Here is a 115,343-nt window from a genome sequence, read left to right as displayed (position 1 = left end):
CCGTGCTGCTTCGCGCACCCCAGCCACGACAGGTAGTAGTCGGTCAGGTCGTTGGAGAAGAAGGTGCCGTTGCCGATCCAGCCCGGCGCGCCCCAGGGCAGGCCCACCAGCTTGATCCCGGGGTTGCGGGCCTTCGCCTGCTCCATGAGCCACCACTCGTACCCGCGGTTGCAGTCCAGGTCGCCGCGGAAGTGGGCGTGGCTGGGCTCGGCGCCGCTGGTGGAGTTGGTGTCCCCGCCCATTTCCACCTTGAGGATCTGCAGGGCGGCGCCGTAGCCGGGCTTGAACAGGTAGTCGAGGATCTGGCCGCGCTGCGGCTCCGGGTAGTCGATCAGCAGGCGGCTGTTGCCCCCGCCGCCGCTCACCGCGCCGACGCCGTCGAACGTGCGGCCGCCCGAACCGCCGTTGACCGTGATCGAGGTGGCGGCCTGTGCGGCCGGTGCCGCGGCGACCACGCCGCCGGCCACGACCAAGAGCACCGCCGCGGCCGCGGCTCGCGCGCTCCGGAACATGGGTGTCCTCACTTCCGACGAAGGGACGGCGCCCGGCGAAACTTTCGGGCGCGCCGACGTAACAATCGGTCGCTCAGCGAAGGGGGAAATCGCTCGTGAGAACCCCATCTTCGTCGATGGCGAACAGCTGGGCGTTAACGCTAACAGTCACCATCGCTGCCCGACAACTTTCGGCGCGCAGGTTACGAAACACCGCGGCCGGCACACTTTGCGGCGGCCATCACCGCAGTTCAGCGCGTTCTTTCGGCTGTCCGGCAACAAGGCGCGCAAATGTAACTTTCCCGCGGACAAGCGCGCGGAACACCGGCAGCCCCTTTCCCGCGCCGCCTTCCCCGGCTACAGTCTCCGTTTACTGGGAGCGCTCCCAGCAGACATTTCCGGCGCCTCCCCACCGTTCGAAGGAGAACGTGCATGCGCAGCAGGACAGTGGCCGCCGGCGGGCTCGCCGCCGTCGCCGTCACCGGCGTCGTCGCCACGACCACGTGGGCCGGCGCGCAGGCCGCCGCCTCGGCGTACTACGTCGACCCGGGCACCAACGCGGCCAAGTGGGTCGCGGCCAACCCCGGCGACTCGCGCGCCGCGGTCATCCGCGACCGGATCGCCGCGGTACCGCAGGCGCGGTGGTTCACCACCACCAACACCTCGACCGTGCGCAGCGAGGTCGACGCCTACACCGGCGCGGCCGCCGCGGCGGGCAAGATCCCGATCCTGGTCGTCTACGACATCCCCAACCGCGACTGCGGCGGCGCGAGCAGCGGCGGCGCGCCGTCCCACGACGCCTACCGGGCCTGGATCGACCAGGTGTCGGCCGGTCTCGCGGGCCGGCCCGCGGCCATCGTGCTCGAGCCCGACGTGCTCCCGCAGATGACGAGCTGCCAGAACAGCGACCAGCAGCGCCAGACCTCGGCGTCGATGGCCTACGCGGGCAAGAAGCTGAAGGCCGGCTCCTCGCAGGCGAAGGTGTACTTCGACATCGGCCACTCCGCCTGGCTCTCCCCCGCCGACGCCGCCTCGCGGCTGCGGGCCGCCGACATCTCCAACAGCGCCGACGGCATCTCCACCAACGTGTCCAACTACCGCTCGACGTCCGACGAAGTCGCCTACGACAAGGCGGTCCTCGGCCAGCTCGGCGACTCGCGGCTGAAGGCCGTGATCGACACGAGCCGCAACGGCAACGGGCCGCAGGGCAGCGAGTGGTGCGACCCCGGCGGGCGGGCGATCGGCACGCCGAGCACCAACCAGACCGGCGACGCCCAGATCGACGCGTTCCTGTGGGTCAAGCCGCCGGGCGAGGCGGACGGCTGCATCGCCACGGCCGGCCAGTTCGTGCCCCAGCGGGCCTACGACCTCGCCATCGCCGCCGGGCCGATCCAGACCACCACCCCGACGACGCCGACCACTCCGACCACGCCGACGACCCCCACCACGCCGACCACGCCCACCACCACGACCCCGCAGCCGACCGGGGGCTGCAAGGTCACCCACCGGGTGGTCAGCAGCTGGCCGACCGGGTACACCGGCGAGATCGTCATCGAGAACCGCGGCGCCGCCCTGACGAGCTGGACGCTGAAGTTCTCCGCGCCCGGCGTGACCGTCACCAACGGCTGGAACGGCACCTGGACCGACGGCGGCGACGTCGTCACGGTGGCCAACGCGGCGTGGAACGGCAACCTGGGCACGAACGCGACGACCACGCTCGGCTACAACGCGGACTACAGCGGTGGCACACCGCCGTTCCAGCAGCCGACGCTCAACGGGACGGCCTGCTCCTGAGGCCCCTCGGTGCGTGGCCGGCCGGCGCGGCCGGCCACGTGCCGTCCTTTGTGGACCGAAGCCGGACCGGGCGGGTTCAGGCCGCCCGGTGCACGGCCAGGACCGCCACCGGGGCGGCGGGCGCTCCGATCTTGGTGCCCTTGCGGTAGCCGCCGAAGATCATCCCGAGCACCAGGATGACGAGGATGGCCAGCAGGATCCACAGCCACACGGACTTGCGCACAGTTCTCCTCCCGTCGGAGCCGGACACACCGTACCGCCCGATTCGTCCGGCGGCCGGTTGGGTATTCCTGGCGGCATGGGTGCTTGGGGCAGACGGCTCGTCGCGTTGGGCGTGGCAGTGGTGGTGCTGGTGGCAGCGGTACTGGTCGCATCGGCGGTGCACCTGTTACCCCAGTTGCGCAATCCGTTCGCCGAAAAGACCGAAGAGCACTCGGGTCCGGTGCTGCTGCAGTCGATCGTGGAGCTCTCCCGCTACGAGGCGGCCAGCGGTTCGTTCCAGGTGGTCGTCGACATCACGACCAGTTCCATCCTGCCGAGCTTCCTGGCCGGCAGCGACACGCTGTTCATCGGCGTCGGCACGGACAACGCGTACGTGGACTTCTCGCGGCTGAAGGGCGACGCGGTCCAGGTCTCCGACGACCGCCAGTCCGCCACGATCACCCTGGGCCACGCCCAGCTGGAACCGGCTACGCTGGACGTGCACGAGTCGCACGTGTACGCGCAGCAGCAGGGTCTGTTCACCCGGATCAACGAGTTCCTGACCGGCAACCCGAACTCGCAGCAGGCGCTGTACGAGCTCGCCCAGAAGCAGATCCAGGCGGCGGCCGCGAAGAGCTCGCTGGTGGCGGACGCGGAGCGGAACACGCGGACGATGCTGACCGGGCTGTTGCAGTCGCTGGGCTTCAAGAACATCACCGTGAAGTACGCGGACAACAATCCCGGCTGACCTTGGACAATGGCGTTTGAGGAGGGGTTGCTGATGACGGGCTTCACCGTCCCGGCACTGCGGTCCGGGCTGCCGATCGGGCCGGGGTGGCTCACCGGCACCGATACGGCACCGGTGGTGTTCCCCTACGACGGATCGGTGGTGGCGCACGCCCCGGTCGGTTCGGCCGCCCACGCCGACGCCGCCCTCGACGCGGGCGCGGCGGCCGTCAAGCGGGTCGGTGCGCTGACCTCGGCGGCGCGCCGGTCGATCCTGCTGGACGTCGAGACCGCCGTCCGCGCGCGTTCGGCCGAGTTCACCGAGCTGCTGGTCGCCGAGACCGGCAAGACCCGCGCCGACTGCGCGCTCGAGCTGTCCCGGACGCTGTTCACCTGGTCGGCGACCGCGGAGGAGGTCGCCCACATCCACGGCGAGACGGTGCCGCTGGACATCCAGGAATCCGGAGCGGGCCTGATCGGCTACTGGAACCGCAGGCCGATCGGCCTGGTGGTGGGCATCGCGGGCTTCAACGCCCCGCTGCTGCTGGCCAGCCACAAGATCGCCCCGTCGATCGCGGCGGGCTGCCCGGTGATCTGCAAGCCGGCCCCGGCCACCCCGTTGTCGGCGCTCTGGCTGGCGGAGCTGGTCCGGGAGGCGGCGGAGCGGCACGGCGCACCGCCGGAGATCGTCCAGGTGGTGACCGGGGACGCCGAGGTGGGCCGCAGGCTGGTGACCGACCCGAGGGTGGCGGCGGTGTCGTTCACCGGCTCGGCGGCGGTCGGCCACCGCATCGCGAAGGACGCGGCGCCCCGCAAGGTGCTCCTGGAGCTGGGGTCGAACGCGGCGCTGGTGGTGGCCCCCGACGCGGATCTGGAGAAGGCGGCCGAAGCCGTCCTCCGCGGCGGCTTCTACTTCAACGGGCAGGCGTGCATCGCGGTGCAGCGGGTGATCGTGTGCGAGCCGGTCCGCGAGGAGTTCGTCGCCCGGTTGACCGCGGGCATCGGCGAGCTCACCACCGGCGACCCCCGCGACCCGGCCACCCGGGTGGCTCCCCTGATCGACGAAGCGTCGACGGACCGCGCGCTGAGCTGGATCGAGAAGGCGGAGCAGGCGGGCGCGAAGCTCCTGGCGGGCGGCCGCCGGGCGGGCCGCGCCATCGAGCCGACGATCCTGCTCGACGTCCCGGAGCAGGAGGAGGCGTGGTGCGAGGAGATCTTCGCGCCGGTGGTGGCCCTCCGCTCGGTCCCGGACCTGCCGGCGGCGTTCGACCTGGTCAACCGGTCGCGTTACGGCCTCCACGCGAGCGTGTACACCCGCTCCCTGGCCACGGCGTTCAAGGCGGTGGCGGAGCTGGAGGTCGGCGGCGTGATCGTGAACGAGGCTCCCGGCTTCCGCTCGGACATCATGCCGTACGGCGGCATCAAGGACTCCGGCGTGGGCCGTGAAGGCCCCCGCTTCGCGATCGAAGAACTGACCGTCACCCGCATGGCCGTGATCCGGCCGGAATGAGCGAACCCATGACGGACTACACGAAGTTGTTCAGCTTGGCCGGCAAGAAGGCGGCCGTGCTCGGAGCGGGCGGCATCGGCCGCGAAGCCGCGCTGGCCCTGAAGGCCCACGGCGCCGAGGTGACGTGCGCGGACAAGGACCCGGCCACGGCCAAGGCCACGGCGAGGGAGGTGGACGGTGAAGCACTGGAGCTGGACATCACCGACTCCGACGCGGTCGAGCGGGCGGCGGGCAGCGCGGCCGACCTCGACATCCTGGTCCTGACCGCGGCCACGAACGTCCGCAAGCGCATCCTCGACTACACCCCGGCGGAGTTCGACCGCGTGGTGAACCTCAACCTCAAGGCGACTTTCACGGTCCTGCAGGCGTTCGGCCGCCGGATGGTCCGAAGAGGACGGGGCAGCATCGTGGTGTTCTCCTCGGTGAGGGGGTACGTGGTGGAGCCGGGCCAGGCGGTGTACGCGGCCACGAAGGCGGGGGCGATCCAGCTGGTGAAAACGGCGGCGGCCGAGTTCGGCGAGTCGGGCGTGCGGGTGAACGCGATCGCCCCCGGCGTGGTGGAAACACCGCTGACCGAACAGATCAAGCAGAACGAGGCCTGGTACCACGCGTACGCGACCAAGGGGGCGTTGGGCCGGTGGGCCCAGCCCGAGGAGCTGGCCGGAGCCGTGGTGTACCTGTCCTCGGACGCGGCAACGTACGTAACAGGAACGACCTTGATGGTGGATGGCGGCTGGACGGCGGTGGACGGCCGCTTCACCCCGCCGACCTGACCAAGGCAGGAATGCCCGGCAGCCCACGAAACGAGAGGTCCGGGACCCACACCCCGCGCAACCCCGATCCGCAGCCACCACACGGCCGGCGGTGCCGGGTCAAGGTACGCTTTCCCGCCTTGACGCGGTGCCGCCGGCCGTAGTCACCATGGGCGAATCGGGGTCGCGAAGCGAGCTGGTCAAAGGAAGGAAGAGCCGGCGCAGGCGACGATCACCTGGTGCGGTCGTCGTACTCTTCGCGGGCGGTGATGACTTCTCCGATGTGCCGCACGGACCACTCCGTGAGCGCCTTCAGCGGTTCGCGGAGCGTCTGGCCGAGCGCGGTCAGCTGATACTCCACGTGCGGCGGCACCTCCGGGTACACGGTCCGGCTGACCAGCCCGTCGCGTTCGAGGGTGCGCAGCGTCTGGGTGAGCATCTTCTCGCTCACGCCGGCCAGCGCCTGCCGGAGATGACCGAACCGGGAGGTCCCGTTCCGGCCGAGTTCGCCCAGCACGAGGACCGCCCACTTGCTGCCGATCTGGTCGAGCAGGTCCCGCGACGGGCAGCCGCGCTCGTACGGATCGAACGACGGCATGGGCCCGGTCACATCCCCGACAGCAGTCATCCGGCTCACCTCAATGCTTTCGCTGCGGTAAGTACCCTACCAAGAAGTGGCTACTCCCCAGCAGAGAGTGTCCAGGTCATTCTGAGTTCCACGCCGCGGCGGACGGACCGCGGCACGCGGGAAGGAAGGAATGACCACCATGCCGATCGTCGTCACCGGAGCCACCGGCCAGCTGGGCAGGCTCACCGTCGAGGCACTGCTGCGGCGCGGAGTCCCGGCCGCGGACGTCATCGCGACCGGCCGGGACATCGCCGGGATCAAGGATCTGGCCGACCGGGGCATCACGGTCCGCCGCGCCGACTTCGCGGACACCGACAGCCTGGCCGAGGCCTTCGCGGGGGCGGACAGGCTGCTGCTGGTCTCGGCCTCGGTCCCGGTCGGTGAGCGGGTCGCCAACCACCGCCGCGTGATCGATGCCGCGGCATCCGCGGGCGTGTCGCTGGTGGCGTACACGAGCACGGCGCACGCGGACACGGCCACCACCGTCATCGGCGCCACGCACCGCGAGACCGAGGAGTACCTGCGGGAGCGCGGAATCCCCGGCGTACTGCTGCGCAACGGCTGGTACCTGGAGAACTACACCGGCCAGCTGCCGCAGATCCTGCAGAACGGCGCGCTCGCCGGCGCCGCGGGCGAGGGGCGGATCAGCGCCGCGTCCCGCGCCGACTACGCCGAGGCCGCAGCGGTCGTCCTCACCACCGAAGGTCACACCGGCGCCGTGTACGAGCTCGGCGGCGACGAAGCCTTCACCCTGACCGAGCTCGCCGCCGCGATCTCCGCCGCGGCCGGAAAGCAGGTGACCTACGCCGACCTCCCGGTGCCCGGCTTCGCCCGGACGCTGGCCGCGGCGGGCCTGCCCGCCGAGCTGGCGGAGGTCCTCGCCGACGCCGACCGCGGCATGAGCCGCGGCGAGATGCACACCGCCTCCGGCGATCTGCGCCGCCTGATCGGCCGCCCGCCCGTGACACTGGCCGAGGCACTCGCGGCCGCCCTGCATCGCTGAGGTCGAACTCGTGTGGGGGCCGGGTTGCTCAGGTGGGCCGCCGCGAGTCTCCGCGCCGGACCCACCACACCGCCGGTCCTCGGCGCGGACGTCGACGAACCGCGGCGTCCGCGCCGGTGCCGTCGATCGCGACCACGGTAGGCGCGGCCGGGCCGGGGACCTGCCGTTACGCGCCGGCGGTTGCCGCCCACCCCGGATCGGGCAGGCCGTGGGGAAGCGCCGACCGGTCACCGTCTTGATCCGCGCTGGTCCTACCGATCGTGTGCGGCCCCTGGTCCTTGATCAAGGAGCCTCTGCCCGGCAGCCGGCCCGCGGGGGGGCGCCCCCGTTACCGTTTTCGTAGTTCCTGATCAAGGAGCTGTGGTCACCAGGTCCGGCATGACTTTGTCCCCAGTCGCAGGCATGATCCGGGGGGGTGGTGTCACCGGGTCTGGTGGCATCGACCGACTGCTGATAGGGACACGGCCAGCGCTGGGTAGGTCTCGGCCTGGACGTGGGCAAGGACGCCCACCACGCGGTCGGTCTCGACCCGGACGGCAAGCGACTGCATGACGGCCCGCTGCCCAACACCGAACCCAAGCTGAAAGCCCTGTTCGATAAGCTCGCCGCACACGGACCACTGCTGGTCGTGGTCGACCAGCCGGCCACCATCGGCGCACTGCCGGTCGCAGTCGCCCGCGCCGCCGGACACGCCCTCGCCGAACTGGAGGTGCTGGTCGAATTCGACGACGACCTCGCCGGCGAAGCCACCCGCATCAGCAACCGCATCCGCGGCCTGCTCACCGGCATCCACCCCGCCTCGAACACGCCATCGGCCCCAAGATCAGCCACCCGGCCGTGCTGGAAATCCCCTCCCGCTGCGGAGGCCCGGCCGGCATCGCCAACGCCGGCTGCCGCAAACTCACCGCGATCGCCAAAGCCCACGCGCCGCACATCGGCGAACGGCTGGTCGAAGCGATCATGACCGCGCTCGGCGAGCAGACCATCACCGTCCCGGGCACCGCGGCCACGGACACCGCAAACGAGCCGAGGGCAAGAAACACAACGCCGCACCGATCTGCCTGGTCCGCCGCCGCTGCGACATTCTCCGTACCGGCACCCACTACCGCCACCCCGAACCAGCCCCCACTGCGGCTTGACAACCACATAGGGCCCCCCCGGTTCCAGCGTATCGGCGACCACCGACAAAAACGGAACCTCAGCCGTTGCGCACCAGCCGCCAGCGGGTGGCCGCGGCGCCGTTGTCCGGGCCCTGCACGGCATACGCTCCTGCCGCCGTCGAACCGTTCTCGATCGTCAGCAGCTTGCCGCTGTTGACGTTGCGGATCTTCGCCGTTCCGTCGCCCTGGTCGAGCACCGTCCAGCGGTGGTCGGCCGTTCCGTTGTCCGACCACTGGATGACTCGGGCGCCGTCCGCGGTCGACATGTCCAGGACGCCGAGGACCTTTCCGCTGTTGGCGTTGCGGAAACGCACCGCGCTGCCGTCGGTGATCAGCTCCCAGTTGTGGTCCGCGGTGCCGTTGTCCGACCACTGCAGCGCGCGGCCGCCGTCGGCGGTGGACATGTTCTCCACCCCCAGCAGCAGCCCGCTGCCGACGTTGACCAGCCGGTACGTCGTCGCGCCGGCGCTGCCGGTGTTCCAGTACGCCGTGTAGCTGAAGCCCTGGGCGTCGTAGAACGGCACCAGGCTGACCGCCGACCCGTTCGCCGTGGCGCTGAACGTCAACGCCGTGCTGCTGGTCCGGGTGACCGAGGCCGGGTTCAACGACGGCAGCGTGCTGGACCCGTAGTTGCCGGCCAGCACCACCGGGCCGTAGGTGACCGCCGCGACGTTCGCGTTGTCGTTGGCCGGTTTCAGCGCGACCTTCATCGGCAGCCGGACCGTGACCGTGTCGCCGGACGTCCAGGACCGCGACAGCGTGGCGTAGCTCCCGGGCGTGGCGGTCACGTTCTGCGCGACGCCGTTGACGCTGATCGTCGCCCCGCTCGTCCAGCCCGGGATGCGGATGCGCATCGCCCAGGTGCCGCTCACGCTCCCGGTCACCGTCAGCGTGCTGGTGTCGCTCGCCGGGAACGACGTGGTCTGGGTGACCGTGATGCCGCGCTGGGTCCAGGTCAGCACCGACGGCAGGAACAGGTTCACGATCAGCGTCGTGTCGCTGAAGAAGTAGATGGAGTCCGCGAGCTTCGTCTGGGTTTCCAGGCCGCTGCCCTGGCAGCACCAGAACGAGTTGTAGTCGGTGCTCCACGTGCCGCCGCCCCACGCCGGGCCGAGGCCGCGGCGGCCGCCCGGGTTGAGCGAGCTGAAGTACGTGATGTGCCCGTGGCTGTCGGCCGGGTTCTGCTGGCCGATCATCTGGTTGAGCAGCGCCCGCTCGTAGTAGTCGGCCAGGTCGGCGCGGTCCGGGTACAGCGCGATCAGTTCCCGCGTCAGCTTGAGCATGTTGTAGGTGTTGCAGCTTTCGCAGGTGTCGGCGTTGAGGTAGCCGGCGATCGCATTGGGGGCGCGGAAGTGCTCGGCCTGGCTGTTGCCGCCGATGGCGTAGGTGTGCGCGCCGACGGTGATGTTCCAGGCGTTCGTGGCGATGTCGCGGTAGCGGGTGGTGCCGGTGGCCTTGTACTCCCGCGCGGCCCCGATCCACTTGGGGATCTGGGTGTTGGCGTGCAGCCCGTTGAGCTGGTCCCGGTTGGCGGCCAGCGGGTCGAACACGGCGGCGTGGTCGAACCGCTGCGCGGCCGTCAGCCACCGCGCGTCGCCGGTGTACTGGTAGAGGTCGGTGAGCACGGCGTTCATGCCTCCGAACTCGGTGTTCAGCACGGACTGCAGCTGGCTCGCCGACAGCCGGGCGGTGCGCCGGTCGACCCAGCCGGCCAGGTTCAGCAGTACATCCCTGGCCTGGGTGCTGCCGACATAGCGCCACACGTCGAGCAGGCCGGCCATGGTCTTGTGGATGCAGTAGTACGGCACGTTTCCGTTGCTCAGCCGCCCGGCTTCGAGGTTGTCGAAGTCGGCCTCGGGGAAACCGGAGAGGTAGCCGGCGGCGAACCCGGCGGCGCTGTTGTTGGCCTGGCACTTGGCCAGTTCGGCCACCATGGTGGTGGCCTTGTCCCGGCACGAGGTGTCGCCGGCGACGGCCCACAGCTGGGCCCACGCGGACAGGAAGTGCCCCTGGACGTGGCTGCGGAACGGGAAGTTCGGCGCGTCCCAGCCGCCGTTGGTGGCGGCGCCGTTGGTGGAGAGCCGGTGGTTGGCGCGGAAGTTGTAGAGCAGCCGGTCGACGTCGACGAACCGCAGGTAGTTCTGCGTGCGGTTCTGGTTGTCCAGCCAGCGGCTCGCGGTCAGCCGCACCTGGCCGAGCTCGAACGGGGACGCGGCCACCCCGGCGTCCGGGCGGACCGGCCCGACGGCCGCGGCGGCAGTCGCGGCGGCGGCGGGTGCTCCGCCGAGGGCGAATCCGGCCGAGCCGGCCGCGGAAGCGATGGCGGTGGCGCCGGCGGCTTGCAGCAGCCGCCGGCGGCTGAACGAGGAGGTCACCGGGTGCTCCGTTCGTCGTTGAGCGGACATGGGGGTGGGCCCGGCGAGCATGTTAGCGCTAACAAACCGCCTTGTCACGACCCTCGTTCCGGACGGGCCACCGGTCCCGGCCGACTGCACCGCGCGGACTCCGGCCCAGGAACAACTTTCAGAGGATTTTCACGGAACAATTTACCGCGCCAACAATGGAAATGAAAGTTTCATTTCGAGCTGGACACCCATTCGAAATCCGTGCTACAACCCGAATACCCCTGGAGCCGCTTTCCCGTGCCGGGGGACCGAGTATTTCCTCCTCGCCCGAAAGGGTTCCGCATGCCCAGGCCCGGCTCACCGTTCCGGATCTTCGCGACCGCCGCGTTGCTCGTGCTGTCCGTGACCGCCACTCCCCCGGGCGCCGCCGCGTCCCCCGCGCCACTGGCCGGCACGCCGAGTGCCGGCTGCGGCAAGAACCCCACGCTCACCAGCGGCACGCGCACGATCCAGAGCAACGGCAAGAGCCGCAGCTTCATCCTCAAGATCCCCGACAGCTACGACAAGAGCACGCCGCACCGGCTGACCTTCGGCTTCCACTGGCTCGGCGGCACCGCCGAGCAGGTCGCCTCGGGCGGCAGCGACGGCTACGCCTGGGCCTACTACGGCATGCAGTCGCAGTCGGGCAACAGCACGATCTTCGTGGCACCGCAGGGCCTCAACAACGGCTGGGGCAATTCCGGCGGCGAGGACGTGACGTTCACCGACGACATGGTCCGGCTGATCGAAAACGACCTCTGCGTCGACACGACGCAGCTGTTCTCCATCGGTTTCAGCTACGGCGGCGCGATGAGCTACGCGCTGGCCTGCGCCCGGGCGAACGTCTTCCGCGCGGTCGTGGCCATCGCCGCGCCCGGGGCGATCAGCGGCTGCAGCGGGGGCACGCAACCCATCGCGTACATGGGGATCCACGGGGTCTCGGACAACATCGGCGCCGGGCGCGGGCTGCGGGACACCTTCGTGCGGAACAACGGCTGCACCCCGCAGAACGCCCCCGAACCCGCCGCGGGCAGCAAGACCCACTACCTGACCGTCTACTCGGGCTGCCGGACCGGCTACCCGGTGGTCTGGGCACCCTTCGACGGCGGCCACCAGCAGGGCCCGGTGGACGGCTGCACCGGCTGCGAGAGCGGCGCGCGCAGCTGGGACAAGGCCGAGATCTGGAAGTTCTTCAGCCAGTTCGGCGGCGGCACCGACCCGAACCCGCCCACCTCGCCGGTGCAGGTCGGCGTGAACTACTCCCTGGTCGCCGCGCACAGCGGCAAGGCGGCGGACATCAGCGGCGCGTCCACCGCCGCGGGCGCCGCCCTGATCCAGTGGACCTCGCACGCCGCGGCCAACCAGCAGTTCGACTTCCTCGCCTCCACCGACGGCTACTACCGGATCCGGGCCCGGCACAGCGGCCTCGTGCTGCAGGTCGCCGGCACCGCCTCCGGTGCGGACATCACCCAGCAGCCGGACACCGGCGCCGCGACCCAGCAGTGGCAGGTCACCGACGCCGGCGGCGGTGCGGTCACCCTCGTCAACCGGGCCAGCGGCCTCGCGATGGACGTCTGGGGCGCCTCGACCGCCGACGGCGCGCGGATTTCGCAGTACGCCGCCTCCGGCGGCGCCAACCAGCGCTTCCAGCTCCAGCGCGCCTGAGACACGGAGGACGACGATGCCCGACCTGACCCGGCGGCAGGCCATCCGGCTCGGTGCCGCGCTGGTGCCCCTCGTGTGGACGGCGACCGCCCGGCCCGGCTCGGCCGCGCCTGCCGACGTCCGGGCGGTGAACGACCTGGCGCTGTGGTACGACAAACCGGCGGGCACCGAGTGGCTGCGCGCGCTGCCGATCGGCAACGGCAGGCTGGGCGCCATGGTGTTCGGCAACACCGACACCGAACGCCTGCAGCTCAACGAGGACACGGTCTGGGCGGGCGGCCCGCACGACTACAGCAACACCCAGGGCGCGGGCGCCCTCGCCCAGATCCGGCAGCTGGTGTTCGCGAACCAGTGGACGCAGGCGCAGTCGCTGATCGACCAGAAGATGCTGGGCACGCCGGCCGCCCAGCAGCCCTACCAGCCCGTCGGCACGCTCAGCCTCGCGCTCCCGGGTGGCACCGCGTCCTCCTACCAGCGCTGGCTCGACCTGACCACGGCGACGACGGTCGTCGGCTACGTCGTGAACAACGTGCGGTACCGGCGGGAAGTCTTCGCCAGCGCGGTGGACCAGGTGATCGTCGTGCGGTTGACCGCCGAGACGCGCGGCTCGATCTCGTTCTCCGCGTCGTTCGGCACCCCGCAGCAGGCGACGGCGTCCAGCCCGAACGGCACCACGATCGCGCTCGACGGCGTTTCCTCCGACAGCCGCGGCATCCCCGGCTCGGTCCGGTTCCTCGCACTGGCGAACGCCACCGCCGAGGGCGGGACCACCAGCAGTTCCGGCGGCACGCTGCGGGTGTCCGGCGCCAACGCGGTGACGCTGCTGATCTCCATCGGCACGAGTTACGTCGACTACCGCACGGTGAACGGGGACTACCAGGGCATCGCGCGGTCGAAGCTGGCCGCCGCCCAGTCCCTCTCCTTCGACGCCCTGCGCAGCCGGCACGTGGCGGACTACCAGAAGCTGTTCAACCGCACGACGCTCGACCTGGGCCGGACCTCGGCCGCCGACCAGCCGACCGACGTCCGGATCGCCCAGCACAACAGCGTCAGCGACCCGCAGTTCGCCGCCCTGCTCTTCCAGTTCGGGCGCTACCTGCTGATCTCCTCGTCGCGGCCGGGCACCCAGCCGGCCAACCTGCAGGGCATCTGGAACGACCAGCTGAACCCGTCGTGGGAGTCGAAGTACACGCTCAACGCCAACCTGCCGATGAACTACTGGCCGGCCGACGTCACCAACCTCGCCGAGTGCTACGAGCCGGTGTTCGCGATGATCGCCGATCTCTCGGTGACCGGGGCGCGCACCGCGCAGGTCGAGTACGGCGCCCGGGGCTGGGTCACCCACCACAACACCGACGGGTGGCGCGGATCCTCCATTGTGGACTTCGCGCAGGCCGGGATGTGGCAGACCGGCGGGGCGTGGCTGGCCACCATGATCTGGGACCACTACCGGTTCACCGGCGATGTCGAGTTCCCGCGCGCCCGGTACCCGCTGCTGAAGGGTGCCGCACAGTTCTTCCTCGACACGCTGGTGACCGAACCGTCGCTGGGCTACCTGGTCACCAACCCGGCGAACTCCCCCGAGCTGAACCACCACACGAACGCGTCCGTGTGCGCCGGACCGACGATGGACATGCAGATCCTGCGCGACCTGTTCGACGGCTGCGCGGGCGCGTGCCAGGTGCTCGGCGTGGACGCCGCCTTCGCCGACCAGGTCAAGGCGGCCCGGCAGAAGCTGGCGCCGATGAAGGTCGGCTCGCGCGGCAACATCCAGGAATGGCTCTACGACTGGGTGGAGACCGAACAGACCCACCGGCACATCTCGCACCTCTACGGCCTGTACCCCAGCAACCAGATCACCAAGCGTGGCACGCCCACAATGTTCACGGCCGCCCGCAAGACGCTCCAGCTGCGCGGGGACGACGGCACCGGGTGGTCGCTGGCGTGGAAGATCAACTACTGGGCGCGGATGGAGGAGGGCAGCAAGGCGCACGACCTGCTCCGGCTGCTCGTGCGGACGGACCGCTTGGCGCCCAACATGTTCGACCTGCATCCCCCGTTCCAGATCGACGGCAACTTCGGGGCGACCTCCGGCATCGCGGAACTGCTGCTGCACAGCCACAACGGCGAACTGCACGTCCTGCCCGCCCTGCCGCCCGCCTGGCCGGCCGGCAGCGTCACGGGCCTGCGCGGCCGCGGCGGCTACACGGTCGGCGCGACCTGGAGCGGCGGTGCGGCGACCCAGCTGACCATCACGCCGGACCGCGACGGCGAGGTCAAGGTCCGCAGCAGGCTGTTCACCACCACCTACGAGGTGCTCGACACCACCAGCGGCGCCGAGGTCCAGCCGACGTCCGTCGAAACCGATCTGGTCCGCTTCACCGGTCAGGCGGGGCACACCTACCGGGTCACCTCCCTCGGCGGCCCGCCGCCGGTGGTGGAGCCCGGGGTGAACTACCGGCTCATCGCCCAGCACAGCGGCAAGGCGGCCGACATCAACGGCGCCTCGACCGCGGCGGGGGCCGCGCTGATCCAGTGGCAGGCCGGCAGCGGGCTGAACCAGCAGTTCGACTTCCTCGCCTCCGACGGCGGCTACCACCGCATCCGGGCTCGGCACAGCGGGCTGGTGCTGCAGGTCGCGAGCTCGGCTTCGGGCGCGGACATCACCCAGCAGCCGGACACCGGCGCGACGACCCAGCAGTGGAAGGTCACCGACCAGGGCGGCGGGGTGGTGAGCCTGGTCAACCGGGCCAGCGGCCTCGCGATGGACGTCTGGGGCGCCTCGACCGCCGACGGGGCCCGGATCTCCCAGTACGCCGCCGGCAGCGGCGCCAACCAGCGGTTCCTGTTATCGCGCTTCTGACCGGCGCAAGCCGTTGACCAGCAGCTTCACCAGGTGCCGGGCGTCGTAATGCGCCGCCGTCCCGGCGCCGGCGCAGAGGCTGCCGACACCGCGCATCAGCTCGTAGGCGTCCTGGCCGGGGACGATCTCGCCGGCCGCCGCGGCCTCGTCGAGCAGCTGCGTGCACACCGGGCCGAGGCGTTCGAGGAAGTAGGCGTGCAGCGGGTCGTAGCAGGAGTCGTCGGACTGCAGCACCGACGCCAGCCCCTGCTTGGTGATGACGAAGTCGACGAACCGGTCGATCCACTCGACGAGGGCCTGGTGCGGCCCCGCCTTCTCGGCGAGCAGGGCGGGGCCGGCTTCGGCCAGGGCTTCGACCTGCAGCCGGTACACCGCGAGGATCAGGTCGGCCCGGGTCGGGTAGTGGCGGTAGATGGTCGCCGTGCCCACCCCGGCCCGGGCGGCGATCTCCCGGATCGGCGCTTCGACGCCGGACGTCACGAACACCGCGGCCGCGGCCTCCAGGACGTTCCCGGCGTTGCGCCGCGCGTCGGCGCGCTGCGGCGGTTTTCCTGCTGCCGTCCGGGATCCGCTCACGACCGCATGCTACCGGCCCCCACCGGCTCGCCGACGCCCAGCAGCAGCTCGGCCAGCTCCGCCGGCGCGGTGATCATGCAGTCGTGCCCGGCGGCCAGCTCGCGCACGTCCGCGGGCTCGCCGTTCGGCTGCACGGCGGGCACCGGGCGGTGGTCGAACCCCTCGGGCTTCACCGTGCAGTGGATGTGCGTGCGCGGGATCGCCCGCAGCGCCGGGTTGTCCTGGGCGACCGGCTCTTCGAGGCACCGGAGCGACTGGTCGGACATCATGGTCCGCAACCAGGCGATGTCACCGGGATCGGTGACCCCGAACAGGCCGAACGGGGCGGGCTGCTCGGGCAGCGGCGGGACCCGCCACCCGGTGCCGAGCATGGTGCGGGTGACCGGCATGACGTCGATCGCGGTCTCCCCGTCGGCGGGCACCATCGCGTCGAGGTACACCAGCCGCGCGATCCGCTCCGGCACCTCGTTGGCCACCGCGGAGATGACCATGCCCGCGTAGCTGTGCCCGACCAGGACGACGTCGTGCAGGTCCGCCTCGGTCAGCAGCCGCACGACGTCGGCGGTGTGCGTGCGAAGCCCGACGTCCGGGCTCAGCAGGTGCCGCGTCTCGCCGTAGCCGGTCAGCGTCGGGGTGTACACCGGCTGCCCGCTCGCCGCCAGCCGCGGCACCACCCGCGCCCAGCACTGCCCGGTGTGCCAAGCGCCGTGGACCAGCACGTACGTCATCGCCATGGGAGACTCGATTCCTCAAGTGGGACACTGTCCCGGTTAGCTTACCGGGACAGTGTCCCACTTAGTCGCGAAGGGTCGGAACGGCTCGGAGGCCGTTGATCGCGATCGTGGTGAACCGCCGGGCCGCCGCGACCCGCGCCGCAGGCGTGGCCGCCGGGAGCCCACCGGCCGCCGCCAGCACCACGACGACGTCGTCCAGCGTCGTCTCGGGGCGCACCGCACCCGCGTCCCGCGCGCGGCGCACCAGCTCCGCCAGCGACTTCAGCGCCCGCTCCCGCTCGGCGGTGAAGTCCATCGGGAACGCCGACAGCAGCGCCGCGGTGACGGCCCGGTCGCGGGCGTAGAGCTCACCCAGCCGCACCAGCACGGCCTGGAGGCCACGCCAGGGGTCCGGGTCGGCGAGCGCGTCGTCGACGACCGCGTAACACGCGCGCAGTTGCTCCGCGAACGCCTCGGTGACCAGTTGCTCCTTGGTCGGGAAGTGGCGGTACAGCGTCGCCGGGCCGACGTCCGCCCGCCGGGCGACCTCGCGCATCGGCGCGGTCAGCCCCTCGTCCGCGAACACGGCCCGGGCCGCTTCGAGGAGGCGTTCGCGGTTGTCGCGGGCGTCCGAACGCCGGATCCGAGGCACTTGACCGGTCATCGTCTCACTTTAGGTGTACCGGACGGGGGCGTCCGTTACGTTCGCGGCCGCACCGAGACCCCGGGAGATGATCGTGAGAGCAGTGGCCGTGCAGACCTTCGGCGATCCCGGCGGCCTGGCCGTCGTCGAGCGCCCCGACCCGCGGCCGGGCGCCGGGGAAGTGGTGATCACCACCGAGGCGATCGGCGTCGGCGGGGTCGACGCCCTCATCCGCCGCGGCGACCTGGCCGCCTACGGCTTCGAAGCGGGCCACATCCCCGGCGGCGAGGTCGCCGGCGTCGTCACCGCCGTCGGCGAGGGCGTCGACGAGTCGTGGACCGGCACGCGCGTCTGGGCCCCCACCGGACTGGGCGGCGGGTACGCCGAGCAGGCGGTCGCTTCGGCCGCGGCGCTCGTGCCCGTGCCGGCGGGCGTCTCGCCGGTCGACGCGGTGACCGTCGCCGGTTCCGGGGTGGTGGCCCGCTTCGGGCTCCGGCACGCCCGCTTCGCGCCCGGCGAGTCGGTGCTGGTCCGCGGCGCGGCGGGCGGGATCGGGGTGCTGGCGGTCCAGCTGGCGGCCCGCACCGGCACGGTCGCGGTCACGACGTCGTCGGCCGAGCGGGGTGCGCGCCTGCGGGCGCTGGGCGCCACCGACGTGCTGGACCGCTCCGGTGCGGGCCCCGGCGGCTACGACGTCGTCATCGACATCGTGGCCGGGGACGAGCTGCCCTCGTTCCTGGGCAAGCTCAACCCGAACGGCCGGCTGGTCGCGGTGGGGGCGATCGCGGGGCCGCCACCGGCGCGGCTGGCCGCGGAAATGTTCGCGGCGTTCCGGAAGTCGCTGTCGTTCGCGACGTTCAGCGCGGACACGGTGTCCACAGAGGACCGCCGAGCCGCGGCCGCCGAGCTGCTGGCCGCGGTGGGACGGGGCGAGGTGGACGCCGTTGTCCACGACGTGCTGCCGTTGGCGCACGCCACGCTCGCCCACCGGCAGCTCGACACCGGCGAGGTGTTCGGACGGCTCGCGCTCGTCCCGGCGTGACCTCAGGTGTACCAGGTCGGCGTCGGGTACGCGCCGAGCAGGGCGTACTCCCCCACTTCCCGGCGCTTGTACGGCAGCGGGTCGTGCAGCGAGTGCGTCCGCAGGTTGCGCCAGAACCGGTCGAGGCCGTACTTCGACGCGCTCGCCCTGGCCCCGGTCAGCTCGAAGATCTTCGTCCCGATCTCCAGGCCGGTGTCCACCGTGCGCTGCTTGGCCGCGGCGATCAGCACCGCCACCTCGCCGCGCGCCTCGGGCGTCAGCTCTTCGCGCGGGGCGTGGAGCACGCGGGAGATCGCCGCGCCCGCCCGGTCCACCAGTGCCTCCGCCGCCCACAGCTTCGCCTGCAGGTCGCCGTAGCCGTCGAGGATGTACCACTCTTCGGACGCGGCCTGCTTGTCGTCGCCACCGTAGGGCCACGCCCGGGTGCGCTCCCGCGTGTAGGCGAGCGCCGTCTCGAGTGCGCCCTGGGCGATGCCGAGGTAGAAGTTGGTGAAGACGAGCTGGATCGCCGGGACGTTGAGGGTGTTGTACACCAGCGGCCGGAACTCGCGGTCGACGTAGCCGGCGGCCGACTCCCACGGCACCCGGACGCCGGAGATCGTGACGCTGCCGGATTCGGTGAGCCGCTGGCCGATGTTGTCCCAGTCGTCGTGGAAGGTGATGCCCTCCTGCCGCGACGGGACGATCGCGAAGATGTGGTCCTCGGTGCCCTCCAGGACGCCTTCAAGCACCGTCAGGTCGGAGACCTTGCTGCCGGTGGAGAACGACTTGTGCCCGTTGTAGACGAGTTCGTCGCCGTCTTCGGTGATCGTCAGGTCGGAGTCGCGCGGGTTGACCGCGCCGCCGAAGAACAGGTTCTCCTTCGTGTACAGCTCTTCGACCGCGGCCACCTGCGCGTCCGTGGCCACCAGGCGAGCCGCCCAGGCCCACAGGTAGTGGTAGCCCAGCAGCTGCCCGATCGAGCCGTCGGCCCTGGCGATCTCGCGGATCACCCGGTACGCGGTCTCCCAGGTCTGCCCGCCGCCGCCGTGCTCGGCCGGGCCGAGCAGGGTGACCAGGCCGGCGTCCTTGAGCAGCTGCACTTCCTGGTACGGGGTCTCGCCGCGGCGGTCGCGCTCGACGGCGTCGACGGCGAGCTTGGCGGCGGCCTCACGGGCGCGTTCGATCCAGTCGGTCATGCTCGGCTCCCCACGGGTTCGGGCGTCGCAGCGCTGTGGTCGAGGTCCTTCTCCAGCTCACGGATGATCGGCAGCACGTGCTTGCCGAAGTGCTCGACGTCCTCCTGGAAGTGCAGGAAACCGAGCAGCAGCAGGCTCGCGCCGCGGCGCTTGTACTCGATGGCGCGTTCGGCGATCTGCTCCGGGGTGCCGATCAGCCGGGTGCGGAAGCCGTCGTTGTACTGGACGAGGTCGGCGAACTCCGAATCCGCCCACATGCCCTTCTTGTCCGCCGTCGCGTTGCCGGCCTGCTGCACCGCCGACCGGAAGCCTTCGACCGCTTCGACGTTGGCCTTGGCGACGATCTCGCGCAGCACGTCCCGCGCTTCGGCTTCGGTTTCGCGGGCGATCACGAAACCGTTCAGGCCGAATTTGACGGCGTGCGAAGTTTCGGCGGCGTACCCGCGGACCTCGGCCACCTGCTCGCTGAACCCGTCGTAGTCATTGCCGTTGCTGAAATACCAGTCCGAAACGCGGCCTGCCAGCTTGCGGGCCGCCGTGGAATTGCCGCCCTGGAAGATCTCGGGATGCGGACGACCCTCACCCGAAAGGGGTTTGGGCTTGATGTCGAAGTCGTGGATCCGGTAGAAGTCGCCGGCGAACTCGGCGTGGTCGTCGGTCCACAGTTCCTTGAGCACCCGGATGAACTCTTCGGACCGGCGGTAGCGCTCGTCGTGCTCCAGCCAGGGTTCGCCGAGCCCGGTGAACTCGTCCTTGAACCACCCGCTGACCACGTTCACCGCGGCCCGGCCGCCGGACAGCACGTCCGCGCTGGCGATGAACTTCGCCAGCACGCCGGGCTGCCACAGGCCGGGGTGCACGGCCGCGATCACCTTCAGCCGCTGCGTGGCCAGGAGCAGTGCGAGGCTGAACCCGGTCGATTCGTGTTGGTAGGCGGCGCCGTAACTGGCGGTGTACCGGACCTGCGTGAGGGCGTATTCGAACCCGCTGTTCTCGGCGATGACCGCGAGGTCCCGGTTGTATTCGTACCCCCAATCCGTGCGCTGTTCGATGTCGCTGGTGACGAGGCCGCCGCTGACGTTCGGCACCCAATAGGCGAATTTCAGTGGTTCGTGGAGCTGGGTCATGACCGGAGAATGCGGCATGCGTCAGCTCTCGGCAAAGGCATCCACGTGCTGGGAAACTTTCCGACGGCCGGGAATCGCGGCCAGCAGTTCTTTCGTGTACTCCGACTCCGGCGCTTCGAGCACCCGGGCCACCGGGCCCAGCTCCACCAGCGCGCCCGCGCGCATGACGCCGACGTGGTCGGCGAGCTGCCGGACCACCGCGAGGTCGTGCGAGATGAACAGGTACGACAACCCCAGCGACGACTGCAGCTCCGCCAGCAGGCGCAGGATCTGGGCCTGCACCGAGACGTCGAGCGCCGACACCGGCTCGTCGCACACCACCAGGTCCGGGTTCAGCGCCAGGGCCCGCGCGATCGCCACCCGCTGCCGCTGGCCGCCGGACAGCTCCGCCGGCTTCCGGCGCGCCACCGACGCCGGCAGCGCCACCTGCTCCAGCAGCTCGGCCACGCGGGCCCGGCGATCCGGCAGCCCGAACGCCCGCAACGGCTCGGCGACCACGTCCTCGATGGAGAACTTCGGGTTCAGCGACGCGTACGGGTTCTGGTACACGACCTGCATCCGCCGCCGCAGCCGGCGCAGTTCGTCACCGCCGAGAGCCGTGATGTCCCGGCCGTCGAACGACACCGTGCCCGCCGACGGGGTTTCCAGCCGCAGCACCATCCGGGCGGTCGTCGACTTGCCCGAGCCGGATTCGCCGACCAGCGCCAGGGTCTGCCCGCGCGGGATGTCGAAGGAAACACCGTCGACCGCGCGGATCCCGCCGTCGAACGTCTTCGCCAGGTCCCGCACCGACACGAGCGGCTCGGCGGCAGGCGCGGGTGGCCGCAAGGTGCTCGACAGGCTCGGCGCCGCCGCGATCAGCTGCTGCGTGTACGGGTGCGTCGGCGCGGTGACGATCGACGAACCCTCCTCGACGACCGCACCCTCCGAGAGCACCACGATCCGCGCCGCCCGGTCGGCCGCGACCCCGAGGTCGTGGGTGATCAGCAGGATCGCCGTGCCCGATTCGGCGGCCAGCGCCGTCAGGTGGTCGAGGATCCGCCGCTGCACGGTGACGTCCAGCGCCGACGTCGGTTCGTCGGCGATGATCAGCTTCGGCCGTCCGGCCAGCGCCGCCGCGATCAGCACGCGCTGCCGCAGGCCGCCCGAGAGCTGGTGCGGGTACTGCCGCGCCCGCAGTTCCGGCTCCGGCACGCCCGCGCGTTCGAGCAGCTCGATCGCCTGCACCGACGCCGAACGCCGGTCCGCGAGGCCGTGGATCTTCAGCACCTCCGCGACCTGGTCGCCGATCCGGTGCACCGGGTTCAGCGACACCGCCGGGTCCTGCGGCACCAGGGCGATCTCGCGGCCGCGCACCCGGCGCCACTGCTTGTCCGACAGGGTCAGCAGGTCGCGGCCGTCGAAGGTGATCGAGCCGCCGTCGACGCGGCCGCCGCGCGGCAGCAGCCCGATCGCCGCGTGCGCGGTCGTCGACTTGCCCGAGCCCGATTCGCCGACGACGGCCACCACTTCGCCGGCGCCGACGTCGAACCCGACGTCCCGGACGGCCGGGACGTTCTTGTACGACACGGCCAGGCCCGAAATCCGCAGCAGGCTCATCGGTCTCCTCCGTCCAGCGCGCGGGACAGCCGGTTCGCGGACAGGACCACCGCCGCGACCGTCAGGCCCGGGAACGTCGTCATCCACCAGGCCGTGGCCAGGAAACTGCGCCCGCCCGCGACGAGCGCGCCCCACTCCGGGGTGGGCGGGGTCGCGCCGAAGCCGAGGAAGCTCAGCGCGGAGACCTCGAGCACGGCCGTGCCGAGGGTGAGCGTCGCCAGCGCGAGCACCGGGCCGGCCGCGTTCGGCAGGACGTGCCGCAGCAGCACGCCCGACCAGCGCACCCCGGACGCCCGGGCGGCCTCGACGTACACGCCGTTGCGCACGCGGAGCACCTCCGCACGCATGACCCGGGCGAAGGACGCCAGGTTCGCGATGCCGACGGCGATCGCGACGTTCGTCGTGCCGAACCCCAGCGCGGTGACCAGGGCCAGCGACAGCAGGATCGGCGGGATGGCCAGGAAGACGTCGACGAACCGCATGATCACCGTGTCGAGCAGGCCGCCGCGGAAGCCGGCGACCAGGCCGAGGGCCGAGCCGGCCACCAGCGCCACGAGCACGGCGATCGCGGTCGCCCGCAGCGAGAGCGACGCGCCGTGGATCACGCGCGCGTAGACGTCCCGGCCGGTCTCGTCGGTGCCGAACAGGTGGTGCAGGGACGGCTCCTGCAGCCGCTCGGCCGGGACGCCGGTGAGCGGGTCGTACCCGGTCAGCAGTCCCGGCACGAACGCCGCGAGCAGCACGAACGCCAGCACGGCCACCGCCAGCACCAGCCCCGGCGCCACTTTCGCGGACAGGTGACGCTTCGGGAGCGCGAGGTCAACCACGAGCCACCTCCGGTGTCCGGGCGATGCGCGGGTCGAGCAGCGGGTAGAGCAGGTCGACGACCAGGTTGAGCACCACGAACACGAGCGCGGCCAGCACGATCACCGCCTGCACCACCGGGATGTCCTGCGCGGTGACGGCGGCCGCGGTGATCCGGCCGACGCCGTCGCGCGAGAACACCGTCTCGGTGATCACCGAACCGGCGACCATGTTGCCCGCCACCACGCCGGCGACGGTCAGCGCCGGCACGGCGGCGTTGCGCAGCAGGTGTCCGAAGTGGACGCGCCAGCGGCTCGCGCCCTTGGCCGCCGCGATCTCCGCGTACGGCTCCTCCTGCTGTGTGGCGAGGCTGCGCGCCAGCACCTGCCCGATGATCGCGCCGGTCGGCAGGGCCAGGGTGATCGCGGGCAGGATGATCGTCTCGAAGCCCTGGGTGCCGAGGGCGGGCAGCAGCCGCAGCCGGAACGAGAAGAACTGGATCAGCAGCAGCCCGACCCAGAACGGCGGCAGCGAGATCGCCAGCGACGGCAGGGAGAGCAGCGCCTGCCGCAGCCAGCGGAACCGGGTGAACGTGCCGAGGAACGCCGAGCCACCGCCGAACAGCACCGCGAACACCAGCGCCAGGCCGGTCACCGCCAGGGTCGGCGGCAGGGCCGTGACGACCATGTGCGTCGCGTCGTCGCCGGTGGCGATGCTGCGCCCGAAGTCGCCGTGCAGCGCCGAGACCAGCCGTTTCAGGTACTGGACCGGCAGCGGCGAGTCGAGGCCGTACTCCGCGCGGGCGGCGGCCAGCTGCTCCGGCGTCGCCGACGAGCCCGCCTCGCCGGTGGCGAGCTTCGCCGAAACGGCGTCACCCGGCAGCAGGTAGAGGATCAGGAACGACACCGTGAACGCCGCCCAGAGCACGAACACCGCCTGCCCGGCGCGGCGCAGCAGGTAGCGCCTCACGACAGCCACGCGTCGAATAGCTGCAGCCGTGACGAGGCCTCGAAGTCGACGGCGTGCGCCTTCGAGCTCAGCGCGACGACCTGGGTGAGCTCGAACACCGGGATCGCGTAGGCGTGCTCGACGATCAGCTTCTGCGCCTCCTCGGCCGGCGCCTTGCGCTTGGTGACGTCCACAGTGGACGACTGGGCGTCGAGGGCCACGTCCAGCGGGTTGCCCGGCGCGAGCTTGCTGCGGTTGCCCGCCTTGGTGGAGAACTGGCCGCGCAGGATGTCCGGGTCGGCGCGGGTGACGTTGTACCAGAGGAAGTCGTAGTTGCCGCTCAGCTGGATCTGCGTGGTTTCGGCCGTGGTGTGCTGCTCGATCCGCAGGTCGAAGCCGATCTTGCGCAGCTGCTGCTGGATCAGCTCCAGCACGCTCCGGTTCTGGTTGAACACCGGCGAGAACACGACGGCGGCGCTCAGCTTCTGCCCGTTCTTGACGCGGATGCCGTCCGGGCCGGGCACCCAGCCGTCGCCGTCCAGCAGCGCGGCCGCGCCCTTCTGGTCGTACGCGAGCTGCTGCGAGAGGTCACTCTGCAGCGGCGTCGCCGACCCGAGGATGCTGGTGGCGGCTTGGTAGCTCGGGGTCAGGACGGTGTTCACGACCTCGGGGCGGTCGACGCCCTTGAGCACGGCCTGGCGCACCTTCTCGTCGGTGAGCACGCCGCGGCTGGTGTTGGCGTGCAGGTTGAACACGACACCGGGGTTGGGCCGGATGTTCTCGCTGAAGCCGTTGCCCTTGAACTGCGGCTCGTCGACCGGCTGGATGTCGGTGGCGGCGTCGAGCTGGCCGGAGGCGAGGCTGCCGGTGCGGACGCCGGGTTCGGGCACGATCTTGTAGTCGATCTTGTCGAGGTAGGCCTCGCCCTGGTGCTTGAACAGCGGGGAGCCCCAGGCGTAGCCCTTCCGCTTGGCCAGCACGATTTCCTGGTTCTGCTTCAGGCTTTCGAAGACGAACGGGCCGGAGCCGATCAGGCCGGTGCCCTGGCAGCGCTGTTCCGGGGTCTGCTTGAACGCCGCGGGGGCGAGAACGCCGAGCGAGACGGTCGAGCTGGCCTGCAGGAACTGGGCGCTGGGCGCGGAGAACTCGATCCGGACGGTCTGCGGGTCGACCACGGCCGAGCTCTTGTAGGCGGCGAGGTAGCCGTAGCCGAGCTGGGCCTTGGTGCCGAGGGCCTTGATGCCGTCGAAGCTGGTCTTCACGGCGGCGGCGTCGACCGGGCTGCCGTCGGAGAAGGTGGCACCGGGCCGCAGGTGGAAGGTGAACGCCGTCGAATCGGCGTTGACCTCCCACTTCTCGGCCAGCCACGGCTTGCTCTCGCCGGTCTTCGGGTCCTGGTCGGTGAGCGAGTCGACCAGCTGGCGGGCGACGTTGGTCGACGCGTTGGTGGCGGTCTGCTGCGGGTCGATGCAGTCGGGGGCGGACGAGATGCCGAGCCGCAGCGTCCCGCCGGGCTTGGGCGGTCCCGTGTCGGCCCCGGACACCCCGCCGGCGGCGGAGCAGGCGGTCAGCAGAACGGGCAGAGCGAGCAGGGCCGCGGCGTTGCGGACGGGGGAAAGGGGGGACACCGGACGGCCTCCAGCGGGAGCGGTTGCGCTTTCTGAACGCGACGCTAACCATGCACCGGACCCTCGTCCCACTGGCTGAACCGGCGTCCCAATCCGTGGCACCGCGGCGAGACACCCTTGACACTCGGGCGTTTTGTGTTCGCCGTGGCGACGGGCCGGCCGACCGAGATCAGCTGAGCGACCCGGCGAGTTCCCACGTCCGCAGCCGCTCCCGCGACGACCGCATCCCCGACTGGATCAGGACCACCTCCGTCGCCCCGGCGTCGAAGTACCGGCGCAACCCCGCCGCCACCACCCGCTCGTCCCCCACCAACGCCAGCTCGGCCGCGTGCGTGACCCCTTCGACGTCCAGGATCCGGCGATACGACGGAATGTCCCCGTAGTACCCCAGGTGCACCGCGGCGATCTGCCGGACCGGCTCGACGTCCTCGGTCACCACCACCGGAACCGCCGCGATCACCCGCGGCTCCGGCCGGCCCGCGTCCGCGGCGGCCTTCGTCAGCGTCGGCACGATGTGCTCGGCCAGTGCCCGCGGCCCGGCCAGGAACGGCAGGGTGCCGTCGGCCAGTTCCCCGGCCACCCGCAACGCCTGGCGGCCCATCGCCGCCACCACGATCGGGACGCCACCCCCGCCCGGCACCGACGTCGGCAGCGGCGGGCACGCCGTCAGCGTCTCGCCGTCGAACGCCGGACGGCCACCCTCGAAAACCTCCCGCAGCACGACAAGCGACTCACGCAGCGAAGCGATCGGCGGCGGGTATTCGAACCCGAACGCCGGTTCCAGCAGCCCCCGCACCCCCAGCCCCACCCCGAGCGTGAACCGGCCGCCGGTGGCCGCCTGGGCCGTCTGGGCCTGGGCCGCCAGGTGGAGCGGGTGGCGCGGGTAGAGCGGGACCACCGCCGTCCCGACCGCGATCCCGGGTACCTCCCGCCCGGCGAGGGCCGCGAGGGTGAGGGCGTCGTGGTCGAACAGCTGCGAAAACCACACCGAGCGCAGCCCGGCGGCCGCGGCCTCGCGGGTCTGGGCGAGCAGCGTCTCGACGCTGTTGGCGGCCCCGGACAGGTCTCCGGCGGGCAGCGCGGCACCGATGATCATGGACGTTCCTTTCAGGCTTCCTCGGGGTATTCAGACTCACGCCGCCACGAGATCGGCCTCGGGCGCGGCAACCGGCGATGCCCCGCACGAGCCACCGACCGGGGCGCGCCGTCCGGCTGGGCGCGATCGGCCGCCAGCTCGAACTGGTTGCGGCCCAGCGCAATCCGCGGAGACGCCGTGCGGTTGCCCGCCGCCGGCTCGCCAGGCATTCCGATCAGGCTTCCTCGGGGTATTCCGACTCACGCCGCCACGAGATCGGCCTCGGGCGCGGCAACCGGCGATGCCCCGCACGGGCCACCGACCGGGGCGCGCCGTCCGGCTGGGCGCGATCGGCCGCCAGCTCGAACTGGTTGCGGCCCAGCGCAATCCGCGGAGACGCCGTGCGGTTGCCCGCCGCCGGCTCGCCGGGCACCCCGACCGGCGAGACCGGGGACGCCGGCATCGCGGCGCGGGCCCGGTCGACCCCGGCCAGGACCTGGCGGACCAGCTCGTCCCAGCTCACGCCCCCGGCCTGCTCGCCGGCGGTCAGCGCCCGTGTGATGCGGCCCGCGGCGTCGGCGAACCGGCTTTCCCGGACCGCCAGCTCACCGAGGGACCGTTCCAACGCCGCCTCGGCCCGCCGGTCGCCCGCCGGGACCACCACGCGCAACGCCGTTTCGCCGCTCTCGCGCCAGTCCGCGTGCCGGCCCCGCGCGCCCGCCAGGTCGGCCACCGCCAGCGCCAGTTCCGCGCAGTACCCCGGCTCCCCCGCGTCGGCGGCCTGGCGCACCGCGGCCAGCAGGCCCGCCGACTCCCGGTCGTACCACGTGCCGCGGTCGCCGAGGTCGGCGACCACCGGTGTCCGCGGCGCGCGGCCTGCCTCGGCGCCCCGGACCTCGTCGGTCAGGTGCAGCCAGGCGCCGAAGAGCCGCCGGGACGCCGCCGAGCGCGCGTCAAGTGGTTGCGCCGCAAGCATTTCCAGTGCCAGCAGCCGGGTCAGGGACGGTAGCCGGTAGCGGGCTCCGGCGACGTCGACCAGACGGGCGTCCACCAGCGACTCCAGCGCGTCGGCGGCTTCGGCCGGGCCGGCGTCCGCCAGTGCCGTCGCGGCCCAGCCCGCCCAGCTGCCCGCGGGCAGCAGCGCCAGCCGGGCGAACAGGTCCCTGGCCGGCGCGGGCACGTCCGCCAGGCCGCGCCCGACGGCCGCCCGGACGCCCGCGCCGAGACGGCCGATCCGGTCGCCCTCGGCCCGCAGCCGGGCCACCGCCTGGGCCAGCGTGCGCCCCGGCCGCGCCGCGACGTGCGTGGCCGCCGCCGTCACCGCCACGGGCAGCCCGCCGCACAGCTCGACCAGCTCCACCGCGTCGGACAGCTCCGCCGTGACGCGGTCCTCGCCGACCAGCGCGGACAGCAGCTCGACCCCCTCCGCGCCGTCCAGCACGTCGAGCTCGGCCACCGCCACGCCGGGCAGCGCCGGGACGCGGGCGCAGGTGGTGACCAGCAGCCGGCAGCCACGGGCGTCGGCGACGAACGGCGTGACGCGCGCCAGGCTCGCGGCGTCCTCCAGCACGGTCAGGACCCGGCGCCCGGCGAGCACGCTGCGGTACAGCGCGGCCCGGCCGTCCAGGTCGTCGGGGATCCCCGCCGCGGGAACGCCGAGCGCGTGCAGGAAACGCGCGAGCACGTCGGCGGCGTCCTCGTCGGCGAGCCGCGCGTAGAGCACCCCGTCGGGGAACGCCGGCGCGGCCCGGTGCGCGGCTTCCGCCGCCACGGCGGACTTGCCCGCCCCGCCGCGTCCGGTGAGGACGGTGACCACGGCCGCGCCCGGGCCGTCGTCGGTGAGGCCACGCCGCAGCGCGGCCAGCAGCCGCTCGTGCCCGGTGAAGTACGGCAGCCGCGCCGGCAGCATCCGCGGGACCGCGCGGCCGCTCGCCGGCGTGTCACTCGACCCGGCGAGGATGTCCTGGTGCAGTTCGCGCAGCGCGACGCCGGGTTCCAGGCCCAGTTCGTCGACGAAGCGGCGGCGCACGGCCCGGTAGGCGGCGAGCGCCTCGACCCGGCGGCCGCACCGGTGCAGCGCGGTCATCAGCTGGAGCACGAACCGCTCGCGCAGCGGGTACTCCTCGGTCAGCACCGAGATCTCGCCGACGACCTCGCGGTGCAGGCCCAGCTCGAGCTCGGCGTCGAGGCAGTCCTCGAGCACCTCCACCCGGCGCTCGGCGATGCGGACCTGGTGGGCGCGCACGACGCCGCTGTCGATCCCGGTGAGCGGTTCCCCGCGCCAGAGCGCCAGCGCTTCGCGGAACGCCGCCCGTGCTTCCTCCGGCCGCCGCGCGGCGCGGCCACGGGCCACCAGCGCCTCGAACTCGTGCAGGTCCAGCTCCCCGGGCGCGAGGTCGAGGCAGTAGCCGCTGCCGCGGGCGGAGATCCGTTCGCCCAGCCCGGCTTTCGCCAGCGCGCGCCGCAGGGCCGACACGCAGGTCTGGACCTGCGCGCGGGCGGTCGCGGGCGGCTCGGGGCCCCACAGCGCGTCGAGCAGCACCTCCAGCGGTACCACGCGGTTGCCGTTGAGCAGCAGCAGCGCGAGCACCACCTGCTGGCGGCGCGCGGTCACGACGACCGGCTCGCTGCCGCGGACCTGCAGCAGGCCCAGCACGCGGAAACCGGGATCGGGCAAAGGATCGGCTTCTGTCCGGGGGTTCCGGGTGGCGGAGCCCCCGGCCCGGGGCGAAGCCCCGGATGTCACAGGGACGGCGCGGAGCGCGGTGGCTCCGGGTGTCGGCACGGTGGTCTGCACGGTGTTCCCTCCGGGGTCAGACGAGGACTTCGGGCGGCGCCGGGTGCCCGAGGAAGGCGGTGGGGCTGGCGGTCAGGCCGTAGGCGCCGGCCTGGAAGATGGCGATCAGGTCGCCGATCGCCGCCCCGGGCAGGGAAACCCGGTCGCCGAGCAGGTCGAGCGGGGTGCACAGGCAGCCGACCACCGTCACCGTCTCTTCCGGACCGCCGGGCGCGGACGCCAGTGCGAGCGGGTAGTTGCGGCGGATGGCCTGGCCGAAGTTGCCGGACGCGGCGAGCTGGTGGTGCAGGCCGCCGTCGACGACGAGGAACGTCGTGCCGCGCGAGACCTTCCGGTCGACCACGCGGGTGAGGTAGACCCCGGCCTCGCCGACGAGGTAGCGGCCGAGCTCGATCACCACGCGCGCGTCGGGCAGCGCGGGCCGCAGCGAGACGTCCAGGAGCTTGGCCAGGTTCTCGCCGACCTCGTCGAGGTCCAGTGCCGTGTCGCGGGCGGTGTAGGGGATGCCGAAGCCGCCGCCGAGGTTCACCGACCGCACCGGGCCGGGCGCGGCCTCGGCCAGCTGCAGCACCAGATCGACGGTCGCGCGCTGGGCCTCGCACAGGCTTTCCGCGCGCAGGTTCTGGGAGCCGGCGAAGACGTGGAAGCCCTGGAAGTCCAGGCCGGCCGCGCCGACCTCGGCGAGGACGGCGGGCACGCGCTCGGCGTCGATGCCGAACTGCTGCGGGCCGCCGCCCAGGCGCATGCCGGAGCCGCGGACCGCGAAGTCCGGGTTGACCCGCAGCGCCACGCGCGGGGTGAGGCCGAGGCGCTCGCCGGCCTCCCGCACCCGGGCGAGCTCGGTGGTGGACTCGAGCTCGACGGTGACCCCGGCGGCGACCGCGCGGGCCAGCTCGGCCGCGGTCTTGCCGGGCCCGGCGAAGCTGATCCGTTCCGGGGGGACGGTCGTGTCGAGCGCCTGCCGCAGTTCCCCGGCGGAGGCGACGTCGAGGCCGTCGACGAGGCCGCTGAGGTGGTGCAGCAGCGCGGGCATCGGGTTGGCCTTGACCGCGTAGCTCAGTTCGACGTCGTCGGGCAGCGCGGCCCGGACCCGCTCGACGCGGGTGGTGACGAGCGAGCGGTCGTAGGCGAAGAAGGGAGTGGTGCCGACCCGCGCCGCGAGCCGGTCCACGGGCACGCCGCCCACGGTGAGCACACCGCCGGCGCGGCGATGCGGCGCCGCCGCGGCTTCCGTCGTGTTCGCCATCGCTTTCCTTTTCTTCGAGCACGGGAAATGAATATCGGAAAGACGCCTCGGACACTTCCTCGGCGGCACGGGACCACTGAAGCAACTACCCACCCACCCGGACATGGGTAGTCCTCACCCAGATTCGGCGGCGGGGCGGGGAGGGCGGTACCCAGGTGTACCTGCTGTGTCCGGACGGTCACGCCCGTGACACCATCCACACCGGACCGGACCGTCGTTTCCGCAGGTCAGCGCAATTGACCACACCGTTCGGCGCAGTCACCCACTCGCACTGCTCCAGCCGGGTGGCCGCCGCGGTGGCAGCTTCCTGCCGTCGCCTGCCTGCCACCGCCGCCGCCGCGGAACACCCTTGACGAACGGGGTGCGCAGCCCGCACGATCGGAATCCACCGGCGCCACCCGGGAATTCCCGGACCCGGCGCATTCCGGACAGAACCACGCATTCCCCGATTTCCGCGATCCCTTCCGACGATGGGTGAACTATGTCTTCCCTGCCTGCTCCCGGTGAGCCGATCGCGGTGGTCGGCATGTCCTGCCGGCTGCCCGGCGCCGCCGGCCCCGCGCGGTTGCGCCGGCTGCTGGCCGAGGGCCGCGAGGCCGTCGGCGAGGTTCCGCCGGGCCGGTGGACCGACGGCGACCGCGCCGGGCGCGGCGGCTTCGTGTCCGATGTGGACGGTTTCGACGCGCCCTTCTTCGGCGTCTCCCCGCGTGAGGCCGCGGCGATGGACCCGCAGCAGCGGCTGGTGCTGGAGCTGGCGTGGGAGGCCTGCGAGGACGCCCGGGTCGCGCCCGGCACGCTGCGCGGCAGCGGCACGGCCGTCGTGGTCGGCGCGATCAACGGCGACTACGCGCTGCTGCACGACCGCCTCGGCGCCGGACCGCACACGCTGACCGGCACCCACCGCAGCCTGATCGCGAACCGCGTCTCCTACCTGCTCGGCCTGCGCGGCCCGAGCCTGACCGTCGATTCGGGCCAGTCCTCGTCGCTGGTCGCGGTGCACCTGGCGGCCGAGCAGCTGCGCCGCGGCACCGCGGCCGTCGCGCTCGCCGGCGGGGTGAACCTCAACCTCCTGGCGGCCGGCACCGAGACCGTGGACCGCTTCGGCGCGCTGTCCCCGCAGGGCCGCTGCCACACCTTCGACAGCCGCGCCGACGGGTACGTCCGCGGCGAGGGCGGCGGCCTGGTCGTGCTCAAGCCGCTGAGCGCCGCGCTCGCCGACGGCGACCGCGTGCACGCGGTCCTGCTCGGCGGCGCGGTGAACAACGACGGCGGCGGCGAGGGGCTCACCGTGCCGCGGGCGCAGGCGCAGACCGAGGTGATCCGGCTGGCCTGCGCCGACGCCGGCGTCACCCCGGCCGAGGTCCAGTACGTCGAGCTGCACGGCACCGGCACCCCGGTCGGCGACCCGATCGAGGCCGAGGCGCTCGGCGCCGCGTTCGCCGGGGACCGCCCGGAGCCGCTGCCGGTCGGTTCGGTGAAGACCGTGCTCGGCCACCTCGAAGGCGCGGCCGGCATCGCCGGACTGCTGAAAATCCTGGTGTGCCTGCAAGAACGCCGGTTGAGCCCGAGCCTGAACTTCGAGACGCCCCACCCGGCGATCCCGTTCGGGACGCTGAACCTCGAAGTCGTGCGCGAAGCCCGGGACTGGCCGCGCCCGCAGGACCGGCTCGTCGCCGGGGTCAGCTCGTTCGGCGTCGGCGGCACCAACTGCCACCTGGTCCTGGCCGAAGCCCCGCCGGCCACCCCGCCGGAAGACGTCGTGGCCGACCACGTCCCGCTGGTGCTCTCGGCCCGGTCGGCCGCCGCCCTGCCCGCCCAGGCCCGTGCGCTCGCGGACCACCTCGCCGGGCACCCGGCCCTCGCCCACGGTGACGTCGCCCGGTCGCTGCTGCGCACCCGCGAGCTGTTCGAGCACCGCGCGGTCGTGTTCGGCGACCTCGGGTCACTGGCCGGCGGCACGCCGTCGGAGAACGTGGTGACCGGGCGGACCGTCGACGGCGGTGACGTGCTCGTCTTCCCCGGGCAGGGTTCGCAGTGGCCGGAGATGGCCCGCGCGCTGCTGCGCGACTCGCCCGTGTTCGCCCGCCGGCTGGCCGGGTGCTCGGCCGCGCTCGCCGAGTTCGTCGACTACGACCTGCTGGAAGACCTGCGTGACGGCAGCGCCGACCTCGGCCGCGTCGACGTCGTGCAGCCCGCCCTCTGGGCGGTCATGGTCTCGCTGGCGGAGGTCTGGCGCGACGCCGGGCTCACCCCGTCGGTCGTGGTCGGGCACTCGCAGGGTGAGATCGCGGCGGCCACGGCGATCGGCGCGTTGTCGCTCGCGGACGGCGCCCGCGTGGTCGCCCTGCGCAGCCGGGTGATCGCCGGGATGCCCCGCGGCGGCGGGATGATGTCCGCCGGGGCGCCCGAAGACGTCGTCCGGCCGCTGCTGCCCGCCGGGGTGTCGGTGGCCGCGGTGAACGGCACCCGGTCCGTCGTGCTGTCCGGGCCGTCCGGCGACTTGGCGGCCCTGCACGCGATCCTCACCGAAAGCGGCTACCGCGCGAAGATCCTGCCGGTCGACTACGCGTCGCACTCGGCGGCCGTGGACCCGCTGCGCGAGGAGATCCTGCGGCTGCTGGCCCCGGTGCGGCCGGTGTCCACTTCGGTCACTTTCGTGTCCGCGCTCACCGGCGAGCCGTTCGACACCGCCGGCCTCGACGCCGGGTACTGGTTCGAGAGCCTGCGCCGTCCGGTCCGGTTCGCCGACGCGACCGCCGGGGCGCTGGCCGCCGGCGGCGCGCGGTTCGTCGAGTGCAGCCCGCACCCGGTGCTGCTGGGCAGCATCGAGGAGACGGCCGAAGCCCGCGGCCACACCGTGGCCGTGATCGGCACCCTCCGGCGGGACGACGGCGGCGGCGACCGCCTGCGGCGCAGCTTCGCCGAAGCGTTCGTCGCCGGGGCCGGGGTGCATTGGCCGGTGCCCGGCGAGCGCCTGGTCGACCTGCCGACGTACGCCTTCCAGCGGACCCGGCACTGGCTCGGCGAAGAAGCCGCCGCCGCGCCGGTCACCGTGGATGCCACGCAGGTGGCGGAACTGGTGCTCGCCACCGCCGCGGCCGTCCTGGGCCACGCGGACGCCGGCGCCATCGACCCGGCAAGCACGTTCAAGGACCTCGGTTTCGACTCGGTGAGCGTGGTGGAGCTGCGCACCCGGCTGCAGGCGGCCACCGGGCGCAAGCTGCCGACCACGGTGTTGTTCGACTTCCCGACCCCGCACCACCTGATCACCCACCTGCGGGCGGCCCGGGGCGAAGCCGCTCCGGTGGCGGAACCTGTGGCACCGCAGGACGACCCGATCGCGATCGTCGCCATGGGCTGCCGCTTCCCCGGCGGCATCACCTCCCCCGCCGAGCTGTGGGACCTGGTGGCCACGGGCGGGGAAGCCGTCACCGAGCTGCCGTCGAACCGAGGCTGGGACCTCGACACGCTCCTCGGCGACACCGGGCCCGGCTCCTGCGCCACCCGCTTCGGCGGCTTCCTGCACGACGCCGACCGGTTCGACCCCGCGTTCTTCGGCCTGAGCCCGCGCGAGGCCCTGGCGATGGACCCGCAGCAGCGGGTGCTGCTGGAGATCAGCCACGAGGCGATCGAGCGCGCCGGGCTCGGGTCCCTCGAGGGAACCGACACCGGGGTGTTCGTCGGGGCGATGGCGATGGACTACGGCCCGCGCCTGCACGAGCCGACCGGGTCGGTCGACGGCCACCGCCTCACCGGCACGTCGCCGAGCGTGGCGTCGGGCCGGATCGCCTACACCTACGGGCTGCGCGGACCCGCTTTGACGGTCGACACCGCGTGCTCGTCGTCGCTGGTCGCGATCCAGCTGGCCGCCGACGCCCTGCACCGCGGCGACTGCTCGCTGGCGCTGGCCGGCGGCGTCACCGTGATGGCCGCTCCGGGCAACCTCGTGGACTTCACCCGCCAGAACGGCCTGTCCGCCGACGGCCGCGCGAAGGCGTTCTCCGCCGACGCCGACGGCACGGCGTTCGCCGAAGGCGCGGGCATGCTGGTGCTGGAGCGGCTGTCCGACGCCCGCCGCCACGGCCACCCGGTGCTGGCCCTGCTGCGCGGCGGCGCGACCGGCTCCGACGGGGCCAGCAACGGTCTCACGGCCCCGAACGGCCAGGCGCAGCAAGAGGTCATCCGCCGGGCGCTGTCGGCCGCCGGACTGTCCACATCGGACGTCGACGTGGTCGAGGCGCACGGCACCGGCACCGCGCTGGGCGACCCGATCGAGGCGCACGCGCTGCTGGCGACGTACGGGCAGGACCGCGAGACGCCGCTGTGGCTGGGGTCGCTGAAGTCCAACATCGGCCACACCCAGGCCGCGGCGGGGATCGCGGGCGTGATCAAGATGGTCGAGGCGCTGCGGCACGACACGATCCCCCGGACGCTGCACGCCGAGGTGCCGAGCCCGCACGTCGACTGGGCGAGCGGCCGGGTCGAGGTGCTGTCGGCGGCCCAGGAGTGGCCCGACCACGGCCGCCCGAGGCGGGCGGCGGTGTCGAGCTTCGGGATCAGTGGCACGAACGCACACGTGGTACTGGAAGCCGCACCCGCTGCGGCGCCCGCCTACGCCGGAACCGAGACCGCACCGGCCGGAGCGCCTGCCGCGGGGCCGCGCCCCCGACCCGGGGCCGAAGCCGGGCGAGCCGCAGAGCCCGCACCGGCACCCGCCGAGCCGCTGCAGGCCGCCGACGGCACCGCCTACCGCTCCCAGCCCGGGGCCGCACCCGCCCAGCCGCTGGTCTGGCTCCTGCACGCCCACACCGACGCCGCTCTCCGCACCCAGGCCGCCCGGCTGCGCGCCTACGCCGAAACCGCGTCCGACGAGGACCTCGCCGCCACCGCGGCGATCCTCGCCCGGCGCCGCCCCGGTGCCTGCCGCGCGGTCGTCGTCGCCGGAGACCGCACCGAGCTGGTTGCGGCCCTCGATGCCCTCGCCGAGAGCGCCCCGCACCCCGCGCTCGTCACCGGTACCGCGGCCGGTGAGACCAAGCCCGTGTTCGTCTTCCCCGGCCAGGGCGCGCAGTGGCCCGGCATGGCCGCCGAACTGCTCGCCGCCGACACCGGCTTCGCGCAGCTGCTCACCGACGCCGCCGAGGCGCTGAAGCCGCACACCGGCTGGTCGGTGCTCGACGTGCTCACCGGCGCCGCGGGTGCGCCGGGCCTGGAGGGGACCGATGTCGTGCAGCCGGTGCTGTTCGCCGTCATGGTCGCCCTCGCCGGACTGTGGCAGGCCGCCGGGGTCGCTCCGGCCGCGGTGGTCGGCCACTCCCAGGGCGAGCTGGCCGCGGCCGTCGTGGCCGGGGCGCTGCCGCTGGCCGACGCCGCCCGGATCATCGCCGTCCGGAGCCGGCTGCTCACCGCCGAACTGGACGGCACCGGCGGGATCCTCGCCGTCGGCCTGCCGGTGGCGCAGGTGCGGGAGCGGCTCGCGCCGTGGGCGGGACGGCTGTGGCCGGCCGTGGACAACGGTCCGGCCGGCACGGTGGTCGGCGGCGAGCTGGCCGCCATCGAGGAGTTCGCGGCCGCCTGCGCCGACGTCCAGATCCGGCGCACGCCGGTGGCCTACGCGGCGCACACCCCGCACGTCGAAGCGGTCCGCGACGCCCTGCTCGAGGAGATCGGCGCGCTGGCGCCCGCCGACACCGCGACCACGATCTGCTCCTCCTGCACCGGCGGTTTCCTGCCGGGCTCGGAGCTGACCGCGGCCTACTGGTACCGCAACCTGGCCGAGCCGGTCGAGTTCGACGCCGCCGTCCGGGCCTTCGCCGGTTACCGGCGGCCGCTGTTCGTCGAGGTCAGCCCGCACCCCATCCTCGCGGGCGCGGTGCAGGAGATCCTCGCCGACGCGGGCATCGACGGCACCGCGGTGGGCACCCTGCGCCGCGGGGAAGGCGGCCGCCGCCGGTTCCTGCTGGCACTGGCCGCGGCGCACGTGCGGGGCGCCGTCGTGGACTGGCCGCGGCTGCTCGGCCCGGTCACCCGCCACCCGGACGTGCCGACCTCGGCGTTCGACCGGCAGCGCTACTGGCTCACCGAGGGCACCTCCGGCCTGCTCGGCGCGCCGACGCCGGTCGCCGACGGCGACGGGCTGGTCGCCACCGGGCGGCTCTCGCTCACCTCGCTGCCCTGGCTGGCCGGCCACGCCGTCCGCGGCACGGTCCTGTTCCCCGGCACCGGGTTCGCCGAGCTGGCCCTGGAAGCGGCCGACGGCGGCACCGTCGAAGACCTGACGCTGGAAGCGCCGCTGGTGCTGCCGGCCACGGGTGTCGTCGAGGTCCAGGTCGGCCTCGGTGGCGCGGACGAGGACGGCCGCCGCCCGTTGACCGTCCACTCGCGACTCGGCGACGCGCCGTGGACGCGGCACGCGACCGGCACGGTGAGCCCGGACCGGCTGCCCGTCACCCCCCTGCCGGTCTGGCCGCCCGTCGGCGCCGAGCCGGTGGACCTCGCTGACGGCTACCCGCGGCTGGCGGCACGCGGGTACGAGTACGGCCCGGCGTTCCGGGGCCTCACCGCGCTGTGGCGCGATGGCGACGACCAGTACGCCGAGGTGGAGCTGCCCGCCGAAGGCGAGTTCACCGCGCACCCGGCCGTGCTCGACGCGGTGCTGCACGCGCTGGTCCTCGACGGCACCGAGCTGCTGCTGCCGTTCTCCTTCGGCGGCCTGCGGATCACCTCGCCGCTGCCGGGTTCGGTGCGGGCCCGTCTGTCCGGCTCCGCGGACAGCGGCGTCGAGATCACCCTCTACGACACTGCCGGCACTCCGCTCGGCGGCGTCGGATCGCTGCTGCTGCGTCCCGCTTCGCAGGCGACCGCGACCGCCGAGCTGTACCGCGTGGAATGGGAGCCGGCCGAGGTCGGTGCCGGCACCGAGCGCGAGTGGACGGTGATCGGCACCGAGCTGCCCGAGGTCGTCCCGCCCGTCGTGCTCACCACCGCGCACGAGCTGCCCGCCGTGCTGGACCTCGTGCAGCGCTGGCTGCTCAACGCCCGCTGCGACGGCTCGAAGCTGGTGTTCCTGCAGGACCCCGGCTCGCCCGGCGGCGCGGCCGTGTGGGGCCTGGTGCGCTCGGCGATCGCCGAGCACCCCGGCCGCTTCGCCCTCGCCGGCGCCCGGCCCGGCGCCCCGCTCGCCGCGGCGCTGGAGGCCGAAGAGCCGCAGTTCGCCGTGCGCGACGGCGCGGTGCTCGTGCCCCGGCTGGCGCGCTTCGCCGCCGAGCCGTCCACAGTGGACTTCGGCACCGGCACCGTGCTGGTGACCGGCGGCACGGGCGGGCTCGGCGCGCTGGTCGCCGAGCGGCTGGTGACCACGCACGGCGTCCGTGACCTGCTGCTGGTGTCGCGCAGCGGCGGCGACGTCCCGGCGCGGCTGGCCGGGCTCGACGCCCGCGTCCGGGTGGTGGCGGCCGACGTCGCCGACCGCGCCGCGCTCACCGCGGTGCTGGCGGGCGAGACGCTCACCGGGGTGGTGCACGCGGCCGGCGTCCTCGACGACTCGACCCTCACCGGGCTCACGGCCGCGCAGCTGGACACCGTGCTGCGGCCCAAGCGCGACGCGGCCTGGCTGCTGCACGAGCTGACCGGAGACCAGCCGCTCGCCGCGTTCGTGCTGTTCTCCTCGATCGCCGGGGTGCTCGGCAACCGCGGCCAGGCGAACTACGCGGCCGCGAACGCGTCCCTCGACGCTTTGGCGGAGCACCGGGCGGCACGCGGGCTGCCGGGCGTGTCGATCGCGTGGGGCCTGTGGGACACCGCCACCGGCATGACCGCCGCGATGACCGCCACGGACCGCGCGCGGCTCACCGGCGTCCGGCCGATCACGCCGGCGCAGGGGCTGGCCGCGTTCGACGCCGCGCTCGGGCTGTCCGGCACGGTGGTGGCGTCCGGTTGGGACACCGCGGCGCTGCGGGCGGCCGACGACGTCCCCGCCGTGCTGCGGAGTCTCGTGCCGGTGCGCCGCGTGGCCGCGGCCGCTCCGGTCGCGGCCGGGCTGGCCGGGCAGCTCGCCGGGCTGGACCGGGAGACCGCGGCGGCCACGGTGACCGGGTTCGTCCGGACCGAGGTCGCCACCGCGCTGGGGCACCGGTCGCCGGCGTCGGTCGAGGTGGCGAAGCCGTTCAGCGAACTGGGGATCGACTCGCTGACGTCGGTGGAGCTGCGCAACCGCATCGGGGCCGGCACCGGGCTGCGGCTGCCCGCGTCGCTGCTGTTCAACCACCCGACCGTCGAGCTGCTGGCCGCGCACCTGCTCGGCGAGCTGCTCCCGCCGCCGCCCGACCCGGCGCAGCGGCTGCGTGACGCCCTCGGCGAAGTGCTGCCCGGCGCCGGCGAGGAGGACCGCCGGCGGCTGGCGGAGGTGCTGCGGGAGGCGCTCGACGGGCTCGGTGCGGCACCGGACCTGGAACTCGCCTCCGACGACGAGCTCTTCGCCTTCATCGACAAGCTGTGACGTTTTGCGAACGGATAGGGGTTCGGTTATGACCGGCGAAGACAAGCTTCGCGACTACCTGAAGCGGGCCACGGTCGAGCTCGCGGGCGCGCGCCGCCGGCTGGCCGAGTACGAGGCCCGCGAGAGCGAGCCCATCGCCGTGATCGGCATGTCGTGCCGGTTCCCCGGCGCGCCCGACGTCGACGCGTACTGGCAGCTGCTGCGCGAGGGCCGGGCCGCCGAGGTCGGAGACGTCCCCGACGGCCGGTTCGACCACGCCCCCGGCACCGGCCGCCGCGGCGCCTTCCTGTCCGAAGTGGACGGCTGGGACGCCGGGTTCTTCGGCTACGCCCCGCAGGAGGCGCTGCGGATGGACCCGCAGCAGCGGCTGCTGATGGAGCTGGCCTGGGAGGCGATGGACGACGCGGGCACCCCGGCACCGCGGCTGCGGGGCAGCCGCACCGGCGTGCTGCTCGGGTTCTCCGACAGCTTCCAGTACGGCCAGGTGGAGGCCGAGCGCGAAGGCACCGGCGTGTACGCGGACCCGTACATGGGCCAGGGCAGCCTCGCCAGCGTCGTCGCCGGCCGGCTGGCCTACCACTTCGACCTGCGCGGGCCGGCGTTCTCGCTGGACACGGCGTGCTCGTCGACGCTGGTGGCGGTGCACCTCGCGGCCCGCGCGCTGCGGGCGGGCGAGTGCGACTACGCCCTGGCCGGCGGCGGGTTCCTGGCGCTGCACCCGTTCCTCTACGTCTACAGCAGCCGCAACGCGCTGCTGTCCCCGACCGACCGCTGCCACACGTTCGACACGAGCGCGGACGGCTACATGATGGGCGAGGGCGGCGGGATGGTGGTGCTGGCCCGGCTGTCCGACGCCCTGCGCGACGGCCACCGCATCCGCGCGGTCATCCGCGGTTCGGCGGTGAACCAGGACGGCCGCAGCAACGGCCTGACCGCCCCCAACCGCAGCGCCCAGGTCGACGTGATCCGCCGGGCACTGGCCGACGCGGCGGCCGAACCGGCCGACGTGGACTTCCTGGAGGCGCACGGGTCGGGGACGCCGCTGGGCGACGAGATCGAACTGGGCGCGCTGGGCGACGTGTTCGGCGACCGGCCGGCCGGCCGCCCGCTGACGGTGGGAGCGGTGAAGACCAACATCGGCCACACCCACACGGCGGCGGGCATCGCCGGGCTGATCAAGACGGTCCTGGTGCTGGAGAACGGCGAAGTGCCGCCGAACCTGCACATGGACGACCCCGCGGAGCAGGTGCTGGCGAACGCGGCGGTCCGCCCGTCGGCCGGCTTGGCCCCGCTGCCGGACCACGGCCGCCCGGCGGTCGCGGGGGTGAGTTCGTTCGGCTGGTCGGGCACGAACGCCCACCTGGTCCTCGAAGCCGCCCCGCCGACCGAAGTGTGCGCGGAGGGTGTGGACAAGGTTGCCGAGCTGATCCCGGTCTCGGCCGCCTCGGAAGCCGCGCTGCACGCCCACCTCGCTCAGCTCGCCCACACGGCAGAGGATGCCCGCGCAGTCACGCGTGATGCCCCGGCGAACACGGCCCTGAGCCTGGCCGACCTCGCCCACACCCTTCGCGAGGGGCGGGCGCACCTGGAGCATCGGCGGGCCGTCGTCGCCACCGGTCTCGAAGACGCCGCGCGGCAGCTCGCCTCCGCCGCGCGGACCCCCGGGGTGCACCGGAAGCCCGCCGCTCCGAAGGTCGCCTTCCTGCTGCCCGGGGTCGGCGACCAGTACCGGGGTCTCGCTCGGGAGCTCTACCGCGACGAGCCCGTCTTCGCCGCCGCCGTCGACGAGTGCTGCGCCATCGCCGCCGACCGGTGCGGGGTCGACCTGCGGGCCGCCTTCTTCGCCGAACCTCGAGCCGTCGAAGCGTCCTTCTTCGGCGCCGGCCCGGGAGACGACCTGCTCGACCGCGCCGAGGTCGCCCACCCGCTGCTGTTCACCGTCGAGTACGCGCTCGCGCAGCTGCTCGCCGACCGGGGTGTCCGGCCGGACCTGCTCGTCGGCTACAGCCTCGGCGAGTACGTCGCCGCCTGCCTGGCCGGGGTCTTCACCCTCGGCGACGCCCTGCACGTCGTCACCGGGCGGGCGCGGCTGATCGGGCGCGCTCCGGCCGGGCGGATGCTCGCCGTCGCCGCTTCCGCGAGCCGGATCGCCGAAGCCCTCTCCCCGATGCGGGTCGACGTCGCCGCGCTGAACGGCCCGCAGATGACCGTCCTCAGTGGATCGCCCGAGGACGTCGGCACCGCGGCCACGCAACTGAAGGCCGCCGGGCTGGCCGCGCGGGTCCTGCGCTCGGCCCACCCGTTCCACTCGACCCTGCTGGAACCCGCCCGCGCCGAGCTGGCCGAGCTGGTCGCCTCCGTGCCGCGGCAGGCACCGAAGATCCCGATCGTCTCCAACGCGACCGGCACCGTCCTCACCGACGCCGAAGCCGTCGACCCGCAGTACTGGGCCGGGCACCTCTGCCGGCCGGTGCGGTTCGCCGAGGGCGTCCGGCACTGTGACGGCGAGGGCGTCGACGTCTACGTCGAGGTCGGCCCCGGCCAGACGCTCGGTGGCCTCGTCCGCCAGAACCAGTTCGACGCCCGCCCCGCCGTGCTCGGCACCCTGCCGGCGCCGTGGCCGGTCGAGGACCGCCCGGCCGAGGGCACCGCGCTCCTGGAGACCCTCGCGCGGCTGTGGGAACTGGGCGTCACCGTCGACTTCGCGAAGCTGCCGACCGGCGGCCGGACCGTGTCCCTGCCCACCTACCCGTTCCAGCGCAAGAAGTTCTGGCCCTCGGCGACCCGGCAGGCCCCCGGCCCGGTCGAGGAAGCCGGCCGGCTCTACGCCCCGGTCTGGCGCCTCGACCCCACCCGGCCCACGGCCGCCCCGCAGGGCTCGCTGATCACCACCAACGCCGAACTCGCCGCACTGGCCACCCGGGCCGGGATGACCGTCGGCACCGACCCCGGGACACTGCCCCAGCCGGTGCACGTCGTCCACGAAGGCGGTTTCGACGACCTCCTGCGGACCGTCCAGGCCCTCGACGGCCACGACGTCCGCCTGCTCACCGTCACCACCGGCGCGGCCGAGATCACCGGCGGCGACCTGACCGACCCGGACGCCGCCGGCGTGCACGGGCTCGGCCGCGGGGTCCGCGCCGAGTACCCCGGCCTCCGGTGGCGCGGGGTCGACGTCGAACCCGGCACCGGGGCGAAGCACCTCCTGGAGGAGCTGGCCCGCCCGTGGACCGGCGAGGCCGCGACCGAGCCGGTGCTCACCGGCTGGCGCGGCGGCCGCCGCCGGCTCCAGGAGTACACCGAGATCACCCTCGACGACGCCGCACCGGACTGGGGCGGCACGCACGTGGTCACCGGCGGCACCCGCGGCCTCGGCATGGTCGTGGCCAAGCACCTCGCCCGCCACGGCGCCGGCAAGCTCGCCCTGATCAGCCGCACCGGCGAGGCAGACCCGGGCGACCTCGCGGAGCTGACCGCCGAGGTGCTGGTGCTCAAAGCCGACGCCGGCGACCCGGAGCAGCTGCGGAACGCACTGGCCGAAGCCAAGGCACGGCTCGGCGAGCTCGACTCGATCGTGCACGCCGCGGGCCTGCCGGGCGGCGGGCTCGCCCAGCGCCGCACCGCCGGGGACATGCACCGCACGCTCGCCCCGAAGGTCAACGCGGTCGGCCCGCTCCTCGAAGCCCGGCCGCGGCGGCTGGTCCTGTTCTCCTCGATCGTCACGGTCGTCGGCGGGATCGGCGAAGCCGACTACTGCGCGGCCAACAGCGTCCTCGACGCCCACGGCGCCGCACTGTCCACAGCGGACACCCAGGTGGTCACCGTCGCCTGGGGACACTGGCAGCACGACGCCTGGGCGGACGCGGCCACCGGCGAGGCCCGCCTCGCCTACCGCCGCCGCTACGGCTTCACCGCCGAAGCCGGCTGCGCGGTGCTCGACCGGCTCGTCGGCAACGGCGTCCGCGGCACGGTCGTGGCCCTGCGCCAGGACCTGCCGGCCGCCCGCCGCGAGCTGGCCGCCCTCAACGACCTCGGCGAGCTCTTGGAGGCGGCCCCGGCGGCCACCACGCGCTACCCGCGGCCACCGCTGCGCACCGAGTACGCCGCCCCGCGCGGCGAGCTCGAGACCGACATCGCGGGTGTCTGGGGCGAGTTCCTCGGCATCGACGCCGTCGGCGTGCACGACCCGTTCTTCGACCTCGGCGGCAACTCGCTGGTCGGCATGGCCATGGTGGCGGCGCTGGAGAAGCGCCTCGGCCGCAAGATCGCGCCCGCCGTCCTCTTCGGCCACCCCACCGTGGCCGCCTTCGCCGCCGCACTGACCGACACCGACGCCCCCGCTCCGCGGGCGGCCACCACCGGATCCGCGCGGGGCCAGCGCCGCCGCCTGGCCGGCACCCGGAAATGAGGGACACCGTGACCGACAGCAGCGAAATTTCGCCCACGGACATCGCCGTGGTCGGCATGGCCGGCCGCTTCCCGGGCGCCGACGACGTCGGCGCGCTCTGGGAGACCGTCCGCGCCGGCCGCTCCGGCATCACCCGCTTCACCGACGACGAGCTCCTGAAGGCCGGCGTGCCCGCCGACCGGCTCGGCGACCCGGCCTACGTCAAAGCGGGCGCCGTCGTCCGCGGCGTCGAGGACTTCGACGCGGGCTTCTTCGGCATCAACCCGAAGGAAGCCCAGATCCTCGACCCGCAGCACCGGCTCTTCCTCGAGCACAGCCAGCACGCGCTGGAGGACGCGGCCTGCGACCCGGCGCGGTTCGACGGCGCGATCGGCGTGTTCGCCGGCTGCGCGTGGAGCACCTACCTGACCCACAACCTCACCCCGGCGAACGCCGCCGGTGAGATGGGCGAAATCGCGATCGCCCTCGGCAACGACAAGGACACCCTGGCCACCCGGGTTTCGCACACCCTCGGCCTGTCCGGGCCCGCGTTCAGCATCCAGAGCGCCTGCTCGACGTCGCTGGTCGCGGTCTGCGTCGCGGCGAGCAGCCTGGCGAACTTCGAATGCGACGTCGCACTGGCCGGTGGCGTGTCGATCGGCGTGCCGCACCGCGTCGGCTACCTCTACCAGCAGGGCGGCATCGCGCCGCCGGACGGCGAGTGCCGCGCGTTCGACGCCGCGGGCCTGGGCGCCCCGCTCGGCGGCGGCGTCGGCGTGGTCGCGCTGCGCCGGCTGGAGGACGCGCTCGCCGACGGCGACCGGGTGTACGCGGTGCTGCGCGGCTGGGCGGTCAACAACGACGCCGGCCGCAAGGTCGGCTTCACCGCGCCCGGCGTCGAGGGCCAGGCCACGGTGATCGCCGAGGCGCTGGCCGCGGCCGGGCTGGAGCCGGCGGACATCGGGTACGTCGAGGCGCACGGCACCGGCACCGCGCTCGGCGACGCCGCCGAAATCGCCGCGCTGCAGCAGGTCTTCGCGGGCCGGTCGGTGCGGATCGGCTCGGTGAAGACCAACGTCGGGCACCTCGACCGCGCCGCCGGCGTGACGAACCTGATCAAGGCCGCGCTCGCGCTGCACCACGAGGAGATCCCGCCGACCCGCAACCTCGGCACGCCGAACCCGCAGCTCACCGCGGGCGACGCCGAGCTGACCGTGGTCACCGAGCGCACGCCGTGGCCGCGCACCGACGTCCCCCGCCGGGCGGGGGTCAGTGCGTTCGGCATCGGCGGCACGAACGCCCACGTCGTGCTGGAGGAGGCGCCGCTGCCGGTGCCCACCGCAACGGCCGGGCCGGAGCTGCTGGTCTGGTCGGCCCGCTCGGCCGCCGCGGCCGACGCGGCCACCGCGAACCTCGCCGCACACCTGGAGACCTCCGGGGACGCACTCGCCGACGTCGCCCACACCCTCCAGAGTGGACGGACGACGTTCGGGCACCGCCGGATGCTGGTCTCCGGTTCGGCCGAGGACGCCGCCCGGCTGCTGGCCGCGGGCGAAGTCTCGGCCTCGAGCGACGCCGGCACCGGCCGCCGCGTCGGGTTCCTCCTCGCGGGCACCGGCGAGCAGTACCCGGGCCTGGCCGCCGAGCTGTACGCGACGGCGCCGGTGTTCCGGGCCGAGCTGGACCGCTGCCGGGCGCTGCTGGACACGGACGTCCTGGCCGGGATGCTCGGCGAGCGCGAAGCCCCGGGTGGGCTGGCCGCCCTGCTGGGACGCACCGGCGGCGGCGAGCGCGCGGGCGACCGCACCGAGGTCCTGCACCCGGCGCTGTTCGCCGTCGAGTACGCGCTGGCGCAGCTCGTGCGCTCGTGGGGCGTCGAGCCGTCCGTGCTGGCCGGCTACAGCCTCGGTGAGTACGTCGCCGCGTGCCTGGCCGGGGTGCTCTCGCTCGAGGACGCCCTGGCGCTGGTGACGCACCGCGCGAAGCTGATGGCCGCGCTGCCCGGCGGCGCGATGGCCGCCGTGCCGCTGCCCGAAGCCGACGTGCGCGCCCGGATCGCCGGCACCGACCTCGACATCGCCGCGCTGAACGGCCCGCAGCTGACCGTCGTCTCCGGCACCGCCGAGGCGGTCGCCGCACTCCGCGCTTCCCTGGCCGCCGAGGACGTGCCGTGCCGTCCCTTGGCCACCACGCACGCCTTCCACTCCCGGCAGCTCGCGCCGCTGCGTGATGAGCTGACCGCCTGGGTCACCGCGAACGTGACCCTCGACGCGCCCACGATCCCGTACGTCTCCAACGTGACCGGTGCGCTGGTCACCGAAGCACCCGACCCGGCGTACTGGGCGGAGCACATGTGCGCGCCCGTCCGGTTCGACGACGCGCTGGCCACCCTGCTGGCCGACGAGGACACCGTGCTGCTGGAGCTGGGCCCGGGCCGCTCGCTGGGCGCGATGGTCCGCGGGCACCGGGCGTGCGCGCCGAAGCGCTGGGCCTCGGTGATCCCGACGCTGCCGGGCGCCGACGACCCGGCCCCGGCGGCCGTCGCCGTCGCCGAGGCGGCCGGACGGCTGTGGCTGGCCGGCGTCGACCTCGACTGGACCGGCGTCCGCGGCGGCCGCGGGGCCCGGCGGGTCGGCCTGCCCGGCTACCCGTTCCAGCGCTCGCGCTACTGGATCGACGCGCCGGGCACGGTCGCCCCGGAGGTCCCGCGGCTGGCCGCCGAGCCCGACGAGCACGTGCAGCTGCTGACGCCGTCGTGGCGGCCGCAGCCCGCCACCGACGCCGGGACCACCGGCCGGGTGGCGATCCTGCCGGACACCGGCGGGGTGGCCGCGGCGCTGAGCGCCCTGCTCGGGGACGTGGCCGAGACGGCCGACGCGGACACGATCGTCGACCTGTCGGTGCTCGACCTCGACGACGACGTGGCCGCGGTGCACGCGGCGGCCCGGACCCTGGCGACGGCGGCGGGTGACGGCTCGCGCGCGGTCCGGGTCCTCGTCGCCACCCGCGCCGGGCAGGCGACCGGAGGCGGCTCGGTCCGCCCCGCCCAAGCCGCGGTGGCCGTGCTGCCGGTCGTCGCGAACCAGGAGCACCTGAACCTCGACGCGGGCACCGTCGACCTCGACGCGGCCCACACCCCGGCCGAAGCCGCCGCCGTGCTGGCCGCGGAGTTGCGCTCGCCCGGCACTCCGCTGGTCGCCTACCGCGGCGACGAGCGGCTCGTTCCCGGCCACCGGCCCGCCGCGCCCGCCGCCCCGCTCGCGGTCCGCGAAGGCGGCAGCTACCTCGTCACCGGCGGCCTCGGCAGCGTCGGCCTCACCGTCGCCGAGCACCTCGCCACCCGCGGCGCCCGCCGCCTCGTGCTGGTCAGCCGCAGCGGGGGCACCGAAGCCGCCGTCGCGCGGCTGCGTGCCCTCGGTGCCGAAGTCCACACCCCGAGAGTGGACATCACCGACCCCGCCGCCGTGCGCGCCCTGCTCGCCGAACACCGCTTCGACGGCATCGTGCACGCCGCCGCCGACTCCGGCCCCGCCGGGTTCCGCGCGCTGTCCGAAGTGGACGAAGCCACGATCGCCCGGCACTTCGCCGCCAAGGTCGGTGGCGCCCGCGTGCTGGCCGCGGCCCTGGACGAGCTTCCCGAGCGTCCTGAGTGGACAGTGCTGTTCTCCTCGACCTCGGCGCTGCTCGGCGGGGTCACCTTCGGCAGCTACGCCGCCGCCAACGCCGCGCTGCTCGCCGAAGCCCACGGCCGTCCCGGCTGGCTCGCCGCCGCCTGGGACACCTGGCCCGGCACCCTGGACCGGCTCGACGCCCGGCTCGGCGCCTCGATGGCCCAGCACGCCATGACCCGCGCCCAAGCACTGGCCGCGTTCGACCGCCTCGGCGGCCCCGTCGTGGTCGTCGCCGCCGGCGGGCTCGACGACCGGCTGCCCGGTGCCGCGAAGCCCACCGCGACCACCGCCGACCGCTTCCCCCGCCCCGACCTGCCCCAGCCCTACGTCCCGCCGATGAGCGCCACCGAACGCGGCCTGGCCGAGGTCTGGTCGTCCGTGCTCGGTGTCGAACCGGTCGGCACCCGGGACAACTTCTTCGACCTCAACGGCAACTCGCTGCTCGCCCTGCAGATGCTCGCCCTGGTCAAGGAGCGCTTCGGGGTCGCCATCCCGACCGTCACGCTCTTCGAGCTGCCCACCGTGCAGGCGCTCGCCGCCACCCTCGACGAGCAGGCCCCGGCGCGGGTCGTGGCCCCGGCCGCGCCGGTCGTCGCGGCGGACCCGGACGACGACGAGCTGGACCGGCACATCGCCATCGTCGGCATGGCCGGCCGGTTCCCCGGCGCGGGCACGATCGACGAGTTCTGGCGCAACCTCTGCGACGGCGTCGAGTCGATCACGTTCTTCACGCCCGACGAGCTGATCGCGGCCGGCGTCGACCCGGCGCAGGTCCGCGACCCGGCCTACGTGCCGGCGCGGCCGGTGCTCGACGACGTCACCGGCTTCGACGCCGCGTTCTTCGGCCTCAGCCCGCGGATGGCCGCGCTGACCGACCCGCAGCAGCGGCTGTTCCTCGAGGTCTGCTGGGAAGCCCTGGAAGGGGCCGGGTACGCGAAGCCCGGCGAACGCGGCCGGGTCGGCGTGTTCGGCGGCTGCAACCTCTCGACGTACCTGCTCGGCATCGCCGGGCAGTTCACCTCCGACGCCGACGCCAGCATCTACGAGCTGGTGATGGGCAACGACAAGGACGCGCTCACCACCACCGTGTCCTACCTGTTCGACCTGCGCGGCCCCAGCATGGCGGTGCAGACGTTCTGCTCGACGTCGCTGGTCGCGGTGCACACCGCGATGCGCAGCCTGCGGGCAGGCGACTGCGAGATGGCGCTGGCCGGCGGGGTCTCGGTGCGCGTGCCGGACCGGATCGGGCACCTGCACTCCCCCGGCGGCCAGGAGTCACCGGACGGGCACGTGCGCACCTTCGACGCCCAGGCCCACGGCAGCATGTTCGGCGACGGCGCCACCGTCGTCGTCCTCAAGAAGCTGGGTGCCGCCCTGCGCGACGGCGACCACATCTGGTCGGTGATCCGCGGCTCGGCGATGAACAACGACGGTGCCCTCAAGGTCGGCTACACCGCGCCGAGCGTGGGCGGGCAGTCGCGGGTGATCGCCGACGCGATGGCCGACGCCCGCGTCGCGGCCGAGGACGTCGGGTACGTCGAGGCCCACGGCACCGCGACCGAGCTGGGCGACCCGATCGAGGTCGCCGCGCTGACCCGCGCGTTCGGCGACACGGCCGAGAAGCAGTACTGCGCGCTGGGCTCGGTGAAGCCGAACGTCGGGCACCTCGACCGCGCCGCGGGCACGGCCGGGCTGATCAAGGCGTCGCTGGTGGTCCGCGAGGGCCTGATCCCGCCGACGCTGCACTACACCGCGCCGAACCCGGAGATCGACTTCGAGCACAGCCCGTTCCGGGTCGCGGCCGAGCTCGCGCCGTGGAACACCGGCGACGGCCGCCCGCGGATCGCCGGGCTCAACTCGCTGGGCATGGGAGGGACCAACGTGCACGTCGTCGTCGAGCAGCCGCCGGACCGGCCCGCGCCGCCACCGGGTGACCCGGACACCGAGCGTCGCTACCAGGTGCTGCCGGTCTCGGCCCGCACCGCCGACGCGGCCGACACCGCGGCCCGGCGCCTCGGCGAGCACCTCGCCGGGCACCCGGACGCGCGGCTGGCCGACGTCGCCTTCACGCTCCAGGAAGGGCGCAAGACGTTCGAGCACCGGCGGGTCGTCGTCGCGTCCAATGTGGACAGTGCGGTCACCGCGCTGAGTGCTCCCGCGACCCGCGTCGAGCCGGTGCAGGACCGGCCGGTGGCTTTCCTCTTCGCCGGCGTCGGCGAGCAGTACCCCGGCCTGGTGGGCGAGCTGTACCGGCGCGAGCCGGTGTTCCGCGCCCACCTCGACGAGTGCCTGGCGCACCTCGACGCCGACGGCGACCTCGTCACCGGCGAGCGCGGCGGCGGGCCGAGCCTGGCCGCGCTGCTGGGCCGCACCGGCGACGAAGACCCCCGCGCCGCCCGGCTGCAGCGGACCGAACTCGCGCAGCCGCTGCTGTTCGCCGTGGACTACGCCCTGGCCCGGACGCTGGTGGACTGGGGGCTGAAGCCGTCCGCGATGCTCGGCTACAGCCTCGGCGAGTACGTCGCCGCCTGCCTGGCCGGGGTGCTCTCGCTCGAGGACGCTCTGGCGCTGGTCGCCAAGCGCGCGGAGCTCATCGCCGCGCTGCCCGGCGGGGGGATGGCGGCCGTGCCGCTGTCGCTCACCGAGCTCGAGACGCGGTTCGACCTGACGGGCCTCGACATCGCCGCGGTGAACGGCCCGGAGCTGGTCGTGGTGGCCGGGGAGACCACGGCGGTCGAGCGGCTCGCGCAGGACCTGCGGGCCGCGGACGTCCCGTGCCGTCCGCTGCGCACCAGCCACGCGTTCCACTCGCGGATGCTGGCGCCGGCCGCGGCCGGGCTGACCGCGTGGATCGCCGCGAACGTCACGCTGAACGCCCCCGAGCTGCCCTACCTGTCCAACGTCACCGGCGCCCCGGCGACCGCGGACCTCGTCACCGACCCGGGGTACTGGGCCCGGCACATGTGCGAGACCGTCCGGTTCGCCGACGCGGCCACCGCGCTGCTGGCCGACGAGCACCTGGCCGTCGTCGAGATCGGCCCCGGGCCGTCGCTCGGCGCGCTGCTGCGCGGGCTCAGCCCGGCGAGCCGCTGGCCGATGATCACCGCCACCCTGCCCGCCGCCGACGACCCGCGGCCTGCCGACGAGGTGCTCACCGACGGCCTGGCCCGGCTGTGGCTGCTCGGCGCGGCCTTCGACTGGTCGGCCTACCACGGCCGCGGCACGGCGACGCCGGTCTACCGCGGCACCGCCCCGGGCCGGGTGCCGCTGCCGACCTACCCCTTCCAGCGGCAGCGCTACTGGATCGAGGCGAAGCCGGCCACCGGGACGGCCCGGGTCGAGACACCCGCGGACGGGCCGCTGGAGGAGTTCGACCGGATCCCGCTGCTGCCCGAGGACCAGTGGATCAGCCTGCCCACCTGGCGCCAGACCTCGGCCGCGCCCGTCGCGCCGCAGCCCGCGTCCTGGCTCGTGTTCGCCCGTCCCGGCCTCGCCGAAGACGTCCTCGACGGGATCCGCCGCACCGGCGACCCGGTGACCGTGGTCCGGCCGGGCGCGGGGTACCGGCCGGGCCCGGACGCCACCGTCCGCCCCGGCGACGTCGACGACCTGCTGCAGCTGCTGCGCGACCTCAAGCGCGGCAGCACCCGCCTCGACCGGGTCGTCCACCTGTGGAACCTCGACGACGACTCCCTGCTGCTCGGCCTGCACACGCTCGTCGCTTTGGCCCGCGCGGCCGGCGAGCTGGGCCTCGGCGGCTGGACACTGGACCTGGCCGCCACCGGCACCCAGCGCGTCCTGCACGACGGCGAGCTGCGGCCCGACGCGGCCACGCTCACCGGCCCGAACCTGGTCATCCCGATGGAGTACCCCGGTGTCCGAACGCGACTCATCGATGTCGACGCGGCCGCCGGTGCCGCCGCCGTGGTCGCCGAACTGCACCGCCCGGCGCCCGGCCGCACGGTCGCGCTGCGCGGGTCGCGGCGCTGGCTGCCCGGCTACGAAGTTCTGACGCCGCAGCCGATCGAGCAGGCGGCGAGCGTGCTGCGGGATCAGGGCGTGTACCTGATCACCGGCGGCCTCGGCGGGATCGGGCTGGCGATGGCCGAGCGGCTGGCCCGCGACAGCCACGCGAAGCTCGTGCTGTTCGGCCGCCGCGGCCTGCCGCCGCGCGAGCGCTGGGCCGGGATCGCCGACGGCACCGACGAGGTGCCCGGCACGATCCGCGACCGCGTCGCCCGAGTGCGGGAGATCGAGGCCCTCGGCGGTGAAGTCGTGGTCGTCGAAGGCGATGTCGCCGAGGAGGCCGACGTCCGGCGCGCGGTCGCCGTGGCCGTCGAGAAGTTCGGGGCGCTGCACGGCATCCTGCACACCGCGGGCGTGCCGGGTACCGGGCTGATGCAGTTCAAGCAGCCCGGCGACGCCGACCAGGTCCTGGCGCCGAAGCTGCCCGGCTCCCGGGCGCTCAGCGCGGCCACCGACGGCCTGGACCTCGACTTCGTCGCGCTGTTCTCCTCGATCACGTCGGTCACCGGCGGTGGCCCTGGCCAGGTCGACTACTGCGCCGGCAACGCGTGGCTCGACGCCTACGCCGCCTCCCACGGTGGCCGCACGGTGTCGATCTCTTGGGGCGAATGGACCTGGAACGCTTGGGACGACGGGCTTTCCGGGTACGAGGAGGACATCCAGACCTACTTCCGCGAGCACCGCGCCAAGTTCGGCATCGACTTCGAGCAGGGCTGGCGCACGCTGCTGCGGGCGCTGGCCTCGGGCGAACCCCACGTCGTGATCTCCACCCAGGACTTGGACGCGGTGACGGCGGTGGCGGCCCGGTTCAGCGTCGACGCCGTCACCTCGGCGGCGAACGGCGGCTCGACGGCCGACCGGCACCCGCGGCCGGAACTGGTCACACCGTTCCAGGAGCCCGAAGGCGACGCCGAGCGCGCGGTGGCCGAGGCGTGGTGCGAAGCACTGCGCCTGGACCGGGTCGGCGCGTCCGACAACTTCTTCGAACTCGGCGGCACGTCCCTGCTCGGCATCTCGCTGCTGGCGACGCTGCGGAGCAGCTTCCCGGACGCCGAACTGCCGCCGCACATCATCCACGAGGCCCCGACCGTCGCCGCGCTCGCGAAGATCGCCGCCGGCGACCCCGGGACCCCCGAACCCGCACCCGACAGCGCCGCGCAGGCACAGCTGCGCCGCTCCGGCATCAAGGCCGCGGCCGCCCGACGGCGCCGGGCCTGAACCAGAAGTCCTTCCACAGAAAGGGAACAGTCATGGCAGTCACGGGAGTGGTGGGCGCCGGCGTCATGGGCATCGGCGTCGCCCAGGACTTCGCCGCCGCCGGCCACGAGGTCGTCCTGGTCGACAAGGACGAGCGGATCCTCGAAGAGGCCCGCGCCGCGATCACGCGCAACTGCCGGCTCAGCCGGCTGATGGGCGGCCCCGCGCTCGACGCGGACGAGATCCTCGCCCGGATCACCACCGCGGTCGGCCTGGCCGCGCTGGACAAGACCGAGATCCTCGTCGAGAACGTCACCGAGGACTGGGACATCAAAGCCGCGGTGCACGCCGAGCTCGACGAGGTCTGCGGCCCGGACACGGTGATCATCGCCAACACCTCGGCCGTGCCGATCACCCGGATCGCCTCGGTCGGCAAGAACCCGGGCCGGGTCATCGGCGTCCACTTCATGAACCCGGTGCCGCAGAAGCCGGTCGTCGAGCTGATCCCCGGCTTCCACACCACGCCGGAGACCATCCTGCGCACCCGCGAGCTGCTCACCAGCATCGGCAAGCGCTGGGTCGACGTGAAGGACGCGTCGGGCTTCGTGTCCAACCGCGTGCTCATGCTGACCGTCAACGAGGCCGCCTACCTGGTGCACGAGGGCGTCGCCACCGCCGAATCCGTCGACGAGGTGTTCCGCGGCTGCTTCGGCCACCCGATGGGCCCGCTGGAGACCGCCGACCTGATCGGCGTCGACACGATCCTCTACAGCGTCGAGGTGCTCTACGAGCACTACGCCGACTCCAAGTACCGCCCCTGCCCGCTGCTCAAGCAGATGACCGACGCCGGCCTGCACGGCCGCAAGTCCGGCCGCGGCTTCTACACCTACAGCTGATCCCCCACCCCAGAAGGAGAAATGACCATGTCCGAGACCACCGGCGACATCCTCGCCTTCATCACCGGCCGCTTCCCGCAGGCCGAGATCACCGCCACCGAGGACATCTTCTCGCTCGGCTACATCAACTCCCTGTTCGCCATGGAGCTGGTGATGCACCTGGAGAAGACGTTCGCCGTCACCATCCCCAACGAGGAACTGCGGATCGACAACTTCCGCACCGCGGCGGCGATGACCGAGCTGGTCGGCCGCCTGCGCCCGGCCGCGACGGTGGGCTGACCCGTGACGGAGGTACTCACCGCGGTCCGCGCGCCCGGCCGCGAGGCCGCACGGGCCTTCGTGGACGAGCACATCGTCCCCTTCGCCGACGCGTGGGACAAAGCCGGGCGCATCCCCGAGGACCTGCTGGGCAAGATCGCCGAGGCCGGGCTGTGGGCACCGTTCCTGCCGCCCGCGCTCGGCGGCTCCGGCACCGACATGGTCACCCTCGGCGAGATCCACGAGGAGGTCGGCCGCGGCTGCTCGTCGGTCCGCAGCCTGCTGACCGTGCACACCATGCTCTCCTGGGCGTTGCTGCGCTTCGGCACCGAGGCGCAGCAACACCGGTGGGGCCCGGAACTGACGAGCGGACGCGTCCTGGGCGCGTTCTGCCTGTCCGAGCCGGGCGCGGGCAGCGACACGGCCGCGATCACCACCACGGCCACTCCGGAAGGTGACGGCTGGCGGCTCGACGGCCTCAAGAAGTGGACCACCAACGGGCAGCGCGCGGACCTGTTCCTGGTCTTCGCGAAGGGCCCGGCCAGCACGATCGCGCTGCTCGTGCCGCGCGACACCCCCGGCGTCACGGTCACCCCGATCGACGACATCCTCGGGACGCGCTCGTCGATGCTGGCGTCCATCTCCTTCGACGGCGTCCGGCTCGGCGCCGACGCGCTGCTGGGGCCGAGCGGCTTCGCCTCCGGCATGGTCCTCACCGGCACGCTCGACCTCGGCCGCTACAGCGTCGCGGCCGGGTCGGTGGGCATCATCCAGGCGTGCGCCGACGCGTGCGCGGACTACACGACCCGGCGCACGGTCGGCGGCACGCCGTTGAAGGACCTGCCGCTGATCCAGGCGAAGCTGTCGGACATGGTCACCGACGTCCGCGCGGCCCGGCTGCTGCTGGCCGAGGCCGGCCGGCTCAAGGACCGCGGCGACTCGGCCACGATCATGGCCACCTGGGTGGCGAAGTACTTCGCCTCGGTCGCGGCCGCCAAGCACGCGTCGGAAGCCGTGCAGGTGCACGGCGCCAACGGCTGCAGCGGGGACTACCCCGTGGCCCGGTTCTACCGGGACTCGAAGGTCATGGAGATCATCGAGGGCAGCACCGAGATCCAGCGGATGACCATCGCCGCCGAGGCCTACCGGAAGCAGGTACCGTGACCAGTCTCCTTTCCCCCGTCCCCGCTCAGGCTCCGGCGAAGCCGGTGCAGGGCAAGATCAAGTGCGTGGTGTGGGACCTCGACAACACCGTCTGGGACGGGGTTCTGCTCGAGGACGGCGACGTCCAGCTGCGCCCGTGGGTCGTCGAGCACGTCAAGCGGCTCGACGCGATGGGCGTGCTGCACTCGGTCGCCAGCAAGAACGACCACGAAACCGCGATGGCGAAGCTGCGCGAGTTCGGGCTGGACGAGTACTTCCTGTTCCCGCGCATCTCGTGGAACGCGAAGTCGGTGTCGATCGGGCAGATCGCCCGGAAGCTCAACCTCGGGCTGGACGCGTTCGCGTTCGTCGACGACCAGGAGTTCGAGCGGGCCGAGGTGGCGTTCGCGCTGCCGCAGGTGACCACTGTGGACATCCTGGAGGCCGACGAGGTGCTGCGGCGCCCGGAGTTCGCGCCCCGGTTCGTCACCGACGAGTCGGCGCAGCGGCGCGGGATGTACTTCAGCCAGCTCGCCCGCGACGACGTCGAGGCGGACTTCGCCGGCACCGGCGAGGACTTCCTGGCCAGCCTGGACCTGCGGTTCACCATCGCGCCGGCCAAGCGGGAGGACCTGCAGCGGGCGGAGGAGCTGACGGTCCGGACCAACCAGCTCAACTCGACCGGGCGCACGTACTCCTACGACGAGCTGGACGCGTTGCGCTCGTCTTCCGAGCACGTGCTGCTCGTCGCGTCGCTGACCGACAAGTTCGGCTCCTACGGCAAGATCGGCCTGGCGCTGCTGGAGAAGGGCACGCCGGACTGGCGGCTGAACATGATGCTGATGTCGTGCCGGGTGATGTCCCGCGGGGTCGGCACGGTCCTGCTCGGGCACGTGATGGGCCTGGCCCGGGCGGCGGGCGCGGGGCTGCGCGCGGACTTCGTCGAGACCGGCCGCAACCGGATGATGCAGATCACCTACGCGTTCAGCGGGTTCCGCGAGGTGTCGCGGGACGGCTCTCACGTGGTGCTCGCGGCGGACCTGTCCGAGATCCAGGAGCCGCCGGCGTACGTGACGCTCGAGGTGGAGTCGTGACGACGGCGGTGGCGAGCCGCTGGCTGCCGTTCCCCGCGACCGCGGGGAACGTGCGGCTGTACTGCCTCCCCCACGCGGGCGGCTCGGCCTCGGCGTTCCGCGCGTGGATCGGCAGGCTGCCCGGGGTGACGGTGTGTCCGGTCCAGCCGCCGGGCCGCGAGACGCGCCAGAAGGACGAACCGCACACGGCGATGTCTTCGTACGTCGCCGACCTGGCGGACTTCGTGCTGTCTTCCGGCGATGCGCCGTACGCGGTCTACGGCCACAGCCTGGGTGCGCTGGTCGGGTTCGAGCTGGTGCGGGAGATCTCCCGCCGCGGCGCTCCCCTGCCGGTGCACCTGGTGGTCTCGGGCTGCCCGGCCCCGCAGTGGCCGACCTTCGACGACCCGATCGTGGCGGGCATGGGCGACGCGGAGATCGTGTCGCTGCTGCGCACGCTGGGCGGAACGCCGGAGGTGTTCCTCAACGACCCCCGCGTGCTCCGGCTCATCCTGCCGCCGATCCGGGCGGACCTGACGGTGAAGAACACGTACTCCTACGTTCCCGGCCCGCCGCTGGAGGTGCCGGTGACGGCACTGGCGGGCACCTCGGACGTCCGCGCGAGTGTGGAGTCGGTGCTGGCCTGGCGGGACCAGACGGTCCGGCCGTTCCGCGGCCACGTGCTGGCGGGCGGGCACTTCGCGGTGCTGGAGCAGGAGGACGTCACCCTGGCCCACCTGGCCGCCGCCCTCCGCCCTTGGTCCTGAAGCTGCAGCACCCACGTGTGGGACATCGCGAATCGGGGTACTGACCCCCTGGAAACGTGGTGGGTCCGCCGCCAATACCCCTGGCGGCGGGCCCATCACCCTCGGCGGAGCCCGTCACCCTCGGCGGAGCCCGTCAGCAGGACCAGGCGTTGTCTTCCACCAGGTAGATCCGGAACCCCTCCCACCGGTCGGGAGCCGTGGCGCGGGCGCGGAGCGTTCCGTCGCCGCTGACGTCGGCCGAGACGTACCGGCCGTTCGCCGCGGACGTGATGTTGATGTCGCTGTTGTGGGCATCGACGTCTTGATAGGTGTAGATGTTGAACTTCTCCCACGCGTTCGGCCACTCGGCCCGGGCGTAGAGCGTTCCGTCTCCCCCCAGATCGGCGGAGACGTACCTCCCTTCCGAAGACTGCAGGGTGTAGTCGTAGCCGACGCCGCGCAGGACGAACCTTTCCCAGGCTCCCAGTCCGTTGTCGCCGTTGGTGCGGGCGCGCAACCGCCGGTTGTCGGCCCCGAGTTCGGCGGCGACCCAGTACGAGCTCGCCTTCGAGTTCAGGTACACCGTCCGGCAGTTCGACGCGGACGCGTACCACCGGGTGCCCTGGACCGCCGAGGCCGGCTGAGCGAACGACACCACGCCGAGTGCGCAGAGTGCCACCGCCGCGGTGATCCGCGATCTTTTCCGAGACATCGAAAATCCACTCCCATTCCGCTGGGTCATCGGGAAACTCGGGGCGCCGGACACGGCATGAAGAACGGACGTGCTCCCCCACACGTCCGTCGCCCCCCATCACGTCGCCGCCCCGGGACACCGGGGAGCGACGTCGGGAATACTAGGAGGAACCCGACAACAGCGTCAAGTAAAGTTTACTGAACAAGGTGGACGATGGCCGAACCCGACCCGCGCCGCACGCTCGACCAGGCGCTGACCAGTCTGATCGCCATGAAGGCGGCCCGCGACGGCGAGCACACCGTCACCGACCAGGCCATCGGCGAGCACATCGGGAAGTCGCGCACCACCGTGTGGAAACTGCGCACCGGCCAGGAGCGGAACCCCAAGATCGAGACGCTCGAAGCCCTCGCCCGGTTCTTCGGCGTGAAGGTGACCTACTTCCTCGACGACGGCAAGGCCGCGGTCGCCGACGAGCAGCTCGAGTCGCTGGCCGCCGCGCGCCGTCTCCAGGAAGCAGCCGAGCGGGGCGGCGTCACCGGCATCAACGCCCGTCTCGGCAGCCTTTCGCCGGAAAGCCTGCTCGCCGTGGCCCGGCTGATCGAGCAGCTGGACACGCCCGAACCATGACCGATCCCCTCCGCGACGCGGGGGCGAGCCTGTCGGCCCTCCGGCGCGCGATCGAGCGCGTCCTGGACGAGCTGGCCTGGCCGGTCCCGTTCGACCTCGACGCCCTGCTGGGGCAGATCGCGCTCCGGCGCGGCAAGCGCGTGGCGCTGCTCGCGACCGCGCTGCCACGGGACGGGGCGGGCGGGCTGGTCATCGAACGCGACCGTGACCTGGTGATCGTGGTCGACGAGACCCTGCCGCCCCTGCAACGGGAACACGTGATCCTGCACGAGGCGGCCCACGTCCTGTTCGGGCACCGCGGCACCTCGGTCGGGGACCTGACGGCGGACGAACTGACCGAACTGGACCCGGAAACGGTGCGGGACGCGCAGCGGTTCGCCCGGCGTGCCGGTTACCCGGCCCTCGAGGAGCGGGTGGCGGAGATCGCGGCGGCGCTGATGTCTTCGCGGGCCGGCGACGTCCGGCGCCGGACCGTCCGGCCGGGCCGATCGGACGCCGTCGCCGAGGCGAACAAGCGGTTCGAAGCCGCGCTGCTCACCCGGGCGCCCCGCCGGTGATCCTCCTCGACAGCACCGTCCTCGCCGCGGCGGGCGCGACGGCCGCGTGGCTGCTGTTCCTGCGCGCCCTGCTGCGCAATCCCCGCAACGACGCGGTGCTGTGCGTGTGGCTCAGCGCGCTGTTCCTGGCGTTCGGCCTCTACCTCGGCCTGCTCGAATACGGCGCGGAAGCCACCCGCCCGCTCCCGCGGTGGGCCCGGGTCGCGGCGATCACCCAGCACGTCTGCACGCTCGTGGGGCTCTACGCCGGTTACTGCGCCTACGCGCACCTCGTGCACGAGCCGCGGGAAGCCGTGCGCCACCTCGTCCGGCAGGGCTGGGTGCTGGCGGTGACGGTCACGGTCATGCTGGTCCCGGCGGTGCTCGCCGGTCCCGGCGACTTCACCGCCGCGCACACGGGACACTACGGCGAAGGCCCGGTGGCCGGCAGCTACCTGGCGGTGTTCACGGTCTACGCCGGGATCGTCGCGGCCGCCCTGGCCCGGACGTCCTGGACGTGGGCGCGCCGGGTCGACGACCGCTGGATCCGCCGCGGACTGCTGGCCGGCACCGCGGGGTTGCTCACCGGCGTGCTCTACTTCCTGCTCCGCGCCGGGTACATCGTGCTCGCCGCCACCGGTCACCAGCCCGCTTCGAAGGAGGGTGCGCTGATCGGCCGGCTGCTCGCGGTCGCCGTCCCGCTGTCGGTGTTCGGGCTGACCGCGCCCGCTTGGGGACCACGGCTGTCCCGGGTCAGGGTCTGGTGGTGGGCCTACCACGCCCACCGGCGCCTGCACCCGTTGTGGGCCGAGCTCACCGGCGCCTTCCCGCACGTCCGCCTGCCGCTGCCGGCTTCGCGGTGGTCGCCGCGGCACCGCCACCTGCGGCTGCACCTGCGGGTCATCCAGATCTGGGACGCCCGGCGCGCGCTGCTCGGCCACTGCCGGGCCGCCGACTACCAGCGCGCACTGAGCGAGTCGACGCTGACCGGCCGGCGCCGGGCGGCCCAGGCCGAAGCCGCGATGCTCGCCGCCGGCCTGCGCCGGTTGCGCGCCGGCCAGGCCCCCGGCGAGCCGGGCGAAACCCACGCCGAGCCGCACGCCGGGGAAGCCGACCTCCCGGCGGACGTGGCCTGGCTGGTCCAGGTCGCCGCGGCACTCCCCCGGCACCGGAAAGGCTGACCACCCCCGCCGCGGCCGCCCGGCTCAGGAACCCGGCTCGGCGATCCGGCCGGCGTGCAACCGGACCGTCGGCAACTCCACCACCGCGGTGGCCGGCAGGTTTCAGTACGCCGCCATCCGGACCGGCCGCCCAGCGCGAAAAAGGGCGCGAGCCCGCAATCCATAAACACCACCAACCGGCTCAGGAAGCCAGCTCCGCGATCCGCGCAGCGAGCAACCGCACCGTCGGCAACTCCACCACCGCCGTGGCCGGCAGCTGCCAGTGCGCCGCGATCCGGACCGCCCCCGCCGAGCGGCCGCCCAGCTCGAAGAAGTTGTCGTCCGCGCCGATCTCCTCGAAACCCAGTGCCTCCGCCCAGCGGTCGGCCACTTCGCGCTCGAGACCCGGCTCCGGCTCCACGAACGGCGTGCCCAGCGACGGCCGGGCCCGGACCGCCGACGATGATCCGACCGCCTCCGCCGCCCGCACCGGACGGACCGGCGGCAGCCCGGACAGCACCACCTCGGTCAGGTGTTCCGCTGCCGCCACCGCGGCGATGACCTCCGGGCCCGGGTCCGATGTGGACACCACGGTCGTCCACCGCCCCCGCCCGGCCAGCCGGGCGACGCGGGCCTCCGCGGCCAGGACCCGCCCGGCCGCGTCCGGCCGCACCAGCAGGATCCCCCGGCGACCGTCCAGGTCGGGCACGTTATGGTGGACTTCGGCCTCCGCGTGCCCCGCCAGCGCGCAGGGCTCGTGGTGCGGCCGCCACGCCTGGTCGCCCCGGACCGCCAGCGGTGTTTCGGCGTTCAGCACCGCCGCCAGGACCTGGTCCACGGCCGCCGCCGGGCCGATGTCGACATGTCGGGACGTCAGCACGGTCAGCGCCGCGTGCGACGGCGTGGTCAGGTCCGGACCGAGCACGCCGACCGCGCCGGAGGTCAACGTCACCATGCCCGGCCACAGCTCGGCCGCCGCCTCGACGTCCCCTGGCGAGCCGCCCAGTGCGAAGCCGTGGACGACCGTGCGCGGGACGACGACCAGCGACTGCCGCAGCAACGGCAGGTCGCCCGGTCCGACGACGAAGTCGCCGGTGTCCAGGAACGCGAACCCGGCTCCCGGCCGCACGGTGGTCACTTCGCCCCCCGCCAGTGTGATGCGGGACGCCAGCGCCTCGCCCACCGGATCGGCGGCGAACACCAGCCACGGCCCCGCCGCCCGCAGCCGGCGCTCCAGGCCGGCCACCGGCTGCGGGTCGGGCCGCCACGACGGCACGTACGCGTCCGGGCGGGCGAGCGCCACCGGATCGACCCAGAACCGCTTGCGCTGGAACGGGTACGGCGGCAGCTCCACCCGCCGCCCCTCGCCGCGGTGCAGGGCGGCCCAGTCCACAGTGGAACCGGCCAGCCACAGCCGGGCCACGACGGAAAGGACGCACGAACCGCCGTCGACGACCAGGGTGTCCGTGGCGCTCTCGTCCAGCCGGACGCCCAGCCGGGTCAGCCCGGCCGACAACGCCGACAGCGCCCCCTCGCGGGTGGCGGCCGGCGCGGGCACTTCGGCCCCGGACAGCAGGCGGTGCGCGGCGGAGGCCGTCGATGCCCAGTCCGAGCCGGTGCCCGCGACCAGGCGGAACCGCGGGTCACGGCGGCGGGTCTCGCCGTCGAGCCACCGGCCGGGGTCGGCGAGCGCGGCCAGCGCGTCGGCGTGGTCCTGGACCACGACCGCCCGGCGCAGCGCGAAGTGCCCGCGCGAAACCTGCAGCGTGAAACTGACGTCACCGAGGTCCAGCGCGGGATGAGCGGCCAGGTGAGCGCGCAGCCGCGAGGTCACCTCGTCCAGCGCGGCCGCGTCACCGGCGGAAAAGGTCAGGAGCCAGGGGCCACGCGAAGGCCGGGGCGCCCGCACCGGCGGCTCCTCGAGGACCACGTGCGCGTTCGTCCCGCCGACCCCGAACGAGCTGACCCCCGCCCGCCGCGGGCGGGCGTCCGCCGGCCAGGGCGCGTCGGCGGGCAGCACGGTGAACCGGTCCCCGAGCGCGGGGTTGGGCGTGCGGAACCCGGCCGTGCCCGGCAGGACGCCGTCACGCAGGTTCAGCGCCGCCCGGATCAGCGACGTGACGCCGGAGGCGCGGTCGAGGTGCCCGATGCTGGGCTTGACCGAGCTGAGCACGCACGGCTCGGCCCGCCCGGGCCCGAACACCCGGTTCAGCGCGGCCAGCTCGATCGAGTCGCCCAGCGGGGTGCCGACGGCGTGGCACTCGACGTACCCCACCGTCTCCGGCTTCACCCCGGCCACGGCCAGCGCGGTGTCGACCACCGCGGCCTGCCCGGCGACGCCGGGAGCCGGGTAGCCGGCGCGGTCGCGGCCGTCGTTGTTGACCGCCGAGCCGAGGAGCACGGCGTGCACGACGTCGCCGTCGGCGAGGGCGTCCTCCAGGCGCTTCAGCGCGACGACCGCCGCGCCGGACCCCATCACGGTCCCGTTCGCGTCGGCGTCGAGGGCGCGCACCCGGCCGTCGGGCGAGAGGATGCTGCCCTCTTCGGCGAGGTGGCCGGCTGTTTGCGGCAGCGGCAGCGCCGCCCCGCCGGCCAGTGCCAGGTCGCACTCGTAGGTCAGCAGGCTCTGGCAGGCCAGGTGCACCGCGACCAGTGACGTCGAGCAGTACGTCTGCACGGTGATCGCCGGGCCGCGCAGGCCCAGCTTGTACGAGACGAGCGACGTCAGCGAGTCACGCTCCACCCCGGCCGACAGCAACGGCTTGCCGCCGGGCTCTTCGGCCAGTCCGGCGAGGTTGCGGGTCAGGTAGTCGGGGAACGCGCAGCCGGCGAACAGCCCGACCGGCAGGCCGGGATCGGTCGGCCGGTACCCGGCCCGCTCCAGCGCCTCCCACGAGCATTCGAGCAGCAGCCGGTGGTGCGGCTCCAGGGTTTCCGCCTCGCGCGGGCTCAGCCCGAAGGCGGCGGCGTCGAACGTCTCGACGCCGCCCGCCACCGGCCCGCCGACGCGGACGTGGCCCGGGGTGGCCGGGTCCACCCCCGCGGCGGCGAGCTCGGCGTCGGTCAGTTCGCGCAGGCCGGGGACGCCGGCCGCGAGGTTGCGGCGCAGCTGCTCGACGTCGGCGGCGCCCGGGAAGCGCCCCGCCATCCCGACGAGCGCCACGGCCGATTCGGGTGCCGGTTCCGTCACGGCAGGTCCTTTCTCCGGTGGGGTCAGAGCAGGTGGCTGCGGCCCCAGCCGTGGGCGAGCCGGTAGGTGGCGAACGCCCCGGTGGCCAGGCCGATGCCGAGCACGATCAGCCCCGGGCGCAGCATGGCTTCGGCGTGGCCCGCCACGGCCTCGCGGATCAGCGACAGGCCCCAGTAGCCCGGGGAGAACGGCGCGATGGCCTGGGCCCACGACGGCATCAGCGACACCGGCAGCAGCGAGCCGCCGAGCGAGCTGATGGTGATCGCGCCGAGGTCGACCGCGACGATCAGGTCACCGCGGCTGCGGACCACAGTGGACAGTGCGGCGCCCATGGCCAGCAGCATGAAGCCCCACAGGCACATCGCGCCGAGCACCAGGCCGGGCGACACCGGGAACGGCATCCCGACGACGAGCCAGCCGTACACCATGAGCACGCTCTGCTGGATCAGCAGCACCACGAACACCGGGACCGCCTTGCCGATCAGCAGTTCCGCGCGGGCGGCACGGCTGGCGCGCAGCCGGTCCCAGGTGCGCCACTCGCGTTCGACGAAGATCGCGTTGCCCACGATCGCCATGGCGAACACGGAGAACATCACCAGCTGCCCGGTCACCGCCTCGACCGCGCCGGTGCCCAGCGCCTTCACGTACAGCGGCTGGAACAGCACCATGAAGATCATCGGCGTGATCAGGTAGCTGATCAGCTGCGAGGGGTCGCGCAGGCGCAGGATCGCGTTGTAGCGGACGAGGGCGCCGGCCCGGGAGAGGGAGTCAGTGCGCGTCGACATCGGTGGTCACCGCCAGGGAGTGGTAGAGGTCGTCCAGGCTGGGGTTGCGCAGTTCGACGGACTCGACCGGCCGCTCGACCGTCGGCAGCAGCTCCAGCAGCGTGCCGGTCGGGTCGGTGGTCGAGACGGTCAGCTGCTCGTCGGCGGTGCGCACGCGGACCTCGCCGGGCAGGCCCGACAGCAGTTCGTCGGCGCCGCCGCGCGCGATCACCCGGCCTTCGGCGGCCACCGCGATGGTGGCCTGCAGATCGGTCAGTTCGGTCAGGTAGTGGGTGGTGTAGACCACTGCGGCTCCCTCGCCTGCTCGTTGCTTGACCACGTCGAGCAGCGCCTGACGGGTCTCGGGGTCGGCACCGGCGGTCGGCTCGTCGAGCAGCAGCAGCGCCGGCCGGTGCACCAGCGCCGTCGCGGCCTGCGCCCGCCGCTGCTGGCCGCCCGAGAGCAGGCCGCAGGTGCGGTTCAGGAAGCTCTCCAGCCGCAGCGCGGCCGTGAGGTCGTCGATGGCCGAGCGCAGCGCGGCCCGGCGCAGGCCGGCGAGGCGGCCGTACAGCTCCAGGTGCTCGCGGACGGTCAGCGGGCGGTAGAGCGCGATGTGCTGCGGGGAGATGCCGATGCGGTCGCGGGCGCGCGTCGGCGATTCGCCGTCGACGAGCACGGTTCCGCTGTCCGGGCGCAGCAGCCCGGACACCATTTCGACGAACGTGGTCTTGCCGGCGCCGTTGTGGCCGACCAGTCCGACGATCTCGCCCGCGGCGACCTCGAGGCTGAAGCCGTCGAGGGCCTGCACTTCGTCGTAGCGTTTCCGGAGGTCGATTGCTTGCAACATGGGGGATCGCTCCTTGCGGTTCACGGCTCTTGCAATGTCGCACGGGGACGGCCGGGACGGCGCTCCCCCGCGGTGGCAGGAAACTGCCGTCATTCGGTGCCGGCGGGCACCGCGCTCAGCGCCTCCCGCAACGCGACGCGGTCGAACTTGCCGTTGACCGACCGGGGCAGCTTCGGCAGCACCTCGATCCGCCGCGGCAGCATGTACGCGGGCAGTTCCTTCGCCAGCGCGCGGGAAACCGCCTCGACGTCGGCTTCCGGCGCGACCGCCAGCACGATCCGCTGGCCCAGCACGGGATCCGGCACGCCGAACGCGGCCGCCTCCCCCACCAGGCCCGTGGCGTAGGCCGCTTCCTCGACCTCGGCGGGGCTGACGCGGTAGCCCGACGTCTTGATCATCTCGTCGGTCCGGCCGACGAAGTAGAGGAAGCCGTCCTCGTCGCGGTAGACGGTGTCGCCCGACCAGACGGCGATCTCCGGGCGCACCAGGCCGTCCGGGCCCGGCACCGGGCGGAAGCGTTCGGCGGTGCGGCCCGGGTCGTTCCAGTAGCCGAGCGCCACGAGCGCGCCGCGGTGCACCAGCTCGCCGTGCTCGCCGGGCAGGCAGGGCGTGCCGTCGGGGCGCAGCACGAGCACTTCGGCGTTCGGGATCGCCTTCCCGATCGAGCCGGGACGGCGGTCCGCCTCGGCCGGGTCGAGGTAGGTGGAGCGGAACGCCTCGGTCAGGCCGTACATCAGGAACGGTTGCGCGGCCGGGAAGATCTCGCGCAGCCGGGTCAGCGTGGCGCGGGGCATGCGGCCGCCGGTGTTGGCGAAGTAGCGCAGCCGCGCGGTCGCCTCGGCCGGCCACTGCTGGGTCACCAGCTGCAGCCACAGCGGCGGCACGCAGGTGAGCGCGGTGACGCCGTGGCGGGCGCAGAGCCGGACGATCTCCTTGGGCAGCAGGTAGTTCACGAGCACGACGTGCGCGCCGGCGGCGAAGGCGGTGGTGAGCTGGCTGAAGCCGGCGTCGAAGCTGAGCGGCAGCGCGGCGAGCACGACGTCTTCGCGCGTGTGGCCGAGGTACTCCGCGACGCTCGCGGCGCCGGCGAGCAGGTTGCGGTGCGAGAGCACGACGCCCTTGGGACCGCCGGTGCTGCCGGAGGTGTACATGATGGCGGCCGGGTCCTGGTCGATCACGGTGCCGGGCACCGGGACCGGGTCGTTGGCGAGCAAGGCGTCCCAGGCGGGCTCGCCGAACACGACGACCGGGGTCGCGCCCGGCACCGCCTCGCGGACCGTCGCCAGCCGCTCGGTGGTCGTGAACACCACCTTCGGCGCGCAGTCGGCGGCGACGTGCGCGATGTGCCGGGCCTTGAACAGCGGGTTCAGCGGCACCAGGACCGCGCCGGCGGCCGCGGTGGCGAACAGCGCGACGACCGTCTCGAGGCGTTTCTCCGCGTACACCGCGACCCGGTCGCCGCGGCGGACGCCGAGCCGGTGCAGGCCGGCGGCGACGCGCTGCACCTGGTCGGCCAGCTCGGCGTAGGTGAGCGTGCGGTCCTTGTAGGTGACGGCCGGGGCGCCGGCCGCGCCGCGGGCGAGCAGCTGGTCGAGCCGCACCGGGGCGGCCGCCTCAGACATCGGCGGGCTCCGGCGCGACGAACTCCGCGACGGCGGCCCACAGGGTGCCCGCGGTGGCGAAGGTGTCCTCGGTGAGCAGCTCGTCGGGCAGCTCGAAGCCGAAGGTCTCCTCCAGGTCGGTGACGAGCTGCACGACGCCCATCGAGTCGAGCCCGAGCGCGGCGAGGTCGTCGTCCTCGGCGATCCGGTCGCCGAGCGCGTACGGCAGGTGCGCGACCAGGATCTCGAGGAACCCCGGCGGGATGGGGAGTGTGTCAGGCATTTCGTCACCCTGTTTCGCTTTCGGCGGTCAACCGTGTCCCCCCGAGAACACCACCGGCCGGAATCACCCGGCCATCACCGCGCTCTCATCCCGCCACTCCCCGGGCGAGAGCGGCGTGAGAGCGCCCCGAGAAGACCGGCTGCGACGGTGGAAAGGGTAGAAGCCAGACCTTTGGAGGCACGATGTCGACGGCCACCCTCCCGCCGCTCGGGGCGTTCTCCGTGCCCGAGCCGGACCCCGAAGCCGAGCTGTACCGCTACGCGGCCCGCTGCGGCCGCATCTCGTCCGTGGCCACCGCCGCGGCCCACCTCGGCCTGCCCGCGGACACGGTCCAGGCCGCCGCGGCACGGCTCGTCGAGCTGCAGCTGCTGCGCGCGGTCGACGACGGCTTCGTCCCCCGTGAACCCTCGGCGGCCGCGGAGCTCGTCGTGACCCCGCTGGAACGCGCGATGTACGAGCGGCGCGAAATGGCCGACCGCCTGCGCGAGCGCATCGACGGCATCACGCGCGCCCCGGCAGGCGCGGCGGGCACGCTCGACCGCCTGGAGGGCGTGGCCGAGATCCGCGGCCTGGTCAAGCTGGCGGCCGAGGTCTGCCGCGACGAGCTGGTGGTCCTGCACCCGGGCGAGGCGGCCGACGACCTGGTCGACGAGCTGCTGGACGCGTGCTGTTCGGTGCTGGGCGACGGCGTCGGCGTGCGGGTGGTCTGCCCCCACCGCAGCCGCGCGGGCTACGCGGCCCGCGCCCGGTTGACGCAGCTGGCCGGCCGCGGGGCGCAGATCCGCACGCTCAGCCGCGTCCCGGAGGCGGCGGTGGTCTTCGACCGGTCGCTGGCGGTGACGCTGGACGTCGCGGACCTGTCGGCCCGCCGGGTCCGCGACCGCGGCATGGTGCGCTTCCTGCTGGGCTTGTTCGACCAGCTGTGGGACGGAGCGACGCCGTTCTCGGCGGAGGACCAGGGCTACAGCGGCGAGATCGCCCACGACATGCAGCAGACGATCGCCCGGTTGATGGCCCAGGGCCTGACGGACGAGGTCGTGGCGCGGCGGCTGGGGATGTCGGTGCGGACGTGCCGGCGGCACATCGCGGCGATGCTGCAGAACCTGGATGCGGTGTCGCGGTTCCAGGCGGGAGTGCAGGCCGCTTCACGGTTCACGCTCGCGTGAGGCCGCGGCCCGGCTCCAGCCCGATTCGGCCCGACGGCCCGGCTCCGGCTCGGCTCGGCAGCCCAGCTCAGTCCGGCAGTGCTGAAATTGTCGGTGCCCGTCGGTAGAATGGAAAACGGGGGGGCGCCCCGCGGCCCAGCCCGGTCCGGCCGAAGCCGGCAGCCCGGGCCCGCGGCGAATTGACCCAATGCCTGCTCCCCCACCACACCAGCTCCGGCACCACCGGCTCGAGCGCCACACGAAGAGGGGCCTTCCGCTCACGGAAGGCCCCTCTTCTCTGCCCGCCCTACCACCCCGCAGCCTCGGCAACGACACCGTAGGTGCGCGGCAGATCGGTCATCCGGTAGATGCCGGCCTCCGGGATGCGGATGCCGTACCGGTGCTCGATCCGGGCGAGCAGCTCGATCACCACCACCGACGTGACCCCCAGATCGCCCGCGAACGAGGTCGCGGTGGCCACCTCGGTGGCGGGTACCGAGAACAGGTCGGCGGCCAGCGCCGCCAGCTCGTCGAAGCGAGCCGGGACGACGGGCACCGAAGGCGCGGCCGTGCGGCGGAACGGGCGGGGCGGCCGGGCGCAGCCCGCCGCCGCGACCGCCACCACCAGGTCGGCCTGGTGGCTCAACGTCACCACGATCTCCTCCAGGCCCGCCTCTTCCGCGATCTGCGCCGCGCCGCCGCCCAGGGTCACCAACGGCGCTCCCCAGTCGTCGTTGGTGACCTCGATGTCACGCCAGCGCAGGCCCTGGCCGAAGCCACGGCCCAGCATCTTGCAGGTGGCCTCCTTGACGGAAAACCGCCCGGCCAGCCGTTCCAGGGACCGTTCGGCACCCATCCGGGCGGCCTGCTCCAGCTCGACCGGGGTGAAGACCAGCGTCCGGTAGCGCCGGTGCGCCGCGACCTCCGCGAACCGCGGGATCGACATCAGGTCCACGCCGATTCTCATCCACTCCGCCCCCCGAGCAGGCTCGCCGTGGCCGCCGGCACCAGCCGCAGCGCGGAGACGTCGACCGCGAGCAGCGAAAGCCAGCCCTCGCGCAGCGGCCCGCGCGTGTGCAGCAGGACGCGGTCGCCGTCGGCCACCACGCCCTCGGCCAGCGCCGCGCAGAAGGCCAGCCACGCGTCGCACGGGCCGCGGCCGGTGAAGCGGTGGCCGGCCGCCAACGCCGGTTTTCCTTCGCCGCAGCCGGAAACCGTCAACGCCGCGGCACCGCGCCGGACCCGCAACCCGATGGCCGCGAACCGCGGGTGGGCGCCCGCCGTGTCGGCGAACAGCGGCTCGTCGCAGACGACCGCCGTCGCTTCGCTCTCGACCGCCCACTCCAGCAGCCCGAAGACGGCCGTGCCGCCGAGCTCGTCGAGGTGGGAGAGGCCGACGTCCTCGCCCGCCCAGCCGCTGCGGTGCACCAGCCCGGCCAGCGCGGCGACGTTCGGGTCGCGCAGCGGGCCCGACCGCACGAAGAACAGCGGCTGCGGCACGGCAGGCGGCCCCAGCGCGGCGAGCACCTCCGCCGCGACGTCGACGTCGTCGTCCTCCGGGATCCGGACCATCAGGCGGGACAACGGGATCCCGGCGGCGGCCAGCCGCTCCGGCGGGACCAGGTCGGCCGCCCCGGGCAACGTCGACAGCGGCACGTACTCCTCGCGCCGGGCCGCGGCGAACGCGATCGTGTCGATCCCCAGCTCAGGCATCGGCGTCTCCCGCCTGGTACCCGCGCGCCACGTGCAGGCGGTGGATGTTGCTGGTGCCCTCCATGAACTCGAAGGCGTGCACGTCCCGCGTCCACTTCTCCAGCAGCGGGTGCTCGATCAGGCCGGCCGGGCCGAGTGCGGCCGACGCCCAGTGCGCCGTCCCCACCGCCAGGCCGACCGCGCCGAGCTTCGCCGCGCTGGAGAGGTAGCCGCGCTCGGGGTCGCCGTCGATCCGCGCCGCCGCCTCGTACACGAGCTCACGGCCCGCTTCGGCGCGGGCGAGGGCGAGCTGGCCGCCCGGGGCGTTCTTCCGGTGCTCCAGCACGTACTCGACCATCGCCAGCGCCGTCCCCACGGCGGAGGCGGCGATCCGCACCCGCATGTGGTTGAACGTCGTGATGGCGGCGAAGATCCCGCGCCGCGTCGCCGGCAGGTGGTCGCCCAGCATCCGGCCCGCGGGCACCTCGACGTCCGAAAAGGACAGCCGGCTGATGTAGGCGCCGCGCAGGCCGATCATCTCGAGCTTCTCGCCCTGCCAGCCCGGCGCCGGGACCTCGACCAGCGCCGCGCGGATCGACAGCGCGCCGCGGCCGGTGCGGCCGAACACCACGCCGACGCTGCCGCGGGCGGCGTTGCCGACGTAGCACTTGCCGCCGTTGAGGCGCCAGCCGTCGCCGTCGCGGTCGAAGCGGGTCTCCATCGCGGTCGCGTCGTTGCCGCGGCCCTCTTCGGTCATCGCGAAGAACGACCAGCGGCGGCCGCCGTGCATCCGGGTGAAGAACCACTCCTGCTGCTCGGGCGTGCCGAGCAGCTCGACGAACACCCCGGCCAGCCCGGGTGACGGGCAGGCCAGGATCGCACCGACGTCGCCGCGGGCCAGTTCGATCAGCCCGGCCACGTTCTCCAGGCACGAGCCGCGTTCCATCGCCCGCAGCAACGGCGTCGACGGCAGCGACTCGCGGTACTGCGGCGGCGTGTCGGCCTGCCGCACCATCTCGAACACGGGCGAGTTGTAGTGCTCCTCCATCGCGTCCGGGTCGGTGTCGATGGCCAGGGCCCGCGACCGCAGGTCCACCGCCGCCTCCCGGCTCAGGTCGCGGACCGCGCGGACGCGTTCGCTCAGCTCGATCATGCCGGTTCTCCTTCCGGTTCCCGGTCCACCCAGGTGCCGGCCACCAGGGCCGAGACGTAGAGCGACCGCGCGGGTGAGGTGGCCAGGAAGCCCGAGGCGCCGAGGTGCTGGGCCACCCGCCAGCCCAGCTCGTCCAGCTCGCGGTGGACGTCGGCGACGGCGGCCGGGTGCCGCTGCGAGCGCACCTGGGCGCGCAGCCGTTCCACCGCGGCCATCACGTCGCCGATCGCGCCGGCGATCAGCTGCTTGCGGATCAGCGGTTCGTCGCCGCTGGTGCGGTTCGACAGGTGCTCGACGACGTGGTCGAGCACCGAGCGCAGCACGCCCAGCCGGACGGCCGCCAGGTGCCGGCCGAAGTCGGCGAGCTCGAGCGCGTCCCGCTCTTCGCGGGGACGGCCCGGGGTGGCGAGGAAGACGATGTCCTCGCGGTCGGCCAGGCTGTGCGTGCGCACTTCGGCGCCTCCGGGCACGGCCGCGGCGGGCACGGCCGCGTACCGGCCGGGGGCCAGCCGGTCGGCCGGGGTGGCGGGCAGGGCCGCGGCGAGACCGGCGGCGAGGCCGCCGCTGCGTGCGGTCCGCTCGCATTCGAGCAGGCTGGTGGTCACTTCTCCTCCACGACCTCGACGATCACCGACTGGAAGTAGGCGCCCTGGCCCACCGAGACCAGGGCGCAGCGCTCGCCGGGGCGCAGCCGTCCGGCCGCGTCGGCGTGCTGCAGGGCGAGCAGCGAGTCGACCCCGAAGTTGTGCCCGCGCTCGGCGACCAGGTCCAGCGGGATCTTCTCGAACGGGAAGCCGGACAGCCCGCTGAAGGTGCGCCAGAACATCCGGTTGGACAGGTCGGGCAGCACCCAGTCCACATCGGACAGTGCAAGGCCGGCGTCGCGGGCCGCGGCGCCCACGACGGCCACCGCCTGCTCGCAGCAGACCTTGCCGAAGAGGGTGAACTCCTCCTTGGTCATCCGCAGGCTGCGGTGGAACCGCGTGTCACGGGTGCTCGCCCCGCCGAGGTAGCGGTAGCGGGCCGGGCCGGGGGACACGACGAGGGCGGCGGCGGTGTCGCCCGCGACGGTCGTGCCCGGGATGTAGCGGCCGCGGTCGCTGGCGCTGCCCTGGTCGCCGCCGAGCACGAGCACCCGGTCGTCCGGCGCGGCACCGGGCCGGGCCAGGTAACGCCGGGCCAGCTCGACCGAGCGCAGCACCGAGGTGCAGTTGACGTGCGACACCCCGAAGAACGGCACGCCGGGCAGGCCGAGCGCGTCGCGCAGCCGGTCCGGGAACTCCCCGCACAGGTCCAGCTCGGCGATGAGCAGCGTGTGGCCGTAGAGCACCAGGCTCGCCCGCCCGCCGCCGAGCGCGGCCCGCCCGGCCTCGGCCAGGTGGTCCGCCATCCGTTCGCCCGGCGCGAGCACCGGGCTGTCGCGCAGGCCGTAGATGCGGCCGAACATGCGCCGCTCCAGGGGTTTGGCGCCCGACCGCACGAGCACGTCGTCGACGGCCTCGACCCGGCCGGGCAGCCGCACGGCGACCCGGGACAGCCCCGTGTCCATCAGTGCTCCCTCCCCCGGCGACGCGTGTCGACCTCCTGATCACGCGTGTCGACCCTCGGGTCACGCGTGTCGACCCTTCGCGCACGGGCGAAGGCCGCCGACCGCGCGCCCATCAGTGCTCCCTCCCCGGCACGAGCAGGCAGCTGCAGAACGTGCCGCTCGCCGGCTCGAAGTCGGCCAGCAGCACCGGCTGGTCCAAGGGCCACCGGCGGGCGAGACCCGCCCACACGCCCGTGCACCACAGGTCCGGCACCGCCTCGACCCGGCTCGCGTACGGCGTGCCCGCGAGCCTCTTGGCCAGGCCGGCGCCGGCCAGCACCGCCACGCCCGGGTGCCGGTACAGCACGTCGGCCAGCGCCAGCGTGGCGGTGTGCGGCCCGGTCCCGCCGAGCCGCACCTCCTCCAGCTCGGTCACCGCGACATCGCCGGTCGCGCCGGCCTGCAGCAGCACCGCCGCGTCCGGCCGGTGGGTGGCCGGGTGGCCGCTGTCCCACAGCACGGCGTTCTGGTCGTACACCAGCAGCGCCGCCTGGGTCGCCTCGCCGATCCGGCACAGGCCGTCCAGCAGGCGCAGGGCCGTGAACGCCGCCCCCGGCCCCGGGGCCGCGACCGAGCACGGTTCCGGGTTGCCGGGCAGGCGCCCGGCGAGGTAGCAGCCGGCGACCTCCGAGTGGTACAGGTCCGGCGAGTGGTAGGCCAGCACCACCGCGTCCAGCGGCGGCAGCGGCGCACCGGCGTCGGCCAGCAGCGCCTCGGTCATCTCGATGAACCCGTTGCCGGTGCGGGCCAGGAAGTCCTCCCGGTCCGCCGCGGCGCCGAAGGTGTCGACCATGAGCCGGGCCAGCTCCGGGCGCATCCCGAACACCGGCTTGGCGCGTTCGGTGAACACCCGGTGCGTCACGCCGCTCAGGTGCACCCCGGCCGGGCGCGGGGGTACCGCGGCCCGGCCCGGGGGCGCAAGCGTTTGCAGGGACATGGCTCAGACCGCCGCGGCGGACCGGGCGAAAGCCGACTCGATGTAGTCGGTCAGGCTGCCGACCGTGCGGAAGACCTCCGGGCCGAGCTCGTCCGGGTCGATCTCGAGGCCGATGGTGTCCTCGAGGCTCATCAGCAGCTCGATGACACTGGTGGAGTCGAGCGCCAGGTCCTCGAACAGGCGCAGCTCCGGGGTGACGCCGCCGATCTCCTTGTTGAGCACGGCGGACAGGGCGATCTCCAGGTGGGCGACGATCTCGGTGCGGTTCATCTCGGCTCGCTTTCCGTGCTGGTGGTGGGCTGGTGCAGGTGCTGCTTGCGCAGCAGGTCCGCGGGCTCGTCGCGGTCGCGGACCAGGTGGGCCGCTCCCCCGCGCACGAGCACCTCGGCGGGGAACCCGTGGCTGAGGAACAGCCCGGGCGAGGCCGACGGCCCGTAGGCGCCGGAGTTCAGGACGCCGACCAGGTCGCCGGCGCGCAGGTCGGGCAGTTTCACCTGCTTGAGCAGGGTGTCGTTGGGCGTGCACAGCGGACCGGTGACGGTCCAGGGGCCGGGCTCGACGGTGTCGTCGGTGTCCTCGCCCGCCGCGCGCGGGGTGAGCAGCACGGCCGGGAAGTTGCGCTTGACGAACGAGCCGATGCCGACGGCCGCCATGTGGTGGTGGGTGCCGCCGTCCGCGATCGCGAACCGCTCCCCCATCGACTCCTTGACGTACCGGACGCCGAGCACGTAGACCCCGGCGCGGCCGGCCAGGAACCGGCCGGACTCCATGATCAGCCGGGTCGCCGGGTGCGCCCGGTGGAACGCCTCCAGCATCGGGTTGATCTCGGCGGCCACGTCGGCGGCGTCGAGGTCGTCCTCGCCCTCGAAGTAGGCCACGCCGAGGCCGCCGCCGATGTCGACCGCTTCCAGGCGGATCCCGGTCTCCGCGGCGACCCGCTCGGCCAGGTCCAGTGCGTAGCGCGTGTTCTTGCCGATCACCTCGGCGTCGAGGATGCGCGTGCCCATGTAGACCTGGATGCCGGCGACGTCGGCGTGGTGGTACTCCGCCAGCCGCGGCCCGGCCGCGAGGACCTGGGCCTCGTCGATGCCGAACTGCCGCGGCTTGCCGCCCATGGTGAGCCGGGAGCCGCTGATCGCGCAGGTCGGGTTGATCCGCAGCAGCACCCGCTGCTGCTTCCCGAGCTCGGCGCCGAGCCGCTCGATGTCGTCCAGCTCGTCGAAGGACTCGCAGACGATCGCGTAGACGCCGGTGTCCAGGCACGCCCGCAGCTCCTCCTGGCTCTTGCCCGGGCCGAGGAAGATGATGTCGTCCGGCCGCGCACCCGCCTTCAGCACGGTCTGCAGTTCCACAATGGACGAGACCTCGGCACGCGCGCCGCCGTGGTGCAGGGCGGCGAAGACGCTGATGTTCGGGTTCGCCTTCAGCGAGTAGAACACCTCGATCGCCGGGTGCAGCACCGCGCGCAGGCCGGTGATGGTGGCGTGCAGGACGTCGCCGTCGTAGACGTACAGCGGCGTGCCGAAGCGCGCGGCCAGGTCCTGGTAGTCGATGTCGGTCATGCGTCTTCCCCTGCCATGGCGCTGAGGCGGCGCTCGGCCTCGGTCCGGACGGCGAGGGCCTCCTCGGGCGAGTCCCCGACGCAGATCGCGTAGAGACGGCCGTGGAAGGAGCCCTCGCCGGTGAACGCGGCGTTGAGCGTCGCGAAGTTGTTGACCAGCACGCCGGTGTCGCCGGCGCCGGTGAAGAACAGGTCGCCGAGCGCGGTCTCGACCTCGGCGAAGGTGTGCTCGCGCTGCAGCTTCAGCGAGAAGGTCGCCGCGATCGCGTGCCGGCCTTCGGGGATGAACTTCTCGGCGATCCGGCTCTGGTAGGTCGACATGTTGAACCGGGCGTTGATCTCCAGGCACGGGTAGAGGGTGCCGTCGGCGGCGAGCATCGCGTCGACGCCGACCATCCCGAAGAAGCCCTCGTCGTGCAACGCGCGCCCGATCTTCTCGACGGCTTCGGCGAGTTCGCGGGCCGCGACCGGCGGCAGCTCCACCGGGAAGCGGTGGCCCTGGTGCACGCCGTTCTTCAGCACGGCGGCCTTGACCGTCTCGAACCGGACGCCGCCGGTGCGGGAGACGACGAACTGGTAGTTGAGGTCCTGGGCGTGCTCGATCCAGGACTCGACGACGAGGTTCGCCGGCGCCTCGGCGCCGCGGCGCTCGATCAGGCGCAGCAGGCGGTTCGCGCCGCGCTCGTCCTCGACCACGACCATGCCGCGGCCGGAGACGCCGAGCGACTCCTTCACCACGACCCGGCCGCCCAGCGCCAGCTGGGAGGTGAGCGCCTCGCGCAGTTCGCCGACGGTGTGCACCACCCGGCCGGGCACCTGGCGCAGGCCGAGCGAGTCGACCAGGCCGCGGCTGAACACCTTGCCGTTGACCGCCTTGCAGATCTGCGCGGTCGAGCCGGCCAGCGGCAGCCCGGACTCCTTGGCCAGTGCTTCTTCCGACGCCGAAATGCCCAGCGGCATCAGGTAGGTGTTGCCGTCGGCCAGCTCGCGCAGCCGGGACAGCAGCTCCGGCGAGTCGAGCGCATCCTCGGTCACCATCGCGTCCGGGTCGTTGTGCTCGGCGATCAGCGTGGTGCCGTCGGCCGCGCCGATCCGGGCGAGGTACCCGGCGAACGCGGCGTCCATGGGTGCCTTGAGCACCACCAGGTCGCCCTCGCCGGCGAGCAGCGCGCCCATCTCCTCCATGCGGTTGACCGTGGCCCCCGCGAACGAGATGCCGGCGCCGGGCAGTTTCGGCTCGCCCACCGCCCAGCTGCGCTCCACCTCGAAGTTGTTGACGAAGACGAACCGCGCACCGGCGTCGCCGGTGAGGTCCTTCTTCAGCCGTGCCACGAAATTCATCCCTGGTTCCCTTCTCCGATCTCGACGACGGCCGCCGCGAAGGTCGCCCCGAGGCCGGCCGAAGCCAGCAGCACGAGGTCCCCCGGATCGACCCGCCCGTCCGCGCGCGCCGCCGCCAGGTTGATGAACGGGTCGGAGCTGTAGCAGTGGGCGTACTTCCCGACGTTGTCGAGGAACACGCGGTCCCGCGGCACGCCGAGCGTGCCGGTGATGCGTTTCCACGACAGCTTGTTGACGTTGTGCGGCAGGATGGCGGCGATGTCCGCGGCCTCGGCACGGGCGTCGTCGAGGGCGTCCTGCATGACCTGGGCGAGCGCGTCCGGGTAGACGTGCTTGTACTGCAGCTGCAGGGCTTCGTCGCAGTCGATGCCCCGGTAGAACTCGCCCAGCACGGTGAGCGCCCGCCCGAGGACGCGGTCGCCGCGCGGGTCCGGGCCGAGCAGCACCGCGGCGGCGCCGTCGCCCTGGATCGTGGTGTCGCGGATCAGCCGGGCCTCGTGCATCAGCACCTTGTCACCGGTGAGCACGAGCACGCGGTCGCCCGGTGCCGCGGTCGCCAGCAGCGAGCGCGCCACGTGCAGGGCGTGCAGGCCGACCACGCAGTTGAGGTGCGAGAGGCTGAACGCGGTCGCGCGGTGCAGCCGCAGCCGCGTCCGCACGTCCTCGAGGAGGCCGGGCGTGGCGACGGCGACGTGCTGCATGGTGTGGGCGTGGACGAGGAACCGGACCGAGTCGCGGTCGGTTCCGGCCAGCACCCGCTCCCCGGCGCCGGTCAGCAGGTCGGCCAGTTCGAGGCCGTCGGCGACGGCTACGCGGTCGAGGCCGAGGAAGCGGGTGAAGAAGCGCAGCTGGGTCGCGTCGAGGCCGAGCGGGCCGGCCAGGTCGGCGACCGGCAGGCTCGTTTCCGGCACGAACGACGCCACCCGTTCCAGGCGGGGTGCTTCGAGCAGGGACATGATTTCCTCCGATCTACTGGCTCAGCCGCGGGCCGGCACGAGGTCGTGCGCGAGCGCGGACAGGGGGCGGGCGGTGGTGAACGGGACGAGCCCGGCCGACCAGCCGCGCTCGTGCAGGGCCTCGACCACGCGGGGCAGGCGCAGCACACGCCCGCCCGCGCCGAGGTAGCTGCGGGCCGGGTCGACGTCGCCGAGGCCGTTGACCTGCGCGACGACCTCGGCGAGGACGCGTTCGGCCGGCGCGGTTCCGGTCCGCTCGGGTTCGGCGGGAACGGCGGTGGCCCGCGGCGCCGCCGGGGTGAAGCCGATGAGCGCGGCGGCCTCGCTGACGCGCAGGTCGGTGCCGGGGTCGCGGTGGGCCTCGACGAGCCGGGCGTAGCCGCGCAGGAACTGTTCGACGGCGTCGGCGTCCATCACCGCGTCCAGGGCCTGCAGGGCCAGGGTGATGCCGTCGGCCCACTCGTAGACGCGCAGGTAGCTGTCGGAGCCCGCGAGCGCCCAGTCGGCGGGCGCGGCGTTGACGGCGTAGCGGTCCCGCTTGGTGCGGCACGACCGCGGGGCGTTGTCGAGGAAGTTCAGCTCCGCGACCACGCGCACGCCCTCCTCGGCGATCAGCTCGTACACGCGGTCATAAGGCACGTGCGCGTGCGTCATCGCCTGGCTCACGCTGGTCGCGGACGCCTTGACCACGGTCGAGAACCGCGGATCGCCGCCGAGGTCGGCGAGCACCGGCGTCGGGTAGGACAGGCACGTGACGGCGCCGCCGAAGCCGCTGGCGTCCCGCTGGCTGGTGTACATCCGGTGCGCGACCAGCGTTTCGCCGGTGTAGGCGGCGAGCGTGACGGCATAGGCGGCCAGGTGCACGGCCGAGGGCCACACGTGCTCGCGCGCGGCGATCGTCCGGGCGGCCGACAACAGTGACGGGACGGTGAGGGAGCCGCTGTGTGCCGTCTCGGAAGCCCTGCGGCGCTTCGAGAAGACGTCCGCGGGGAGCTTCCCGGCGAGCTCGCGCCAGTAGCCGAGCGCGGGTTCGAGGTCGGCCTCGGTGCGGCTCTCCTCGAAGCGGGCGAGGTCGACCGGCTGGTGTTCGACCGGGTCCAGCACCGCGGGCCTGCCCTCGGTGCGCGCGGCCAGGAGCTCGTCGAGCTCGGCGGCCAGGCGGTCGAGGGCGACGTCGTCGAAGGCCAGGTGGTTGAAGACCAGGTGCAGGCGCACCAACCGGCCGCCGCTGGTGACCACGCAGGCACGCAGGGGCCACTCGCGGGCCAGGTCGAACGGGGTGCGGGTGAGCCGCGCGATGACCTCCACGGCGTCCTCCGTGGTCGCTTCGACCACCGGCTGCGGCGACGGCGGCTGCACGACCTGGCGCGGCCAGGCGCGCCCGTCGGCCGCGGTGCCGGTCAGGTCGTAGACCGTGCGCAGGATCTCGTGCCGGCGCACCAGGTGCGTCAGGGTGGCGCGGACGGCCGCGACCGTGCAGCCCGCGGGCAGCGGGTAGCTGGTGCCGATGTGGGCCTCGTGCCGCGACTGCGCCGGCACCCGCAGGTACCGCAGCAGGTGGTGGTGCTGTCCCCAGCAGAGGTTCGCGCTCTTCGCCTCGGGCATCCGGGGCCTCCAACCGTGAATCGTCGTACGCCGATGGTGGGTGGTGGCGGCGGAAATGGTTAGCCCCTGGCGGTGGCACGTTTTCCGTGGCACGAACATGACACCGGGCGGCGAAGGGTTTCCCTTGACCGGCAACGGTTCGTCGGTGAATCTGGGTTGGCCCCGCCGGAACGCAGGAAATGCCGACCGGATCTGCGGGGGAAATCCACCAACGGAATGAGGAGCACCCATGTCGAAGGAAGCCTCGAAGGTCGCCAGCAAGGTCGCGTCGAAGGTCGCTTCGAAGGTCGCCAGCAAGGAGGCCTCCAAGGAGGCGTCCAAGGAGGCCTCGAAGGTCGCTGCCAAGGAGGCGTGACGACCCGGCGGGTCGGCGGCGCACCGCGCGCCGCCGCCCCGCCGCACCGGGGCTTTCACCGGAGAGCTCCGGTCTCGTGGCCACCGCGGGCGCGGCACCGCCCCCGGCACCCGCCGGGCGGTGCCGTTCCCGCGGCTCCTCGCCGCCACCCGGTCCGTGCTCTCACCAAGGAGCTGCGGGCCACCCCGATTTTCGCCAGCCCATGCACCCGGGAGGGGCCATGACCTCGATCGCGCCCGCCGCACCGACCGCCGCCGTCCCGGTGGCGCGGGTGCTGCCGCGCTGGTCGGCCCGCGCGTACGCGGACGCCGACCGGGCGGAAGTGCTCGCGCTGTTCACCGATCCCGGCTTCTTCTTCCGCACCGACCGGCCCGGCACGCGGCCGGAGCGGGAGATCCTGCGGCTCCTCGGCGACGACACGCGCGTGCTCCGCGCCGACGGCGAGCCCGTCGGTCTCTACGCGCTGGAGCACGAGGGCAGCGAGCACGGCTGCCACTACGTCCTGCACCTGCGGCTGCGCTCCGACGCGCCCACGCACTGGTGGGCCGAGGTGTACCGCGAGATCGTGCGGGCGCTGCGGTGGCGCCGCGAAATCGTGCGGCTGTCGGTCCGGTTCCCCGAGTTCGACCCCGCCGGCCTCGCCTTCGCGCGGTCGGCGGGACTCACCGAAGAGGGCACGCTCGCCGGCGTGACCACGCGCGATGGCCGTCGCCGCGGCACGGTCTTCTTCTCCCAGGTCTGGACGGAGTCATGAAACTGCGCGGATACCGCGGCACCGACCGCGAGCTGCTGAGCGGGCCGTGGCTCGCCGGCGAGCTGCTCGGGCTGCCACTGGCGGACTGGCCCGCGCTCGCCGAGCCGACCGAGGTCCCCCCGCCCGACGGCGACGACGAGGAGCTGTGCGTCACCGACGGTGCCTTCGTCCGCTACACCGGCATCGACTGGGTGCACCGGCGGGCCCGCGTCGAGCTCGGCGTCCACACCGGACTGTCCGATGTGGAGGAACTGCTGACCGCCGCCGTCGCGCACGGCTTCACCGCGCTGAACCTGCGGCGCCTGCACGGCTGGGTCACCCCGGCCGCACGGGCGGACACGGACGCGCTGGCCGCCGCCGGTTTCCGGCGCGAAGCCGTCGTCCCGGCCGCCACCTGGTTCGATGGCGCACCCGCCGCACGGGAGATCTGGGGGACGATCCGCCATGACTGAGCTGAGGCCGCTTTCGCCAGCCGAGGCCGCACGGGGGCTGCGCCGCGCGGGGACCGCCGCGCGCGGGTTCCTCGGCACCGACCCGGTGACCCAGAACGACGCCCTGCTCGTGCGCGAGCTCACCCGCCGCGAAGCCCAGGTGTACGCCGCCGGCGGCGCGCTGGTCGGCTGCGTGCCGAACCGGGTGCAGCCACGCCAGGCGTACGTCTCGAGCACCTCCGCCGGGCCCGAGCCGGTGCGCGCGCTGCTGCGCCACCTCACCGCCTACCAGCGGCGGACCTCGTTCGTCGCGCTGGTCCCCGGCAACGGCGCCGCCGCCTTCCTCGGGGCCGGGTTCGCCCACAGCGGCGTGCTGCCCGGCCACCACTACGCCGGCCACGCGTTCCACGACGTCCTGGTCCTGGTGAAGGAGGAGTCATGCCGATCGTGACCGTCCGGCACTTCACCGAAGAGGACATCCCGCTGCGCACGGAACTGCTGCGCGAAGCGCGGTTCGCGGCCAACCTCACCGACTTCGCCGTCGGGTCCGACGACGACGGCCTGCAGGCCCGGCAGCTGCGCACGATCACCGACGAGCACCGCACCAAGCGGATCTTCACCATCTGCGGCTCGCACGACCGCGTGCTGGGGTTCGCCTGGATCACCTCGATCGACTGGCGCGCCCAGTGCTGCGAGCTGTCCTTCGGCGTGCTGCCGCGCGACCGCGGGCTCGGCGCGTTCGCCGTCTACGCGGTGCACAAGCACCTGCGCGACGAGCTCAACATGCGCGTGATCGTCAACCAGGTCTACACGCACAACACGATGTTCCTCTCCGCCGAAGCCCTCGAAGCCCAGCACCAGGTCCGGTGCGAGCGGGACTCCTACACCGTCGGCGAGTGGCGGACCGCGTGCTACTGGACGCTGTCCGACGAGGACATCCGGGCCCACGAGGCGACCGCCGAGGAACGCCGCCGCGAGCTGGCCGAGCGGATCCGCGAGCGGATCGAGGCGCGGTCGTGACCGGGCGGGCCGGGTACCTGCGCACGCCCGCGGTCTCCGGCGGCACCCTGTACTTCGCGTGCGAGGACGACCTGTGGTCCGTGCCGGCCGAAGGCGGCCGGGCGCACCGGCTGACCGCGGGCCCCGGTGAAGCCCGGCGGCCGCGGATCTCCCCGGACGGCACGGAAATCGCGTTCGTCGGCACCTACGACGGCCCCGCCGAGGTGTACGTGATGCCCGCCGAAGGCGGCCGGCCGCGGCGGCTGACCCACCAGGCAGGCCGCTGCCTCACCGTCGGCTGGCACCCGGACACCGGCGAGGTGCTCTACGCCACGGACGCGGAACAGCCGTCCGGCTTCGGCGCACGCCTGTTCTCGGTGCCCCCGGCCGGTGGTCCCGCGCGGCCGCTGCGGCTGGGGCCCGCCGACACGATCGCCTTCGGGGACGGCGGGGTCGTCGTCGGCCGCAACACCGCGGATCCCGCGCGCTGGAAGCGCTACCGCGGCGGCGGCACCGGCGAGCTGTGGTACGCCGAGGACGAGGCCGGGCCGTTCACGCGGCTCGTCGCGCTGCCCGGGAACGTCGCCGACCCGTGCTGGGCCGGCGGCCGCGTCCACTTCATCAGCGACCACGAAGGCATCGGCAACGTCTACTCGTGCCGTCCCGACGGCGGCGACCTGCGCTGCCACACCGACCACCACGACCACTACGCGCGGGGGCTCACCACCGACGGCACCCGGCTCGTCTACACCGCGGGCGCCCGGCTGCACCTGCTCGACGACCGCGGCGCCCGGCCGGTCGAGGTGGAACTGGGCGGCGCGGCCCCGCAGCGCGGCCGCCGGTTCGCCCCCGCGGGCGAGTACCTCGACGGCGCGCGCCTGTCCCCCGACGGCACCCGGCTCGCGGTGACCGCCCGCGGCAAGGCGTTCACCTTCGAGCACTGGTCCGGGCCGGTCCGCGGCCACGGCAGCGCCGACGGCGTCCGCTACCGGCTGCTGCGCTGGCTGGCCGGCGGGCGGCAGCTGGTCGCGGTGGCCGCCGACGAGAGCCCGGACGAGCGGATCGTGCTGCTGGACGCCGAGGGCGGCGAAGACGCCCCGGTGCTGGTCGCGGGCGGCGTCGGGCACATCACCGAGCTGACCGCCTCACCCGCGTCCGGGCTCGTCGCCTTCGCCACCAGCCGCCAGCGCGTGTGGCTGGTGGACACCACCGACGTGCTCCCCCGGCCCCGGCTGCTGGACGCCAGCCGGCACGAGCGCATCGAGGACCTGGCCTGGTCGCCCGACGGGCGGTGGCTGGCCTACACGTTCCCGGAGTCGCCGCGCACGTCGTCGATCAAGCTCGCCGACACCGCGTCCGGGCGCACCCACCGGGTCACCGAGCCGGTGGTGCGCGACGCGCGCCCGGCGTTCGACCCGTCCGGGCGGTACCTGTACTTCCTCGGCCAGCGCGACCTGACGCCCGAGCTGGACCAGGTGCAGTTCGACGTCGGGTTCCCGTTCGGCTCGCGGCCGTACCTGATCACCCTGCGGGCGGGCGAGGAATCGCCGTTCGAGACGCGGGCCGCCGTGCCCGGCCAGGCGCGGACGGCCCCGCGCGGCGACGGCCGGGTGGAGATCGACTTCGACGGGATTTCCCGGCGGGTGGCGGCGTTCCCGGTGCCCGAGGGGCGCTACAGCGACATCGGCGCGCTGCCCGGCCGGGTGCTGCTGCTGTCGGTGCCGCTGGCCGCGCCGGACCCGGCGCACCCGGACGCCGGCGGCGACGGCACGGTGTCGCTGGTCGACCTGGGCACCGGCCGGGTCACCGCGGGCTGCCTCGGCCCGGTCGACGAGCTGGACGTCCGCGGCGACGTCGTGCTGCACCGCACCGACAGCCGGCTGCGGGTGCTGCGCGCCGACGCCGCCGGCGACCCGCCCGACGGCGAAGAGCCGGGCCCGGCGACGGGCTGGGTCGACCTCGGCCGCGTCAAGGTCCCGTTCGACCCGTCGGCGGAGTGGCGGCAGATGTTCCGCGAGGCGTGGCGGCTGCAGCGCGAGGGTTATTGGGACGCGCGGATGTCCGGCCTCGACTGGGACGCGGTGTACGACCGGTACGCGCCGCTCGCGGAACTGGTGTCGTGCCGCGCCGAGCTGTCGGACCTGATCTGGGAGCTGCACGGCGAGCTCGGCACGTCGCACGCCTTCGAGCGCGGCGGCGAGTACCGCGCCGGGCCGGACGAGGCCCAGGGCTTCCTCGGCGTCGACTGGGATACTCCGCCCGACGGCTCGACCTGGCGGATCGCCCGGATCCTGCGCGGCGACCCGTGGAACCCGAAGGCCGGTTCGCCGTGCGCCCGGCTCGGCGCGGACATCCGCGCGGGCGACGCCGTGGTCGCGGTCAACGGCCGCCGGGTCGGCCCGCCGGGTCCCGGCGAGCTGCTGGTCGGGCAGGCCGACCGCGAGGTCGAGCTGACCGTGCGGCGGGGCGGCGCCGAGCACCGCGTGGTCGTGCGGGCGTGCGCGAGCGAGGCACGGGCGCGGTACCTGGACTGGACCGAGGGCAACCGCGCGTACGTGCGCACGGTGTCCGGCGGGCGGCTGGGCTACCTGCACGTGCCCGACATGACGCGCAGCGGGTACGCCGACTTCGTCCGCGGGTTCCTGACCGAGCTCGACCGCGACGGCCTGATCGTGGACGTCCGGTTCAACACGGGCGGGCACGTGTCACCGCTGCTGCTCGACCGGCTGGCCCGCCGCCGCACCGGCACCGAGCACGGGCGCTGGAGCGGGATGGCACCGTACCCGACGGAGTCCCCGCGCGGCCCGATGGCGACGCTGCTCAACGAGCACACCGGTTCCGACGGCGAGATCTTCGCGCACGTGTTCCGCGCGCTCGGGCTGGGCCCGCTGATCGGCAGGCGCAGCTGGGGCGGGGTGATCGCGACCTGGCCGCGCCACCGGCTGGTGGACGGCACGGTCACGACGCAGCCGGAGTTCCGCTACCGCTTCGGCGACGCGGGCGGTTCTTTGGAGAACCACGGCGTGGAGCCGGACCTGGCGGTGGTCCCGGCCCCGGACCGGCTGCTGCCGGGCGAGGACGACCAGCTCGCGGCGGCGGTCGCGCACCTGCTGGCGGAGCTGGGGTCACCGTCGGACGAGCTCCCGGTTCCCCGGGCGGCGCTGCTGCTGCCGCAGGCGCCGTGACCGGGGGAAGCGGGCGGGTGGTCCGCGCCGGTGCCGACACCACCACCGAACGCGAGCCGCAGGCGAGCCACGCCGGCACCGGCACCACGACTGCCGCGCGGGAGCCGCAGGTGGACCGCGCCAGAACCGAACGCGGGTCGCAGGCGAGCCACGCCGGCACCGGCACCACGACTGCCGCGCGAGAGCCGCAGATGGACCGCGCCGGCACCGAACGCGAGCCGCAGGCGAGCCACGCCGGCACCGGCACCACGACTGCCGGGCGAGAGCCGCAGGTGGACCGCGCCAGAACCGAACGCGAGTCCCAGGCGAGCCACGCCGGCACCGGCGCCACGACCACCAAGCCCCGGCCGCGCACGGTTCCCGCCGGTGCCGCGATCACCGCGTCCGGCTCGCGCACGGCCGCCATCGGTACCGGCACCGGGGCGCGGACGGTCCGCACGATCGCCCGCCCGCGCCCCGGCGAGGTCGACTTCTGGCTGCTGCCGATCCACCCCCGCCCCGCGTGGCGGCGGCTGCTCGACGACACCGAACTCGCCCGTGCCGACCGGTTGGCCGCCACCCCCGCGGGGGACGTCTTCACCGCTTCGCGTGCACTGCAGCGGCTTTGGGCCGCCGCCGTGCTCGGTGTGCCGCCCGCGGAGGTGGTGATCGACCGCTCCTGCGAGCACTGCGGCGATCCCGCCCACGGCCGGCCCCGGCTGGCCGGCGCTCCGGCCTTCTCCGTCTCCCACACCGCCCGCTTCCTGCTGCTCGCCGTCGCGGGGGACGGCCGGATCGGCGTCGACCTCGAAGAGCCCGGCGCGGCGGCCGATCCGGCCGGCCTCGCGGGCGTGGTCCTGTCACCGGCCGAACACCGGGCGTTCTCCGCCGCGCCCCCGGCGGAGCACCCGGCCCGGCTCCTGACCGCGTGGACCCGCAAGGAAGCCGCGATGAAGCTGGCCGGGCTGGGGCTCGCCGCACCCCCCGCGCGGGTGGATGTCCGCGGGCCGCTCGCCCGTTCGGACGCGCCCGGCTGGCCGCGCGAACCGGTGCACCTGCGGCCTCTCCCTATCCCCGGCGACCACCTCGCGGCCGTCGCCACGACCGTGCCGATCAGCGCCTTTCACCGGCGTGACCTGGCCGGACTCGGCGCGCCGCCGCCCGCCGGGCCGTCGTGGCCGGGCGGGGCGCGGGATGGGGGCCGCCAATCTGGGTAGCGAGTACCCATGTACCCGCATCTCCCGGAGTGCGAATGTTCTCGGCGTGAGCCAGACAGTAGAGCGCCCCGAGCAGGCCCCCCACGAGGCACCGGCCTGGTGGACCGCCGCTCGCCTCCCCGGCGAGACCGGCGGCGACCGGCCCGCCTGGGCGCTGCTCACCGACGACGTGCTGGCTGCCCTGCCCGCCGAAGGCGACTGGCCCGCTCCGGTCGACGCCGAGGGCGACGACGTCTTCCGGCACGCCGTCCTGCCCTTCGCCGCCGCCACCCGCGAGCTGCTGGTCCGGCGGGTGCCCGCCGCGGAGGCCGTCTGGACCGGGGTCGGGAACTGGCTCTGCGGGCAGCTGACCGCGCTCGCCGCCCGCACCTTCGTGCTCGAACTGCACGCCGCGAAGAAGGCAGGCCTGCTGCGCGGCACCACCGGGCGCGACCGCTTCGTCGACTTCCTGCGCCTGCTCGGCGGCCGCGGGTACCTCACCGAGGTGCTCGACCGCCACCCCGTGCTGGCCCGGCTGCTCGCCCAGACCTGCCTGCGCACCGCCGACGCCGTCGCCGAACTGCTCACCCGGTTCGCCGCCGACCGGGACGTCCTGCGCGAAGGGCTGCTCGCGGGCAGCGCCGCCGAGCTGACCGAGCTCACCCTCGGCGCCGGTGACGTGCACTCCGGCGGCCGCGCGGTGGCCGTGCTCGGCTTCGCGGACGGGCGACGGCTCGTCTACAAGCCGCGGCCGCTCGGGCTGCTCGCCCGGTGGGGCGAGCTGCTGCGGTGGTTCGCCGAGGAACGGCCCGGCCTCGCGCCGCGCCCGGTGGGCGTGCTGGCCCGCGACGGCTACGGCTGGGCCGAGTACGTGCCCGCGCGGCCGTGCGCCGACCACGCCGGCGTCGAACTCTTCTACCGCCGCCAGGGCGCGCTGCTCGCCCTGCTCTACGCGCTCGACGCCACCGACATGCACTGCGAGAACCTCATCGCCTGCGGCGACCAGCCGATGCTGGTGGACGTCGAGACGCTGTTCCACCCCGCGTTCACCGCGCTGACCCGCAACGGGCCCGACCCGGCCGCCGCCGCGCTGCACCGCTCGGTGGCGCGCACCGCTCTGCTGCCCACGCTGATGCTCGGCGAGCACGGCGCGCTCGACGTGTCGGCCTTCGGCGGCGGCAACGGCGAGCAGACCCCCGGCGAGGTGCCGCACTGGACCGGCGCCGGGACCGACGACATGCGCCTGGCCCGCGGGCCGCTCCCCTACGCCGGCGGCGCGAACCGCCCGGTGCTCGCCGGGGCCGAGGTCGACGCCGGGATGTACCGGCAGAGCCTGCTGAGCGGCTTCCGCGCCGCCTACGAGGCACTGGTCGACCGCCGCGCCGAGCTGCTCGGCGGCGTCCTGGACGCGTTCGCCGGGGAGGAGATCCGGCTGGTCATGCGGCCGACGCAGGTCTACGTCACGCTGTTGACCGGCTCGACGCACCCGGCGCACCTGGCCGCGGGCGCCGACCGGCAGGCGGCGTTCGCCTCGCTCGGCGACGACCACGGCAAGGCCCACCTGCCCGCCCTCGTGCCGCACGAGGTCACCGAGCTGTGCGACGGCGACGTGCCGGTGTTCACCGCCGCCGCGGGGTCGGTCGACGTCACCACCGGCACCGGCGCGCTGCTGCCCGGCCTGCTGGCCGCCAGCGGCCTCGACCAGGCCCGCGCGAAGATCGCCCAGCTGTGCGCCGAAGACCTGCGCGAGCAGGAGTGGTTCGTGGAGGCCACGCTGGCCACCCGCCGCCCCGAGGTCCGCCACGGCGCCGGCGCGCCGCTGCCCGGCGCGGTCGCCGCCGTCGTGCCCGACAGCCAGCACCTGCTCGCGCTGGCCTCCGCCATCGGCGACGACCTCGTCGCCCGCGCCGCCCACGACGACGTGCGGGCCAACTGGGTCGGCCTCGAGCTCCTCGACGGCCGCCACTGGCTGGTGCTGCCGATGGGCGCCGGGCTCGCCGAGGGCTACTGCGGCACCGCGCTGTTCCTCGCCCAGCTCGGCGACCTGACCGGCACGTCCCGGTACTCGGAGCTGGCCGCCAAGGCCGTGCGCACGCTGCCGGTGCTGGTCGAGGTCCTCGCCGAACACCCCGAGCTGGCCCGCGAAGTCGGGTCCGGCGGGTTCTTCGGCCTCGGCGGGATCTGCTACGCCCTCGCCCGGCTGGCTTCGCTCCTCGGCGACCGCGCGCTCGCCGCCTGCCTGCCCGCCGCGATCGCCGCGACCGCCGCCGCCGACACGGCCGCGCCGGCGGGCGTCGGCGAAGGCACCGCGGGCGCCCTCGCGGCGATGCACGCCGTGCACGCGGAAACCGGGCTGCCCGAAGCGGCCGCACTGGCCGCCACGCTCTCCCGGCGCCTTGCCGGTTCCCCCCGTCCCACCGCCCCGGGCTTCCTGTGGGGCGCGGCGGGCGTCGAGTGGGCCCTCGGCCGCGACCGCGGGCTCCCGGCGGAACCGGCGGACGGCGACCTGGGCTGGTGCTCGGGCCTGGCCGGCCGGATCCTCGCCGGGTCGCGGTCCGGCAGCCCGGCGCCGGCGGCGGACGCCTTCGCGGCCGCGGTGGCCGCCCGGCCGCCGTCGGCCGACCAATCCCTCTGCCACGGCGAGCTCGGCGCTCTCGAAGCGCTGGTGGTGCTCGCCGGGCAGGGCCACGAACCGTCGGTCTCCGCCTTGCGGAGGGCGACTTCGCGCCTCGTCGGCGCGGTGGAAGGGCACGGCCTCCAGTGCGGTACTCCGCACGGAGTAGCAAGTCCCGGTCTGCTGACCGGAACCGGGGGTATCGGTTTCGGGTTGTTGCGGGTCGGTTTTGCCGAACGGGTTCCTTCGGTTCTCCTGCTGGAACCGTCGGGCCCTGCTGGGAAATAACCGCGAAACACACCACATCACGGGAGTGCAGATGCGCAACGACACCAACGCCGCCGAATTCGACCCGACCACCGCCGGCGCGGAGACCGACAGCCCGCTGGGCGAAGCCACCCCGGCCGCCAGAACGAAGATCGGTGTGCGGGCGGGGATTCTCGCCGGACTGACCCTCGGCGTGGCCAGCGTCGCGGTCGTCACGATGGACATCAGCACCGTCGTGAGCAACCACACGCACGCGTGACGTGCTCATCAAGGCACAAAGCGTGACAACAACGCCAATCTTGCCGTCCGAACAGTGGAATCTCCACCGGAAAACCACCGAATTCGTGACTCCGGTCTCTAAGGTTGGCGCATGCGCACCCGTGCCCCCGCTCTCGTCGGCCGAGGAACGGAGATCGAAGAGATCGGGCGGGTGTTGCACGACGCTCGCCGCTCTTCGGGCTCGGCCGTGTTCGTCACGGGGGAACCCGGCATCGGCAAGACCCGGCTCGCCGCCGAAGCGGTCGGCCACGCCCTGGACGAGGGTCTGGTGGTGCTGCGGGGCCGCGGCAGCACCACCGGCCCCGCCGTGCCGTTCCGCGCTCTCACCGAAGCACTCCTGTCACTGGCCCGCACCGGCGGCCGCGAGCTGGTCGAACAGCTCGGGCCGTACCGGTCGGTGCTGGGCAGGCTGATCCCGGACTGGGCCACCGGCGCCGACACCGCGGGCGAGACGTCGCTGGTGGTGCTGGCCGAGGCCACGCTGCGGCTCACCGGCCTGGCCGGCGCGGGCCGCGGCTGCCTGTTCGTCGTCGACGACCTGCAGGACGCCGACGTGGAAACCCTCGCCGTGGTGGAGTACCTGGCCGCCAACGTCCGCACGCAGCCGGTGGTCGTGCTGGCCACCCTGCGCGCCGAACCCTCGCCCGCGCTGGAGGCGGCCCACGCCGCCGCCCGGCGCGGCGAGGGGTTCCTGATGCCGCTGGACAGCCTCGGCCCGGAGCAGGTGCGCGACGTCGTCGCGTCCTCGCTCGGCGCCGAGCCGGACCAGGTGTCCGCCGACGTCGCCGAGCGCCTGTTCGCCGACAGCGCGGGCAATCCCCTCGTGGTCGAGGAACTGCTGCACAGCATGGTGGCCGCGGGCGAGCTGGTGAACGGCGCGGCGGGCTGGCGGTTCACCGGCCACGGCCGCAGCGCCGTGCCCTCGACGCTGGTCACGATCATCACCCGCCGCGCCGACCGCCTCGGCGAACGCGGCAAGCAGCTGCTCGCCATCGCCGCGGTGCTCGGCCGCCGGTTCCCGCTTTCGGTGGTGCAGCGGGTGAGCGAGCTCGACGACCACAGCCTGTTCGGCCACCTGCAGTCCGCCGTGGCCGCCCAGCTGCTCACCGCGGACGAGCGCGGCGAGGACTGGTACGCCTTCCGGCACCCGCTCACCGCCGAAGCGCTGCTGACCCTGCTCAACCCGGCCGAGCGGGTGGCGCTGTCGGCCAAGGCGGCCGACGCCGTGGTCGAGCTGCACCCTGACCTGCCGGGCGAGCTGTGCAGCCTGGCCGCGTCGCTGCGGCTGGGCGCCGGCGACCGCTGGGCCGCCGCCGACCTGTACCGCGAGGCCGCGCAGCGCGCGCTGGGCGAAGGCGCGCCGGGGTCGGCGATCGCCGTGCTCGAGCACGCCGTGAACCTGCTCGGCGACGACGCCGGCGACGACCGGTCCGGCCGCTACCGCGACCTGCTGGAGCTGCTGCTGTTCGCGCTGGCGGAGGCCGGGCAGTTCGACCGGGCGGTGAACGTGGCGCGCTCGCTGCGGCCCGCCGACGGCCGCGATCCCGCGCGCCAGATCCGGGTGCACGTCCGGCTGGCGTGGGCGGCCCAGGTCGCCGGCCGCTGGGCGGAGGGCTTCGAGCAGGTCGCCGCGGCCCGTGCGCTGCTGCCGGAGGACGGACTGGACGAGGAAGCCGTCGCGGTGGACGCGGTGGACGCGTACCTGTCGATGTCCGGCCCGGCCCCGGACCGGGTGCGCCGCAGCGAACAGCTGGGCCGCCGGGCGGTCGCCGGGGCCGAGCGGATCGGCTCGCCGTCGACGGCGTGCCAGGCGCTCTACGCGGTCGGGTTCGTGGTGCGCGAGCGGGACATGGCCGAGTCCGACGAGTGCTTCCGCCGGATGCTCGACAGCGCCGCCGAGCACCGGCTGACGAACTGGCGCAACTACGCGCTGGTCGGCCTGGGCGGCAACGCCTGGCTGGCCGAGGCCGACCCGTCCGGGCTGGAGACCGCGCGCGCCGAGGCGCTGCGCACCGGCGGGATCAGCCTGGCCTACAACGCGGACGCCGTGCTGGGCCTGCACGCGGTGCTGTGCGGCCGGTTCACCGAGGCCGGGCAGCGGCTCGACGCGTGCTACGCGGAGGCGTCGCGGATCAAGCTGTACGCGGTCAGCCGGTACGTGCAGATGGCGCAGGCGGTGCTGGCCGGGCACCGGGGCGACCGCCGCACGATGGAGACCGCACTGGGCGACTTCCGCCGCGGCGGCGGGGACGCCGGTCCGGAGGCCCCGCTCGCGCGCGGCCTGGCCCAGGTGTTCTGCTCGCTGCTGGAGGAGGACCGCGAGACCGCGCGCGCGGAGCTGGAAACCCTCGCGGCCGACCAGGCGCGGCAGCAGAGCACGTTCCACCTGGCGGGCACCCACGGCCTGAAGCTGCTGCTCGACGTGATCGCCGGCGACGCGACCTGGGAGGACCACCGGCGGATCGCGGCCGGGGCGACCGGCGGGATGCGCTGGAACCGCCAGTTCGTCCTCCAGGCCGAGGCGGTGCTGCACGGCCGCGACCAGTCGCACGAAGCCGCGGCGACGGCCATGCGCCGCGCGGCACAGGCGGCGGCCCCGTTCGGCGTCGCCCGCCCGCTGGGCCTGCGCCTGACGGCGGAGCCGGCGGTCGACGACGGCTGGGGCGAGCCGGCGGAATGGCTGCGCGAAGCCGAAAGCCACTTCCACGGCGCGGACGTGATCCCGGTGGCCAGCGCGTGCCGCGCCCTGCTGCGCCGCGCGGGGGCGTCGGTCCAGCAGCGCCGCACGGGCACCGAGCGGGTGCCGGAGAGCCTGCGCGCGATCGGCGTCACGCTGCGCGAGTACGAGGTGTTCGAGCTGCTGGCGTTCCGGTTGAGCAACAAGGCACTGGCGGCGAGGCTGCACATTTCCCCGCGCACGGTGGAGAAGCACGTGGCGGCGTTGCTGATGAAGACCTCGGTCCGCGACCGCGCGGAGCTGGCCCGCTTCGCGGCCGAGCATTCGTCGGCTTCGGAAGTCTGAGCTGCCGCGGGCACTGACAACTGCCAGTCGGACTCCGGCTGACGAGCGGCATGGTCGACCGCGGCGCGACGAAGGTGTGGGAGGCCTGGAACGGCGTCCCGGCCGACGGCGAGGTGGTGTCACCCCAGCGCGACGGCCTTGCTGCCGAGCGGGCGGCAGGAGACGGTCCCGCCCGGCACCCACGAGTTCGCCGGCACACCCTGACCGAATGCTGCCCCTTTCGAAGCCGATGTCCACCCTGTGAATGCTGATTTCGCAGGTGGCGGCATAGTGCGCGAAGGTTCCCGTTCCCGGAGACCCTTCGGGTGGAGGTAAAAGGTTTCGGGGCCGATTGACGCCGTCCAGGCGCGGCTGGAACCGTCGGCCTGGCGAGAGTGCCTCACCGGCCGGAATGACCGCGGTGACGATTTCGGCGCTCTCGGCAACTGGGGTCAGAACGGAGTCATACAATGCGCAACAAGATCGCGGCCTTGGCCGCGACGACTGCTTTCGTCGCCGGCGGGACACTCCTGAGCGCCACGTCGGCGTCGGCGACCGTGGACCCGCCCGGCGGCAGCTGGGACCACACGTGGTACACCACGGACGCCGACAAGGGCGGCACTGTCTACGTCGAAGAGAACGGCGACGTCGTGTCCGTCTGCGACTCGGCGGCCGACGGACTCGCTGCCCGGGCCAGTATCGCCGTCCAGGACAGTACGGGCGCCTACCCCGAACGCTACCTGCTCGTCGCCTCCGGTGGACTGGGATCCTGCGCCACGGCCAGGGCGTCCGATGGCGGCAAGCACGACCTCCCGGAACACGTGAACATCAGCGTCAGCGTCTACCTGGGTACGAACTTCCAGCACTTGAGCCAGCACTACTACCTCAACGATCACTAGGTTCCGGTGTCGGACGGCCCGGCCGGGGAATCCCGGCCGGGCCGTTCGCGCTCGTGTCACCGCACCAGCCCCGACGCCGCGCACAGCGCCGCCCACCCGACCGCGAACGCCGCCACCTTCGTCCGCGCCGAACGGTCCGGCAGGCCCGTCCCGAACACCACCGCGTCCGCCGCGTCGGAGGCGACCCGGGCGGCCAGTGCCACCTTAAGCGGCCTGCCCTCCGGGGCGAACAGCATCGCCAGCCCGATCGCCGCGTCGCGGGCGCCGATGCCCGCGATCAGGGTGCGGACGCCCGCGGTGACGCCGCCGGCCGGGGTCGTCAGGCCGCACGGTTTCGCCAGCACGCGCGGCGCGGCGATGATCGTGGCGCTGTAAACGGCGGTCACCGCTCCGAGAACGCGGGTCAACGCGGGCATCCGTCACTCTTTTCCCTAGGCGCGAGCTGAAGCCTTCCGCTTACCCCCGTCCGCCGTCGCCAAACCGCCACCGCCGACGCCCGACTCGATGGCCGCCGTCACGATGCGGTTGCGGTCGCCCGTGGACAACACCCCGTTGGCCACCAGCTCCTGCGTCACCGCCTTCACGTGCTTCACGAACCGGTCGTGCGACGCGTACTCCGCGGTCTCGTCGATGACGTCGTTGATCGTGCAGCCGTTGCCGGTGTCGACGTTCGCCACCTGGCTGTCGATCCCGCCGATCACCACCGTCTCCCGGGTGTCCGAGACCGGGCAGGCGTCCGGCGGCGGCGGGGCCGCGACCACCGTGAACGACCCCGGCAGTTCCGCCGAGACGTTCCCGGCGACATCGGTGGCCCTGGCCCGCACCGTGTGCGCACCCAGCGCCGTCACCACCACCGGGGCCGCGTAACGGGTCCACGCCGCACCATCCACTTTGTACTCGACGACACCCACTCCGGACTCCGCGTCCGCGGCGGTCACCGTCACGGTCGCCGAGCCCACGTAGTTCCAGCCGCCGTCCTGCTTCCCGGTGACCTGGAGCGCCACCGACGGCGCCGTGGTGTCCCCGCCGGCGACCACGGTGAACGACACGGATCCCTCCGCCGAGGCGTTGCCGGCGACGTCACGGGCGCGGTAGCCCACCGTGTGCGGCCCGGCGGACGACACCGGAACCGGTGCTGCGTAGGCGGTCCACGCGCCACCGTCCACTTTGTACTCCACCAGGGCCACCCCGGAACCCGCGTCCGAAGCCGTCACCGTGACCGTCGCCTTGCCGACGTAGTTGCCGTCGCCGTCCTGCGTGCCGGCCACCGAAGCCGACACCACGGGTGCCGTCGTGTCGCTCCGGACCACGGTGAAGTGGGCCATGCCCTCCGGCGACACATTGCCCGCGACGTCCGTGGCCCGGTAGTGCAGCATGTGCGCGCCCGCCGCGGTCACCGCGACCGGAGCGGTGTAGGCCGTCCAGGCGCCGCCGTCCAGCTGGTACTCCACCGAAGCCACGCCGGAACCCGCGTCCGTGGCCGTGATCCGGGCCGTCGCGACGTCGAGGTAGTTGCCCGCCGTGTCCTGGGTGCCGGTGATCGCGGCGCTCACCGACGGCGCGGTCGTGTCACCCGGCCGGGCGACGACCGTGAAGTGCGCCATCCCTTCCTCCGACTGGTTCCCGGCGACGTCATGGGCGCGGTAGTGGAGCATGTGCGTCCCCGCGGTGGAAACCACCACCGGCGCCGGGTAGGCCGTCCAGCTGCCGCCGTCGAGCTGGTACTCCACCGAAGCCACGCCGGAGCCCGCGTCGGTCGCCGAAAGGGACACCGTGGCGGACCCGACGTAGTTCCCGGACGAGTCACGCTCTCCCGTCACCGAAGCGGTCACGACCGGCGCAGTGGTGTCCCCGGTGCCGTCGGAGACGACGAACTCCCCCACCATCGCCGTGTGCCCGGGAATGGTGCAGTAGTACCGGTACTTGCCGGGTGTCAGCGTCACGACGGCCTCGTGGCGGCCGTCCTGCGCGTCGAACGGGTTGGCCAGGATGTTCAGCGACACGTCGTGGTTGTAGCCCGGCGTCGTCGTGTCGAACGTCAGGGTGTGCGACATCCCGGTGGTGTTGCCGGTGGCTTCGCTGTTCTCGAAGACGATGGTGGTCTCGCCGGGCCGAGCGCCGGTGGGCGCGGACGCGTACTCGGTGGTGCTGTTGTTCCCGGTCCAGGTCAGCGTCTGGACCGGCGCCGCCGCCGCGGGCGTGGCCGGCACCAGCACCGCGAGGAAAGCCGTCAGCAGCAGGGCGATCAGTCGTGGGGACATCGCGGGAGAACCCTTCCTGGGAAGGATGGGGGCCGGGCGGGAACCCGGCCCCCATCGCGCTACAGCTGCCGCACCCGGATGTTGCGGAACTCGATCAGGTCGTTGTCGCTGTGGTTCTGCAGCCCGATGAACCCGCTGACGAACTGCCGCAGGTCGGTCGGCGGGTCACCCGCGCGCGACGACTGCTGCCCGGGCGTGTTGTCGAACTCGTTGATCACCACGCCGTTGCGGATCATCGTGTAGTGCTGGCCGACGACCTTGATCTCGTACTCGTTCCACGTCCCCTTCGGCCGCGCCCCCGCCTGGTCGAGCGGGCGCGGGTCGAAGTTGTAGACCGACCCGGTCTTCTGCGGCTCACCGGTGTCGCCGTCGTAGATCTGGATTTCGTGGCCGCAGTAGATGGCCACCCAGGCCTGCGACGTCGCCGCCGAGCCGACCGTGCCGCAGCTGCCCGGCGGACGCTGGGCCGTCGGGGTGCGCGGGTCCGGGAACCGGACGAACACGCCGCTGTTGGCCCGGAACCCGTCCGGGGCGATGTCCCGGAACTGCACCTTCACCGAGAAGTCGCCGAACTGCCGCTGGCTGTACCAGAGCATGCCCAGCCCGCCCGCCGAGCGGATCGACCCGTCGGGTTGCAGCGTGAACTGACCCGAAGGTGCCTGCTCCCACGCCCGCAGCGACGCGGCCGTGCCGTCGAACAGCGCCTCGTACCCGGTCGTGCCCGGCTTCCCGATCGGCGACGCGTCGGCCGCCGCGGTCAGCTCGGCGACCTCGGCGTCGCTCAGCACCCCGAGGTCCGACAGCGTCTCGGTGGCCTGCTCGACGTGGTTGACGAACGCCGCGTGCGTGGTCCACACGCCTTCGTCGTCGATGAAGTCGTCGACCGTGCAGCCGCCGCCGGCGTTGCGGTTGACCACCTTCGTGATGCTGTCGCCCAAGGTCACCACCGGACCCGGATCGGCCACCGCGCAGCCGACGTTCACCGACGTCCGGGTCGTCACCGCTTCACCGTCCGCGTAGGTCACGGTCAGCTTGGCGGTGTAAAGGCCGGTGCGCGGGTAGGTGTGCCGCGGGTCGGCCTGGGTGGACACCGAGCCGTCGCCGAACTCCCACCGGTAGGACACGCCGCCGGACTTCGACCCGGTGAACGCCGCGGTCAGCGCCTTGTTCTGCACCATCGTCGACGACGCCGCCGGAGCGGGCGTCGGCGCGCCGCCGGTGTAGCTGATCTTCAGCAGCTTCTGGTTGGCGTCCAGCGAGAAGAAGCCGTTGCCGTAGTCCAGGACGTACAGCGCGCCGTCCGGCCCGAACTTGGCGTCCATCCAGCTCTGCACCCGGGTGTCGCCGGACCCGCCGGGGATGATCTGCCGGAACGTCTCGGCGAACACCGGCGGCTGGTGCGTGGGCACCCCGGCCGGGTCGACGGTCACCGCGACCCGGTTCTGCGCGTTGGCCTCGTCGCCGATGAACCACTTGTTGTCCCAGTACTCCGGCCACGCGACGCCGCTGTTCGTGTTGACCAGCGAGCGGTGGTAGGTCGGCCCGGACATGATCGCCTGGCCGCCGCCCCGCAGGTACGGCTGGGTGTAGGTGGCGTCCGCCGCGTTGTACGTCGGGATGGCCGAGCCCGGCCGCTTCGGGAAGACCGGCCCGCCGCCGTCCGGCGAGTACCAGATCATGTTGTCCTTGATCGGCGGCAGGTTCACCAGGCCGGTGTTGCGCGGCGAGGTGTTGACCGGGTTGTCGCAGTCGTACCAGCCGGTCAGCTCGGCCGCGTTGGTGCTGCTGCGGTCGCGGTAGGGCTGCCGGTTGCCCATGCAGTACGGCCAGCCGTGGTTGCCCGCCTCGGTGATGATCGTGGCCGTCTCGTACTTCGCCGGCCCGAGCTCGGGGCTCGGCGACGGCGCGTCCGGGCCGACCCAGCCCGCGGTCAGCCAGTTGTGCACCGGGTCGACCTGCAGCCGCGAGATGTTGCGCACGCCCATCACGTAGATCTCCGGGCGGGTCTTGTCCGACGGCCCGTTCGGGAAGAGGTTGCCCGCCGGGATGGTGTACGTCCCGTCGGCCTCCGGGTGGATGCGCAGGATCTTGCCGCCGTAGTCGTTCGTGTTGCCCGCCGTGCGGCGCGCGTCCTGGAACGACAGGCCCTTGTACTCGAGCGTCCAGTTGTTGCCGGAGTAGCCGTTCGAGCCGCCCGAGGAGTTGTTGTCCCCGGACCCGACGTAGAGGTTGCCGTCCTTGTCGAACGCCATCCCGCCGCCCGCGTGGCAGCAGCTGTGGATCTGCACGTCCCAGGACAGCAGGTCCTTGCGGGTGGCCTGGTCGATCGTCTGCGTGGCCGCGTTGTAGGTGAACCGCGAGATCGTGCGCTTGCCGGTCCGCTTGTCGCGGTCGATCGACTCGTGCGGCATCCAGTAGGCGTAGAACCAGCCGTTCTCGGTGAACTTCGGGTCCAGCACCATCCCGAGCAGGCCTTCTTCGTTCTTGACCAGCTCGTCGCCGCTGCCGCGGTTGCCCATCACCCGCAGGGTGGTGAGCAGCTTGACCTTCTTGGTGGCCGGGTCCCACTGGTGGATCGTGCCGCAGCCGAGGCCGACGTTCGGGTCGTCCCAGCTCACGACGGGCCCGGTCGGGCAGGCCGCCTTGCCGATGTAGAAGACCTTGCCGTCCGGGGCGATGGTCAGCCCGTGCGGTTCGCCGATCTGGTCGAGCTGCCCGGCCGCGTTCTTGCCGGTGATGCGCTCGATCTTGTAGTTCGCGGCGATCCCGGCCTGGCAGTCGCCCCGCACCATCCCGGTGGTCCAGCGCAGCGCGCCGAGCAGGTGGTCGCGGAACCGGTCTTCGCCGTAGGAGGCCTCGGTGCGGCCCATGCCCGTGTAGAAGGACCGGCCGCCGTCGTAGTCACGGCACCACGAGATCGGGTGGAACGGGCCGTTCGCCCCGACCCCCGGCGTGTAGCCCTTCTCCTCGACCTGCGCGACGGTGTGGACGGTGCCCACCGGGTTGGTCTCCCAGTTGAGCCAGCGGTCGGTGCGCGTCCAGTTCTGCGGCAGCCCCTTGGTGGCCGGGTGCCGGGCGTCGAGGACGTCGACGACGGCCTGCTGCGGCGGGGATTCCGGCGGCGGCGGGGTGGTCGAGGTGTCCTTGAACAGCTTGAGGTCGGCGAGCTGGATGATCGGCTCACCGGCGTTCGCGGTGATGTTCAGCCGGTAGTTCGGGTACACCGTGGTGTTGGTGAAGGTGAACGTCCGGGTCTGGAACGGGTCACTGAACGTCTCGTTCGCCCGCGTGTCCAGGTCGGTCCAGGTGCTGCCGTCCGCGGAGCCCTGCAGGGTCCAGTTCTTCGGGTTCCGGCCCGGGTAGTCGTTCGCCGAGGTCAGCGAGTAGCTGCTGACGGCGACCGGCGTGGCCATCTTGTAGGCGGCCCAGCCGGTGGTGGCGAACGTCAGCCACTTGGTGTTTTCGTTGTTGTCGGCCAGTTTCTCCTTGGTTTCGTTGGGCGGGTTCTCCCCGCTCGCGGTCACCGCGGCCACGGCTTCGGGGGTGGGCCGGGCGCCGACCGGGCGGGCGCCGATCAGCCCGGTGAACCAGGTCGAGGAGTCCTGCGCGCGGGCAGCGTCGGAGATGCCGAGGAACCCGCCGCCGGCCTTCATGTAGGCCTGCAGCGCGCCTTCCTGGTCCCGGCTGAGCGTCACGCCCTGCGCGGACAGGAACACGATTCCGCGGTAGCGGGCCAGGTTGGCGGCGCTGAACACGGCGGGATCCGACGACGCCGTCACCGTGATGCCGTTGTCCGCGCCCAGCCGGGCGATCGCGTCCGAGGCGCGGACGACCGGGTCCTGCTGGCCGCCCGGCGCGCCGTGGAAGAGCAGGACGTTCACCGGGACGTTCGCCGCGGGCGCGGCCTGGGCCACCGGCATGGCCAGCAGCGGCGCGCCGGCCGCCAGGACCGAGCCGAGGGCGAGCACGACCGCGCCGCGCCTGCCGAACCAACGTCTTTTCACAGCGCCCCTCCTGCGTGCGTACGGGAATCGGGGTTCATGTCGTGCCCGGTGTGGCTGTGCTCCTTGAACCGGTCGATCGCGTCCTGCGCGCCCTCGGGCAGGCTGCCGTCGGGGTTGCGGACCAGGAAGAGCCCGACCATGCCGCCGTCGGAGTGGGTCTGGACGTGGCAGTGGTACATCCACGCCCCGGGGCCGGCGCCTTCGCCGGCGAGCACCTGGAACCCGAACGAACTGCCGGGGTCGAGGTTCTTGTTGTCCACGATGGCAACGTTGTCAGCGGCGCTGCCGAGCATGCCGGTGCGGGTATCCGCCCAGCGGTGCCCGTGCAGGTGGAACGTGTGCGGCAGGCTGCCGTACCCGATGCAGACCCACTCGACGCGCTCGCCGAGGCGGGCCTCGAAGATCGGCGTGTCCGGCGCCATCGCGTGGTTGACCATCATCTCGTTGAACACGACGGTGTACTGCCTGCTCGGCAGCAGGTCACCGCGCTTGCGCACGATCAGCCCGCCGTAGAGCCCGCGCGCGAGGCCGGCGGTGCCGTGGTCGGTGCCCATCGCGTGGTCGTGGTAGTGCCAGTAGCCGGCGCTGCCCGGCATCCAGAAGCCGCCGCCCGCGTCGTACCGGGCCCGCGTCCGCCAGGTGTAGGTGCGCGTTTCGCCCGGGTTGTTGAAGGACGCGTTGAGCGGGGCGCCGTCCGACGCGGTGTCGTAGGTGACGCCGTGCGGGTGGATGGAGAGCCGCTTGTCGGTCCGGTTGACCAGTTCGATCTCGAGGGTGTCGCCCTCGTAGATCTCCAGCAGCGGCCCCGGGATGGTGGCCTTGCCCGGTTCGAGGCCGTAGCCGTAGAGACCACCGGACAGGGCTTCGGCGTAGATGGTGAGCTGGCGGGTCAGGCCCGCGGCGAAGGCCGCATCGGCCGCCCCGACCGCGGGCGCGAGCACGCCCGCGGCGGTTCCGGCCAGCATCGACCGACGTGATACTCGCATGTCGAGTCCCCCCGGGGCTCTCAGAACCGGACGGTGCGGAGGTATTCGAAGCCGACCTTCGCGGTGTGCAGCGGGTCGGCGGGCTGGTCGTGCTCGACGATGTACTCGCCGATGGTGTGGCAGGACGCGGCGAAGATGCGCGGGAAGTCGATGACCCCCGCGCCGGGGTCGACCATCTGCCCGTCCACCGTCCGGTCCTTGACGTGGTACTGCGTCACGCGCGGGTGGTTGCGGCGGAACAGCTCGACCGGGTCCGCGCCGCCGTTGACCGCCCAGAACAGGTCGATCTCCAGGTGCACGAGCCGCTTGTCCGTCTTCGCGGTGAGCACGTCGTACGGGACCACCTCGCCGATCGGGGCGAACTCGTGGTCGTGGTTGTGGTAGCCGAGCTTCAGCCCGGCCTTCTTGAAGGCGACCGCGGCGGTGTTCATGCGGCCCGCGAAGGCCTCCCACTCGGCGATCGTGCCGAAGTTCGCGTAGGGCACCACGACGGAGCGGTTGCCGAGGACCTTCGCGTCGGCGATCGCCTGGTTCAGGTCGCCGTCGATACCGACGTGCGACGAGGAGGCCTCGATGTGGTTGCGGTCGAGGATGGCGCGGAACTCGGCGGCGCTGCGGCCGTACGTGCCAGCCAGCTCGACCTTGCGGTAGCCGATGTCGGCCAGCGCGGACAGCGTGCCTTCGGGGTCGTTCTGGAGCAGCGAACGCAGGGAGTAGAGCTGGATGCTGATCTTGTCGAGCGGCACGCGGCGGCGAGCCGGGGAGGCGTCCGCGATGCCGGGCAACGCGATTGTCGCCGCGCCCACCGTGAGAGCCGCTGTCGCCACGTTCAGGAATGATCGTCGGGAGTAGTGATCTGGCCGGTCACCGCACATGGAACTCCCTCATTTCTGGTTGCTGAAAGCCGCGTCGAATGCCGCCGACGGCTTGTCGAACAGGTGCTCGCGGACGTACTTCACCGCCTCCGCCGCGCCCCGGAGCCGGTCCATCCCGGCGTCTTCCCACTCCACCGAGATCGGCCCGGCGTAGCCGATCGAGTTCAGCGCCCGGAAGCAGTCCTCCCACGGGACATCGCCGTGGCCGACGGACACGAAGTCCCAGCCGCGGCGCGGGTCCGCCCAGGCCAGGTGCGAGCCGAGCCGTCCGTTGCGGCCGTCGAAGCGCTTGCGGGTGTCCTTGCAGTCGACGTGGTAGATCCGGTCGGCGAAGTCGAGGATGAACCCGACCGGGTCGAGGTCCTGCCAGACGAAGTGGGACGGGTCCCAGTTCAGCCCGAACGCCGGCCGGTGGTCGACGGCCTCCAGGGCGCGCTGGGTCGTCCAGTAGTCGTAGGCGATCTCCGACGGGTGGACCTCGTGCGCGAACCGGACGCCGACCCCGTCGAAGACGTCCAGGATCGGGTGCCAGCGGCGGGCGAAGTCCGCGTAGCCGTCATCGATGTCAGCGCGCGAGACCGGCGGGAACATCGCCACGTACTTCCAGGTCTTCGACCCGGTGAAGCCGATGACGGTGTCCACGCCGAGCTTCGCCGCGGCCCGCGCGGTGTCGGCCATCTCGGCCGCCGCCCGCTGCCGGACGCCCTCGGCGTCGCCGTCGCCCCAGATGCGGGAGGGCAGGATGGCCTGGTGCCGGTGGTCGATCGGGTCGTCGCAGACGGCCTGCCCGACGAGGTGGTTCGAGATCGCCCACACCTTGAGGCCGTGCTCGGCGAGCAGCCGCAGCCGCCCGGGCACGTAGTCCTCTTCGGACAGTGCGCGGTCGACCTCGAAGTGGTCGCCCGAGCAGGCGATCTCCAGCCCGTCGTAACCCCAGTCCGAGGCGAGCTTGCAGACCTCGGTGAACGGCAGGTCGGCCCACTGGCCGGTGAACAACGTGACGGGACGGCTCATTTCTCCTCCACCGGTGTCCAGTTCGCTTCCGCGGCCGCACTCTTCTCGACGGCGGCCAGCACCCGCTGGACGCGCAGGCCGTCGTCGAAGCTCGGTGCGGGGTCGGTGCCCGCGCCGATGGCGTCCAGGAGGTCGGCGACCTCGTGGGTGAACGTGTGCTCGTAGCCGAGCAGGTGCCCCGGCGGCCACCACGCGCCGACGTACGGGTGCTGCGGCTCGGTGACGAGGATGCGGCGGAAACCGGCTTCGGTGCCGCTGCCCTCGTACCACTGGAGCTCGTTCATGGACTCGAAGTCGAAGGCCAGGCTCGCCTTCGACCCGTTGATCTCCAGTCGCATGGCGTTCTTGCGGCCCAGGGCGAACCGGGTCGCTTCGAAGGTCGCCACCGCGCCCCCGGACAGCCGCGCCAAGAACAACGCCGTGTCGTCGACCGTGACGTCGTCCGTGCCGCCGGTCTCGGACGGCCGCTGCTTCACGAACGTGTTCGTCAGCGCCGAGACGCCGGTGATCACCTCGCCGGTGACGAACTGGGCGGCGTCGACGATGTGCGCCCCGAGGTCGCCGAGCGCGCCCGAGCCGGCACTTTCGCGCCGGAGCCGCCAGGTCATCGGCGCCTGCGGATCGGACAGCCAGTCCTGCAGGTACACCGACCGCACGTGCCGGATCTCGCCGAGTGCCCCGCTCGCCACCAGGTTCCTGGCGTGGGCGAGCGCGGGCACCCGGCGGTAGTTGAACGCGACCATGGCCCGCACCCCGCGGTCACGGGCCCGCCGCGCCGCCTCGGCCATCGCCTCGGCCTCGGCGACCGAGTTCGCCAGTGGCTTCTCGCACAGCACGTGCTTCCCGGCCTCCAGCGCGGCGATCGCGATCTCGGCGTGGCTGTCGCCCGGGGTGCAGACGTCGACCAGGCCGACGTCGTCCCGGGCGACGAGCTTCCGCCAGTCGGTCTCGACGTCCTCCCAGCCGAACTTGGCGGCGGCGTCCCGGGTTCTGGCTTCGTCCCGGCCGCCGAGCACGGCGAGCCGCGGCACCAGCGGCGGGTCGAAGAACCGGTGGACGCTGCGCCAGGCGTGCGAATGCACCGCACCCATGAACGCGTGCCCGACCATGCCGATCCCGATGGTTTCCCGGCTCATGCCCCTCCTTGCGTTCTGGCGGAAAGTCCGGTCAGGAGTCGAAGCCGACGTCGAGGTACTGGTCGACGTTCTCCTTGGTCACGACCGCCGAGTAGGTGGTGATCTCGGCCGGGATGTCGTGCTCGGCCAGGTCGCCGATCCCCTTGCCCTGGCCGAGCAGCCGCGCGAGCGCGACCGCCGTCGAGGCCATCGACGGGCTGTAGAGCACGGTCGCCTTGATCGGCGAGGAGTCGGCCTTGATCAGGTTCATCATGTTCTTCGAGCCGGCGCCGCCGACCATGATGAACTCCTTGCGGCCCGCGGTGTCGATCGCGGCGTTGACGCCGATGCCCTGGTCGTCGTCGTGGTTCCACAGCGCGTCCAGCTTGGGCGCGCCCTGCAGCAGGTTCGCGGTCTGCTGCTCGCCCGACTCCGACGTGAACTGCGCCGACACCCGCGGGCCCACCTTGAACCCGGCGCGCCCCAGCGCGTCCTTGAAGCCCTTGCTGCGTTCCTGGGTCAGCGGCAGCGAGTCGATGCCGGCGACCTCGCCGATGACCGGGTTGGCGACGTTCTTCTTCTTGAGCTCCGCGGCGATGTAGTTGCCCGCGTTGACGCCCATCCGGTAGTTGTCGCCGCCGATCCACGTTCTGTACGCCAGCGGCGTGTCGAAGACGCGGTCGAGGTTGATCACCGGGATGCCGGCGTCCATCGCCTGCTGGCCGACCGCGGTGAGCGCCTTGCCGTCGAAGGGCAGGATCACCAGGACGTCGACCTTGGCGTTGATCAGCGTCTCCACCTGGGAGATCTGCTGGTTGACGTCGTTGGTGCCCTCGGTGGCGTTGAACTTCACCTCGCTGAACTTCTGCGCCTGCGCCTTGGCGTTCTTGGTGATCGCGGCGATCCAGCCGTGGTCGGCGGCCGGCGCGGAGAAGCCGATGGTGATCGGCTTGCCCGGCTGGGCGTTGTTGCCCGCGTTGGCGACCGGCGCGTTCGACTCGGAGTTCGCGGGCGTGTTCGACGTGCAGCCGGCCAGCAGCGCGCCGGCGCCGACGGCGGCTCCGCCCAGCAGGAATCCCCGGCGGCCGAGGAAGGGTTGTTCGGTCATGACGACCTCCAGGGTGACTGGGTCCGGGACTTGCGGGCGCGGAACTGCAGGAGCACGGCGAGGACGATGATCACGCCCTTGGCGATGTTCTGGATGTCGGTGTCCAGGTTGTTGAGCGTGAAGATGTTGGACAGCACGGTGAAGATCAGGACCCCGATGAGGGTGCCGATGAGCGAGCCGCGGCCACCGGTCAGCAGCGTGCCGCCGATGACCACCGCCGCGATCGCGTCGAGTTCGTAGAACATGCCGTTGGTCGACGCGCCCGCGGTCGTCCGCGCGACGACCATCAGCGCGGCGATCCCGCAGCACAGCCCGGCCACGCCGTAGACGAGCGCGAGGTGGCGCTTGACGTTGATGCCGGCCAGCCGTGACGCCTCGGCGTTGCCGCCGACCGCGTACGTCCGCCGGCCGAACGTGGTGCGGTTGAGCACGACCCAGCCGACCGCGAAGACCAGCGCGAACAGCCAGATCAGCGTGGGGACGCCGAGGAAGCTCCCCCGGAAGAAGGCGAGGAAGTCCTGGTCGGCGACGACCTGGGTGCGCCGGCCGCTGATCCGCTCGGCGAGCCCGCGTGCCGAGACGTACATCGCCAGCGTGGCGATGAACGGCACGACCTTGCCGTAGGCGACGAGCACGCCGTTGACCAGGCCGCAGCCGAGACCGACCGCGAGTCCACAGAGGACCATCACCCACGGGCCGTACGACTGGGTCGCCAGCGTCGTCAGCCAGACGCCGGCCAGGCCGACCATCGAGCCGACGGACAGATCGATGCCGCCACTGATGATCACGAACGTCATCCCGACGCTCACCACGCCGATCGCCGCGGCCAGCCGCAGGATCGTCGAGATGTTGCTTTCGGTGAAGAACAGCTCGGGCCGGGTGAGCTGGCCGACCAGGCACAGGATCACGAGCACCCCGGCCAGGCCGAGCAGCCGCGGGTCGGCGGAGAAGGCGAACCGCTTCCGTTCGGCGGGCAGCGCTTCCTGGGGCGGTGCCTGGGTTTCGGTCATGCCGCGCTCCCCTCGAGAATCACGTCGAGCACCTCGGCCTCGGTCAGCCCGGCCGAGCGCCGGTCGGCGAGGACACGGCCCTCGCGCAGCACCAGCACCCGGTCGGACAGCCCGAGCACCTCGGGGATTTCGCTGGACACCAGCACGATCGCCACGCCGGTCGCGGCCAGCTCGTCGATCAGCCGGTACAGCTCGGCGCGGGCCCCGACGTCGACGCCGCGCGTCGGCTCGTCGAGCAGCAGCACCCGGCACCCGCGGACCAGCCACCGCGCGAGCACGGCCTTCTGCTGGTTGCCGCCGGAGAGCGTGCGGACGATCCGCCGGGGGTCGGCGGGCCGCAGGTCGAGGCGGCGCAGGCTCGCGCCGGCGTCGTCCAGTTCCTTGGCGCGTTCGGTGAAGCCGAGCTTCGCGTAGCGGCCGAGGCTGGCCAGCGTCACGTTGTGCACCACGGGCAGGTCCAGCAGCAGGCCCTGGCTCTTGCGTTCTTCCGGAGCGAGGCCTATGCCTGCCTTCACGGCGGCCTGGACGCCGGGGCCGAGCGGTTTGTCCTGGACGGCAATGGTTCCCCGGTCGGGCTTGCGCGCGCCGAAGATCGTCTCCAGCAGCTCGCTGCGGCCCGAGCCGACCAGGCCGGCGATGCCGACGACCTCCCCGGCGTGGACGGTGAAGCTGACGTCCTCGAACTCGCCGTGGCGGGTGAGGTTTTCGACGGCGAGCGCGGTCTCCGGCCTGGCGTGGCCGTCGTGGCGCGGGCCGAAGACCGTCTCCACCTTGCGGCCGGCCATCAGCGCGACCAGGTCGGCGGTCGGCGTGGTGCGGGCGTCGAGGCCGGTGCCGACGGTCCGGCCGTCCTTGAGCACGGTCACCCGGTGCCCGATCCGGCGCAGTTCCTCCAGGCGGTGGGAGATGTAGACGACCGCGACGCCGTCGGCGGTCAGCTCCCCGACGATCCGGAAGAGGTTGTCGACCTCCTCGCCGGCCAGCGCGGCGGTGGGCTCGTCCATCACGAGCAGCCGGGCGTCGTGGGCCAGGGCGCGGGCCATCGAGACCAGCTGCTGCCCGGCGGCCGACAGCTTGCCGACCTCGGTCGACGGCCGGATGTCCGGGTGGCCGAGCCGGGCCATCAGGCGAGCGGCTTCGGCGCGGGCCTGGGAGATCCGCGTGAAGCCGAAGCGGGCGCGTTCGTGGCCGAGGAAGATGTTGTCCGCCACCGAAAGCCCGGGGACGAGGTCGAGTTCCTGGTACATGGTGGCGATGCCGAGGCGCAGGGCGTCGACCGGCGAACCGAGCGTCACCGGTTCGCCCTGCCAGGTGATCTCTCCGGTGTCGGGCTGGTGCGCGCCGGAGAGGACCTTGATCAGCGTCGACTTCCCGGCGCCGTTCTGGCCGAGCAGGCAGTGCACCTCGCCGGGCTCGACGTCGAGGTCGACGCCGTCGAGGGCGCGGACGCCCGGGAACGTCTTCACGATCCCGCGCACGGAAAGCAGGCTCATACCATGACCTCCTCGGCGAGCGTCGGGTTCGCGAACAGCCGCTCGGCGGCCAGGTGCGCGGCCCCGCGCAGCGGCGCCCGCAGGCCGAGCCCGGACGCCACCACCCGCGCCTGGCCCAGCGGCCGGGCGGCGAGTTCGACGCGGACCGGTTCGACCAGCCACTCCCCCAGTGCCGCGAAGTAGCCCCCGAGCACGACGACGTCCGGGTCGAGCACGTCGACCACAGTGGACAGGGCGATGCCGAGCGCGACGCCGAGTTCGTGCACCGCGGTGGCCGCGCGCTGGTCGCCCAGCCGGATGCGGTCGGTGAGCCGGGCGACGCGGCCTTCGACGCCGGGAGCGGGATCGTGCAGGGGGTCGCCCGGCGCCGCGGCCGCGCGCAGCAGCGCGGCCAGGTTCGCCTTGGTCTCCAGGCAGCCTGTCCGGCCGCAGGGACACCGGCCACCGGAGGGGTCGACGGCAATGTGCCCGACCTCGCCCGCGAAGCCGCGTGCGCCCCGCAGGATCGTGCCGCCGGAGACGAGCCCGCCGCCGACGGCCGTTCCGCCACCCAGGTAGAACAGGTCGTCGCCGGTGCCGGCGATCGCTTCGGCGAGTGCGCCGAGGTTGGCGTCGTTGTCCACGGCGATGGCGGCGGCCGGGACGTCCAGCCGGGCCGCCAGCAGCCCGGCGATCTCCGCGTCCCGCCAGCGCAGCGCGGGCGCGAACCGCAACACCGCGGCGGCCGAATCGACCAGGCCGGGTACCGAGACCGCGATCCCGACCGGTGGCCCGGGCAGGACGGCCCCGGCCAGCTCGGCGAGCTCGTCCATGCCTGTCTGCAGCCCGAGCGCGGCGACGTCGACGGCCTCGGTGGCCTCGTCCAGCACCCGGCCCGACAGATCGGTGACCAGCGCCGACAGCCGGTCGGCTTCGACGCTCAGCCCGAGCGCGTAGGCGTCTTCGCCGTGCAGCTCGACCAGCCGGCTCGGCCGCCCGTTGCCCGGCCGGACACCGGCGGGGCGGACCAGGCCGCGCCCGGTGAGCTCGGCGAGCAGGCCGGGCACCGCGGACCTGGCGAGCCCGCAGCGGGCGGCCAGCTGCGTGCGCGAGAGCGGGCCGGTGCGCAGCGCCCGCAGGACCGCGGCCAGGTTCGCCGTACGCGGGCTCGCCGAGTCGGCGCGCCTCGTTCCGGTGACGGCCACGGTGCCCCCATCTTGCGCTGGCTACTGAACGCACTTTGTCGCTCAGGCAGCGAAAGTAGGGTGACTGGCATCACTCGTCAAGGTGATGTCGGGGTGTTTAGTCGGGTTTTCACCCGGATAGACGTGCGAAACCAGACAGACTTTTGCTCTCAACGTACGAAAGTCTGTCTGGTTTTGACGTTACACAGTGGACGCGTTCAGCAACGCTCTGTCAGCGAAGGGCTCAGCTGCTGAGCGTGAAGGCCCGGTCCGTGGCCGACCACGCGGCCCCGATGACACCCGCCGTCTCGCCCAGCTCGGACAGCACGATCGGGAGGTTCCCGGTGGCCAGCGGCAGCGAGCGCCGGTACACCGCGCTGCGCACCTCGGCCAGCAGCTGGTGCCCGAGCTGGGCCACCCCGCCGCCGATCACCACCATGCCCGGGTTGATGAAGCAGACCAGCGAGGCGATGACCTGGCCGAGCCGCCGTCCGCCGTCGCGGATGAGGTTGACCGCACCGGAGTCGCCCGCCGCGGCGGCCCGGCCGACGTCACGGGCGGTGACCGCGCCGCGTTCGGCGGCCGCCTCGGCCAGGAACGCCGAACGGCCGCTGCGGGCCAGCGCCAGCCCGTCGCGGGCCAGCGCGGCCCCGCCGAAGTAGGCCTCCAGGCAGCCGACCTCGCCGCACGCGCAGGTCGGGCCGAAGTCGTCGAGCCGGATGTGCCCGATGTCGCCCGCCGTGCCGGCGACCCCGCGGTAGACCTTGCCGCCGAGCACGATCCCGCAGCCGATCCCGGTGCCGATCTTGACGAACATCAGGTCGTCGGTCGAGCGCGCGACCCCGGCGTGCCGCTCGCCGAGGGCCATCGCGTTGACGTCGTTGTCCACCGCGACCGGGCAGCCCCACAGCCCGCCGAGGTGGTCGCGCACGTTGAACCGGTCCCAGCCGGGCATGATCGGCGGCGCGACCGCCATCCCTTCGGCGAAGCTGACCGGCCCGGGCAGCCCGATGCCGGCGGCGACGAGCCGGCCGGGTGCCTCTTCCCGGACCTTCGCCGCGAGCTCGGCGACCCGCCGCAGCACCGGGTGCGGCCCCTGCCGGACGTCGCAGTCCTCGACCGCGTGGGCCAGCACCTCGCAGGAGGCGTCGGTGACCGCGACACCGACCGAGGTCGCGCCGACGTCCACCGCGAGCACCCGCAGTTCCCCGGCGAGCCGGACCAGGGTCGACCGCCGTCCGCCCCGGCTGGCCGACGGCCCCGCGGCCTCGACGAGCCCGACCTCGGCGAGCCGGGCCACCTCGGCGCCCACCCGGGCGCGCGGCAGCTCCAGCCGCTCCCCCAGCTCGACCCGCGACATCGGGCCGTCGTCCCGGAGCAGGGTCAGCAACCGGGTCTGGTGCCGGGTTTCGACCATCGACTGCTCCGGGGTGGATACCGTGCTCATTCGCCTCAGCGTACTGGTGCTTTCCGGGCCGTCCGGCCACCCGGCCGCGGGCGTCGGGGTCCGGTGTGGGTGACACCCGGACCGGTGCGATCGGCCGCCGGACCGTTCGGCCGCCCCGAATCCGGGGCAGCCTCCGGCCATCGGAAACCGGCTCCACGACAGGAGGATCACCATGCGACGGATCACGGCCGCGCTCGGTGCGCTGGCAATGACGACCGGAGTCCTGCTCGGCACGGCGGCCACCGCCTCGGCCCAGACGGAAAGCATTCCGGCGGAGAGGTGCATCGGCAGCTCGCTCGCGATGTTCGCCACGACCGCGTTGTGCGTGGTCCCGCGGACTTACCCGATCCTGCTCATCCCGGCCTGACCCGGCCCCTGCCGGAGTTCCCGATCAGCGCACTGCGACCGGGAACTCCGGCAGGACGAGCGCCGAGTGCTCCGGCTTCGGCTCGCGCGGGACCTCGGTGAACTGCCGCAGTGCCGCATTGCGTTGCTCGAGCGCTTCGGCGGTCGTCGGGAACAGCGTGGCCTGCCCCTCGGTCACCAGCGCCTGGTTGGCCTCGGCGAACCCGCGGAACCTGTCCTCGTAGGCCGCGAAAGCCGCCGTGTGGTCCGGGTTCGTGGCCAGTGCGTGGCCGAGCACGTACGCACCCACCAGCGCCAGGCTCGTGCCCTGGCCGGTCAGGAACGATGGCGCGTGCGCCGCGTCGCCGATGAGCGCCACCCGGCCGGATGACCAGGACGGCATGCGGATCTGGCTGATCACGTCGAAGAACAGGTCGTCGGCCGCGCGCATCGCCGCGACCAGGCGCGGGATTTCCCAGCCGTCGCCTTCGAAGGTGCGAGCGATCAACTCGCGCTGGGCTTCCGGGTTGCGGAACGCCTCGAACGGCGGCTCCGGCCGGGCGGACACCAGGAAGCCGTGGACCTCCTCGCTGTCGAGGACCGCATACAGCGCCGCCCCCTTGCCCGGCTTGCTCCACGTGACCCCCTCGCGGTACAGCCCGAAGTCGTTGGGCATGGTGAACCCCGCGAAGCAGTAGCCGAGGTAGTGGTGGAACGGTGCCTCCTCGCCGAAGACGAGTTCGCGGGTCCGGGAGTGCAGGCCGTCGGCGCCGATCACCAGGTCGTAGCGGTCCCGGTGGCCGCTGCGGAAGGTGACGTCGACCCCTTCGGCGGCATCGGTGAGGGTTTCCACCGTGTCGTCGAACCGGACCTCGACGTCGTCGCGGACCAGGTCGTACAGCGTCCGGATCAGGTCGCCGCGGCGGATCTCGAGGTCTTCGCCGCCGTCGCCGCCGACGACCGCTTCCGGGGCCAATGCCACGATTTCGCCGCCGTCGCCGTCGAGAAACGTCAGCCGCCGCGTCGAGATGTGCAGGTCCTGCAGGGCAGGCAGGATCCCCATCCGCTCGACGGCGGTCAGTGCGGTGCCGCGGATGTCGATGGGGTAGCCGCCGACCCGGAGCGCGGGTGCCTTCTCGACGAGGGTGACCGCGAACCCGGCCCGCCGCAGCCAGAACGCCAACGCCGGCCCGGCGATGCTGGCGCCCGAAATCAAGACTCGCTTCATGACGACTCCTATAGCTAAGTTAGGTATCCGATTGCCAGGTGCGACAATGCGCTCGGCCAACCCCCGACCGGGCCAACTATATACCTAAGTTAGCTATCTAAGAGGTGTGATGGGCGACACAGACGCCGCCGACGGGACCGACCTGCGTGCCGTGCTGCCGCGGCTCCTGCAGCTGGGCACCCTGATGAACCGCAGCGGCCTCGTCGAGCGGGCGATGAAGCGGATCGGAGCCGACCTCGACCGGCCCGGGCTGTCGATCATCCTGTCGCTGCACATGACCGGCAAGCCGATGCGCGTCGGCGAGATCGCGGACCGGATGCAGGTCGCGGGCCCGCACGTCACGCGCCACCTGCACGTGCTCGAACGGCGGCGGCTCGTGTCCGGCCTGCCCGATCCCGACGACCGGCGCGCCCGGCTGGTCACGCTGACCCCCGACGGCACCGAGATCGCCGACCGGTACGTCACCACCCTGCTCGGCTGGTTCGGGGACGCGCTGGGCGGCTGGTCGCCGTCGGACCGCCGGACGTTCTACGACCTGCTGCTGCGGTTCACCGACGACCTCGCGGCCTTCCTCTCGGCGATCGGCGAGGAGGACGAGTGATCAGTGCCGGGCGAACTGCGACGGCACCGGCTGGCTGACACCCGGCTTGACCGGCAGCGGGTCGACGACCAGGCGTTCGCCGTAGACGTCGGTGATCGCGACAGCCCCGCCGCACCCGGCACCGTTTTCCGAGAGGAAGTAGTTGTAGTCCGTGCGCGGCAACCGTTTCCAGCTGCCACCCGCGCGGACCTCCAAGCGGGCCACCGGATTGCGGTGCCCGATCACCTGGATCCCGCACCAGTACTGCGATGAGCCGTCCTTGTGGCGCAGCGCTATCGGCGGCACCGACGGCGGGCTCACCAGCTTCCAGGTGACCGGGATTTCGCCCCGGTCGCGCGCCCCGAGCCGGTCGAACGCCCGGGGGTCCAGATCCAGCTGTCCCACCCGGCACGGCGCCGGGCACAGGTTGGTGATCCGCACCGTCACGCTCGCGCCGCCGGCCGCCTGGACCTGGACGTAGGCGCCGCACGCCTGCGAGCCCTCGAAGTCGGCCTCGTTCATCGCCGCGGTCAACGGATCCGGGCTCGCGTCGTACCCGCACGCGCCACTGCCGTCGGAGTCATAGAAGGTGGCCACGCCGGAGTGGCTCACCCCCGGCTTGATCCGGCCGGCGAGCGGCGCGGCCGCCGGGGGTGCGGCACTGGAGGACGCCGCAGAAGCCGACGAAGGCGAAGGTGTGGGCGACGGCGTGCTCACCGGCGGCGGGGTGGTCACGGACGTCCCGATCCCGGGAGCGGCCTCCGCCCTGGCCGCCGCTTCGGCCGGGGGCGTGCCGTCACCGCGGGTCGCGACCACGACGACGACGGCCGCCACGACCGCGACCAGCGCCAGGACCGGCACGACCACCGCGCGTGCGCGCACCGCACCTCCCGGACTCCTCGCCGAGTGGTCCACAGTAGACAGCGCGCCACCGCGGGTCAACAACGGTGCAGCCGGTGATGTGAGCGTGAACAATCAGTGACCGGAACGCCTCACGAAATCGTCCACACCTGGTTCGCCGCACCGGTTCCGCCTGCCTGGACGACCGGCGCCCCGTTCGCCGACCCGGACGCCCCGACGGTGAGACCGCTGCTGACGTTCACCAGCACGTACTGGTTGCCGGTGAGGCTGCCCACCAGGTCCGCGGCCCACTGCTGACCGGCCCCGCCGGTGCAGGTCCACTGCTGCAGCTGGACCCCGCTCGCGGCGGACCCGTCCGGCACGTCGAGGCACAGGCCGCTGTTGACGTTGACCACCGTGAAGACGTTGTCGGCCTGCCTCGTCAGGCGCCACTGCTGGTTGGCCCCGCCGTGCGCGGGCCACTGGATGACCTTGCCGCCCGCCGCGGTGGAGGCGCCGGACGCGTCGAGCACCTGGGAACTCCCGAAGTTCTTCAGCACGTGCGTGGTTTCGCTCGGCAGCCCCGAGTTCGCCGACCACGTCCCCGCGTCGGCGTCGAGGTTCCAGCTCGGGTACTGGCCGAGGTTGACCGTCGTGCCGCGGATGGTCAGCGGCAGCCAGATCAGCGGCGAGGTGCCCATGGCGTTGCCCGTCCAGCGGTCGCCGGCGTAGACGTAGGTGGTCGCCGAAGCGCCCCGGACGGTGATGATGTTCGCGGTCTGGCTGTTGTAGGTGTTGGTGCCCGGCGCCGCGAAGTTCCGGAACGGCGACCAGGGGCCGGCGAGCGACGTCGCGGTCGCGTACACGTTGTCGTTGGTGGCCCAGCCGGTCAGGTGGGACGCCAGCAGGTAGTAGGTCGCGCCGACCTTGACCACGGCCGGGGACTCGTAGTTCGGCAGCGTCGCCACCGCGCTCGCCACCGACGTGTAGTCGGCGGACAGCCGGTAGATGCGCAGGCTCCGGCCGGCGTTTTCGCTGAGCAGGTAGGCGGTCCCGTCGGTGTCCTGGAACAGCCCGATGTCACGGCTCTGGTTGCCCAGCGGCTGGAAACTCCCCCGGTAGCTGTACGGGCCGCACGGCGTCGCGCTGGTCGCCACCCCGACCCGCTGGTCGGAGTAGCCGGTGTTGTCGATGTGCAGGTACATCACGTACGTCCGGGTGGTGGCGTTGTAGAGGACCTTGGGCCGTTCGACGATGCGGTTGGGGCCGAGGTCGCCACTCCCCTGCTTCGCCAGGGCGATGCCCTGGTGGGTCCAGTTCGCCAGGTCGGTCGAGGTATAGCAGGGGATGTCCTGGAACGCGGTGTTCGCGGTGGTCTGGCCGGTTTTGTCCTCGCCGAAGCCGTAGTAGGTGGCGCCCACCTGGACGATGCCGAGGCCGTGCAGCTGCAGCGGACGGCCCGCGGTGTCGGTCCGCGTGGCGCCGAGGGTGAACGTGTTCGCCGCCGCGTTCGCCCGGTGCGCGGGCACCAGAACGCCGGCCAGAACGGCGAGCAGGACGGCGAGCAGAGCGAACGGCCGGTTCCGGACCTGGTGCGGCGAGCTGGACATCGGTGTCCTCTCGGGTGGGGAGCGGGAGGCGTCCCTCGGCGTCGAATCGGTTCGCCTCATCGGGTCGTCACGATAGCACCGACACGGCCGGGATCTACCGTTCAAGTCGTTGTATGACAGCATTATCTGAAAGTTACACGGCTGCGTCGACAACTGTCGAACCGGTTCGCAGCTGTGTCGCCACAGTGTGGCAAACGGCCGATTCTTCGACATTTTTCGATAACCCCGGCGGAACTGTGGGGAATTGACCGGAAACCGCGCCGGGCGGCGAAGATGTGCCGACGAAGATTGACTCTTACGAACGGGAAAGATCGGCGCTAGGGTCGTCGTCGCCACGGCGACGCCCGACGCGCCGCCTCTTTCCGTGCACCCGTGCGAACTTCCGCGCTCCCGTCCGTGTCCGCTCAGTCCTGGCTGCCCCCATCCCGTCTCCCACCGTCCCGAGGACCCGATCGATGTCAGTGCATTCACCCGCCCACCCGCAGGCGGAGCGCCCACCGGTGGGCCGGGCCCTGTCCGTTCTCGCGGCCGCCGCCGTCGTCACCGGCGGGGTGTGGTGGTGGACGACGGCCGGCGCGTCCCGAGCGGACCGGGTGTTCACGGCCTGGTACGGCGGGGTGGCGGCGGTCGTGGTGTGCGCGGCGGTCACGCTCGCGGCGTACTGCGCGCTCGCGGCGCGCCACCACCGGGACCGGATCGCCGCGCTGGACGCGGAAATCGTGCGGCTGGCCGACGAAACGCTGCCGGCCGTGGTCCGGCGGGTGCGCGACGGGGCGTCGGCGGACACCGCGCTCACCGAGGTGCCGGATCCGGCAGGCGGTCCCGCGCGGCGGCTGCTGGAGACCACGGCGCAGGAGATCGCGCGCGGCGAACGGATGCGCACGGCCACGATGGCCGCCTGCGCCAACGCCGCCGGCCGCGTCCAGGCGCTGGCCACCAGCATGCTGGCCGACCTGCGCGAGATGGAGGGCAAGTACGACGAGAACGTCCTCGGCGACCTGCTCGAACTCGACCACAGCACCGCGCAGGCGGGCCGGCTGGCGGACAGCATCGCGGTCCTGACCGGCGCGCGCTCCGGCCGTCGCTGGACCAAGCCGATCGTGATGGAGAGCATCCTGCGCGGCGCGATGGGGCGGATCAGCGCCTACCAGCGGGTGCGGACGCATTCGACGAGCACCGCCGCGGTGGCGGGCTACGCCGCCGAGGGGGTCATGCACGCGCTGGCCGAACTGATGGACAACGCCACCAGCTTCTCCCCGCCCTCGGAGGACGTGCACGTGTACGTCGAAGAGGTGCACGCCGGGGTCGTGGTGACGATCGAGGACAGCGGCCTCGTCATGGGCCCCGCGGCGCTGGAGCGGGCCGTGCGGGCGGTTTCGGCCGAGCCGCTGGACCTGACCACGCTGTCCGGGACCCGGCTGGGCCTGGCGGTGGTGGGGTGCCTCGCGCGCAAGCACGGCCTGACCGTGCACTTCCGGCCGTCCGCGCGGGGCGGCACCGGCGTGGTGGTCATGATCCCCCGGCAGCTGATCACCCAGCCCGAACCGGTCACGCCGAGCCCGGCCGGAGCCGCCGCACCCCCGGCCCCCGCACCGGCGCCCGCCGCCCCGGTGTCCACAGTGGAGGACGGGCTGCCGCAGCGCCGTCGCGGCCAGACGCTGGCGGCCGCGCCCCGGAAGGCGCCGCCACCGGCGAACCCCGCGCCGGCGCGGGCCGACGCCGGTGCGCGGTTCAGCGCGTTCCACGCGGCCGGCCGGGGAACCCGCCCTTCTGCTCCCTCGGAGGACAGCCGATGAACACCACGGACCACGATCTCGACTGGCTGCTGGAGAACCTGGTGGGCCGGACGCCGGGCACCCGGCACGCCCTCGTGCTGTCCAAGGACGGCCTCAAGCTCTGCCACACCCGCGGGCTGACGATCGACCAGGCCGACCAGCTGGCCGCCATCGCCTCGGGGATCCAGAGCCTGGCGTACGGCACGTCCATCGAGTTCGGCGACGGCACCGGCGGGGTGCGCCAGTCCATGACGGAGTTCCACGGCGGGGTGCTGTTCATCGTGGAAGCCGGCGAAGGCGCCCACCTCGCGGTGATCGCCGCCGACGACGCGGACGTGGGCCTGATCGGCCACAACATGAACGAGCTCGTCGAGCAGCTCGGCGCGTACCTGACCGCGCCGCC

The 115,343-nt window shown here is 73.2% G+C and carries 83 protein-coding genes and 1 pseudogene (2 of these 84 running past the window's edge); 36 read left to right on the top strand and 48 right to left on the bottom strand.

Going from position 1 to position 115,343, the window contains the following annotated elements; translation table 11 throughout:
- On the bottom strand, nt 1-512 hold the 5' portion of the coding sequence (locus tag ABZX11_RS11095; RefSeq protein WP_354912015.1) for a ricin-type beta-trefoil lectin domain protein. Its footprint begins 1,870 nt before the window's first position; 512 of the gene's 2,382 nt are visible here — the first part of the coding sequence; its start codon is at nt 510-512; its stop codon lies beyond the left edge, outside the window.
- A gap of 426 nt (nt 513-938) precedes the next feature.
- Here ABZX11_RS11095 and ABZX11_RS11090 point away from each other — a divergent pair, with 426 nt between their 5' ends.
- Entirely contained in the window at nt 939-2,285 is a 1,347-nt protein-coding gene (locus tag ABZX11_RS11090) for a glycoside hydrolase family 6 protein (protein ID WP_354912036.1), read from the top strand.
- A 76-nt stretch (nt 2,286-2,361) separates the two neighbouring features.
- Here the strand turns inward: ABZX11_RS11090 and ABZX11_RS11085 are convergent, their stop codons facing one another.
- A complete protein-coding gene (locus ABZX11_RS11085) occupies nt 2,362-2,508 on the bottom strand; it encodes a hypothetical protein (RefSeq protein WP_354912014.1) in 147 nt (48 codons plus the stop codon).
- A gap of 75 nt (nt 2,509-2,583) precedes the next feature.
- Between ABZX11_RS11085 and ABZX11_RS11080 the strand changes: the two genes are divergently transcribed.
- From ABZX11_RS11080 to ABZX11_RS11070, 3 genes are read left to right on the top strand one after another with little or no spacing between them, the layout of a single operon-like run.
- Complete coding sequence (locus tag ABZX11_RS11080; protein WP_354912011.1) at nt 2,584-3,234, top strand: DUF4230 domain-containing protein; 651 nt, start codon at nt 2,584-2,586, stop codon at nt 3,232-3,234.
- A 33-nt stretch (nt 3,235-3,267) separates the two neighbouring features.
- The gene (locus ABZX11_RS11075; RefSeq protein WP_354912033.1) at nt 3,268-4,722 is read left to right on the top strand and encodes an aldehyde dehydrogenase family protein; all 1,455 of its coding nucleotides are present in this window, start codon (nt 3,268-3,270) and stop codon (nt 4,720-4,722) included.
- 8 nt (nt 4,723-4,730) lie between these two features.
- Nucleotides 4,731-5,495: an SDR family oxidoreductase gene (locus ABZX11_RS11070; protein ID WP_354912008.1), complete on the top strand. Its 765-nt coding sequence runs from the start codon at nt 4,731-4,733 to the stop codon at nt 5,493-5,495.
- Between the two features lie 211 nt (nt 5,496-5,706).
- Here the strand turns inward: ABZX11_RS11070 and ABZX11_RS11065 are convergent, their stop codons facing one another.
- On the bottom strand, nt 5,707-6,102 hold the full coding sequence (locus ABZX11_RS11065; protein ID WP_354912005.1) for a helix-turn-helix domain-containing protein: 396 nt from the start codon (nt 6,100-6,102) through the stop codon (nt 5,707-5,709).
- A gap of 130 nt (nt 6,103-6,232) precedes the next feature.
- Here ABZX11_RS11065 and ABZX11_RS11060 point away from each other — a divergent pair, with 130 nt between their 5' ends.
- The gene (locus tag ABZX11_RS11060; RefSeq protein WP_354912002.1) at nt 6,233-7,105 is read left to right on the top strand and encodes an SDR family oxidoreductase; all 873 of its coding nucleotides are present in this window, start codon (nt 6,233-6,235) and stop codon (nt 7,103-7,105) included.
- Between the two features lie 487 nt (nt 7,106-7,592).
- Nucleotides 7,593-8,122: pseudogene (locus tag ABZX11_RS11055) on the top strand (transposase); the annotation flags it as partial.
- 181 nt (nt 8,123-8,303) lie between these two features.
- Here ABZX11_RS11055 and ABZX11_RS11050 read toward each other — a convergent pair.
- Nucleotides 8,304-10,640: a beta-L-arabinofuranosidase domain-containing protein gene (locus tag ABZX11_RS11050; protein ID WP_354912000.1), complete on the bottom strand. Its 2,337-nt coding sequence runs from the start codon at nt 10,638-10,640 to the stop codon at nt 8,304-8,306.
- Nucleotides 10,641-10,952: 312 nt separating this feature from the next.
- Between ABZX11_RS11050 and ABZX11_RS11045 the strand changes: the two genes are divergently transcribed.
- Nucleotides 10,953-12,314 carry an RICIN domain-containing protein gene (locus ABZX11_RS11045; protein WP_354911997.1) on the top strand — a complete coding sequence of 454 codons (1,362 nt, stop codon included), beginning with the start codon at nt 10,953-10,955 and terminating at the stop codon, nt 12,312-12,314.
- A gap of 16 nt (nt 12,315-12,330) precedes the next feature.
- Entirely contained in the window at nt 12,331-15,177 is a 2,847-nt protein-coding gene (locus ABZX11_RS11040) for a glycoside hydrolase N-terminal domain-containing protein (protein ID WP_354911995.1), read from the top strand.
- Here ABZX11_RS11040 and ABZX11_RS11035 read toward each other — a convergent pair.
- From ABZX11_RS11035 to ABZX11_RS11025, 3 genes are all read right to left on the bottom strand, one after another.
- The gene (locus ABZX11_RS11035) at nt 15,163-15,753 is read right to left on the bottom strand and encodes a TetR/AcrR family transcriptional regulator (RefSeq protein ID WP_354911992.1); all 591 of its coding nucleotides are present in this window, start codon (nt 15,751-15,753) and stop codon (nt 15,163-15,165) included. The genes ABZX11_RS11040 and ABZX11_RS11035 overlap by 15 nt on opposite strands.
- The gene (locus ABZX11_RS11030; protein WP_354911990.1) at nt 15,750-16,487 is read right to left on the bottom strand and encodes an alpha/beta hydrolase; all 738 of its coding nucleotides are present in this window, start codon (nt 16,485-16,487) and stop codon (nt 15,750-15,752) included. Before ABZX11_RS11030 ends, ABZX11_RS11035 begins: the two co-directional genes overlap by 4 nt.
- Nucleotides 16,488-16,548: 61 nt before the next feature.
- On the bottom strand, nt 16,549-17,130 hold the full coding sequence (locus ABZX11_RS11025; RefSeq protein ID WP_354911986.1) for a helix-turn-helix domain-containing protein: 582 nt from the start codon (nt 17,128-17,130) through the stop codon (nt 16,549-16,551).
- Nucleotides 17,131-17,212: 82 nt separating this feature from the next.
- Between ABZX11_RS11025 and ABZX11_RS11020 the strand changes: the two genes are divergently transcribed.
- Complete coding sequence (locus ABZX11_RS11020; protein ID WP_354912031.1) at nt 17,213-18,151, top strand: zinc-binding dehydrogenase; 939 nt, start codon at nt 17,213-17,215, stop codon at nt 18,149-18,151.
- A 2-nt stretch (nt 18,152-18,153) separates the two neighbouring features.
- On the opposite strand, the gene ABZX11_RS11015 is transcribed toward ABZX11_RS11020, so the two are convergent.
- The 9 genes from ABZX11_RS11015 to ABZX11_RS10975 form a co-directional block, all read right to left on the bottom strand.
- Nucleotides 18,154-19,329, bottom strand: coding sequence for an acyl-CoA dehydrogenase family protein (locus ABZX11_RS11015; RefSeq protein WP_354911983.1), 1,176 nt, complete (start codon nt 19,327-19,329; stop codon nt 18,154-18,156).
- The gene (sfnG, locus tag ABZX11_RS11010; protein ID WP_354911980.1) at nt 19,326-20,456 is read right to left on the bottom strand and encodes a dimethylsulfone monooxygenase SfnG; all 1,131 of its coding nucleotides are present in this window, start codon (nt 20,454-20,456) and stop codon (nt 19,326-19,328) included. The genes ABZX11_RS11015 and sfnG overlap by 4 nt, the downstream gene beginning before the upstream one ends.
- A 21-nt stretch (nt 20,457-20,477) precedes the next feature.
- Nucleotides 20,478-22,055, bottom strand: a complete 1,578-nt coding sequence (locus ABZX11_RS11005) for an ABC transporter ATP-binding protein (RefSeq protein WP_354911978.1) — start codon at nt 22,053-22,055, stop codon at nt 20,478-20,480.
- Nucleotides 22,052-22,882: an ABC transporter permease gene (locus ABZX11_RS11000; RefSeq protein ID WP_354911975.1), complete on the bottom strand. Its 831-nt coding sequence runs from the start codon at nt 22,880-22,882 to the stop codon at nt 22,052-22,054. The genes ABZX11_RS11005 and ABZX11_RS11000 overlap by 4 nt, the downstream gene beginning before the upstream one ends.
- Complete coding sequence (locus ABZX11_RS10995) at nt 22,875-23,828, bottom strand: ABC transporter permease (RefSeq protein WP_354912028.1); 954 nt, start codon at nt 23,826-23,828, stop codon at nt 22,875-22,877. The genes ABZX11_RS11000 and ABZX11_RS10995 overlap by 8 nt, the downstream gene beginning before the upstream one ends.
- Complete coding sequence (locus ABZX11_RS10990; RefSeq protein ID WP_354911972.1) at nt 23,825-25,435, bottom strand: ABC transporter substrate-binding protein; 1,611 nt, start codon at nt 25,433-25,435, stop codon at nt 23,825-23,827. Before ABZX11_RS10990 ends, ABZX11_RS10995 begins: the two co-directional genes overlap by 4 nt.
- Before the next feature lie 169 nt (nt 25,436-25,604).
- On the bottom strand, nt 25,605-26,531 hold the full coding sequence (locus ABZX11_RS10985) for a TIGR03564 family F420-dependent LLM class oxidoreductase (RefSeq protein WP_176176629.1): 927 nt from the start codon (nt 26,529-26,531) through the stop codon (nt 25,605-25,607).
- Between the two features lie 214 nt (nt 26,532-26,745).
- Nucleotides 26,746-29,187, bottom strand: coding sequence for an AfsR/SARP family transcriptional regulator (locus ABZX11_RS10980; protein ID WP_354911969.1), 2,442 nt, complete (start codon nt 29,185-29,187; stop codon nt 26,746-26,748).
- Between the two features lie 136 nt (nt 29,188-29,323).
- Nucleotides 29,324-30,553 carry a pyridoxal-dependent decarboxylase, exosortase A system-associated gene (locus ABZX11_RS10975; protein ID WP_176176627.1) on the bottom strand — a complete coding sequence of 410 codons (1,230 nt, stop codon included), beginning with the start codon at nt 30,551-30,553 and terminating at the stop codon, nt 29,324-29,326.
- Nucleotides 30,554-31,034: 481 nt separating this feature from the next.
- On the opposite strand from ABZX11_RS10975, the gene ABZX11_RS10970 reads away from it, so the two are divergent.
- From ABZX11_RS10970 to ABZX11_RS10935, 8 genes are read left to right on the top strand one after another with little or no spacing between them, the layout of a single operon-like run.
- Nucleotides 31,035-39,050, top strand: coding sequence for a type I polyketide synthase (locus ABZX11_RS10970; protein WP_354911966.1), 8,016 nt, complete (start codon nt 31,035-31,037; stop codon nt 39,048-39,050).
- Nucleotides 39,051-39,078: 28 nt separating this feature from the next.
- Entirely contained in the window at nt 39,079-43,458 is a 4,380-nt protein-coding gene (locus ABZX11_RS10965) for an SDR family NAD(P)-dependent oxidoreductase (RefSeq protein ID WP_354911963.1), read from the top strand.
- An 8-nt stretch (nt 43,459-43,466) separates the two neighbouring features.
- Complete coding sequence (locus ABZX11_RS10960) at nt 43,467-52,352, top strand: SDR family NAD(P)-dependent oxidoreductase (protein ID WP_354911960.1); 8,886 nt, start codon at nt 43,467-43,469, stop codon at nt 52,350-52,352.
- A 32-nt stretch (nt 52,353-52,384) separates the two neighbouring features.
- On the top strand, nt 52,385-53,227 hold the full coding sequence (locus tag ABZX11_RS10955; RefSeq protein WP_176176623.1) for a 3-hydroxyacyl-CoA dehydrogenase NAD-binding domain-containing protein: 843 nt from the start codon (nt 52,385-52,387) through the stop codon (nt 53,225-53,227).
- Between the two features lie 27 nt (nt 53,228-53,254).
- Nucleotides 53,255-53,506 (top strand): acyl carrier protein, encoded by a 252-nt coding sequence (locus ABZX11_RS10950; protein ID WP_003066161.1) that lies wholly within the window; start codon nt 53,255-53,257, stop codon nt 53,504-53,506.
- Between the two features lie 3 nt (nt 53,507-53,509).
- Entirely contained in the window at nt 53,510-54,649 is a 1,140-nt protein-coding gene (locus ABZX11_RS10945; RefSeq protein WP_354911957.1) for an acyl-CoA dehydrogenase family protein, read from the top strand.
- Entirely contained in the window at nt 54,646-55,722 is a 1,077-nt protein-coding gene (locus tag ABZX11_RS10940) for an HAD-IIIC family phosphatase (RefSeq protein ID WP_354911954.1), read from the top strand. The genes ABZX11_RS10945 and ABZX11_RS10940 overlap by 4 nt, the downstream gene beginning before the upstream one ends.
- Nucleotides 55,719-56,468, top strand: a complete 750-nt coding sequence (locus ABZX11_RS10935; RefSeq protein WP_176176621.1) for a thioesterase — start codon at nt 55,719-55,721, stop codon at nt 56,466-56,468. Before ABZX11_RS10940 ends, ABZX11_RS10935 begins: the two co-directional genes overlap by 4 nt.
- Nucleotides 56,469-56,601: 133 nt before the next feature.
- Here ABZX11_RS10935 and ABZX11_RS10930 read toward each other — a convergent pair whose 3' ends face one another.
- Nucleotides 56,602-57,159: a hypothetical protein gene (locus tag ABZX11_RS10930; RefSeq protein WP_354911951.1), complete on the bottom strand. Its 558-nt coding sequence runs from the start codon at nt 57,157-57,159 to the stop codon at nt 56,602-56,604.
- 195 nt (nt 57,160-57,354) lie between these two features.
- Here ABZX11_RS10930 and ABZX11_RS10925 point away from each other — a divergent pair, with 195 nt between their 5' ends.
- Genes ABZX11_RS10925 through ABZX11_RS10915 form a run of 3 tightly spaced genes read left to right on the top strand, consistent with a single transcriptional unit; the run spans nt 57,355 to nt 59,485 of the window.
- On the top strand, nt 57,355-57,768 hold the full coding sequence (locus ABZX11_RS10925; protein ID WP_176176619.1) for a helix-turn-helix transcriptional regulator: 414 nt from the start codon (nt 57,355-57,357) through the stop codon (nt 57,766-57,768).
- Nucleotides 57,765-58,325, top strand: a complete 561-nt coding sequence (locus ABZX11_RS10920; protein ID WP_354911948.1) for an ImmA/IrrE family metallo-endopeptidase — start codon at nt 57,765-57,767, stop codon at nt 58,323-58,325. Before ABZX11_RS10925 ends, ABZX11_RS10920 begins: the two co-directional genes overlap by 4 nt.
- Complete coding sequence (locus ABZX11_RS10915) at nt 58,322-59,485, top strand: MAB_1171c family putative transporter (RefSeq protein WP_354911945.1); 1,164 nt, start codon at nt 58,322-58,324, stop codon at nt 59,483-59,485. Before ABZX11_RS10920 ends, ABZX11_RS10915 begins: the two co-directional genes overlap by 4 nt.
- Nucleotides 59,486-59,666: 181 nt before the next feature.
- On the opposite strand, the gene ABZX11_RS10910 is transcribed toward ABZX11_RS10915, so the two are convergent.
- The 5 genes from ABZX11_RS10910 to ABZX11_RS10890 form a co-directional block, all read right to left on the bottom strand.
- Nucleotides 59,667-62,654 carry a beta-ketoacyl synthase N-terminal-like domain-containing protein gene (locus tag ABZX11_RS10910; protein ID WP_354911942.1) on the bottom strand — a complete coding sequence of 996 codons (2,988 nt, stop codon included), beginning with the start codon at nt 62,652-62,654 and terminating at the stop codon, nt 59,667-59,669.
- A 23-nt stretch (nt 62,655-62,677) separates the two neighbouring features.
- A complete protein-coding gene (locus ABZX11_RS10905) occupies nt 62,678-63,439 on the bottom strand; it encodes an ABC transporter permease (protein WP_176176616.1) in 762 nt (253 codons plus the stop codon).
- Entirely contained in the window at nt 63,423-64,265 is an 843-nt protein-coding gene (locus tag ABZX11_RS10900; protein WP_354911939.1) for an ABC transporter ATP-binding protein, read from the bottom strand. The genes ABZX11_RS10905 and ABZX11_RS10900 overlap by 17 nt, the downstream gene beginning before the upstream one ends.
- 89 nt (nt 64,266-64,354) lie before the next feature.
- Entirely contained in the window at nt 64,355-65,887 is a 1,533-nt protein-coding gene (locus tag ABZX11_RS10895; protein ID WP_354911936.1) for an acyl-CoA ligase (AMP-forming), exosortase A system-associated, read from the bottom strand.
- A complete protein-coding gene (locus tag ABZX11_RS10890; protein WP_176176613.1) occupies nt 65,880-66,149 on the bottom strand; it encodes a phosphopantetheine-binding protein in 270 nt (89 codons plus the stop codon). The genes ABZX11_RS10895 and ABZX11_RS10890 overlap by 8 nt, the downstream gene beginning before the upstream one ends.
- A 182-nt stretch (nt 66,150-66,331) precedes the next feature.
- Here ABZX11_RS10890 and ABZX11_RS10885 point away from each other — a divergent pair, with 182 nt between their 5' ends.
- Nucleotides 66,332-67,315 (top strand): LuxR C-terminal-related transcriptional regulator, encoded by a 984-nt coding sequence (locus tag ABZX11_RS10885; RefSeq protein WP_176176612.1) that lies wholly within the window; start codon nt 66,332-66,334, stop codon nt 67,313-67,315.
- Between the two features lie 286 nt (nt 67,316-67,601).
- On the opposite strand, the gene acpS is transcribed toward ABZX11_RS10885, so the two are convergent.
- From acpS to ABZX11_RS10830, 11 genes are all read right to left on the bottom strand, one after another.
- Nucleotides 67,602-68,261, bottom strand: a complete 660-nt coding sequence (acpS, locus tag ABZX11_RS10880; protein WP_354911933.1) for a holo-ACP synthase — start codon at nt 68,259-68,261, stop codon at nt 67,602-67,604.
- The gene (locus tag ABZX11_RS10875; RefSeq protein ID WP_354911930.1) at nt 68,258-69,007 is read right to left on the bottom strand and encodes a hypothetical protein; all 750 of its coding nucleotides are present in this window, start codon (nt 69,005-69,007) and stop codon (nt 68,258-68,260) included. The genes acpS and ABZX11_RS10875 overlap by 4 nt, the downstream gene beginning before the upstream one ends.
- Entirely contained in the window at nt 69,000-70,139 is a 1,140-nt protein-coding gene (locus ABZX11_RS10870) for an acyl-CoA dehydrogenase (protein WP_354911927.1), read from the bottom strand. The genes ABZX11_RS10875 and ABZX11_RS10870 overlap by 8 nt, the downstream gene beginning before the upstream one ends.
- The gene (locus ABZX11_RS10865; protein WP_176176608.1) at nt 70,136-70,744 is read right to left on the bottom strand and encodes an acyl-CoA dehydrogenase family protein; all 609 of its coding nucleotides are present in this window, start codon (nt 70,742-70,744) and stop codon (nt 70,136-70,138) included. The genes ABZX11_RS10870 and ABZX11_RS10865 overlap by 4 nt, the downstream gene beginning before the upstream one ends.
- Nucleotides 70,741-71,688, bottom strand: a complete 948-nt coding sequence (locus tag ABZX11_RS10860; protein WP_354911924.1) for a 3-oxoacyl-[acyl-carrier-protein] synthase III C-terminal domain-containing protein — start codon at nt 71,686-71,688, stop codon at nt 70,741-70,743. The genes ABZX11_RS10865 and ABZX11_RS10860 overlap by 4 nt, the downstream gene beginning before the upstream one ends.
- Nucleotides 71,689-71,800: 112 nt before the next feature.
- Nucleotides 71,801-72,664 carry a hypothetical protein gene (locus tag ABZX11_RS10855; protein WP_354911922.1) on the bottom strand — a complete coding sequence of 288 codons (864 nt, stop codon included), beginning with the start codon at nt 72,662-72,664 and terminating at the stop codon, nt 71,801-71,803.
- 3 nt (nt 72,665-72,667) lie between these two features.
- Entirely contained in the window at nt 72,668-72,934 is a 267-nt protein-coding gene (locus tag ABZX11_RS10850) for an acyl carrier protein (RefSeq protein ID WP_086848245.1), read from the bottom strand.
- Nucleotides 72,931-74,226 (bottom strand): type III PLP-dependent enzyme, encoded by a 1,296-nt coding sequence (locus tag ABZX11_RS10845; RefSeq protein WP_354911919.1) that lies wholly within the window; start codon nt 74,224-74,226, stop codon nt 72,931-72,933. The genes ABZX11_RS10850 and ABZX11_RS10845 overlap by 4 nt, the downstream gene beginning before the upstream one ends.
- Entirely contained in the window at nt 74,223-75,566 is a 1,344-nt protein-coding gene (locus ABZX11_RS10840) for an ATP-grasp domain-containing protein (RefSeq protein ID WP_354911917.1), read from the bottom strand. The genes ABZX11_RS10845 and ABZX11_RS10840 overlap by 4 nt, the downstream gene beginning before the upstream one ends.
- Nucleotides 75,563-76,522, bottom strand: coding sequence for a ketoacyl-ACP synthase III family protein (locus ABZX11_RS10835; protein ID WP_176176604.1), 960 nt, complete (start codon nt 76,520-76,522; stop codon nt 75,563-75,565). The genes ABZX11_RS10840 and ABZX11_RS10835 overlap by 4 nt, the downstream gene beginning before the upstream one ends.
- A gap of 21 nt (nt 76,523-76,543) precedes the next feature.
- On the bottom strand, nt 76,544-78,127 hold the full coding sequence (locus ABZX11_RS10830; protein ID WP_354911913.1) for a condensation domain-containing protein: 1,584 nt from the start codon (nt 78,125-78,127) through the stop codon (nt 76,544-76,546).
- A gap of 229 nt (nt 78,128-78,356) precedes the next feature.
- On the opposite strand from ABZX11_RS10830, the gene ABZX11_RS10825 reads away from it, so the two are divergent.
- From ABZX11_RS10825 to ABZX11_RS10775, 11 genes are all read left to right on the top strand, one after another.
- Nucleotides 78,357-78,482 (top strand): hypothetical protein, encoded by a 126-nt coding sequence (locus ABZX11_RS10825; protein ID WP_303247007.1) that lies wholly within the window; start codon nt 78,357-78,359, stop codon nt 78,480-78,482.
- Between the two features lie 220 nt (nt 78,483-78,702).
- On the top strand, nt 78,703-79,236 hold the full coding sequence (locus tag ABZX11_RS10820; protein ID WP_176176602.1) for a hypothetical protein: 534 nt from the start codon (nt 78,703-78,705) through the stop codon (nt 79,234-79,236).
- Nucleotides 79,233-79,688 (top strand): hypothetical protein, encoded by a 456-nt coding sequence (locus tag ABZX11_RS10815; RefSeq protein ID WP_176176601.1) that lies wholly within the window; start codon nt 79,233-79,235, stop codon nt 79,686-79,688. Before ABZX11_RS10820 ends, ABZX11_RS10815 begins: the two co-directional genes overlap by 4 nt.
- Nucleotides 79,681-80,118, top strand: a complete 438-nt coding sequence (locus tag ABZX11_RS10810) for a hypothetical protein (protein ID WP_176176600.1) — start codon at nt 79,681-79,683, stop codon at nt 80,116-80,118. Before ABZX11_RS10815 ends, ABZX11_RS10810 begins: the two co-directional genes overlap by 8 nt.
- On the top strand, nt 80,106-80,687 hold the full coding sequence (locus ABZX11_RS10805) for a GNAT family N-acetyltransferase (protein ID WP_176176599.1): 582 nt from the start codon (nt 80,106-80,108) through the stop codon (nt 80,685-80,687). Before ABZX11_RS10810 ends, ABZX11_RS10805 begins: the two co-directional genes overlap by 13 nt.
- Entirely contained in the window at nt 80,684-83,851 is a 3,168-nt protein-coding gene (locus ABZX11_RS10800; protein ID WP_354911909.1) for a S41 family peptidase, read from the top strand. Before ABZX11_RS10805 ends, ABZX11_RS10800 begins: the two co-directional genes overlap by 4 nt.
- Entirely contained in the window at nt 83,848-85,047 is a 1,200-nt protein-coding gene (locus tag ABZX11_RS10795) for a 4'-phosphopantetheinyl transferase superfamily protein (protein WP_354911906.1), read from the top strand. The genes ABZX11_RS10800 and ABZX11_RS10795 overlap by 4 nt, the downstream gene beginning before the upstream one ends.
- A gap of 46 nt (nt 85,048-85,093) precedes the next feature.
- Nucleotides 85,094-87,928 carry a type 2 lanthipeptide synthetase LanM family protein gene (locus ABZX11_RS10790; protein ID WP_354911903.1) on the top strand — a complete coding sequence of 945 codons (2,835 nt, stop codon included), beginning with the start codon at nt 85,094-85,096 and terminating at the stop codon, nt 87,926-87,928.
- Nucleotides 87,929-87,959: 31 nt separating this feature from the next.
- Nucleotides 87,960-88,166, top strand: a complete 207-nt coding sequence (locus ABZX11_RS10785) for a hypothetical protein (RefSeq protein ID WP_176176595.1) — start codon at nt 87,960-87,962, stop codon at nt 88,164-88,166.
- Nucleotides 88,167-88,277: 111 nt separating this feature from the next.
- Nucleotides 88,278-91,208 carry a LuxR family transcriptional regulator gene (locus ABZX11_RS10780; RefSeq protein ID WP_176176594.1) on the top strand — a complete coding sequence of 977 codons (2,931 nt, stop codon included), beginning with the start codon at nt 88,278-88,280 and terminating at the stop codon, nt 91,206-91,208.
- Between the two features lie 449 nt (nt 91,209-91,657).
- Nucleotides 91,658-92,086 (top strand): hypothetical protein, encoded by a 429-nt coding sequence (locus ABZX11_RS10775; protein ID WP_254897281.1) that lies wholly within the window; start codon nt 91,658-91,660, stop codon nt 92,084-92,086.
- A gap of 56 nt (nt 92,087-92,142) precedes the next feature.
- On the opposite strand, the gene ABZX11_RS10770 is transcribed toward ABZX11_RS10775, so the two are convergent.
- From ABZX11_RS10770 to ABZX11_RS10715, 12 genes are all read right to left on the bottom strand, one after another.
- A complete protein-coding gene (locus ABZX11_RS10770; RefSeq protein WP_354911899.1) occupies nt 92,143-92,502 on the bottom strand; it encodes a hypothetical protein in 360 nt (119 codons plus the stop codon).
- A 15-nt stretch (nt 92,503-92,517) separates the two neighbouring features.
- A complete protein-coding gene (locus ABZX11_RS10765) occupies nt 92,518-94,347 on the bottom strand; it encodes a copper-binding protein (RefSeq protein ID WP_354911896.1) in 1,830 nt (609 codons plus the stop codon).
- Nucleotides 94,348-94,406: 59 nt separating this feature from the next.
- A complete protein-coding gene (locus ABZX11_RS10760) occupies nt 94,407-98,267 on the bottom strand; it encodes a ThuA domain-containing protein (protein ID WP_354912025.1) in 3,861 nt (1,286 codons plus the stop codon).
- Nucleotides 98,268-98,347: 80 nt separating this feature from the next.
- Entirely contained in the window at nt 98,348-99,316 is a 969-nt protein-coding gene (locus ABZX11_RS10755) for a multicopper oxidase domain-containing protein (RefSeq protein ID WP_354911893.1), read from the bottom strand.
- Nucleotides 99,317-99,357: 41 nt separating this feature from the next.
- Nucleotides 99,358-100,212 carry a sugar phosphate isomerase/epimerase gene (locus ABZX11_RS10750; RefSeq protein WP_176176589.1) on the bottom strand — a complete coding sequence of 285 codons (855 nt, stop codon included), beginning with the start codon at nt 100,210-100,212 and terminating at the stop codon, nt 99,358-99,360.
- 9 nt (nt 100,213-100,221) lie between these two features.
- Complete coding sequence (locus ABZX11_RS10745) at nt 100,222-101,226, bottom strand: sugar phosphate isomerase/epimerase family protein (protein WP_354911890.1); 1,005 nt, start codon at nt 101,224-101,226, stop codon at nt 100,222-100,224.
- Nucleotides 101,223-102,362 (bottom strand): Gfo/Idh/MocA family oxidoreductase, encoded by a 1,140-nt coding sequence (locus ABZX11_RS10740; RefSeq protein ID WP_354911887.1) that lies wholly within the window; start codon nt 102,360-102,362, stop codon nt 101,223-101,225. The genes ABZX11_RS10745 and ABZX11_RS10740 overlap by 4 nt, the downstream gene beginning before the upstream one ends.
- Nucleotides 102,363-102,393: 31 nt before the next feature.
- Entirely contained in the window at nt 102,394-103,449 is a 1,056-nt protein-coding gene (locus ABZX11_RS10735) for a substrate-binding domain-containing protein (RefSeq protein WP_354911885.1), read from the bottom strand.
- A complete protein-coding gene (locus ABZX11_RS10730; RefSeq protein ID WP_354911882.1) occupies nt 103,446-104,459 on the bottom strand; it encodes an ABC transporter permease in 1,014 nt (337 codons plus the stop codon). The genes ABZX11_RS10735 and ABZX11_RS10730 overlap by 4 nt, the downstream gene beginning before the upstream one ends.
- A complete protein-coding gene (locus ABZX11_RS10725) occupies nt 104,456-105,952 on the bottom strand; it encodes a sugar ABC transporter ATP-binding protein (RefSeq protein WP_354911879.1) in 1,497 nt (498 codons plus the stop codon). The genes ABZX11_RS10730 and ABZX11_RS10725 overlap by 4 nt, the downstream gene beginning before the upstream one ends.
- Nucleotides 105,949-107,136, bottom strand: coding sequence for an ROK family transcriptional regulator (locus ABZX11_RS10720; RefSeq protein ID WP_354911876.1), 1,188 nt, complete (start codon nt 107,134-107,136; stop codon nt 105,949-105,951). Before ABZX11_RS10720 ends, ABZX11_RS10725 begins: the two co-directional genes overlap by 4 nt.
- Before the next feature lie 223 nt (nt 107,137-107,359).
- On the bottom strand, nt 107,360-108,562 hold the full coding sequence (locus ABZX11_RS10715) for an ROK family transcriptional regulator (protein WP_354911873.1): 1,203 nt from the start codon (nt 108,560-108,562) through the stop codon (nt 107,360-107,362).
- Between the two features lie 172 nt (nt 108,563-108,734).
- Here ABZX11_RS10715 and ABZX11_RS10710 point away from each other — a divergent pair, with 172 nt between their 5' ends.
- Nucleotides 108,735-108,929, top strand: a complete 195-nt coding sequence (locus ABZX11_RS10710) for a hypothetical protein (protein ID WP_176176582.1) — start codon at nt 108,735-108,737, stop codon at nt 108,927-108,929.
- Between the two features lie 24 nt (nt 108,930-108,953).
- Here the strand turns inward: ABZX11_RS10710 and ABZX11_RS10705 are convergent, their stop codons facing one another.
- Entirely contained in the window at nt 108,954-110,135 is a 1,182-nt protein-coding gene (locus ABZX11_RS10705) for an FAD-dependent monooxygenase (RefSeq protein WP_354911870.1), read from the bottom strand.
- Nucleotides 110,136-110,244: 109 nt separating this feature from the next.
- On the opposite strand from ABZX11_RS10705, the gene ABZX11_RS10700 reads away from it, so the two are divergent.
- Nucleotides 110,245-110,736 (top strand): MarR family transcriptional regulator, encoded by a 492-nt coding sequence (locus tag ABZX11_RS10700; protein ID WP_354911868.1) that lies wholly within the window; start codon nt 110,245-110,247, stop codon nt 110,734-110,736.
- Here ABZX11_RS10700 and ABZX11_RS10695 read toward each other — a convergent pair whose 3' ends face one another.
- Complete coding sequence (locus tag ABZX11_RS10695; RefSeq protein WP_354911866.1) at nt 110,737-111,597, bottom strand: expansin EXLX1 family cellulose-binding protein; 861 nt, start codon at nt 111,595-111,597, stop codon at nt 110,737-110,739. It lies immediately after the preceding gene.
- A gap of 110 nt (nt 111,598-111,707) precedes the next feature.
- On the bottom strand, nt 111,708-113,165 hold the full coding sequence (locus ABZX11_RS10690; RefSeq protein ID WP_354911864.1) for an RICIN domain-containing protein: 1,458 nt from the start codon (nt 113,163-113,165) through the stop codon (nt 111,708-111,710).
- A gap of 455 nt (nt 113,166-113,620) precedes the next feature.
- Here ABZX11_RS10690 and ABZX11_RS10685 point away from each other — a divergent pair, with 455 nt between their 5' ends.
- Together ABZX11_RS10685 and ABZX11_RS10680 are read left to right on the top strand one after the other, a co-directional pair.
- Nucleotides 113,621-114,961 (top strand): ATP-binding protein, encoded by a 1,341-nt coding sequence (locus ABZX11_RS10685; RefSeq protein WP_354911861.1) that lies wholly within the window; start codon nt 113,621-113,623, stop codon nt 114,959-114,961.
- Nucleotides 114,958-115,343 carry the 5' portion of a roadblock/LC7 domain-containing protein gene (locus ABZX11_RS10680; RefSeq protein WP_354911859.1) on the top strand. The gene runs 28 nt beyond the window's last position, so only the first 386 of its 414 coding nucleotides appear in the window; the start codon lies at nt 114,958-114,960; the stop codon falls past the right edge of the window. Before ABZX11_RS10685 ends, ABZX11_RS10680 begins: the two co-directional genes overlap by 4 nt.

The sequence above is a fragment of the Amycolatopsis sp. NPDC004169 genome (genome assembly GCF_040610315.1).
Classification (GTDB): domain Bacteria; phylum Actinomycetota; class Actinomycetes; order Mycobacteriales; family Pseudonocardiaceae; genus Amycolatopsis.
Note: the sequence above shows the minus strand (reverse complement) of the source record. Positions and strands in the feature narration are given on the sequence as shown.

Bases quoted from the DNA above. Each gene is read 5' to 3' on its own strand.
- ABZX11_RS10870 (WP_354911927.1), bottom strand. From the start codon at position 70,139: ATGATCGAGCTGAGCGAACGCGTCCGCGCGGTCCGCGACCTGAGCCGG.
- ABZX11_RS10685 (WP_354911861.1), top strand. From the start codon at position 113,621: ATGTCAGTGCATTCACCCGCCCACCCGCAGGCGGAGCGCCCACCGGTG.
- ABZX11_RS10710 (WP_176176582.1), top strand. From the start codon at position 108,735: ATGCGACGGATCACGGCCGCGCTCGGTGCGCTGGCAATGACGACCGGA.
- ABZX11_RS10750 (WP_176176589.1), bottom strand. From the start codon at position 100,212: ATGTGCGGTGACCGGCCAGATCACTACTCCCGACGATCATTCCTGAAC.
- ABZX11_RS11060 (WP_354912002.1), top strand. From the start codon at position 6,233: ATGACCACCATGCCGATCGTCGTCACCGGAGCCACCGGCCAGCTGGGC.
- ABZX11_RS10840 (WP_354911917.1), bottom strand. From the start codon at position 75,566: ATGAATTTCGTGGCACGGCTGAAGAAGGACCTCACCGGCGACGCCGGT.
- ABZX11_RS10755 (WP_354911893.1), bottom strand. From the start codon at position 99,316: ATGCTGGCCGGAACCGCCGCGGGCGTGCTCGCGCCCGCGGTCGGGGCG.
- ABZX11_RS10760 (WP_354912025.1), bottom strand. From the start codon at position 98,267: ATGCCGGTGGCCCAGGCCGCGCCCGCGGCGAACGTCCCGGTGAACGTC.
- ABZX11_RS10705 (WP_354911870.1), bottom strand. From the start codon at position 110,135: ATGAAGCGAGTCTTGATTTCGGGCGCCAGCATCGCCGGGCCGGCGTTG.
- ABZX11_RS10815 (WP_176176601.1), top strand. From the start codon at position 79,233: ATGAAACTGCGCGGATACCGCGGCACCGACCGCGAGCTGCTGAGCGGG.
- ABZX11_RS10860 (WP_354911924.1), bottom strand. From the start codon at position 71,688: ATGGACACGGGGCTGTCCCGGGTCGCCGTGCGGCTGCCCGGCCGGGTC.
- ABZX11_RS11065 (WP_354912005.1), bottom strand. From the start codon at position 6,102: ATGACTGCTGTCGGGGATGTGACCGGGCCCATGCCGTCGTTCGATCCG.
- ABZX11_RS11040 (WP_354911995.1), top strand. From the start codon at position 12,331: ATGCCCGACCTGACCCGGCGGCAGGCCATCCGGCTCGGTGCCGCGCTG.
- ABZX11_RS10845 (WP_354911919.1), bottom strand. From the start codon at position 74,226: ATGACCGACATCGACTACCAGGACCTGGCCGCGCGCTTCGGCACGCCG.
- ABZX11_RS10920 (WP_354911948.1), top strand. From the start codon at position 57,765: ATGACCGATCCCCTCCGCGACGCGGGGGCGAGCCTGTCGGCCCTCCGG.
- ABZX11_RS10830 (WP_354911913.1), bottom strand. From the start codon at position 78,127: ATGCCCGAGGCGAAGAGCGCGAACCTCTGCTGGGGACAGCACCACCAC.
- acpS (WP_354911933.1), bottom strand. From the start codon at position 68,261: ATGAGAATCGGCGTGGACCTGATGTCGATCCCGCGGTTCGCGGAGGTC.
- ABZX11_RS10700 (WP_354911868.1), top strand. From the start codon at position 110,245: ATGGGCGACACAGACGCCGCCGACGGGACCGACCTGCGTGCCGTGCTG.
- ABZX11_RS11030 (WP_354911990.1), bottom strand. From the start codon at position 16,487: ATGGCGATGACGTACGTGCTGGTCCACGGCGCTTGGCACACCGGGCAG.
- ABZX11_RS10820 (WP_176176602.1), top strand. From the start codon at position 78,703: ATGACCTCGATCGCGCCCGCCGCACCGACCGCCGCCGTCCCGGTGGCG.
- ABZX11_RS10985 (WP_176176629.1), bottom strand. From the start codon at position 26,531: ATGATCATCGGTGCCGCGCTGCCCGCCGGAGACCTGTCCGGGGCCGCC.
- ABZX11_RS10835 (WP_176176604.1), bottom strand. From the start codon at position 76,522: ATGTCCCTGCTCGAAGCACCCCGCCTGGAACGGGTGGCGTCGTTCGTG.
- ABZX11_RS10715 (WP_354911873.1), bottom strand. From the start codon at position 108,562: ATGAGCACGGTATCCACCCCGGAGCAGTCGATGGTCGAAACCCGGCAC.
- ABZX11_RS10785 (WP_176176595.1), top strand. From the start codon at position 87,960: ATGCGCAACGACACCAACGCCGCCGAATTCGACCCGACCACCGCCGGC.
- ABZX11_RS10810 (WP_176176600.1), top strand. From the start codon at position 79,681: ATGACTGAGCTGAGGCCGCTTTCGCCAGCCGAGGCCGCACGGGGGCTG.
- ABZX11_RS10930 (WP_354911951.1), bottom strand. From the start codon at position 57,159: ATGTCTCGGAAAAGATCGCGGATCACCGCGGCGGTGGCACTCTGCGCA.
- ABZX11_RS10850 (WP_086848245.1), bottom strand. From the start codon at position 72,934: ATGAACCGCACCGAGATCGTCGCCCACCTGGAGATCGCCCTGTCCGCC.
- ABZX11_RS11075 (WP_354912033.1), top strand. From the start codon at position 3,268: ATGACGGGCTTCACCGTCCCGGCACTGCGGTCCGGGCTGCCGATCGGG.
- ABZX11_RS10780 (WP_176176594.1), top strand. From the start codon at position 88,278: ATGCGCACCCGTGCCCCCGCTCTCGTCGGCCGAGGAACGGAGATCGAA.
- ABZX11_RS11015 (WP_354911983.1), bottom strand. From the start codon at position 19,329: ATGACCGACTGGATCGAACGCGCCCGTGAGGCCGCCGCCAAGCTCGCC.
- ABZX11_RS10955 (WP_176176623.1), top strand. From the start codon at position 52,385: ATGGCAGTCACGGGAGTGGTGGGCGCCGGCGTCATGGGCATCGGCGTC.
- ABZX11_RS11005 (WP_354911978.1), bottom strand. From the start codon at position 22,055: ATGAGCCTGCTGCGGATTTCGGGCCTGGCCGTGTCGTACAAGAACGTC.
- ABZX11_RS10925 (WP_176176619.1), top strand. From the start codon at position 57,355: ATGGCCGAACCCGACCCGCGCCGCACGCTCGACCAGGCGCTGACCAGT.
- ABZX11_RS10765 (WP_354911896.1), bottom strand. From the start codon at position 94,347: ATGTCCCCACGACTGATCGCCCTGCTGCTGACGGCTTTCCTCGCGGTG.
- ABZX11_RS10975 (WP_176176627.1), bottom strand. From the start codon at position 30,553: ATGGCGAACACGACGGAAGCCGCGGCGGCGCCGCATCGCCGCGCCGGC.
- ABZX11_RS10885 (WP_176176612.1), top strand. From the start codon at position 66,332: ATGTCGACGGCCACCCTCCCGCCGCTCGGGGCGTTCTCCGTGCCCGAG.
- ABZX11_RS11080 (WP_354912011.1), top strand. From the start codon at position 2,584: ATGGGTGCTTGGGGCAGACGGCTCGTCGCGTTGGGCGTGGCAGTGGTG.
- ABZX11_RS11025 (WP_354911986.1), bottom strand. From the start codon at position 17,130: ATGACCGGTCAAGTGCCTCGGATCCGGCGTTCGGACGCCCGCGACAAC.
- ABZX11_RS11070 (WP_354912008.1), top strand. From the start codon at position 4,731: ATGACGGACTACACGAAGTTGTTCAGCTTGGCCGGCAAGAAGGCGGCC.
- ABZX11_RS10725 (WP_354911879.1), bottom strand. From the start codon at position 105,952: ATGAGCCTGCTTTCCGTGCGCGGGATCGTGAAGACGTTCCCGGGCGTC.
- ABZX11_RS10770 (WP_354911899.1), bottom strand. From the start codon at position 92,502: ATGCCCGCGTTGACCCGCGTTCTCGGAGCGGTGACCGCCGTTTACAGC.
- ABZX11_RS10890 (WP_176176613.1), bottom strand. From the start codon at position 66,149: ATGCCTGACACACTCCCCATCCCGCCGGGGTTCCTCGAGATCCTGGTC.
- ABZX11_RS10805 (WP_176176599.1), top strand. From the start codon at position 80,106: ATGCCGATCGTGACCGTCCGGCACTTCACCGAAGAGGACATCCCGCTG.
- ABZX11_RS10950 (WP_003066161.1), top strand. From the start codon at position 53,255: ATGTCCGAGACCACCGGCGACATCCTCGCCTTCATCACCGGCCGCTTC.
- ABZX11_RS10895 (WP_354911936.1), bottom strand. From the start codon at position 65,887: ATGTCTGAGGCGGCCGCCCCGGTGCGGCTCGACCAGCTGCTCGCCCGC.
- ABZX11_RS10970 (WP_354911966.1), top strand. From the start codon at position 31,035: ATGTCTTCCCTGCCTGCTCCCGGTGAGCCGATCGCGGTGGTCGGCATG.
- ABZX11_RS10730 (WP_354911882.1), bottom strand. From the start codon at position 104,459: ATGACCGAAACCCAGGCACCGCCCCAGGAAGCGCTGCCCGCCGAACGG.
- ABZX11_RS10775 (WP_254897281.1), top strand. From the start codon at position 91,658: ATGCGCAACAAGATCGCGGCCTTGGCCGCGACGACTGCTTTCGTCGCC.
- ABZX11_RS10900 (WP_354911939.1), bottom strand. From the start codon at position 64,265: ATGTTGCAAGCAATCGACCTCCGGAAACGCTACGACGAAGTGCAGGCC.
- ABZX11_RS10690 (WP_354911864.1), bottom strand. From the start codon at position 113,165: ATGTCCAGCTCGCCGCACCAGGTCCGGAACCGGCCGTTCGCTCTGCTC.
- ABZX11_RS10855 (WP_354911922.1), bottom strand. From the start codon at position 72,664: ATGTCCCTGCAAACGCTTGCGCCCCCGGGCCGGGCCGCGGTACCCCCG.
- ABZX11_RS10965 (WP_354911963.1), top strand. From the start codon at position 39,079: ATGACCGGCGAAGACAAGCTTCGCGACTACCTGAAGCGGGCCACGGTC.
- ABZX11_RS11045 (WP_354911997.1), top strand. From the start codon at position 10,953: ATGCCCAGGCCCGGCTCACCGTTCCGGATCTTCGCGACCGCCGCGTTG.
- ABZX11_RS10905 (WP_176176616.1), bottom strand. From the start codon at position 63,439: ATGTCGACGCGCACTGACTCCCTCTCCCGGGCCGGCGCCCTCGTCCGC.
- ABZX11_RS10745 (WP_354911890.1), bottom strand. From the start codon at position 101,226: ATGAGCCGTCCCGTCACGTTGTTCACCGGCCAGTGGGCCGACCTGCCG.
- sfnG (WP_354911980.1), bottom strand. From the start codon at position 20,456: ATGACCCAGCTCCACGAACCACTGAAATTCGCCTATTGGGTGCCGAAC.
- ABZX11_RS10875 (WP_354911930.1), bottom strand. From the start codon at position 69,007: ATGCCTGAGCTGGGGATCGACACGATCGCGTTCGCCGCGGCCCGGCGC.
- ABZX11_RS10735 (WP_354911885.1), bottom strand. From the start codon at position 103,449: ATGACCGAACAACCCTTCCTCGGCCGCCGGGGATTCCTGCTGGGCGGA.
- ABZX11_RS10825 (WP_303247007.1), top strand. From the start codon at position 78,357: ATGTCGAAGGAAGCCTCGAAGGTCGCCAGCAAGGTCGCGTCGAAGGTC.
- ABZX11_RS10740 (WP_354911887.1), bottom strand. From the start codon at position 102,362: ATGAGCCGGGAAACCATCGGGATCGGCATGGTCGGGCACGCGTTCATG.